Origin of the sequence: Thermopolyspora sp. NPDC052614 (assembly GCF_040678635.1) — a bacterium.
Classification (GTDB): domain Bacteria; phylum Actinomycetota; class Actinomycetes; order Streptosporangiales; family Streptosporangiaceae; genus Thermopolyspora.
Genome location: NZ_JBFATZ010000010.1, coordinates 1 through 115,343 on the forward strand (window position 1 = coordinate 1; position 115,343 = coordinate 115,343).

General features: G+C 70.8%; 89 protein-coding genes, 2 tRNA genes and 3 pseudogenes (1 of these 94 running past the window's edge). 57 read left to right on the plus strand and 37 right to left on the minus strand.

The genetic code is table 11. The annotated features are described in order from the left end of the window. The 4 genes and pseudogenes from AB0K60_RS21625 to AB0K60_RS21640 form a co-directional block, all read right to left on the minus strand. Positions 1-1,684, minus strand: a pseudogene (locus AB0K60_RS21625) (hypothetical protein); the annotation flags it as partial. A gap of 1,039 nt (positions 1,685-2,723) precedes the next feature. Continuing rightward, complete coding sequence (locus AB0K60_RS21630) at positions 2,724-3,560, minus strand: hypothetical protein (protein ID WP_364058471.1); 837 nt, start codon at positions 3,558-3,560, stop codon at positions 2,724-2,726. A gap of 111 nt (positions 3,561-3,671) precedes the next feature. Beyond that, positions 3,672-3,797, minus strand: a pseudogene (locus AB0K60_RS21635) (DUF4236 domain-containing protein); the annotation flags it as partial. Positions 3,798-4,161: 364 nt separating this feature from the next. Next, positions 4,162-5,001 (minus strand): alpha/beta fold hydrolase, encoded by an 840-nt coding sequence (locus AB0K60_RS21640; protein ID WP_364057643.1) that lies wholly within the window; start codon positions 4,999-5,001, stop codon positions 4,162-4,164. Between the two features lie 98 nt (positions 5,002-5,099). Here AB0K60_RS21640 and AB0K60_RS21645 point away from each other — a divergent pair, with 98 nt between their 5' ends. Continuing rightward, on the plus strand, positions 5,100-5,921 hold the full coding sequence (locus AB0K60_RS21645; RefSeq protein ID WP_364057645.1) for a GNAT family N-acetyltransferase: 822 nt from the start codon (positions 5,100-5,102) through the stop codon (positions 5,919-5,921). A gap of 58 nt (positions 5,922-5,979) precedes the next feature. On the opposite strand, the gene AB0K60_RS21650 is transcribed toward AB0K60_RS21645, so the two are convergent. Further along, entirely contained in the window at positions 5,980-6,498 is a 519-nt protein-coding gene (locus tag AB0K60_RS21650) for an SAM-dependent methyltransferase (protein ID WP_364057647.1), read from the minus strand. Positions 6,499-6,877: 379 nt separating this feature from the next. Further along, complete coding sequence (locus AB0K60_RS21655; protein WP_364057650.1) at positions 6,878-8,128, minus strand: transcriptional regulator; 1,251 nt, start codon at positions 8,126-8,128, stop codon at positions 6,878-6,880. Between the two features lie 326 nt (positions 8,129-8,454). On the opposite strand from AB0K60_RS21655, the gene AB0K60_RS21660 reads away from it, so the two are divergent. The 5 genes from AB0K60_RS21660 (at position 8,455) to AB0K60_RS21680 (ending at position 13,106) form a co-directional block, all read left to right on the plus strand. Further along, on the plus strand, positions 8,455-8,766 hold the full coding sequence (locus AB0K60_RS21660; protein WP_364057653.1) for a hypothetical protein: 312 nt from the start codon (positions 8,455-8,457) through the stop codon (positions 8,764-8,766). Next, positions 8,763-9,101: a hypothetical protein gene (locus tag AB0K60_RS21665; RefSeq protein WP_364057655.1), complete on the plus strand. Its 339-nt coding sequence runs from the start codon at positions 8,763-8,765 to the stop codon at positions 9,099-9,101. Before AB0K60_RS21660 ends, AB0K60_RS21665 begins: the two co-directional genes overlap by 4 nt. Positions 9,102-9,225: 124 nt before the next feature. Continuing rightward, positions 9,226-10,248: a hypothetical protein gene (locus AB0K60_RS21670; protein ID WP_364057658.1), complete on the plus strand. Its 1,023-nt coding sequence runs from the start codon at positions 9,226-9,228 to the stop codon at positions 10,246-10,248. A 669-nt stretch (positions 10,249-10,917) separates the two neighbouring features. After that, the gene (gene tgmB / locus AB0K60_RS21675; RefSeq protein WP_364057661.1) at positions 10,918-11,913 is read left to right on the plus strand and encodes an ATP-grasp ribosomal peptide maturase; all 996 of its coding nucleotides are present in this window, start codon (positions 10,918-10,920) and stop codon (positions 11,911-11,913) included. Next, the gene (locus AB0K60_RS21680; protein ID WP_364057664.1) at positions 11,910-13,106 is read left to right on the plus strand and encodes a methyltransferase domain-containing protein; all 1,197 of its coding nucleotides are present in this window, start codon (positions 11,910-11,912) and stop codon (positions 13,104-13,106) included. The genes tgmB and AB0K60_RS21680 overlap by 4 nt, the downstream gene beginning before the upstream one ends. Before the next feature lie 445 nt (positions 13,107-13,551). Here the strand turns inward: AB0K60_RS21680 and AB0K60_RS21685 are convergent. Continuing rightward, positions 13,552-13,878, minus strand: a pseudogene (locus AB0K60_RS21685) (SAM-dependent methyltransferase); the annotation flags it as partial. A 952-nt stretch (positions 13,879-14,830) separates the two neighbouring features. On the opposite strand from AB0K60_RS21685, the gene AB0K60_RS21690 reads away from it, so the two are divergent. Then, complete coding sequence (locus tag AB0K60_RS21690) at positions 14,831-16,165, plus strand: GAF domain-containing SpoIIE family protein phosphatase (RefSeq protein WP_364057667.1); 1,335 nt, start codon at positions 14,831-14,833, stop codon at positions 16,163-16,165. Positions 16,166-16,167: 2 nt separating this feature from the next. On the opposite strand, the gene AB0K60_RS21695 is transcribed toward AB0K60_RS21690, so the two are convergent. Both AB0K60_RS21695 and AB0K60_RS21700 read right to left on the minus strand, forming a co-directional pair. Further along, complete coding sequence (locus AB0K60_RS21695; protein WP_364057670.1) at positions 16,168-17,508, minus strand: hypothetical protein; 1,341 nt, start codon at positions 17,506-17,508, stop codon at positions 16,168-16,170. A gap of 138 nt (positions 17,509-17,646) precedes the next feature. After that, positions 17,647-19,287: a phospholipid carrier-dependent glycosyltransferase gene (locus AB0K60_RS21700; protein ID WP_364057674.1), complete on the minus strand. Its 1,641-nt coding sequence runs from the start codon at positions 19,285-19,287 to the stop codon at positions 17,647-17,649. Between the two features lie 195 nt (positions 19,288-19,482). Here AB0K60_RS21700 and rsmI point away from each other — a divergent pair, with 195 nt between their 5' ends. Continuing rightward, positions 19,483-20,316, plus strand: a complete 834-nt coding sequence (rsmI, locus tag AB0K60_RS21705; protein WP_364057678.1) for a 16S rRNA (cytidine(1402)-2'-O)-methyltransferase — start codon at positions 19,483-19,485, stop codon at positions 20,314-20,316. Between the two features lie 10 nt (positions 20,317-20,326). On the opposite strand, the gene AB0K60_RS21710 is transcribed toward rsmI, so the two are convergent. Beyond that, positions 20,327-21,982 carry a hypothetical protein gene (locus AB0K60_RS21710; protein WP_364057681.1) on the minus strand — a complete coding sequence of 552 codons (1,656 nt, stop codon included), beginning with the start codon at positions 21,980-21,982 and terminating at the stop codon, positions 20,327-20,329. 99 nt (positions 21,983-22,081) lie between these two features. Here AB0K60_RS21710 and AB0K60_RS21715 point away from each other — a divergent pair, with 99 nt between their 5' ends. The 4 genes from AB0K60_RS21715 to AB0K60_RS21730 all read left to right on the plus strand — a co-directional run bounded on the left by AB0K60_RS21715 (position 22,082) and on the right by AB0K60_RS21730 (position 27,333). Further along, positions 22,082-23,374 (plus strand): glycosyltransferase family 2 protein, encoded by a 1,293-nt coding sequence (locus AB0K60_RS21715; protein WP_364057684.1) that lies wholly within the window; start codon positions 22,082-22,084, stop codon positions 23,372-23,374. A gap of 40 nt (positions 23,375-23,414) precedes the next feature. Further along, positions 23,415-25,199 (plus strand): methionine--tRNA ligase, encoded by a 1,785-nt coding sequence (gene metG, locus AB0K60_RS21720; RefSeq protein WP_364057687.1) that lies wholly within the window; start codon positions 23,415-23,417, stop codon positions 25,197-25,199. After that, positions 25,171-26,046: a TatD family hydrolase gene (locus tag AB0K60_RS21725; protein ID WP_364057690.1), complete on the plus strand. Its 876-nt coding sequence runs from the start codon at positions 25,171-25,173 to the stop codon at positions 26,044-26,046. The genes metG and AB0K60_RS21725 overlap by 29 nt, the downstream gene beginning before the upstream one ends. A gap of 420 nt (positions 26,047-26,466) precedes the next feature. After that, on the plus strand, positions 26,467-27,333 hold the full coding sequence (locus AB0K60_RS21730; protein WP_364057693.1) for a ubiquitin-like domain-containing protein: 867 nt from the start codon (positions 26,467-26,469) through the stop codon (positions 27,331-27,333). A gap of 24 nt (positions 27,334-27,357) precedes the next feature. Here AB0K60_RS21730 and AB0K60_RS21735 read toward each other — a convergent pair whose 3' ends face one another. Both AB0K60_RS21735 and AB0K60_RS21740 read right to left on the minus strand, forming a co-directional pair. Next, on the minus strand, positions 27,358-28,869 hold the full coding sequence (locus tag AB0K60_RS21735; RefSeq protein ID WP_364057696.1) for a hypothetical protein: 1,512 nt from the start codon (positions 28,867-28,869) through the stop codon (positions 27,358-27,360). Then, a complete protein-coding gene (locus AB0K60_RS21740) occupies positions 28,866-30,713 on the minus strand; it encodes a serine/threonine-protein kinase (RefSeq protein ID WP_364057699.1) in 1,848 nt (615 codons plus the stop codon). Before AB0K60_RS21740 ends, AB0K60_RS21735 begins: the two co-directional genes overlap by 4 nt. 217 nt (positions 30,714-30,930) lie before the next feature. On the opposite strand from AB0K60_RS21740, the gene rsmA reads away from it, so the two are divergent. Next, entirely contained in the window at positions 30,931-31,827 is an 897-nt protein-coding gene (gene rsmA / locus AB0K60_RS21745; RefSeq protein ID WP_364057702.1) for a 16S rRNA (adenine(1518)-N(6)/adenine(1519)-N(6))-dimethyltransferase RsmA, read from the plus strand. Positions 31,828-31,865: 38 nt separating this feature from the next. On the opposite strand, the gene AB0K60_RS21750 is transcribed toward rsmA, so the two are convergent. Both AB0K60_RS21750 and AB0K60_RS21755 read right to left on the minus strand, forming a co-directional pair. Further along, positions 31,866-33,362: an FG-GAP-like repeat-containing protein gene (locus AB0K60_RS21750; protein ID WP_364057705.1), complete on the minus strand. Its 1,497-nt coding sequence runs from the start codon at positions 33,360-33,362 to the stop codon at positions 31,866-31,868. Continuing rightward, positions 33,359-34,831 (minus strand): serine/threonine-protein kinase, encoded by a 1,473-nt coding sequence (locus tag AB0K60_RS21755; RefSeq protein WP_364058438.1) that lies wholly within the window; start codon positions 34,829-34,831, stop codon positions 33,359-33,361. Before AB0K60_RS21755 ends, AB0K60_RS21750 begins: the two co-directional genes overlap by 4 nt. Positions 34,832-34,966: 135 nt before the next feature. Here AB0K60_RS21755 and AB0K60_RS21760 point away from each other — a divergent pair, with 135 nt between their 5' ends. After that, positions 34,967-35,944, plus strand: a complete 978-nt coding sequence (locus tag AB0K60_RS21760) for a 4-(cytidine 5'-diphospho)-2-C-methyl-D-erythritol kinase (protein WP_364057708.1) — start codon at positions 34,967-34,969, stop codon at positions 35,942-35,944. Continuing rightward, positions 35,941-37,752: an ABC-F family ATP-binding cassette domain-containing protein gene (locus tag AB0K60_RS21765; RefSeq protein ID WP_364057711.1), complete on the plus strand. Its 1,812-nt coding sequence runs from the start codon at positions 35,941-35,943 to the stop codon at positions 37,750-37,752. Before AB0K60_RS21760 ends, AB0K60_RS21765 begins: the two co-directional genes overlap by 4 nt. A 41-nt stretch (positions 37,753-37,793) precedes the next feature. Here the strand turns inward: AB0K60_RS21765 and AB0K60_RS21770 are convergent, their stop codons facing one another. After that, the gene (locus AB0K60_RS21770) at positions 37,794-38,309 is read right to left on the minus strand and encodes a MarR family transcriptional regulator (protein WP_364058441.1); all 516 of its coding nucleotides are present in this window, start codon (positions 38,307-38,309) and stop codon (positions 37,794-37,796) included. 147 nt (positions 38,310-38,456) lie between these two features. Here AB0K60_RS21770 and AB0K60_RS21775 point away from each other — a divergent pair, with 147 nt between their 5' ends. From AB0K60_RS21775 to AB0K60_RS21790, 4 genes are all read left to right on the plus strand, one after another. After that, positions 38,457-39,245 (plus strand): trans-aconitate 2-methyltransferase, encoded by a 789-nt coding sequence (locus tag AB0K60_RS21775; protein ID WP_364057714.1) that lies wholly within the window; start codon positions 38,457-38,459, stop codon positions 39,243-39,245. A gap of 91 nt (positions 39,246-39,336) precedes the next feature. Next, positions 39,337-40,803, plus strand: coding sequence for a CYTH and CHAD domain-containing protein (locus AB0K60_RS21780; RefSeq protein ID WP_364057717.1), 1,467 nt, complete (start codon positions 39,337-39,339; stop codon positions 40,801-40,803). A 184-nt stretch (positions 40,804-40,987) separates the two neighbouring features. Beyond that, complete coding sequence (locus tag AB0K60_RS21785; protein WP_364057720.1) at positions 40,988-41,359, plus strand: DUF6247 family protein; 372 nt, start codon at positions 40,988-40,990, stop codon at positions 41,357-41,359. Then, entirely contained in the window at positions 41,360-41,614 is a 255-nt protein-coding gene (locus AB0K60_RS21790; protein WP_364057723.1) for a hypothetical protein, read from the plus strand. Between the two features lie 127 nt (positions 41,615-41,741). On the opposite strand, the gene AB0K60_RS21795 is transcribed toward AB0K60_RS21790, so the two are convergent. The 5 genes from AB0K60_RS21795 to AB0K60_RS21815 form a co-directional block, all read right to left on the minus strand. Beyond that, complete coding sequence (locus AB0K60_RS21795; RefSeq protein WP_364057726.1) at positions 41,742-44,981, minus strand: TIM-barrel domain-containing protein; 3,240 nt, start codon at positions 44,979-44,981, stop codon at positions 41,742-41,744. A 294-nt stretch (positions 44,982-45,275) separates the two neighbouring features. After that, positions 45,276-46,175: an NUDIX hydrolase gene (locus tag AB0K60_RS21800; RefSeq protein WP_364057729.1), complete on the minus strand. Its 900-nt coding sequence runs from the start codon at positions 46,173-46,175 to the stop codon at positions 45,276-45,278. After that, the gene (locus tag AB0K60_RS21805) at positions 46,168-48,270 is read right to left on the minus strand and encodes an RNA degradosome polyphosphate kinase (RefSeq protein ID WP_364057732.1); all 2,103 of its coding nucleotides are present in this window, start codon (positions 48,268-48,270) and stop codon (positions 46,168-46,170) included. Before AB0K60_RS21805 ends, AB0K60_RS21800 begins: the two co-directional genes overlap by 8 nt. 62 nt (positions 48,271-48,332) lie before the next feature. Then, positions 48,333-49,358, minus strand: a complete 1,026-nt coding sequence (locus AB0K60_RS21810; protein ID WP_364057735.1) for a TetR family transcriptional regulator — start codon at positions 49,356-49,358, stop codon at positions 48,333-48,335. Positions 49,359-49,431: 73 nt separating this feature from the next. Continuing rightward, a complete protein-coding gene (locus tag AB0K60_RS21815; RefSeq protein WP_364057738.1) occupies positions 49,432-50,385 on the minus strand; it encodes an acyl-CoA desaturase in 954 nt (317 codons plus the stop codon). A gap of 252 nt (positions 50,386-50,637) precedes the next feature. On the opposite strand from AB0K60_RS21815, the gene AB0K60_RS21820 reads away from it, so the two are divergent. The 12 genes from AB0K60_RS21820 (at position 50,638) to AB0K60_RS21875 (ending at position 61,490) form a co-directional block, all read left to right on the plus strand. Continuing rightward, a tRNA-Gln gene (locus tag AB0K60_RS21820) sits at positions 50,638-50,708 on the plus strand. Between the two features lie 195 nt (positions 50,709-50,903). Further along, positions 50,904-52,427 carry a bifunctional UDP-N-acetylglucosamine diphosphorylase/glucosamine-1-phosphate N-acetyltransferase GlmU gene (glmU, locus tag AB0K60_RS21825; protein ID WP_364057741.1) on the plus strand — a complete coding sequence of 508 codons (1,524 nt, stop codon included), beginning with the start codon at positions 50,904-50,906 and terminating at the stop codon, positions 52,425-52,427. 1 nt (position 52,428) lies between these two features. Beyond that, complete coding sequence (locus AB0K60_RS21830) at positions 52,429-53,406, plus strand: ribose-phosphate diphosphokinase (RefSeq protein ID WP_364057744.1); 978 nt, start codon at positions 52,429-52,431, stop codon at positions 53,404-53,406. Between the two features lie 100 nt (positions 53,407-53,506). Further along, positions 53,507-54,109, plus strand: coding sequence for a 50S ribosomal protein L25/general stress protein Ctc (locus tag AB0K60_RS21835; protein ID WP_364057747.1), 603 nt, complete (start codon positions 53,507-53,509; stop codon positions 54,107-54,109). A gap of 107 nt (positions 54,110-54,216) precedes the next feature. Beyond that, entirely contained in the window at positions 54,217-54,834 is a 618-nt protein-coding gene (gene pth / locus AB0K60_RS21840; RefSeq protein WP_364057750.1) for an aminoacyl-tRNA hydrolase, read from the plus strand. A 14-nt stretch (positions 54,835-54,848) separates the two neighbouring features. After that, positions 54,849-55,661 carry a 3'(2'),5'-bisphosphate nucleotidase CysQ gene (locus tag AB0K60_RS21845; RefSeq protein ID WP_364057753.1) on the plus strand — a complete coding sequence of 271 codons (813 nt, stop codon included), beginning with the start codon at positions 54,849-54,851 and terminating at the stop codon, positions 55,659-55,661. A gap of 8 nt (positions 55,662-55,669) precedes the next feature. Then, the gene (gene cysD, locus AB0K60_RS21850; protein ID WP_364057756.1) at positions 55,670-56,584 is read left to right on the plus strand and encodes a sulfate adenylyltransferase subunit CysD; all 915 of its coding nucleotides are present in this window, start codon (positions 55,670-55,672) and stop codon (positions 56,582-56,584) included. Beyond that, positions 56,584-57,846, plus strand: coding sequence for a sulfate adenylyltransferase subunit CysN (gene cysN / locus AB0K60_RS21855; RefSeq protein WP_364057759.1), 1,263 nt, complete (start codon positions 56,584-56,586; stop codon positions 57,844-57,846). Before cysD ends, cysN begins: the two co-directional genes overlap by 1 nt. 114 nt (positions 57,847-57,960) lie before the next feature. Beyond that, positions 57,961-58,926, plus strand: a complete 966-nt coding sequence (locus AB0K60_RS21860) for a sulfotransferase (protein ID WP_364057762.1) — start codon at positions 57,961-57,963, stop codon at positions 58,924-58,926. After that, complete coding sequence (locus AB0K60_RS21865; RefSeq protein ID WP_364057765.1) at positions 58,923-59,825, plus strand: glycosyltransferase family A protein; 903 nt, start codon at positions 58,923-58,925, stop codon at positions 59,823-59,825. Before AB0K60_RS21860 ends, AB0K60_RS21865 begins: the two co-directional genes overlap by 4 nt. 71 nt (positions 59,826-59,896) lie before the next feature. Beyond that, positions 59,897-60,616, plus strand: a complete 720-nt coding sequence (locus AB0K60_RS21870) for a WecB/TagA/CpsF family glycosyltransferase (RefSeq protein WP_364057768.1) — start codon at positions 59,897-59,899, stop codon at positions 60,614-60,616. 46 nt (positions 60,617-60,662) lie between these two features. Continuing rightward, positions 60,663-61,490, plus strand: a complete 828-nt coding sequence (locus AB0K60_RS21875; protein ID WP_364057771.1) for a DUF4253 domain-containing protein — start codon at positions 60,663-60,665, stop codon at positions 61,488-61,490. 15 nt (positions 61,491-61,505) lie between these two features. Here AB0K60_RS21875 and AB0K60_RS21880 read toward each other — a convergent pair whose 3' ends face one another. From AB0K60_RS21880 to AB0K60_RS21900, 5 genes are read right to left on the minus strand one after another with little or no spacing between them, the layout of a single operon-like run. Continuing rightward, the gene (locus tag AB0K60_RS21880; protein ID WP_364057774.1) at positions 61,506-62,495 is read right to left on the minus strand and encodes a sulfotransferase; all 990 of its coding nucleotides are present in this window, start codon (positions 62,493-62,495) and stop codon (positions 61,506-61,508) included. Beyond that, positions 62,483-63,340: a sulfotransferase gene (locus AB0K60_RS21885; protein WP_364058444.1), complete on the minus strand. Its 858-nt coding sequence runs from the start codon at positions 63,338-63,340 to the stop codon at positions 62,483-62,485. The genes AB0K60_RS21880 and AB0K60_RS21885 overlap by 13 nt, the downstream gene beginning before the upstream one ends. Continuing rightward, complete coding sequence (locus AB0K60_RS21890) at positions 63,340-64,311, minus strand: hypothetical protein (protein ID WP_364057777.1); 972 nt, start codon at positions 64,309-64,311, stop codon at positions 63,340-63,342. The genes AB0K60_RS21885 and AB0K60_RS21890 overlap by 1 nt, the downstream gene beginning before the upstream one ends. Next, complete coding sequence (locus tag AB0K60_RS21895; RefSeq protein ID WP_364057780.1) at positions 64,308-65,639, minus strand: hypothetical protein; 1,332 nt, start codon at positions 65,637-65,639, stop codon at positions 64,308-64,310. Before AB0K60_RS21895 ends, AB0K60_RS21890 begins: the two co-directional genes overlap by 4 nt. Continuing rightward, a complete protein-coding gene (locus tag AB0K60_RS21900; RefSeq protein WP_364057783.1) occupies positions 65,636-66,427 on the minus strand; it encodes a Wzz/FepE/Etk N-terminal domain-containing protein in 792 nt (263 codons plus the stop codon). The genes AB0K60_RS21895 and AB0K60_RS21900 overlap by 4 nt, the downstream gene beginning before the upstream one ends. Positions 66,428-66,639: 212 nt before the next feature. Between AB0K60_RS21900 and AB0K60_RS21905 the strand changes: the two genes are divergently transcribed. Then, entirely contained in the window at positions 66,640-67,737 is a 1,098-nt protein-coding gene (locus AB0K60_RS21905) for a hypothetical protein (RefSeq protein ID WP_364057786.1), read from the plus strand. On the opposite strand, the gene AB0K60_RS21910 is transcribed toward AB0K60_RS21905, so the two are convergent. The 3 genes from AB0K60_RS21910 to AB0K60_RS21920 form a co-directional block, all read right to left on the minus strand. Then, positions 67,707-68,699: a sulfite exporter TauE/SafE family protein gene (locus AB0K60_RS21910; protein WP_364057789.1), complete on the minus strand. Its 993-nt coding sequence runs from the start codon at positions 68,697-68,699 to the stop codon at positions 67,707-67,709. The genes AB0K60_RS21905 and AB0K60_RS21910 overlap by 31 nt on opposite strands. Continuing rightward, the gene (gene cysC / locus AB0K60_RS21915; protein WP_364057792.1) at positions 68,699-69,925 is read right to left on the minus strand and encodes an adenylyl-sulfate kinase; all 1,227 of its coding nucleotides are present in this window, start codon (positions 69,923-69,925) and stop codon (positions 68,699-68,701) included. The genes AB0K60_RS21910 and cysC overlap by 1 nt, the downstream gene beginning before the upstream one ends. A 124-nt stretch (positions 69,926-70,049) precedes the next feature. Further along, complete coding sequence (locus AB0K60_RS21920; RefSeq protein WP_364057795.1) at positions 70,050-70,784, minus strand: class I SAM-dependent methyltransferase; 735 nt, start codon at positions 70,782-70,784, stop codon at positions 70,050-70,052. 161 nt (positions 70,785-70,945) lie between these two features. Between AB0K60_RS21920 and mfd the strand changes: the two genes are divergently transcribed. The 13 genes from mfd to AB0K60_RS21985 all read left to right on the plus strand — a co-directional run bounded on the left by mfd (position 70,946) and on the right by AB0K60_RS21985 (position 86,525). Then, positions 70,946-74,512 (plus strand): transcription-repair coupling factor, encoded by a 3,567-nt coding sequence (gene mfd, locus AB0K60_RS21925; RefSeq protein WP_364057798.1) that lies wholly within the window; start codon positions 70,946-70,948, stop codon positions 74,510-74,512. A 70-nt stretch (positions 74,513-74,582) separates the two neighbouring features. Beyond that, complete coding sequence (locus AB0K60_RS21930; protein WP_364057801.1) at positions 74,583-75,185, plus strand: SurA N-terminal domain-containing protein; 603 nt, start codon at positions 74,583-74,585, stop codon at positions 75,183-75,185. Between the two features lie 92 nt (positions 75,186-75,277). Beyond that, positions 75,278-76,237 (plus strand): MazG family protein, encoded by a 960-nt coding sequence (locus AB0K60_RS21935; protein ID WP_364057804.1) that lies wholly within the window; start codon positions 75,278-75,280, stop codon positions 76,235-76,237. 67 nt (positions 76,238-76,304) lie between these two features. Continuing rightward, entirely contained in the window at positions 76,305-78,467 is a 2,163-nt protein-coding gene (locus AB0K60_RS21940; RefSeq protein ID WP_364057808.1) for a serine/threonine-protein kinase, read from the plus strand. Between the two features lie 67 nt (positions 78,468-78,534). After that, positions 78,535-79,812, plus strand: a complete 1,278-nt coding sequence (gene eno / locus AB0K60_RS21945; protein ID WP_364057811.1) for a phosphopyruvate hydratase — start codon at positions 78,535-78,537, stop codon at positions 79,810-79,812. Between the two features lie 4 nt (positions 79,813-79,816). Beyond that, on the plus strand, positions 79,817-80,230 hold the full coding sequence (locus AB0K60_RS21950) for a septum formation initiator family protein (RefSeq protein WP_364057814.1): 414 nt from the start codon (positions 79,817-79,819) through the stop codon (positions 80,228-80,230). 45 nt (positions 80,231-80,275) lie between these two features. After that, entirely contained in the window at positions 80,276-80,794 is a 519-nt protein-coding gene (locus AB0K60_RS21955) for a DUF501 domain-containing protein (protein ID WP_364057817.1), read from the plus strand. After that, positions 80,791-81,732: a Ppx/GppA phosphatase family protein gene (locus AB0K60_RS21960; RefSeq protein ID WP_364057820.1), complete on the plus strand. Its 942-nt coding sequence runs from the start codon at positions 80,791-80,793 to the stop codon at positions 81,730-81,732. Before AB0K60_RS21955 ends, AB0K60_RS21960 begins: the two co-directional genes overlap by 4 nt. A 78-nt stretch (positions 81,733-81,810) precedes the next feature. After that, complete coding sequence (locus tag AB0K60_RS21965; RefSeq protein ID WP_364057823.1) at positions 81,811-82,620, plus strand: uracil-DNA glycosylase; 810 nt, start codon at positions 81,811-81,813, stop codon at positions 82,618-82,620. 275 nt (positions 82,621-82,895) lie between these two features. Then, positions 82,896-84,224 carry an NAD(P)/FAD-dependent oxidoreductase gene (locus AB0K60_RS21970; RefSeq protein WP_364057826.1) on the plus strand — a complete coding sequence of 443 codons (1,329 nt, stop codon included), beginning with the start codon at positions 82,896-82,898 and terminating at the stop codon, positions 84,222-84,224. Positions 84,225-84,631: 407 nt separating this feature from the next. Beyond that, positions 84,632-84,704, plus strand: a tRNA-Leu gene (locus tag AB0K60_RS21975). Positions 84,705-85,313: 609 nt separating this feature from the next. Beyond that, the gene (locus AB0K60_RS21980) at positions 85,314-86,096 is read left to right on the plus strand and encodes a Bax inhibitor-1/YccA family protein (protein ID WP_364057829.1); all 783 of its coding nucleotides are present in this window, start codon (positions 85,314-85,316) and stop codon (positions 86,094-86,096) included. A 201-nt stretch (positions 86,097-86,297) separates the two neighbouring features. Continuing rightward, positions 86,298-86,525, plus strand: coding sequence for a DUF4287 domain-containing protein (locus AB0K60_RS21985; protein WP_364057832.1), 228 nt, complete (start codon positions 86,298-86,300; stop codon positions 86,523-86,525). Between the two features lie 173 nt (positions 86,526-86,698). Here AB0K60_RS21985 and AB0K60_RS21990 read toward each other — a convergent pair whose 3' ends face one another. The 3 genes from AB0K60_RS21990 to AB0K60_RS22000 form a co-directional block, all read right to left on the minus strand. Next, on the minus strand, positions 86,699-87,916 hold the full coding sequence (locus AB0K60_RS21990) for an acetyl-CoA C-acetyltransferase (protein ID WP_364057835.1): 1,218 nt from the start codon (positions 87,914-87,916) through the stop codon (positions 86,699-86,701). A gap of 143 nt (positions 87,917-88,059) precedes the next feature. Beyond that, complete coding sequence (locus AB0K60_RS21995) at positions 88,060-89,466, minus strand: hypothetical protein (RefSeq protein ID WP_364057838.1); 1,407 nt, start codon at positions 89,464-89,466, stop codon at positions 88,060-88,062. A 50-nt stretch (positions 89,467-89,516) separates the two neighbouring features. Next, positions 89,517-90,497: an SGNH/GDSL hydrolase family protein gene (locus AB0K60_RS22000; RefSeq protein ID WP_364057841.1), complete on the minus strand. Its 981-nt coding sequence runs from the start codon at positions 90,495-90,497 to the stop codon at positions 89,517-89,519. A 174-nt stretch (positions 90,498-90,671) separates the two neighbouring features. On the opposite strand from AB0K60_RS22000, the gene AB0K60_RS22005 reads away from it, so the two are divergent. Then, a complete protein-coding gene (locus tag AB0K60_RS22005; RefSeq protein ID WP_364057844.1) occupies positions 90,672-92,042 on the plus strand; it encodes a cystathionine beta-synthase in 1,371 nt (456 codons plus the stop codon). Between the two features lie 9 nt (positions 92,043-92,051). Here AB0K60_RS22005 and AB0K60_RS22010 read toward each other — a convergent pair whose 3' ends face one another. After that, on the minus strand, positions 92,052-93,230 hold the full coding sequence (locus AB0K60_RS22010) for a histidine kinase (protein ID WP_364057847.1): 1,179 nt from the start codon (positions 93,228-93,230) through the stop codon (positions 92,052-92,054). A 177-nt stretch (positions 93,231-93,407) separates the two neighbouring features. Here AB0K60_RS22010 and AB0K60_RS22015 point away from each other — a divergent pair, with 177 nt between their 5' ends. Continuing rightward, entirely contained in the window at positions 93,408-93,611 is a 204-nt protein-coding gene (locus AB0K60_RS22015) for a hypothetical protein (protein ID WP_364057850.1), read from the plus strand. A gap of 68 nt (positions 93,612-93,679) precedes the next feature. Next, positions 93,680-94,819, plus strand: coding sequence for a cystathionine gamma-synthase (locus AB0K60_RS22020; RefSeq protein ID WP_364057853.1), 1,140 nt, complete (start codon positions 93,680-93,682; stop codon positions 94,817-94,819). Positions 94,820-94,863: 44 nt separating this feature from the next. Here the strand turns inward: AB0K60_RS22020 and AB0K60_RS22025 are convergent, their stop codons facing one another. The 3 genes from AB0K60_RS22025 to AB0K60_RS22035 form a co-directional block, all read right to left on the minus strand. Beyond that, the gene (locus AB0K60_RS22025) at positions 94,864-95,301 is read right to left on the minus strand and encodes a hypothetical protein (RefSeq protein WP_364057856.1); all 438 of its coding nucleotides are present in this window, start codon (positions 95,299-95,301) and stop codon (positions 94,864-94,866) included. Between the two features lie 332 nt (positions 95,302-95,633). After that, the gene (locus tag AB0K60_RS22030; RefSeq protein WP_364057859.1) at positions 95,634-97,643 is read right to left on the minus strand and encodes a hypothetical protein; all 2,010 of its coding nucleotides are present in this window, start codon (positions 97,641-97,643) and stop codon (positions 95,634-95,636) included. Between the two features lie 210 nt (positions 97,644-97,853). Further along, entirely contained in the window at positions 97,854-99,266 is a 1,413-nt protein-coding gene (locus AB0K60_RS22035) for a sigma 54-interacting transcriptional regulator (protein ID WP_364057862.1), read from the minus strand. 152 nt (positions 99,267-99,418) lie between these two features. Between AB0K60_RS22035 and AB0K60_RS22040 the strand changes: the two genes are divergently transcribed. Beyond that, positions 99,419-100,609 (plus strand): FIST N-terminal domain-containing protein, encoded by a 1,191-nt coding sequence (locus AB0K60_RS22040; protein ID WP_364057865.1) that lies wholly within the window; start codon positions 99,419-99,421, stop codon positions 100,607-100,609. 337 nt (positions 100,610-100,946) lie between these two features. Here AB0K60_RS22040 and AB0K60_RS22045 read toward each other — a convergent pair whose 3' ends face one another. After that, entirely contained in the window at positions 100,947-101,183 is a 237-nt protein-coding gene (locus AB0K60_RS22045) for a hypothetical protein (RefSeq protein ID WP_364057868.1), read from the minus strand. Positions 101,184-101,266: 83 nt separating this feature from the next. Beyond that, positions 101,267-101,431 carry a hypothetical protein gene (locus AB0K60_RS22050; protein ID WP_364057871.1) on the minus strand — a complete coding sequence of 55 codons (165 nt, stop codon included), beginning with the start codon at positions 101,429-101,431 and terminating at the stop codon, positions 101,267-101,269. 115 nt (positions 101,432-101,546) lie between these two features. On the opposite strand from AB0K60_RS22050, the gene AB0K60_RS22055 reads away from it, so the two are divergent. The 8 genes from AB0K60_RS22055 to AB0K60_RS22090 all read left to right on the plus strand — a co-directional run. Then, complete coding sequence (locus tag AB0K60_RS22055) at positions 101,547-102,968, plus strand: helix-turn-helix transcriptional regulator (RefSeq protein ID WP_364057874.1); 1,422 nt, start codon at positions 101,547-101,549, stop codon at positions 102,966-102,968. A 221-nt stretch (positions 102,969-103,189) separates the two neighbouring features. Further along, positions 103,190-105,289, plus strand: a complete 2,100-nt coding sequence (locus tag AB0K60_RS22060; protein ID WP_364057877.1) for an N-6 DNA methylase — start codon at positions 103,190-103,192, stop codon at positions 105,287-105,289. Further along, the gene (locus AB0K60_RS22065) at positions 105,289-106,581 is read left to right on the plus strand and encodes an AAA family ATPase (RefSeq protein WP_364057880.1); all 1,293 of its coding nucleotides are present in this window, start codon (positions 105,289-105,291) and stop codon (positions 106,579-106,581) included. Before AB0K60_RS22060 ends, AB0K60_RS22065 begins: the two co-directional genes overlap by 1 nt. Beyond that, positions 106,578-107,213 carry a hypothetical protein gene (locus AB0K60_RS22070; RefSeq protein WP_364057883.1) on the plus strand — a complete coding sequence of 212 codons (636 nt, stop codon included), beginning with the start codon at positions 106,578-106,580 and terminating at the stop codon, positions 107,211-107,213. Before AB0K60_RS22065 ends, AB0K60_RS22070 begins: the two co-directional genes overlap by 4 nt. After that, entirely contained in the window at positions 107,210-108,619 is a 1,410-nt protein-coding gene (locus AB0K60_RS22075) for a hypothetical protein (RefSeq protein WP_364057886.1), read from the plus strand. Before AB0K60_RS22070 ends, AB0K60_RS22075 begins: the two co-directional genes overlap by 4 nt. Before the next feature lie 2 nt (positions 108,620-108,621). After that, positions 108,622-112,716: a protein kinase gene (locus AB0K60_RS22080; RefSeq protein ID WP_364057889.1), complete on the plus strand. Its 4,095-nt coding sequence runs from the start codon at positions 108,622-108,624 to the stop codon at positions 112,714-112,716. After that, positions 112,713-114,296 (plus strand): hypothetical protein, encoded by a 1,584-nt coding sequence (locus AB0K60_RS22085; protein WP_364057892.1) that lies wholly within the window; start codon positions 112,713-112,715, stop codon positions 114,294-114,296. The genes AB0K60_RS22080 and AB0K60_RS22085 overlap by 4 nt, the downstream gene beginning before the upstream one ends. A gap of 10 nt (positions 114,297-114,306) precedes the next feature. Next, a protein-coding gene (locus tag AB0K60_RS22090; protein ID WP_364057895.1) for a hypothetical protein crosses the window boundary here: on the plus strand, positions 114,307-115,343 show its 5' end (the start). 4,399 nt of this gene lie beyond the right edge of the window; the window shows 1,037 of its 5,436 coding nt (coding positions 1-1,037); its start codon is at positions 114,307-114,309; its stop codon lies beyond the right edge, outside the window.

Consider the following 115,343-nt stretch of genomic DNA (forward strand, 5'->3'; position numbering starts at 1 on the left):
GCGCGGCGGCGTCCCGTCGCGGCCTGCACAAGAGCCGGGCCGCAAGGCGCGCGGCGGCGTCCCGTCGCGCGGACCGGTTGTCCGGGGCGGGCTCGCGATCCCGCTCCGGGGCGGCCTGACGCGGCGCGGGCTCGCGATCCGCCGCAGGCTCCTGGCCAAGGGCGGGCTGATGCGGGCCGCGGTTGTGATCGGGCCCCGCGGCGTTGGATCCCTCAGCCTCGGACACCTCGGCCTCGGGCTGGGCGGTGGTGGACGGATCAGCCTCGGGCGAGGCGGCCTCGGGCAGGGCCGTCTCCGGCACCGACCGGTCCGGTCGAGCCGTCCCCGGCGCAGAAGTCTCACGGGAGGCGGAGCCGGAGCCCCCGGGCTGAGGTCCGGCCCCCCGCGGCACACCCGGACGCGGCGCGGGCGGGTGCGCGACGCGCGGGCGCGGCGTGGAGGGTTCCGGCCCATCCGGTTCCGGCATGTCCGATTGCGGCATGTCCGGTTCCGGCACGGGCGAGTTCGGGACACCAGGCCGCGGCGCGGACGGTTCCGATCCGTCCGGTTGTGGCATGCCCGGTCGCCGCACCGACGGGTGTGAGGCGGCCGAGTCCGGCGCGGACGGGTGCGGGACACCCGGGTGCGGCGCGGACGGGTGCGCGACGCGCGGGTGTGGGACGCGCGGGCGCGGCGTGGACGGTTCCGGCCCATCCGGTTGTGGCATGTCCGGTCGCGGCGCCGAGGGGTCCGGGGCGGCCGGGGCCGGTGCGCCGCCGCCGGGCGGAGCGGCCGGGGAACCCGGGTGCGGTGCGGACGGGTGCGCGACGCGCGGGTGTGGGACGCGCGGGTGTGGGACGCGCGGGCGCGGCGTGGACGGTACCGATCCATCCGGTTGTGGCGTGTCCGCTTGCGGCGTGTCCGGTCGCCGCGCCGACGGGTCCGGGGCGGCCGGGGCCGGTGCGCTGCTGCCGCCGGGCGGAGCGGCCGGGGCACCGGGGGCGGCGGGCGCGGCGGAGTCGGAAACGGGGGTGGGGGTGGGGGTGTTACGGCCGGGGATCAGGCCGAGCATGCACATCAGCAGCACGTCGGCGCGGAGCTGGTCCATGGTGCGCGGGTCGCCGTTGTTCTTGAACGCCTTGGCCAGGGCGGTGATGCGGTTGGCGGCGGCGACGGTGGCGATCAGTGGCAGGTTCATCCCCAGCAGCGTGGCGGTGCCCTGCTCGTCCTCACGCACCTCCATGCGCCGGTCCTTCTGCGCCGCTTTGGCCTTGGCGGCGATCTCCTCGGGGGCGAGTTCGGCGAGTTTGGTGGCGACGAAGGCGCGCAACTGGCCCGTGGTCATCGAGGGGGCATGCGGGAGCACGGCGGCTTCCACGGCGCGGGTGGCGGCGGCGGAGACGCCGGTCAATCCGGTGGCGATGACGCGGGCGCGGGGCAGGTCGATCGCGGCGGACTTCAGCAGTGCCAAGGTGGCCGGGAGCTGGTGTACCAGCTGGTGGGACAGGGCTTGCAGGATGGCGGCTGAGTGCTCGGTGAGGGTCAGTGCGAGCGAGATCTCGCTGCCGGTCTCGGCAATGACCTGCGATTGCGTCATCCCGCGGGGGCGGGTGGCCTGGGCACGTGCCTCCAGTTCGGCCACCACCTCCAGTTCGGCTGCCTGGGCCCAGGAGGTCAGCCGTCGCCACCCGATCAACACCGACACCAGCTCATGATCCGGCAGCCGGCTCAACCCGCCTGACGCACCGGGCTTACCCGGCTGGCTGGACGCCTCCGGCTCCGTGCCGGATGACCCGGACGTGCCAGAACCGGAGGCACCCCGCACGGCCGAACCGTCGGATGTGCCATGCGGGCCTTGCTCGGTGGCCGTACCGGACGCGTCCGGCTCGCCGGGTGCAGCCCACATGCCTCGCCCGCCAGACGCCTCCGGGCCGTCCGGCTTGCCGTGGGCACCGGAGGTGACCCGTTCGCTGAGTGCGTCCGGCTCGCCCGATCCGGCGGACACGCCAGGCACATGTGGCTCGCCGGACGTGCCGGGCATGCCCTGCCCGGCGGTGGTGCCGGGTATACCCGGCCCGCCCTGTGCAACGGACGTGCTCCGTCCGCCATGTGCGCCTGGTTTGTCCGATCCGCCGGGGGTGCCAGAGGCGCTCGGGGTGCTCAGTTGGCCGGATGTTTGCGGCTCGCTCGGTTCGCTGAGTGGGCCGGGCATGTTGGAAGTGCAGGGCGTGCCGATCAGGCGGCCCAGTAGTACGGCCAGATCTGGACCTGGTGGCAGGGTCTCGGCATCTTCGGGAGAAAGGGGAGCGTCGCGATCAGGGAGGGTGATGGCGTGATCGGTTGTGTTTGTCACGGATCCGTTCTCCCTTCCCTTGTTTGGTGGCGAGCCGGGTTCCTGTACTGGCTATTGTCCCTCAATTCTATCGAACATGCGAACTAATCATTTGCGACATGACGGATTTGCCGTTACGAAGATGTCCGGTGTTTAGAAGATTTTTTCTATGAGGTGGGCAGTGGGCGCTTGTTTACTCGTTGTATTTGCTGGTAACCGCCTGCAGACCTGCACTGTCGGCGGTTCGTGGGAGGACTGAGGGCAAGGCTCGGTCTCCTCGCCGGAGCCTGACCTAGTGCGTCTTTCGTCGCCAGGTCAACTGTCGCCCTGGGTTGTCGGGGGCTTGGCAGAGGCTGCTCGGCCCTCCCATCGGCCCCGGTCTGCTCCTTTGGACGTGTTCAGGCGGACGTGTTCAGGGCTGGACGACCGGTGGCCGCGCGGAGGCTGCGGAGGTGAGGGCCGCGGCGACGATGTCGAGTGGCCGGGACTGTGAGGCATCCCACACCATGTGCAGGCCCTGCGGCCCGGTGAGGGTAAGGCGGCCCCACAGCAGGACGGGCAGTTGGCGGTTGTTCTTGAAGCGGCGGTCGGGGCCGCCGCTGACGTTTACGTACTGCCACGTCGTGTCAACGATGTGCGCGTCCGGGGGGAGCGGGCCGTCCTCGATGATCCGGATCGGCTGCGTGGTGATCCGTACCTGCTGGTAGGGGATGTCCGCGAACTCTTTGCCCTCGCTGATCAATATCCGATCGGGGAGGAAGTGCACCGCCCGGCTGCCTGTGGCCAGGGTGGGCACGGCGACGTTCGTGACGAGGACGCCGGGCCCCTTCATGTGGATAGTGGCCGGTTGGTTGCTGATCAGGCTGGAGGCTCCGGCGTTGACCTTGTACTGGTAGGTGGTCTCGATCGCGCCTACCTGGATGACCTGTCGCAGCGCACCGACCTGGCTGAGCATGCCCATGGCATTCACGATGGCGGCGAACCTGGTTGCGGCCTCGTCGTTGACGTCGTAAACGACCACGACCGAACGGGCCGCCTTATCGCGCAGGGCAAGCCAGATGATGGCGGGGATCCCAAGCGCGACCAGAAGGAGGCCCCACCGGCCGAGGAGGAGCCCGCACAGGAGCAGAACTCCCAATGCGAACGGCCATGACGGTCGTCGTTTTGCGGCCGTCCGCAGTTGGGCGACCAAATCGCTGGGGGCGGCCGACACGAGTTCTTGGACCGCCGCGCCGGTGATGTCGTACATCACGACGGGGCTCGGCGCGGGAGTGGGTGGGCGGTAAGGAGGGGGTGCCTGGGATGCGCCCGGGGTGGAACTGGTCGAGCGGTAGTAGATTCGATTGCCGCCTATGTGCACGTAGTTGCCACGTGGGCCGCTGTTCACCCGAAACCCTGGGACGCCGACCGAAACGCCCATTCCGGATGAGGACATAGTGAATCGGAACGGTCCAGCTTTGAGGTTATTGCGCGTATAGAAACTCATGGGGACTCATCGACGAGGTGTGTAGAGGTCGGCAGGGAGAGGGCGGTATGGACTCCGGCGAATGCATTATTGCCTGATTCCGCGCAGTCGCGGCGAGTGCGAGGCGCACGTACCCGCCTTACGCATCGTTCAGGCGTACGGCATCAGTGGCAGCAACGGCACCGCCGTCTCGATCGCTCGGACCGCGGCCTTATTCACGCCATTCCGCCTTCCAAACGTGCACCGATGCTCGTATTCGCCGGTGAAGCCTGTATGGATCGTTCCAGAAGGCGGTGTCTGCGGACATCGGGTACGTCGGGGACGGCGGAACACTGGAGAACGTCCGCTGGGGTGATCCTGCGAGCATCCGCAGCCGCTGGGGTGGCTAGGGCTTGCCGAGGTGGCGGGTGAGGAAGTCGGCGATCGTGCGGGTCAGTGTGACGCGGTGGTCGGAGAAGGCGTGGTCGGTGGGGAAAAGGTGGTGTTCTAGGTGGTTGACCGGGTGGGCGAGGTAGGCGTCGACGACCGGGCGGAAGTGCTCGGCCTCGACGGCGATGGTGTCGCGTGCGGCGCCGATCAGCAGTACGGGGCGGTCGGCGAGGCGCGGGGCGAGGGCGGGCAGGCTCCACGCGTCGCCGGTGGCCTCCAGTTCGGCGGCCAGCGCCTCGCCGCTGGTGCCGCGCAGGGGGTGGAGCGAACCGTCGAACGACTCGACCCACGAGGCTCGTGCCGAGGGGTCGGTACGGCAGGCCGAGGCGACGCTTCCGAAATCGACCGCGGCGAGGGAGATGACCGCGGCGATCGACGGGTCGGCGGCGGCGGTCATCAGGGCGGTGAAACCGCCGAGGCTGTGGCCGGCGATCGCCAACCGTTCGGGGTCGAGTCGGTGCTCGCCCGCGAACTCCGGGGCGCGGACGGCGGCGGTGACGGCGGCGGCGTCGGCGAGTACGTTCGTCCACGACCAGGAGCCGCCCACGCCCCAGGAGCCGCGGTAGTGGAATACCAGGGTGGCGTACCCGGCGCGGCGCAGCGCCTGCGCGATGTCGAAGTTGCGCTCGTTGCCGGGGAAGCCGTGCAGGAACACCACGATCGGGTGGAGACCTGGACCGGCGGGCACGTGCAGCACTCCGAACAGTCGCTCGCCGCCGCTGGTGAAGGTGACGAACGGAGTGCTCGCCGGGGGAGCGGCGTCGCTCGGAGGGTCGGTGAAGAGGGCGTCGGTCATGGTCGCGGAACTCCTCGGGCGGGGAGATCTAGGATGCCGAGGCTAACATCGCCGCTCAGACGTACCCTCATGCGGTATGAGGCGATTTCCGGAAACCGATGCGTGAGCTGACGACGGCCGACGAGGTTCGTTCCGCGTCCGCCGACGACACTTTGATCATGTGGGCCGCGCAGGGTCTGAGACCGGGCGCACGCGCCTGGGCGCTGGGCGACAGCATCGCCGTCGCCTGCCCCGATCTGTTCCGGCGCGATCGCGTCTTCGTCCTCGGCGAGCCCGCCGAGGCCGCCGCCCTGGCACGGCACGCCCTCGCCGAATGCGGCCCCAGCTACCGCGTCCTGGGCGACGAGTCCCTGCTCCGCGAGGTCACCCTCCGCGTGCCGGAACTGCGGTTCAACGCCGTCTTCGGGTGGATGGATACCGATCGTCCCACCGGTGCGACGACACCGCCCATTGAGGCGGGTACGGCGGTGCGGGACGTGACCGGAGAGTCGGGGAACGGCGGGCCGGGCGAGGCGGGTGACGAGGTGGCGGACGTTCGCTGGCTCCCGCCGTCGGACGATCCCGATGTGGCGGCCCTGCTGAGGGTGGCGTCGCCCTCCGCCTGGGCGCAGCCCGGGATCTCCGGTGTGCGGCGGTGGGCGGGTCTGCGGCGGAACGGCGAACTCGTCGCCGTCGCGGCCGACGCGTGGTCCGCCCCGGCCGTGGGTTTGATCGCCGGTGTGGCCACCGATCCTGCGCACCGGGGGAAGGGGTACGCCGAGGCCGTGTGTCGGCTGGCGGCCACCACCTTGGTCGCCGCGCATGGCCGGGTGGCGCTGATGGTGGACGCGGACAACTTCCGTGCCATCCGGCTGTACGAACGTCTCGGGTTCGTCGGCCGGGCGATCGCCACCTCCAGCGTCGGTGGCCGATCTGACTGAAGTGGGCCGTTCCTGAGGGGTTCGCGGTGGGCGGGGTCGCCGGGGTGATCGGTGGGCTTCAGCGTTTGAGTCCGACGCCGCAGAAGCCCGCCACCTCCGGTGGCTCGCCCCACTGCGTCTCCTCGGGACGCCACCGCGACATTGACACCAGGCCGGGTTCCACCAACTCCAGGCCGTCGAAGAAGCGGAGGATCTGCTCCTTGCCGCGGGCGGTGAGCGGGGTGTCCGCGTTGGCGTTGTACTCCTCCTGCGCGGCGGCGTTCGCGGTGACGACGGCCTGGTCGCCGATGTCGAAGGTGGCGTGGGTGAGCGCCATGAAGGGGCCGGGGGCCAGCGCGTTCACCAGGCGGGCCACGATTCCCCGGACCTCGTCGAAGTCGGGGACGAAGTGCAGGATTCCCAAGAGCATCAGGCCGATGGGCTGGTCGAAGTCGAGGGTTGCGGCCGCTTTGGCGAGGATGTCGTCGGGTTCGCGCAGGTCCGCCTGGAGGTAGTCGGTGGCGCCTTCGGGGGTGCCGACCAGCAGGGCCTGGGCGTGGACCAGGACCAGCGGGTCGTAGCAAGCCGGGTTGTGCACACGGATCGCGGTAGTCTGCGCGCTTGCGCACACGCCGCCCTGCCCTGGTCGGAGTCGTGCCGGTGCGGAGGACGCGGAACGGGCAGGGTCTTGTGTGGATGGCTCTTGCGCCACTTCCCTCCGTCCCCGATGGCTGCCTCTGGCGCGACTGCCGCCCGGGTTCTGTCAATCCCGGCTTCGCGTGTCCATCGCCCGGCACCTTCCTCGCGCGCTGGTTGTCCTGCCCGCGGTGCCGGGATTGACAGGTTCCGGGTGCCGCGCATCATCGGGCAGCGGGGGCGGGGATACGGCGAGAACCACAGCTTGATGTGTGTAGGGAAACTCGTCACACGGCAGAACGGCAGAGTAGGCAAGATGCCCGGGATGCGGATACCGCGTTTCAGGCGCTTAGCGGATATCTGGCGAGGAGGTCTCGCACTTCGGCGATGTCGCGGTACGGTTCGAGCCGGTTGAGCACGAGACGGGTTCGCGTGGTAGTTCTGTCGCTGGCCACGTCCGCCGACACTTCGCACATGCGTCGGGCGGCGTCTGCGGCCTCTTCCGGTTCGTTGGCATCCAGCAGGGCCACCGCAAGCCAGGAAAGATAGAGCGCCAGTTCCCGCGCATGGGTCGTGTCGTAGCGGGCTAGTACGTCAGTCAACAGCGGCACAGCTCGAAGGGGCCGTCGTAGTTCGGTGTAGACCCGGGCTTCCATGACCTGTAGTTCCCCGTGATCTACCCAGTAGAGGTAGGAAGGGGCCGTCGGTCCGTGGTCGCTTGCGAGCGCGGTTTCAGCTTCACCGAGGGCATGCATGGCGGCCTGTGCATCGTTGTGCCGAGCGTGCGCCCATGCCAACCGATCCCAGGCGAGCGCTCGCGCGAGGGCTGGCGCATCGGGTTCTGCGGTGTCTAAAGCAGCGCGGCTGAGCTGGACTCCTTCGTACGTATCACCGATGTTGGCCACCTGGTAGGAGAGCGAGCCGATCAGATTTGATTCCAAAGTACGGTCTCCAGCCTCGCGGGCCGCGCTGATCCCGAGGCGATAGGTCTGCGCGGCCTGCTCGTGTTTGCCCGCATCTGACGCGATCCATCCGGCTATCTGTGCGTACTCACCGATGGTCGTCAGGAGAGCGCGTCCCACGTCGTCCGTGTGGGTGCTTTCTCGGTAGATCCGTACGGCGGTGTTGAGTTCGCGGAATGCGGGACCGATCAGATCGTCGCCACCGAGCACATCATCGGCGAGTCTTAGCCCGTGCACGCGGGCCGACAAGTCGGTCACTGTGCTCATTCCGACGCGTCGTCCGCCCCGGGTGGGGAGCGGTGCTAACAGCTCACCTTCAGGCAAGATCGAAGCGAGCACCTGTGCGGGGTCCGTCCCTGGGGGCATCACCGCGTCGGCGAACAACTCGCGTTCTTCGAGGCGGAAGACTCGTGAGAGCAGCACCGGATAGGGGTCGCGAGGCCGGTACCTGCCAGCCTCCCAGTTCCGGATGGAGCGGACGAGCGATGTTCGTTCCGGCATCGGAATGCCGAGCTTCGCAGCGGCCTGGGCGAGGCGCTTGGCCAGGTCCTTTTGCGACCAGCCGCGTTGCCGACGCTCGGCGAGCAGGCGAGCCGCCCAGTGGGGAAGGTCAACCGTCGCGTCGGGCATGGCGGGCACCTTAGGGGTCGGGAACACCTTCCTCTAGTTTCCCCTATCGCCCTCTGGCTGGTGCGCGTGCGCGGCGTTGAGATTGGTGCACCAATGAAGACGGCCCCGGCCGGTGCGTGAACACCGGTGGTCCGGGGCCTCGATCGGAAGGAGCTCCGATCTATGAGAGACCTTACTGTCATCGGCTCGTTCGTGGAACTTCCGGCGTTGGGCCGGTTTGTGTCGTGGTGGGTGGTTGGTCATCTGCCGTTGGCGGCCTACGGGGCTACCGCGTCGGTGATCGTCGGCGTCTGGTTCTTCGCCGTCTTGACGGTGTGGGGGCGGCGATGACGACGGCGCGTGCGGGCAGGCACGGCGGGGGGCGGCATCGTGCGGGGGCGGCGTGTACGCCGTGGGCGCGGGTGCGCTGGGATGTGCGGGAGCGCGCGGCGGCGGCGGGGCTGGATGCGATCGAGCCGGGATGGCTGGTGATCTGGCGGCTGTGGGCGCGGCGGTTCTACGCGGTTCCGGCGTGGCCGCTGCCGTGGGCGGGGCTGCTGGGGGTCGAGTCTCGGACGGTCGCGGGCCTGCAAGAGGAGATGCGGCGGGCCGAGCGGGCCGGGTGGGCCGATGGGTCCGAGCGGTTGGGGGCGGCGTGAGCGGCGGGGGCGGGGATGTCCCGCGCGTGGTCTACCGGCCGCCGTTGTTCGTCTACGCCGCCGATGGCGGGGACGGGCACGGGATGCGTGGGGTGACCGACGCCTACGAGGTGGCGGCGGGCCGGGTGGCGGTCGCGTTGCGGGAGATGCCGCCGGGGTCGTCGGGGAGTGTCCGGGGGGCTCGTCTGGACATGACGGCGTTTCCGTTTCCGGCCTACCGGTATGGGGCGGTGGTGGCGCGGGCGTGGCGCGATGAGCATTCGGGCGCGCTGGTGGTCGCCGACGGCCCGGAAGGTGAGGACCACGATATGGCCGTGGAGGGCTGGCATGAGTGATCTTCTGATGGAGAGGGGCGAGGAAACCATGGCAGGGCCGGATTTGCGCGTGGGCGATCGGGCGGGCTGGGCTGGAACGGGCGGGCCTGTGTCGGGCGGGTCTGGGCCGGGTGGGTCTGGGGGCGTGTCGGGCCGGTATGCGGCCGGGCGGTTGTGTGAGGAGCTGGCGGCCTGGGGGGTGGTCGGGGTGGTGTTGGAGTCGGGGCCGGTGGTGGCGGTGTCGGCGGGTGAGGTTCTGGTGTGGGTGGAGCGTGGGCCGGGTGGCGGGTGGGGGTGGGTGTGGGCGACGGGGCGGGTGAATCCGGCGACGGGGCGTCGGGTGCGGACCTGGTGCGCGTGGCCGAATGCGGGGGCGGCGGCGCGGCGGGTGGCGGAGCGGTCGCGGGAGGCGGTCATCTGCCGGGAGCGGGGAGAGGGGGACGGTGCGGGGGGCTGGGGTCTCGCGATGCGGGATGTGCCGTTGCGGCATGGGTTCGCTTTGGGCGATGTGGAGCGGCTCGCGTGGGTGGCGGCGCGGCGGTCGCGGTGGTCGGATCAGACGCTGTTCGTCCATGATCGTTATCTGGTCGCGTTGTCGGCGATCGCCGAGGAGCTTTTCGCGCGGCCGGGGGTGCCTGAGGCGCGGGTGCTGGTGGACTGCGGGGTACGGGCGATCTCCCGGCATGTGTTCGCCGAGAGGCGTGAGCGCGGGGTGAGCGACCGTCCGGATCGGGGGCGCCGGGTGCGGGAGGGAGCCTGGGCCGCGATGCCGCGTTTTGAGGCGTTCTGGTACACGGCCGCCTCCCCGGTGGTCGCGCATGAGGAGCGTGTAGTGGAGGTGGTGGCGCTGGGGCAGGTCTGGGCGCGGCTGAGCGGGCGTAACCGGGAGGTGCTGGCGGCGCTGGCCGAGCATGGCACGTATGAGGGTGCCGCTGCGGCGCTGGGGGTGTCCAGGGTCAGTGTGTCCACGCTGGTGTACCACGCTCGTAAGCAGTTTCTTCGGTTGTGGCATGAGGGTGAGGAGCCGTCGCGGCTGTGGGGGCGTGGCGTGCCGAGGAATCCTGAGTTGCGCAGGTACACGTCGTCGGGGGCATGGGCGCTGGGCACGCTGCGCAGAAGAGATCGAAAGCGCTTGAAAAGGCGGCGGCGTGAGGGAGAGGCGAGGTGAATGCGCCAGTCCTGCCCCTGCTGTGCAGTGGGGGGCGCGGAACGTAGGCGACATCAAGCCTCGTCACGGATTCGCGATGGCTGATATCGAGGGTTTGGCCAGGGGTCGGTAAACAGTGGAGCGCTTTCGTGAACTAGATTCCACGGGCACGGCGATGGGTGTTTTTGGAGGATTCGCATAAAGAGAGAAGGGAGGCGATGCCGCGTCACTGGGAAGGTGGGGAAGAGTGTTTTGTGCACCCTGAAACCGAATAACATGCGCACCACGATTAACTTGTGTCAGCTTCAACGGAAACATCTCGTCAAAGGGTTGGCGGTAGGCTACCCTCGACGTGGATTCGGAGGTATCCATCTGACGGAAGGAGAAAGATGCGGACACAGTCTAGGGAATCGCTACACCCCTGGATATTGGAGCATTCGCCCGATGGTGAATCGCGCGGGCAGATCGCGCGTGTAGGCGATGTGTTCCCGTTGGACCCAAGCGGGCATCGGTTGCTGGCCAGTGGCGAGGCTCCATCGCCGGTACGTCCGTGGGGACTGCGATTCGCGCGGAGGATGCAGCCTCGGGCGGGAGACCACGAGGGCGGGACGAAGGAGACGACCGGTATGCCTGATGGCCAGAATCCGTCCGGCGAAGAGACCAGCAACGACTAAAAGGAGGCATGCGGGTATGTCCGCCCGAGTCATGGTGTTGATCCTTGCGGCTGATCACGACAGGACGGTTGATCGTGTCGCTGCGGAGTTGACCGGGCGAGGGGTGCCGGTGACCCGGGTGGACACCGCCGATTTCCCGATCGGCCTGCGACTGGGGGCCAGTTTCAGCAACGGGGCGGGGCACTGGGGTGGACGGCTGACCGGCCACACTGAAGGCGGCCGTTCGGTTCTGGTGGATCTGGCCGAGGTGACCAGCGTGTACTACCGGCATCCGACGCAGTTCCGGTTGCCGGAGGGCATGTCAGGGCCGGAACGGATATTCGCCTACAACGAGGCCCGGCGGGGTTTCGGCGGGGTGCTCCAGGCTCTTGATTGCCTGTGGGTGAATGACCCGGTGCGGTCGGCTGCCGCCGCGTACAAGCCAGTGCAGCTTGCGGCGGCAGCGGCCGTGGGTCTGCGGGTGCCAGATACCGTCATCGCCAACGATCCGGAGTACATACGCTCCTGGGCGGCCGGGTTGGGGCGGCCGATCATCTACAAGCCGGTGGGCGGGATCTGGCATCCCGAGGCCGGCGAGATACGGATGATCTATACAGAGCGTGTGGAGGATCTCGGCTGGTTGCGGGACGCGGGACTGGATCTGACGGCGCACATGTTCCAAGAATGGGTGGAAAAGGCCCATGAGGCGCGGGCGGTGGTGATCGGGGGTCAGGTCTTCACCATGGCCATACACACTGATTCACCGGCGGGGCGGGTGGACTGGCGGTCGGACTACGACGCGAATCGGTATGAACCAGTAGAGTTGCCCGCCGGTGTCCGCAACGGTTTGATCCGGCTGCATGAACGCCTGGGCCTGGTGTTCGGGGCGTGTGACCTGATCCGGACGCCCGAGGGTGAATGGGTGTTTCTGGAGACGAACGTGACCGGTGAGTGGGGCTGGCTGGAAGCCAATTGTGGAGTGCCGATCGCCAAGACGATCGCCGACGTGCTGGAAGCGGGGCGTGTGAAGTGAATGGCTTCGACGGCGAACGGGCCGCGCGAGGACTCGCGGAAAGACTCGCCGATGAACTGGTGGAGTCCGGGGACATCACCGACCTTCGATTGCGGGATGTCTTCGCCCGGACTCCTCGACATGTTTTCGTTCCGCATTTCGCAGTCACCACCAACACGCCTCGCGGTACGCGTTATGAGCTGCGGAGTGGGAGCAACAGTGAGCAGCATGACGAGTGGTTGAAGGCCGTGTACTCGAATGAGACACTGCTCACTCAGGTCAATGGCCAGCCGGTAGAAAAGATCTTCGCCGGGGGAAGCGGGTTCGGCAGGCATTCCAGTTCGTCAACCGCGCCAGGGTTGATGGCCTGGATGCTGGGGGTCTTAGCGCTGTCGCGGGGGAATCGGGTTCTGGAGATCGGCACCGGGACGGGTTACAACGCGGCGCTGCTGAGTGAGCGGCTGGGCGCGGGCCAGGTGACCACGATCGACATTGACGAGCAACTCACTGGCCTGGCACGTGAGCGGCTGGCGTCGATTGGGCTGCGTCCGTGCGTTGTGACCGGGGACGGACGGGCAGGATATCCGGCGAACGCTCCCTATGATCGGGTGATCTCCACGTGCGGGCTCGGGTACATCCCCCCGGCGTGGATCGAGCAGAGCGAACCGGATGGGCTGATCTTGGCCAACGTGGGCGGGATGCTCGGCGGGGCGATGCTTCTTGCGGCGGTGGAGGAGGGCAACACCGCTCGGGGTCGGTTCCTGCGCCGGTGGGCGGGCTTCATGCCATCGCGTCACGCCCAGCCGAACGACGTTGGCTACTCCAAGGCCGCGATCTCCGGCACGACAGCGGTTTCTCCGGATGTGCTGGACGATCCGGCGTTTGGATTCCTGGCCGAGCTGCACATTCCTCGGGCACGGCGCTATTGGGCCACCGATGCGGAGGGACGGAACATCACCGGCCTGAAGCGGCATGACGGATCATGGGCCGAGGTGCACAAGGCGGGGCGTGACGGAGAGCAGCATGTGAGGCAGGGCGGGCCTGAGCGTCTTTGGGACCGTATTGAGGAGGCATACGGTCTATGGGAGGAGAAGGGGCGGCCCGACTGGTCACGATTCTCCTTCGAAGCACGGCCTGACGGGCAGATCATCGCGCTAGAGGATCGGCAATGGCGGCTGCCTGTAGAAGCGATAGACGAAGCGTCAGTGCTCTAGGTGGTGCTGGTCTCAGCGCTGCTGGCCTGTTGAGCGTCGGGCGGGGCCGCTTTGGAGCGGCGGGCGGCGGGCGAGCACGGCCCTCCAGGGCCGCGCGCAGTCCCGCCTGGCCCGGGAGCGGAGGCGCGGCGGCCCCGGCCGGGCTCGCGTCAGCGAGCCCCTTGAACCAGTGAAGAAACTTTGAGCCAATCGCCAGCGAGGTTCGGCCGCTGGGCTGGGTGGCGTTCGATGCTCGATGCTCGCGGGTGGCGCGCACGCGCGCTCCTTGATCTTCCATAAGAACAATTCGGCAACTGGGCGGGGCTGTTGAGTGGGGGGTTTGTCAGTGCCCCGAGTGGGAGAGCGGCGGATGGTGCCTGCCACGACGGATGCGCGGGTGGGTGGGCGGGCCGCGACCGGCACAATCAAACGATCATGAGGCGTGCGCACTACCCGATAATCTACGGTCGTTGTCGACGTAGACGATGCGGCAGCGGGGGTCCACCCGCTGGGCGACCTCGTGTGTGTTGTCCATGGTGGGAAGCCCGGTGCCGATGTCCAGGAATTGCCGGACGCCCTGTTCGGCGGCCATGAACCGGACGGCGCGGCCGAGGAAGGCGCGGTCCGCGCGGGCGATGTCGTCGATCTGGGGGAAGGTCCGGCGGTACTGGTCGCCCGCCGCACGGTCGACGGGATAGTTGTCCTTCCCTCCGAGGAAGTAGTTCCACACCCTGGCGCTGTGCGGAACGCTGGCGTCGATCTGGGGCAGCGGTGTGCCCGAATCGTCGGTCATGAGCCTCCGTTCTTCGCGGGTTCGGGGGAAGGTGCCTGTGCGCCGCACAGGTCACTCCCTCCAAAGATCATTGCGCCTGTACGCCGCCGGTGCGCGGCTTTGGGCGGACGCGGGGTGGAATCGCCGCCGGGTACGGCCGGGCGGATGCTCGGAGCGGCTCCGGCATGCCGGTCCCGCTCCCGGGGCCACCGTGCGCCGCCTTACCTCCTCCCTGACTGGTGGGGCGTGGGCGATTGTGTGAAGTATTCATGTTTCTCGCTTCGGTTATCAGAGTGAACCGAAACCGGAATATGATTCTGGACCATCCGTATTGTCGCCGTACGAGGGATGTGATCATAGATGGGAGGTTGAGGCGTTGTCGGGGGTAGAACCTGGGGAATTCAGGCAATTGCGAAACTTGAAGTCACGACATGTCGTACATGCTTCTCTAGCATGTTCCCGAAGGGTGCTCGGAGGCGTATTCTTGACCTCCCGGGGGGCGGGCAAGGGGAGGGGAACGCGTGGTGGCGTTCCGCCAGGGCGGAGCTGGGCACGAGCGGTGAATCAGTACTTCATAATCAAGGACCCGCGGGCGGTGTTGCGCGGGGAAAGGCTGAGTGGGGCGTCCTCCGCTCAGGAGCGACTCGCCTTCCTCAACGACGCGAGCAGCGCGATCGGCAGAAGCCTGGATTTGTGGGAGATCTGCCGCGAGTTGGCGAGCGTGGTGGTGCCTCGCTTCGCCGATACCGTGGCCGTTCTGGTGCAGGACACGCTCGTCACCGACGGCGATTTACCGGCGCATGCCTCGGATGGATGCGCGTGGATTCGCCGCATGGCGACGGCCGTCGCCGTTTCCAACCCCTGGGATTGGGATAGCGCTTTTCCCATCGGAGAGGTAACCAAATATCCCTCCTATAGCTGGTACTGGCCGCATGACCCGCGCATCGGACGGCAGTCCATCGCGCTCGAGGCCATGGACGCGGAATTCGCGCAGGAAATCGCGGACCAACTCGGCCGCGACGAGATCAAGCAGTTGATGGCGGACCGTCCCTTTCTCGCGGTCCCGCTGCTGGCCCGCGACAACCTCGTCGTGGGCCTCATCATCTTCACCCGGAACCCGGGCAGCGAGCCGTTCCTGGAGCAGGACGTCGCGCTCGCCGAGGAACTCGCGGGCCGTACCGGCATCAGCATCGACAACGCCCGCCTGTACGCCCGCGAGCGCCGCACCGCGCTCACCCTGCAGAGCAGCCTGCTGCCCAAGGAGCTGGCCAAGCCGCTCGGCCTGGAGATCGCCTCCAGCTACCTGCCCGCCAGCGACCCGGCCGGGGTCGGCGGCGACTGGTTCGACGTGATCCCGCTGTCGGGGTTCCGCGTCGCCCTGGTCGTCGGGGACGTGATGGGCCACGGCATCCGGGCCGCCGCCACGATGGGACAGTTGCGCACCGCCGCGCGTACGCTCGCGAGCCTGGACCTCCCCCCGGCGGAGGTGCTGGCCCGGCTCAATCAGATGATGCAGGACCTGGACGACTCCCAGCTCACCACGTGCGTCTACGCCACCTACGACCCGGTCACCAACGAGTGCGTGCTCGCCCGCGCCGGGCACCTGCCGCCGATCCTGCTGCACCCCGGCGGCCGGACCGAGCTGATCGACGTGCCCGGCGGCCTTCCGCTCGGCATCGGGCGGGACGCCTACCGGGAGCGGGCGGTCACCCTGCCGCGCGGCTGCGTGCTGGTCCTCTACACCGACGGCCTGGTCGAGAACCGGTACCAGGACATCGACGCCGGCATCAACATCTTCCGCGCCATGCTCTCCGGGGCGCGCTGCGACCTGAAGACGATCCGCGCGAGCATCGAGAGCAACCGGCGGGTCGGCGACGACCGCGACGACATGGCGCTGCTGGCGGCGAAGGTACGCGGGCTGCCCCCGGACCGGCTGGTCCGCTGGACGCTGTCGGCCGGGCCGCGGACCGGCGACGAGGCCGCCCGGCTGGTCCGCGAGACGCTGCGGCTGTGGCATCTCGACCATGCCGCGGAGTCGGGGGAGCAGCTCGTGCGGGATCTGATCGCCGACTGCGGCGTGCACGAGCGGGAGTCGATCGAGATACGGCTGCTGCGCGGCGACACCCTGGTCTACGAGGTCGCGGCCCCGGCCGTGCCCGTTCCGCCCAGCCTGCCGCCCGACCATGACTGGGACCCGGTGCCGCCGCGCGCGTCCTGGTCCGCCTACCGGTCGGGCACCCGCTGGGCCGGCGACGGCCGGATCCACTGGTGCGAGCAGAACATCGGCGAGGCGGCGGTCACCCTGTAGGGTCAGCGGGGAGAGACGTACCGCCGGGGGCGGAGCGCGTGCGCGCGCAGGGCCGCCAGGGCGGCGGCCTGGCCCGCCGGGGTGAGCTGCTCGGAGCCCTCCTTGGGAGCGGCGCGCAGCCCGAGGGCGTCGAGGCGGCGGCGCAGGCGGGCCAGGAGGCGTGACGCCCGGCGGCCGTGCGTCGCCTCCGGCGGCGCCGGGGAGTCCCGCGGCGTGGACGCGCGGCGGTCGTCGACCGCGGCGACCTCGGCGACCCTGGCGGTGAGCTCGCCGTCGCGCAGCGGGCGGCCCTCGGCCAGGATCATCAACGCGACCTCACGCATCGTGAACTCGGACTCGTCCTCGCCGAACTCGGCGGCGGCCAGCACGTTCGTGGCGGCGTCCCACATCGCGCCCGGGTCGTCGAGCAGCCGCCGGCCCTCCCTGGTGATCCTTAAGGTCCCTCCGGTACGGCGAAGCGCCCCCAGCTCACCCCGCGCGATCCCGTGCAGCGTGACCAGCTCGGGCACGTCGGCCTCGGAGCGCGGCGCCCGCCCGTCCGGATCGCCCCAGCCGAACCGCCCGGCCGCCTCGACCACGACCGCGCGGGCGAGGTTGTGCCGCCGGGTCAGCGGCACCCCCGCCACGCCCAGCTCAAGCAGCCAGCGCAGCGGCTCCAGGTGGGCCTCCCGCGGCGGCGGCACCGGGGCGTGCAACCGTACCTCGAACGGCTGGGCGAGGGCGCGGCGGGCGGTGCCGCGGCCGAGCACCCAGCGGTTGAGCCGCTCGCCGTGCACCCGCTGCAGCCAGTTGTCGCCGCCCAGCTCGGGGCGCGGGGCGAGCAGCCACCGGCTGGTGAGCCGCTCCCGCTCCCGGGTCGCGCCGGGGGTCAGCTCGCCGGAGACGACGGCGAGTTCGAGTGCGGCCGAGCAGGCGCCGTGCGCGGCCAGCTCCTCCGGCCCCATGATCGAGCTCCAGGCCAGCTCGGGCACGTCGGGCGGGAGCACCCCGGTCGCGTCGAGCGCCCGCTGGTAGGCCGCCAGGCCCGCGTCCTCGCCCTGTTGCCGGTAGACGCGCAGGATGCGGGCGGTGGTGGCGGAGAAGCACAGGGCCGCGTAGCGCTCCATGCCGCCCATGCGCAGCAGCCGGCCCAGCGCCCGCGCGATGCCGAGGCGCTCGCCCTCGGCGACCTCCGTCTTGCAGGGGAGCGTGTACCAGAGGAACTCGCACACATCCAGCTGGGCGACCGTCTCCAGCGGCTCGCCGCCGGTGAGCCAGTCCACGGCGAGCCGGGCCGCGTCGGCGGCGGCGGGATCATCGCGCTCCAGTTCGAGCAGCAGCGCGGCGACGTCCGGTGCGGGCATGCCCCGCAGTCTGCCGTATGCGCCGTTGCCGTACGCACCGTGGCCGTATGCGACATGGCCGTACGCGACCTGGCTGTGCCGCCGGCCGAAGCCGCGTCCCCGAAACCGCCTCACCCTATGTCCCAACCAGACCCTCGATCAGATCCATGAGTCGAACAGCATGCGTCGATGCCATTCGGCGTGGGTGACGAGTTCCCCGGCGAGCACCGGGTACAGCCACCAGAAGTTGATCAGCGCGAGCAGCGTGAAGGCGCCCACCACGATCGCGCCGTTGAACCGCCGTCGCTGCGACGCCCCGGCGGTGCCGATGAGCAGCCCGGCCATGAGCACGAGCGCCAGGATCATGAACGGCACCATCGGCAGCGCGTAGAACTGGAACATGGTGCGGTTGTCGGCGAGGGCGAAGTAGAACCACGGCAACCATCCGACCGCGAGCGCGAGCAGGACCGCCCCGGCGCGCCAGTCGCGCGTCGCGACGTAGTAGGCGATCGTCGCGATGATCGCCACGAGCGCGCCGTACCAGATGACCGGGGTGCCGGTGCCGAGCACGGCCTGCGCGCACTCGGTGGCGCCGCACCCGGTGGGCTTGTCGCCCCAGTAGAACGCCACCGGCCGCTGCAGCAGCGGCCACTGCCACGGCTCGGACTGGTAGGGGTGCTTGGCCTCCAGGGTGGTGTGGAAGCCGAGCACCATGAAGTGGTAGGAGAACCACGAGCGCACCGAGTCCACGACGAAGAACACCGGCCCGTTGGCGGTCGCCTGGGCCCAGTTGCGGCCGTATCCGAGCGGCGTGGCGAACCAGCCGATCCAGCTCGCCACGTAGGTGACCGCGGGCAGGAGGCCGAGCGCCGCCAGGCCGGTCGGCAGGTCCAGCGTCATCGTGCCCAGGTACGGCTTGCGCAGCCCGACGGCCCGCCGCGCCCCGGCGTCCCACATCAGGCTCAGTACGGCGAAGCCAATCAAAAAGTAGATCCCGCTCCATTTGGTGGCGCACGCCGCGCCCAGGCACAACCCGGCCGCGAGCCGCCACGGCCGCAGCCCGAGGCTCGGCCCGACGTCGTTCAGCGGCGACCGCTCGTACCAGTCGGCGAGCCGCTCGCGCGTCTTGTCGCGGTCCACGACGAGGCAGGCGAACCCGGCGAGCACCCAGAAGGTGAGGAACCCGTCGAGCAGCGCGAACCGGCTCAGCACGAAGTGCAGGCCCTCGATCGCCAGCAGGAACCCGGCCAGGCAGCCCAGCAGCGTCGAGCGCGTCATGCGCCGCGCCGTGCGGGCCAGGATGAGGATGCCGAGCGTGCCCACGACCGCCGCGGCGAACCGCCAGCCGAACGGGTTCGCCCCGAAGATCCACTCACCCAGGCCGATCATCCACTTGCCCAGCGGGGGATGCACCACGTAGGCCGCGCAGTCCTGGGCCTGGTCGGCGGCGCACTGCTTCCAGATGTCGGTGCTGCCGGCGATCAGCGTCTTGTCCGCGCCGTCCACGGCGGTGCGCTCGACGCCGAACTCGATCAGCGACAGCGCGTCCTTGGCGTAGTAGGTCTCGTCGAAGACGACCGAGTCCGGGGTGGCCAGGTTGAAGAACCGCAGGAAGCCGCCGAACAGGGTGACGATCAGCGGCCCGATCCAGCCCCACCGCGGGTTGCCGGGCATCGCGGGCACCAGCCGGTTCCGCATCGAGCCGGACTCATGTCCCGCCCCTGACGCGGGGTCATGAGCCGGCGCCGAGGGCTCCCACGGATGCTCGGACGCCTGGTTCTGGTAGTCGGTCACGGCCACCCGGCCATCGTACGGGGCAACGATTAACCCGAACCTAAGAAACCGGACTGTATGCCCTATATGACTGGTTTCCCGAGAAGCTTTCACCCGTGGGGAACACCGGGCGGTGGGCGCGCGGACGCTTGGTGCGGGCGGCAGGATGGGCGGATGGGCAGAGGAAGTGACGGCCTTGTTGAGGGGCTCGGGGAGGGGACTGTGGGCGACCGCGGGACGTTGGTGCTGGCGGGGGCCCCGATCGGCCGGGTCGGCGACGCGTCGCCGCGCCTGCGGGCCGTGCTGGAGAGCGCCGACGTGATCGCCGCCGAGGACACCCGCCGGCTGCGCAGGCTCGCCGCCGACCTGGAGGTGACGGTCGGCGGCAAGGTCGTGTCCTACAACGACATCAACGAGTCCGCCCGCGCCGCCGAGCTGCTGGGCGAGCTGCTCGACGGGCGGACCGTGGTGGTGATCACCGACGCGGGCATGCCCGGGGTGTCCGACCCCGGGTACCGGCTGACGCGGCTCGCCGTCGAGGCCGGGGTGCGGGTCACCGCGCTGCCCGGGCCGTCGGCCGTGACCACGGCGCTCGCCGTGTCCGGGCTGCCCAGCGACCGGTTCTGTTTTGAGGGGTTCCTGCCGCGCAAGCAGGGGGACCGGGCGCGGCGGCTGGCGGCGCTCGCCCGCGAGGAGCGGACGATGGTGTTCTTCGAGAGCCCGCACCGGCTGGACACGTCGCTGGCGGCGCTGGCCGAGGCGTTCGGGGCCGGGCGGCCGGCGGCGGTCTGCCGGGAGCTGTCCAAGACCTACGAGGAGGTACGGCGGGGCACTCTCGGCGAGCTCGCGCAATGGGCCGCCGGGGACGTCCGGGGCGAGATCACGATCGTGGTCGGCGGCCATGTGCCCGGGGAAACCGAGCACGACATGGAGAGCCTCGTCGCGGAGGTCGCCCGGCTCGAAGGCGAGGGCGTCTCGCGCAAGCAGGCGATCGTGGAGGTCGCCAAGTCGGCGGGGGTTCCCAAGAGGGAGCTTTACGCGGCCGTGCACCGGTAGGCCGGTTTGGTCAGGGCCGGGTGGGGTCCGAGGTGGGGTCTAAGGCTGGGGCCTGGCGCGGGGGTTCCTCCGGGCCGGGCTTGTTGTGCCCGTCGCCGTCCTCGCGGTCGTCGAGGATGGGGGCGGCCAGCGGCATGCTTCTCGCGCCCACGAGTTCCGGCGTCGCGGTCTCGTCCGAGCGGTCACCGTTTGGGTCGCCGTTCTGGGCGCTGGGACGCCGGGCGGCGAGGCGGGCCGCGGCGAACGCCGGCAGCGGCACGCCGCGGCGCAGCGTGATCGCGGCGGCCAGGCAGGCCAGGGGGACGGCAGGCAGCAGGTAGCGGTAGTCGAACTCGGCGGTGGCGGCCGGGGCCAGGATGAGGCCGACCGCGGCCAGCCACGGCAGCATGACGGGCCCGCCGAGTTTGCGCCAGCGGACGGCCACGCCGTACAGGCCGATGAGCAGGATGATCCCGAGGATGAGGCCGGGCAGGTGCACCACGCGCTGGTAGCCCTGCATCACGTTGGCCCACGGGCCGACGATCTGCGTGGCGGCCCGCCCCTGCTCGTAGGCCACCGCGTCGGTGTCGGCGCGGCCCTTGTAGAGCGCCCAGGTGGGCAGGGGTTTCTCCTCGTTGCGGAACTCGTACTGGTTGTAGGTGTTGGCGTCGGGGAAGACCGGCCGGTCCCAGCGGAACGCCCGGAAGAAGTCGCGGGCGACCACGGCCAGGTAGTCGCCGGGCTGCGCGAGGATCGCCTGGGTGGCGAACTTGCTCGCCCACTCGTTGACGTCCTCGTCGAACTTGGGCGTGCCGTACCGGTGCGGGGGGCCGCTGGGGTCCCACAGGTACCACTGCGAGTAGTCCTTGCGCTGGGTCGTGCACAGCACGATCAGCTGCACCTCTTTGGGCTTGATCTTGTTGCAGTCGGCGAACGCCATCGTCCGCATGTACATGATCAGCCCGTCGCTGTTGGTCATCGCGAACCGGCCGTACGCGCTGTTGAACCAGGCCATGTACGCGACCACGGGAACCGCGGTGGCGACGACCACGGCCGCGATCGGCCGCCAGCCCACCCGTTTGACCAGCAGGTAGACGACGACCAGCGCCATGATCGGCAACCCGACCGTGCGGGTCAGCGCCGTCAGCGCCAGCAGCAGGCCGACGACCACGCCCATCCGCGTCGACAGCCGCCGATGCCACAGGATCAGCGTGACCACACCGACGACCAGCAGCGTGAACATCGTGTCCGACATCACCAGGTGCTCAAGCTGGATCTGGTACGCGTCGAACAGCACCGGGCTCACCGTGAGCGTCGCCGCCCAGCCGGGGAGGTCAAATTTGCGTATCAAAAGCGCATAGATCAGCACGGCCGTCGCGAGGCCCATCAGATGCTGGGTGAAGACCACAAGCGAGAAGCTGTGGAACGGCTTGAGCAGCAGCAGCCAGAAGCCGTATCCGTCCGGCCGGATCGGGTGCGGCCTGGGGTGCAACGCGACCGAAACGTACTCGTAGGAGTCGTTGAACCACATCGCGGGCCGGTAGCCCAACATGGTGACCAGTCGCAGCACGGCGGCGAGGCCCATGGCGACGGTGAGGTGAGGATGGCGCAGGAGGAACGCGCGCAAACGTGTGCCCCGGCCCGTCCCGGGAAGACGCACCTGAGCCCGTTCCGCAACGTTGACCATGGTTTACAGGATGCCAGTCGTTGGACCGACTTGGCTCGCCGTTAGGGATGCTCGGGCATCATGGGGGAATTCACGCATGGGTAAGCAAGGGGTTTCGACGTGGAACTGACCGTTGTGATGCCGTGCCTCAACGAGGCCGAGACCGTCGCGACGTGTGTGCGCAAGGCCGTGGAGTGCATGGAGCGGCACGGGATCGACGGAGAGGTCCTGATCGCCGACAACGGCAGCACCGACGGGTCCCAGCAACTCGCCCGCGACGCGGGCGCCCGCGTGGTGCACGTGGACGAGAAGGGGTACGGCAACGCCCTCATGGGCGGCATCCGCGCCGCCCGCGGCCGCTACGTGATCATGGGCGACGCGGACGACTCCTACGACTTCACCGCCCTGCTGCCGTTCGTCGAGCAGTTGCGCGACGGCGCCGACCTGGTGATGGGCAACCGGTTCAAGGGCGGCATCAAGCCGGGCGCGATGCCTCCGCTGCACCGCTACCTCGGCAACCCCGTGTTGTCGTACATCGGGCGGCTGTTCTTCGGCAGCAAGGCCGGCGACTTCCACTGCGGGCTGCGCGGCTTCCGGCGCGACTCGATCCTGCGGCTCGGGCTGCAGACCGGCGGCATGGAGTTCGCCAGCGAGATGGTGGTGAAGGCCACCCTGCAGAACCTGGACGTGCGCGAGGTGCCCACCACGCTGTCGCCCGACGGCCGCTCCCGCCCGCCGCACCTGCGCTCCTGGCGCGACGGCTGGCGTCACCTGCGCTTCCTGCTGCTGTACAGCCCGCGCTGGCTGTTCTTCATCCCCGGCCTGGTGATGATGGCGATCGGCCTGATCGCGGGCGTCGCGCTCACCACCGGGCCGGTCGTGATCGGCGCGCTCGCCTTCGACGTCGACACCCTGGTCGGGGCCTCCGCGATGGTGGTGATCGGCTTTCAGGCCGTGCTGTTCGCGCTGTTCACCAAGGTGTACGCGGCCGAGGAGGGCTTCCTGCCCGAGGACCGGCGGATCCGCAAGCTGGTGGACGTGATCAGCCTGGAGAAGGGCTTGGTCGCGGGCGGGCTGCTGGCGCTGGCCGGCGTCGGCGGCCTGGTCGCCTCGCTGGTGCACTGGCAGGTCAACAACTTCGGCGAGCTGAACCCGCGCGAGGCGCTGCGCATCGTCGTCCCGGCGGCCACCGCGCTGATCATCAGCTTCCAGACGATCTTCGCCGCGCTGTTCATCAGCATTCTGGGCATCCGCCGTACCAAGGAGACGCCTGCCGACGTGGCCGCGTCCGCCGTGGAGGAGGCGGCCGAGGCCGTCACCCGGGAAGCCGCCGGGACCGTTGAAGGCGGGACCGATGAGGGCGGGACCGATGAGCACGCGAAGACGGCCGCGGTGGAGGCCGCCAAGCAGTAATCGTTTCGGAACGGGTCGCCGCGCCCTCTAGGCTTGTAGCATGCCTCAGCACATCTTGACCGCCGTCGCGTGGCCCTACGCCAACGGGCCGCGCCACATCGGGCACGTATCCGGGTTCGGCGTGCCGTCCGACGTCTTCAGCCGCTACCAGCGGATGGCGGGCAACAAGGTGCTGATGGTGAGCGGCACCGACGAGCACGGCACGCCCATCCAGGTGCAGGCCGACAAGGAGGGCGTCAGCACCCGCGAGCTCGCCGACCGCTACAACCGGATCATCGCGGAGGACCTGACCAACCTCGGGCTCTCCTACGACCTGTTCACCCGGACCACGACGCGCAACCACTACGCCATCGCCCAGGAGATCTTCCTCGGGCTGCACAAGAACGGCTACGTGGTGCCGCGTACGACGATGGGCGCGGTGTCGCCGTCCACCGGCCGCACCCTGCCCGACCGCTACGTGGAGGGCACCTGCCCGATCTGCGGGTACGACGGGGCGCGCGGCGACCAGTGCGACAACTGCGGCAACCAGCTCGACCCGATCGACCTGATCAACCCCAGGTCGAAGATCAACGGCGAGACGCCCAAGTTCGTGGAGACCGAGCACTTCATGCTCGATTTGCCCGCGTTCGCCGACGCGCTGGGCACCTGGCTGCAGAGCAAGCAGGGCGAGTGGCGGCCGAACGTGCTGAAGTTCTCCCTCAACCTGCTCGGCGACCTGCAGCCCCGCGCGATCACCCGCGACCTCGACTGGGGCGTGCCGGTGCCGCTGGACGGCTGGCGCGACCGGGAGAACAAGCGGCTGTACGTGTGGTTCGACGCCGTCATCGGCTACCTGAGCGCGTCGATCGAGTGGGCCCGCCGGTCCGGCGACCCGGACGCGTGGCGGCAGTGGTGGCAGTCGCCGGACGCCCGCGGCTACTACTTCATGGGCAAGGACAACATCGTCTTCCACTCCGAGATCTGGCCGGCGATCCTGCTCGGCTACAACGGCGAGGGGGCGAAGGACGGCACGCCCGGGTCGCTCGGGCGGCTCAACCTGCCCTCGGAGGTCGTCTCCAGCGAGTACCTGACGATGGAGGGGCGCAAGTTCTCCTCCTCGCGCTCGGTCGTGATCTACGTGCGCGACTTCTTGTCCCGGTACGACGCGGACGCGCTGCGGTACTACATCGCGGTGGCCGGGCCGGAGAACCAGGACACCGACTTCACCTGGTCGGAGTTCCTCAACCGCAACAACGGCGAGTTGGTGGCGGCCTGGGGCAACCTGGTGAACCGGTCGATCTCGATGGCCGCCAAGAACTTCGGGGAGATCCCGGAGGCGGGCGACCTCACCGACGCCGACCGTGCGTTGCTGGAGCGCTCGCGGGCCGCCTTCCCGGCCGTGGGGGCCGAGCTGAGCCGGTCGCGGTTCAAGAACGCCGTGAACGAGGCGTTCGCCGTGGTGCGCGAGGCGAACAAGTACCTCGCCGACCAGGCGCCGTGGAAGCTCAAGGAGGACCCGGCCCGGCAGCGCTCGATCCTGCACGTCGCGCTGCAGGTCGTGGACGACTGCAAGACCCTGCTCACGCCGTTCCTGCCGAACTCGTCGAACAAGATCTACACGATGCTCGGCGGCGAGGGCGTGTGGTCGGGCATGCCGGAGATCCACGAGGTGGACGAGGAGGGCGGCTCGCCGTACCCGGTGATCACCGGCGCGTACGCCGAGGACAAGGCGGTCTGGGAGCACCGGCCGGTACGGCCCGGCACCCCGCTGGCTCCGCCGACGCCGTTGTTCACCAAGCTCGACCCGAAGATCGTCGATGAGGAGCTGGCCCGCCTTGAAGGGTGAGCGACCGCAGGCCCCCGCGCCGCTCGACGGGGAGGTCTTCGACAGCCACTGCCACCTCGACCTGATGGTGGGCGTCCGCGAGGCGTCCGACGGCGACGCGATCGCCCTCGCCGCGCAGGCGGCGGGGGCGGACGTGGCGCGGGTGCTCGCCGAGTCGCGGGCCGTCGGGGTGACGCGGCTGGTGAACGTCGGGTACGACCTGCCGTCGTCGGAGTGGGCGGCCGAGGCGGCGGCCCGGTACGACGGCGTGTACGCGGGCGTGGCGATCCACCCCAACGGGTCGGGGGCGGCGACGCCGGAGGCGCTCGGGCGGATCGAGGAGCTGGCCGCGCTGCCGCAGGTGCGGGCCGTGGGCGAGACCGGTCTTGACTACTTCCGCGAGTGGGCCTCGCACGAGGACCAGCACGCGAGCTTCCGGGCGCACATCGAGATCGCCAAGCGCACCGGGAAGGCGCTGGTCATCCACGACCGGGACGCGCACGACGACGTGCTGCGGGTGCTGGCGGAGGCCGGGGCGCCGGACGTGGTGGTGTTCCACAGCTTCTCCGGCGACGCGGAGATGGCCAAGAAATGCGTCGATGCCGGATATTTCATGTCATTCTCCGGGCCGGTGACGTACAAGAACGCCGGATATCTCCGCGAAGCGGCAGAAATCGCGCCAAAGGAACTCATTCTCGTTGAAACCGACGCGCCCTACCTGCCGCCGACCCCGCACCGCGGCAAACCCAACGCCCCGTACCTGATCCCGCTCACGCTGCGTTGCCTCGCCGAGGTCAAGAACATGTCGGAAAACGACCTGTGCGCGGCCGTCAACGCCAACGGGGAGCGCGTTTTCGGGCGTTGGTAGGAGCTTTTCCGGCCCCAAGGTCAAGCGTGGCCAATGTCACCCACCGCATATCGGTGATCCGGTTGAGCGCCCGCAGACCCGCCGATACCGTCGAGCGCGGCGACGCACCGTGGCGATCATGTCCAGGGTCGGCGCACTGAGGACGACGTACTGGTGACGATGTGCTTGGGGGCCGATCGCACAATGTCCGACCAATCCATGACTCTCACCCCGCCCGTGCCCGCACCCGCCCTCCGCCCGCCCGCTGCCCCGCCCTCCACCCCGGCCCCTGCCCCGGCCCCCAATCCGGCCCCTGCCCCGGCCATCCCCGGGCCGCTCCCCGTGCCCGCCCCCCGTCGCGGCCCGGAACGCGTCCCCGGCAGGCGCGCGCACGGCCGCAGGACACGGCCGCGACGGTCGTCCCGGCGGACGTCGCCGATCGTGATCGGGGTCGCCTCGGCGCTCTTCGGCGGCGTCTCCCTCGGCCTGATCGTCGCCTTCGGCGTCGCCCGGGAGGTCCACCTCATGGTGGACGGCGAGCCGATCGCGTTGCGCACCTTCGCCGGCACGGTCGGCGAGGCGCTGGCGGCCGCGGAGGTCCGCTACGGCCCCGACGACCACGTCTCCCCGCCGCCCGCCACCGCCATCGAGGACGCCGGCCAGATCGTGGTCCGGCACGCCAGGCCGCTCACCCTGATCAAGGACGGCCGCACGATGGTCCGCAGGGTCACGGCGCTCAACGTCCGCGACGCGCTCAAGGAGCTCGACCTCGACCACAGCCGGGCCAGGCTCTCCGCCTCGGTGATGCGGCAGATCCCGGTCACCGGGTTTCGTCTCAAGATCACCACGATGCGCCGGATCGTCATCGTCAAGGACGGCCGGCGTACCCCCGTCATCACCACGGCGCGCACCGTGCGCGAGGCCCTCGCCCGGCGCGGCATCACCCTCGCCGCGGGCGAACGCGTCCGCCCCCGGCTCTCCGCCTTCCCCAGGGACGGCCAGGTCGTCCGCATCATCCCCGCGCCGCCGCCGCGCACCGAGCCGATCACCCCGGCGGTCGCCCGCCTCAACTGGGCCGCGCTCGCCGCCTGCGAGACCGGCGGCGACCCCCGCGCCTACAACCCGACGGGCCCCTACTACGGCATGTACCAGATCAGCCTGCCCATGTGGCGGGCGGTCGGCGGCCTGAAGAGGCCGAGCGACTGGTCCGCCGACGAGCAGACCTACCGCGCCCAGCTCCTCTACCAGCGCGTGGAGGGCCGCTGGCGGCGGCAGTGGCCCGGCTGCGGCGCCCGCCTCTTCGGCTGACGTACGCCGCGATCCCGCGCCGGATCAGCCGATCGAGCTGCCGAAGTCGGCGGCGACGGCGTTGTCGTCGCGGCCGGGGGTGAACAGCTTGGGCGTCGCGCCCTCCATGAGAGCGACCGCGCCGCCGTTGCTTGAGCGCTCGTCGGGGACGCCGACGAACAGCCGCCCGCCGGGCGCGAGCCCGTCCTCGCTGCCCACGTCGGCGACGGTCCAGCCGAAGTGCTCGTACGGCTGCACGTCGTCGCGCTCGGCCACCACGTCGGCGCCCTTGCCGCCCTCGACGGTCACCTGCCGCACCACGCCGGACTCGGGCGTCGGGTCGCCCTGCGCCGAGTCGTACGGCGCGCCGATGGCCAGCACCAGGCTGTCGAGCGGGTTCCAGAACGCCAGGCTCCAGCCGATCCTGCCCCCCTCGACCGGCTTGGCCGACCGCAGGCCGCCGTTGTTGCCCGGCCGCAGCGCGCGCATCAGGGCGAGCTCGGTGTTCACCCCCCGCTTGAACAGTTGCACCTGACCGGCGTCGGCCACGCCGTCCACGTCCACCCCGGGGGCGCCGACCGCCAGATAGCCCTCGCCCTTCCACTCGGCGTAGGCGACCGCGTAGCCGAGGCGCTCGCCGGCGTTGCCCTCCACCTTCTCGCTGTCGCCCAGCTCCCACTTGCCGCTGGTGTAGACGCCGTCGGCGGCGTGGGCCACGTCGTGGACGACCGTGACGCCGCCGACGTCCTTGATGCCCTTGACGTCCTTCTGCCGTCCCACGCCGTCCACGTCCTCGTACGGCGTGCCCACCGCGAGGTCCAGTTGCACGCCGTTCCCGCCGAGCCTGCCGAAGACCATCGACCAGCCGAACATGTCGCCCGGCTCGCTGTTGCCGATCACGCCCTCGTTCTCCTGGGTGAGCGGAACCGTGGTGACCTTCCCGTCCCCGGCCGCGTACCGCAGGTAGATCGCGCCGGAGTCCTTGACCCCGTCGGCGTCCTCGTGCGGCGCGCCGACGGCGACGATCGAGGGCTCACCGCCCCCGCCGTCCGCGGCCGCGAGCGACCAGCCGAAGTGGGCCCGCTCCTCGCGCCGCCGCGGCGCCTCGATGCGCTTGCCGGTGGGCTCGCCATCCGCGGTGCCGGTGAAAATGTAGGCGACGCCGGCGTCGGTGACGCCGCCCGGATCCGCGTACGGCGCGCCCACGACGATGTCCAGGCAGCGGTCGTCGTCGAGATGCGCGGTCCGCACGGCCCAGCCGAAGCCGTCGCCGGCCTTGCCGTCCGGCGCGGTGAGCACCGTGGTTCCGCCGGTGCCCGGCCCGTCCGCGCCGCCGAGCAGGATGCGCACCGCGCCCGCGCCGAGCGCGCCCCGGACGTCCGCGAACGGGTCGCCCACGACGACGTCGTCGAATCCGTCGCCGTTCACGTCGGCCTTGCCGGCCGTCGAGGCGCAGTCCGCCGCGCGTGTTCCGGCCTGGGCGGTCGGCGCGCCGGAGATGACGGCGGCGGCGAGGGCCAGCGCCGCGGCGGCCTTTGTGATCTTCTCGGCGTTCACAGTCGCACCTCGATGCCCTCGGCGAGCACCAGCTTCGCCGGCTTGCGATCGGACGGGACGTCGAACACGAGCACGCCGTCCACCCGCTCGCCCGGAGGCAGGCTCTCGGGCAGGTCGGTCGACTCGCCGCGCGGGTCGTGGCCGCCGCCCTGGTCGTCCACGAGCCTCGGGGACCGGGCGATCGGGATGTCCACGCCGCTCGGGTTCACCAGCGACAGCCGTACGGTGCAGCGGTCCGCCGCGCAGCTCGGCGGCTGCGGGACCAGCACCTGCACGTCGGTGTCGCCGAACGCGACGCGCCGGCCGACGTCCGTGCCGGGGCCGTCGGCGACCTGCTGCTCACCGGTGAAGCGGTTGTCGCCGGCCTGCACCGTCCTGCCGGGCCCGCCGGTGGCGCCCCCGCGGCCCAGCACGAGGACGACGGCCGTGACGGCGAGCGCGGCCACGATCGCGACCGTGGGGATCAGCCACTTGCGCACCAGGCGCCAGTCGGTCTTCCGCGGCCCCTCCGGGAGGGGGAGCACGTCCGCCGCCGTCGGCATGTCGGCGAAGGGGCGTACGGGCGGCTGACCGAAGGACGGTGGGCCGTACGGGGAGGGGCCGGGCGGGTCGGTGGCGCTGCCGGGGACCGTCGCGCCTCCGGGAGCGGTGGCCGCCCCGGGCATTGTGGTGGCCCCGGGCATTGTGGTGGTCCCGGGCATCGTCTCGCCGCCCGTGACCCCCGTGATCCGCGGGCCGCCGCCCGGGTCGGTGTGCGGGCCGGTGGCCACGCCCGTCCCGCCGGGCATCACGTGCCCGTCGGTGCTGTCGATGTCGGGCGCCGTCTCCGGCGCGGGCGCGGGCACGGGCGCGGCAAGCTCCTGGGTGAGCCGGGCGCGGGCGGGCTCGGCGGACGGCTCGGGCCGCGCCGGCGCCTGGGCGGACTCGTCCGCGACGTTGGACGGCGGCTGCCACGACTCGTTGAGTATCTCGGTCGCGACCAGCGTGGCGGGCTCGGCCGGCATCGGCATCGGGTTCGGCACCCCGCCGCTGACCAGCGCGATCAGCAGCTCCTGCGCGCTGGGCCTGCGGGCCGGGTCGGAGTGGGTCGCGCGCCGCACGAGGTCGTTCAGCGGGACCGGGAGCGCGCCGAGGTCCGGCGGCGAGTTGAGCACGCGGGCCGCGAGCGTCAGCGCGTCGCCGCGCCCGTAGGGGTGGCGGCCGTTGCCCGCGTACGCGACCAGGCAGCCCCAGGCGAAGACGTCGGCCGCCGGGGTGATCGCGTCGCCGCGTACCTGCTCCGGCGCCCACCAGCCGGGGCTGCCGAGCAACTCGCCGGACTGGGTGAAGCTCGACGCGGCGTCCAGCGCCCGCGAGATGCCGAAGTCGATCACTCGCGGCCCGGACATGGACAAAATGACGTTGGACGGCTTGAGGTCGCGGTGCACCAGCCCCGCGACGTGGATGGCGGCGAGCGCCGCGGCCACCCCCAGCGCCACGCCGTGCAGCGGCCCGGGGTCGAGCGCGCCGAATGTGGCGATCTGCGCCGACAGCGGCGTGCCGGGGATGTACTCGGTGACCATGTACGGCCGGCCGTCCTCGGTGTTGCCGTTGTCGAGCACCTGCGCGGTGCAGAACGAGGCGACCTTGCGCGCGTTCTCCACCTCGGCGTGGAAGCGGACGGCGAAGTTCGAGTCGATCGTGAACTCCGGCTTGACCACCTTGATCGCGACCGGTCGCTCGGTCGGCGCCAACGCCAGGTAAACGGTGCCCATGCCGCCCTCGCCCAGCCTGCCCAGCAACTGGTAGGGACCGATCCGCGCGGGATCGATCGGGCGAAGTGGCTCGGTGCCGGGTCGATTCATGGGAGAGGCCTCCTTGTTCCCCCCTGCCGCCACCTTATCCATGGGCCTTTCCTCCCGCTTGACGATCGCTTTCCATCGGGCACGAGCCGTTTTTCCCCGGGCGACGCGTCCTGCGGTCCCCTGCGGCGAACCTCCATGTGCCCCCCTGAAGCCGTCGCGTGGGCCGTCTCTACCAAGACGTACGGCGTCCAACCGAAGTTCGATGCGGGACACTGGGATGGATGACGTGGGGAGAGACATTGTGAGCCTGCTCGGCCCGACAGATATCCGTATTTTGGCCAACAAGCTGGGTCTGCGTCCGACGAAACGGCTGGGACAGAATTTCGTCATCGACGGCGGCACCGTGCGCCGGATCGTCCGCACGGCCGAACTCGACCCGGATGACGTGGTCATCGAGGTGGGCCCCGGCCTGGGCTCCCTCACGCTGGCCCTGCTGGAGCAGGCGGCGAAGGTGATCGCGGTCGAGATCGACCCGGTGCTGGCCGAGCAGCTTCCGCGCACCGTCGCCGATCGCCTCCCGGAGGCGTCCGGGCGAATTTCGGTCGTGCCCGCCGACGCGCTGCGCGTGCGTCCGGAAGACCTGGGCGAGCCGCTCCCGACGGCCCTGGTCGCCAACCTCCCCTACAACGTGGCCGTCCCGGTCGTGCTGCACCTGCTCCAGGTGCTGCCCACGCTGCGCAAGGGCCTGGTCATGGTGCAGGCCGAGGTCGCCGACCGCCTCGCGGCCCGCCCCGGCTCCAAGGTCTACGGCGTGCCGTCGATCAAGGCCGCCTGGTACGCCGACGTGCGCAAGGCCGGGCCCGTCGGGCGCACCGTCTTCTGGCCCGCCCCCAACGTCGACTCCGGGTTGGTCGCCCTCGTCCGCCGCGATCCGCCCGCGACCGCCGCCTCCCGCGAGGAGGTGTTCGCCGTCGTCGACGCCGCCTTCGCCCAGCGCCGCAAGACCCTGCGCGCCGCCCTGGCCTCCTGGGCGGGCACGGCCGTACGCGCCGAGGAGATCCTGCGCGCCGCCGGGATCGACCCTGCGAGCAGGGGCGAGCAACTCGACGTCGCCGACTTCGCCAGGATCGCCGAGGCCGCCGTCACGCCGGAGGGCGTACCCGGCCGCGGGTGAGCGTCAGCCGGCGACGGCCCGCCCGGCGGCAGGAGCGATCACCCCGCGAGCACCGCCCCGAAGTCCACGGATCTGCCGATCTCGTGGGGATAAGGACGCTTTCGTCGGCCCTGGTCCGGCAGGTGCGGGATGCCGTTGTAGCCCGGGGCCAGCAGGTGGGGTTCGCCGCCGCGCAGCGGAACGAGGGCGATCGCGCCGCCGTGCGTGGCCTGCTCGTCGGGGACGCCGACCGCCATCCACCCGTCGCCCGCCGCGGACACCGCCCAGCCGAAGTGGTCGTAGGCCTGCATGCGCGCCCTGCCCTCGGTGACGAACGTCGCGGGCGAGCCGTCCAGCGGCACGACCGTGACCGCCCCGACCTCGGGCAGGCCGCGGTCGGCCTCGAACGGGCTGCCGATGAGCAGGTGGCCGCCCGCGAACGCCAGCGCGTAACCGAACCCGTCGCCCTTCTCCCCGGCGTCGGGCAGGCCGCGCCACCCCTGCCACAGCGACCGGGTCGGCTCCGTCCCCTCGAAGAGCTGCACCATGCCCGCGTCGTCCGCGCCGGGCACGTCCGCCCCCGGCGCGCCCACGGCGAGCCGGCCCGTGCCGCGCCACTCGCCGTAGGCGAGGGAGTAGCCGAACCTGTCGCCCGCGCGGCTGTCGATCTCGGACGTGACCTCGGCGAGGTTCCAGCGCGTGCCGCTCCGCGCGCCGCTCGTGACGTCGTAGAGGACGGTCACCGCGCCCGCGTCGGCCAGGACCTCGTCCTTCCGCAGGCCCTTTCGCGGGCCTTTTCGCGGGCCTTTTCCGTTCTTATCGTCGAACGGCGCGCCGATCACGAGGTCGAGGGCGGCGGGGTCGCCGCCGAGCCGGCCGAGCGCCAGCGACCAGCCGAACAGGTCGCCCGGCTCGTCGCCGCCCGGCACGTCCGGCGAGCTCTGGGTGATCCTGATCGGCTCGGACGGATCGCGATCGGCTCCGACGGTGAAGACGTAGACCGCGCCCGCGTCGGTCACGCCGTCCACGTCCTCGAAGGGCGCGCCGACGGCGACCACGCCCTGCCCGGCGGCGACCGACCAGCCGAGGCCCGACCATTCCCGCTCGCCGTCCCCGACGGTGAGCTTCGCGTCGGTGATCCGGGCGGCCGACGATCGTCCCGGCCCGCCCCAGTAGATCGTGGCGTGGCCGCGGTCGTCGCCGTACGGGCCGCCCGCGACGAGGTCGGCGCAACCGTCGCCGTCCACGTCGGCGAGCCGTAACGACATGGGGCCGCGCGCCCCCGTCAGGTACGCGTCGGAGGCGTCGAGCCTGGGGAGTCCCTCCGCCGTGCCGCGCAGCAGGTGCAGCGATCCCTGGTCGTACTGGAGGGTCCGGCCGTGCGGGTCGCCGACGGCCAGGTCCGCGTGTCCGTCGCCGTTGAAGTCCGGCCAGGCCGTCTTCCCGCACGCGGCGCGGTTCGATCCGTGCGTTCGGGCGTGGATCGGGTTCGCCGCCGGGAGGTTCGTCGCGGCGAGCAGCAGCAGGCTCGCCGCGAGCACGCCTGCGGCCCTCACAGGCGGATCCGGAGCGATTCGCCGCCGCTGATCAGCCGCCCCACGAGGAAGCGGGGGAAGGCGGTGTTGGCCATTGCGTAGGTCACCATGAGCGACAGCCGCGCTCCCGGCGCGATCGTGGCGGGGAGGTCGCCGCCGGAGAGGTGTGCCTTGTGGCGTTTGCCGAGGTCGTCCACGAGGACCGGCAGCTCTCCGGACAGGGGTGCCTCGGCCGGTCCCATGTTGACCAGGGTGAGCAGGACGCGGCAGGTCTGGCGGTCGGGGCGCCGCACGCCGCCTTCGTGGTTCGGGTAGCCGCAGTCGGGGGGCTGTACGAGGAGTTGGGGGCCGTCGTAGCCGCCCGCGAGCGGGATGCGCCGTCCGACGTCGCTGATCCGGGCGGGTTTGTCGAGCGCGTCGAACGCGTCGGCGGGTTCGACGTGGTCGACCCGCAGCGCGACCATGAGCGCGACGCTCACCGCCAGCGTCGCCGCCAGGGCCGCCTGGGTGATCCAGACGTGGCGTCCCTGCCGCCCGGCCGCCCGCTCCTTCTGTGGGCGTCCCGAGACCAGCGTCCTGTCGTCGTCCGGCTCGGCCCGCGCGATCGTGTCCCGGTCCGTGTCGGCGGGCGTGCGGGTCGTTCCGGCGGCCGGGGCGGGGCGCGTCTCGCCGCCGCCGAGGAGATCGAGGAGCAATTCCCGCGCCGTGGGCCGGAGCGCGGGGTCGCGGTCGAGGGCCCGCCGTACCAGCGTGTCGAGGGGCGGCGGCAGCGACCCCAGGTCGGGCTCGGCCTGCCGCACCCGCGCGGCCAGGGTCTCGGCGTCGCCCTCGCCGAACGGGTGGCGGCCGTTGCCCGCGTACGCGACCAGGCAGCCCCAGGCGAAGACGTCGGCCGCGGGCGTGGTCCGCTGCCCGGTGACGTGCTCCGGGGCCCACCACCCCGGCGTGCCCACCAGTTCGCCGTCCGCCGGATCGTCAAGCGCCCGCGCCACGCCGAAGTCGATGACGCGCGGCCCGGACATCGACAGGATCACGTTGCCCGGCTTCAGATCCTGGTGCACTACCCCGGCCGCGTGAATGGCGGCGAGCGCCGCGGCCACGCCGAACGCCACGCCGTGCAGCGACGTGGGATCGAGCGCTCCCGATTCCCGGATCCGCTTATCGAGCGAGATTCCCGGAATGTACTCGGTGACCAGGTAGGGCCGCCCGTCCTCGGCCGTCCCGTCGTCGAGCACGCGCGAGGTGCAGAAGGACGAGACCCGCCGCGCGCTCGCGACCTCGGCCCGGAAGCGCTCGGCGAACCCCTCCCGCCGCGTGTGCACCTCACGGACGATCTTCACCGCCACCGGGCGTCCGTTCTCGGCCGCGGCCAGATAGACCGTCCCCATGCCGCCTTGGCCGAGACGTCCGAGCAGCCGGTAGGGACCTAGCGTCTCGGGATCGTCCGGGCGTAACGGCAGAGTCGTCGAGTCCTGGCTGTCGATGGAGATCTCCTCTCCGTCCGCACGAACCCCCGGACCGGTAACGGTACCGACACCTGATCACTCCATCCACCCGTATGCGCGTCTCGATATGGACCCGGCGGCCTCTACGATCGGGGATGCCGAAGCGGCGAGGGGAGGGCGATGGAGCATCCGAGATATATAACGGTTGAGGTTCCCGCGAAGATCAATCTGCAGCTCGCCGTGGGGCCGGTGCGGGAGGACGGATACCACGAGGTGGTGACCGTCTACCTCGCCGTCTCGATCGTCGACCGGGTCAGGGCGAGCACCGCCGACGCGGTGACGGTCGAGGTCGTGGGACCGCAGGCCGATCGGGTGCCGGCCGACGGGAGCAACCTCGCCGTGCGGGCGGCGCGGCTGCTCGCCGAACGGGCCGGGGTGTCGTACGGCGCGCGGCTGTGGATCGACAAGCGCATCCCGGTCGCCGGGGGCATGGCCGGCGGCAGCGCCGACGCGGCGGCGGCGCTGATCGCCTGCAACCATTTGTGGGACCTGGGCCTTGGCAAGGACGAACTGGTCGAAATCGGCGCCGAGCTCGGCAGCGACGTGCCGTTCTCGCTGCTCGGCGGGGCCGCCGTGGGCACCGGGCGGGGCGAGCGGCTCCGGCCGCTCGACGCCGAGCGCGTGTTCACGTGGGTGCTGGTCCCGGCCGACGGAGGGCTGGCGACCCCCGCCGTGTACGCCGAGTGCGACCGCATCCGCGAGGAGACCGGCGTCGTGCCCGCCCCGCCGCGGGCGGACGAGGACCTCATCGCCGCGCTGGCGAAGGGCGACGCCCACGCGCTCGGCCGGGCGCTCGCCAACGATCTGGAGCCCGCCGCGCTCCGGCTGAACCCGTCGCTCGCCCGTACTCTCGCGACCGGGCGGGAGCTCGGCGCGCTCGGCGGGCTCGTCTCGGGCTCCGGCCCGACCTGCGTCTTCCTCGCCGAGGACAGCCACCATGGCGCGGCCCTGAGCGAGGCTTTCACGGCGGCGGGCCACCCCGCGATCCACGCCCGCGGGCCGGTGCACGGGCCGGTGGTCATCGATGACGGTCGCTACCCCGGCGACGACAGGTGGTTCGGGTCGATGGCCCTCGCCGATAGCCTTGGTGAGCGATGAACCTGGTCAATCTGGAGTCGGTGTCCCACGCGTACGGGCCCAAGCCACTGCTGCACGAGGTGTCCCTCGGCGTCGAGGAGGGCGACCGCATCGGCGTGGTCGGCCGCAACGGCGGCGGCAAGACCACCCTGATCTCCGTGCTCGCCGGGCGGCTCACCCCCGATGGCGGGCGGGTGACGCACACCCGGGGGCTGCGGATCGGCTTCCTGTCCCAGGGCGACGACCTCGATCCGGAACGCACAGTGCGCGACCTCGTCCTCGGCGGGCGGCCCGAGCACGAGTGGGCGGGCGACGCGACGATCCGGGAGATCCTGGCGAACCTGCTCGGCGACGTCGATCTCGCGGCCCAGGCGGGCACGCTCTCCGGCGGGGAGCGGCGCCGTACCGCGCTGGCCCGGCTGCTGATCGGCGAGCACGACCTGATCATCCTGGACGAGCCGACCAACCACCTCGACATCGAGGCGATCGACTGGCTCGCCCGGCACCTGGCCGCGCGCCGGTCCGCGCTCGTCGTGGTCACCCACGACCGGTGGTTCCTCGACGCGGTCTCCACCCGTACGTGGGAGGTCGTCGACGGCACCGTCCAGCGGTACGAGGGCGGATACGCCGCCTACGTCCTGGCGAAGGCCGAGCGGGCGAGGATCGCCGCCGCCGCGGAGGAACGCCGCCAGAACCTCATGCGCAAGGAGATCGCCTGGCTGCGCCGCGGCCCGCCCGCCCGTACCTCCAAGCCCAAGTTCCGGATCGAGGCCGCCCAGGCGCTCATCGCCAACGAGCCGCCGCCGCGCGACAGCGTGGAGCTGGTCTCGTTCGCGTCCGCGCGCCTCGGCAAGACCGTCTACGACCTGGAGCGCGTCACCCTGCACGCGGGCGGCCCCGGCGAAGGTCCGCTGGTGCTGCGGGACGCCACCTGGCAGTTCGGGCCCGGCGACCGCATCGGGCTGATCGGCGTCAACGGCTCGGGCAAGTCCTCGGTGCTGCGCCTGCTCGCGGGCTCGGTGATCCCGGACTCCGGCCGCGTCGTCCGGGGCAGGACCGTACGGCTCGCGCACCTGTCCCAGGAGCTCGCCGAACTCGACCCGACGGCCCGCGTGCTCACCGCCGTCGAGGAGGTGCGCAAGTACGTCCGCGTCGGCAAGCGCGAGTGGAGCGCCTCCCAGCTGCTGGAACGCCTCGGTTTTCGCGGCGAGGCGCAGTGGAAGGTCGTCGGCGACCTGTCCGGCGGCGAGCGCCGTCGCCTGCAGCTGCTGCGCCTGCTCATGGACGACCCCAACGTGCTGCTCCTCGACGAGCCCACCAACGACCTCGACATCGAGACCCTCAACGAGCTGGAGGACCTGCTCGACGGCTGGCCCGGCACCCTGATCGTGGTCAGCCACGACCGCTACTTCCTTGAGCGCGTCGCCGACCGCTGCGTGGCCCTCCTCGGCGACGGCAGGCTCTCGCTGCTGCCGGGCGGCGTCGACGAGTACCTCGCCCGCCGCGCCTCCGGCACCGCCGTCTCCGCCCGCGCCGCCGCCCCCGCTCCGCAGCCCGTTCGGGAGTCCGCTCAGGAGCCCACTCAGGAGTCCGGCCCTGCGGGCCTGTCCGCGAAGGAACTGCGCGAGGCGCAGAAGGAGCTCGCCCGCCTGGAGCGCCGCCTCGAACGCCTCGGGGAACAGGAGGCCCGGCTGCACACCGCCATGGCCGAGGCCGCCAGTGATTACGCCCGGCTCGCCGGTCTCGACGCCGAGCTCAAGGACGTCCAGGCCCAGAAGGAGGCGGTCGAGGCCGAATGGCTGGACCTCGCCGAACGCCTCGGCGAATGACGCCGCCCTCAGCCCTGTCCCGTCAAGTCGGCCCTGTCCCGTCAAGTCGGCCCGGTCGCGTCGAACGGCACCAGCAGCGTGCGCAGGTGGCCGGCGAGGACCCGCTGCGCCTGCTTGTCCAGCCCGGCCAGCAGCTCGTGCTCGCGGCGCAGCAGGTCGGCGAGCGCGGCGTCCACCCGGGCCATGCCGGACTCGGTGAGCGAGACGAGCACGCCCCGGCGGTCCTCCGGGTCGGGGCGGCGGCGGACGAGCCCGGCCGCGGCGAGACGGTCGATGCGGTTGGTCATCGTGCCCGAGGTGACGAGCGTGGCGCGCAGCAGGGCCCCGGGGCTCAGCTCGTACGGCTCGCCCGACCGGCGCAGCGTGGTGAGCACGTCGAACTCCCACGGTTCGAGGTCGTGTTGGGCGAAGGCGGCCCGCCGCGTCCGGTCGAGATGCTTGGCGAGCCGCGATATCCTGCTCAGCACCTGTAGTGGTGCCACGTCGAGATCGGGCCGCTCCTTCTGCCATGATCGGACCAGTCGGTCGACCTCGTCCTCGGCGGCCGGGAGCGCCAGGTCGTCGGCCTCGCCGGCCGCGATCTCGGGGCCGTGCGCGTCCTCGGCGTCCCCGGCGCGGTGGCCTGCCCCACGGCTGCTTACATCCACGCCTCCCAGTGTATCTGTCTTGACATCGAGATATCTCTCTCGCTATCCATCATCTTGATGTCAAGAGATATGTGGGACCCCGAGGTCTACGGCCGCTACGCCGACGAGCGCGCCCGCCCCTTCTTCGAACTGCTCGCCCGCGTGCGCGCCACCGCCCCGTCGTACGTCGTCGATCTGGGCTGCGGCACCGGCGAGCTCACCGCCACGCTGAGCGAACGCTGGCCGGACGCGACCGTGCACGGCCTCGACTCGTCCGCCGCGATGATCGCCAAGGCGCGGCAGGTTCCGCGCGCCCCGGGCGCCGGCCCGCTCATCTTCGAGGAACGCGACCTGCGGGCCTGGCGCTCGTCCCGCCCGGTGGACGTGCTGGTCTCCAACGCCGCCCTGCACTGGGTGCCCGAGCACCGGAGCCTGCTGCCGGGCTGGGTCGCCGGGCTGTCCCCGGGCGGCTGGATCGCCTTCCAGGTCCCGGGCAACTTCGACGCCCCCAGCCACGTGCTCATCCGCGAGCTGTGCCGGACGACCTGGCGCGACGAGCTCGGCGACCTGGTCGCCGACTCGCCGGTGGCCGAACCGGAGGAGTATCTCGGCCTGCTCGCCGACCTCGGCTGCGTCGTGGACGCCTGGGAGACGACCTACATCCACGTGCTTCCCGGCGACGACGCCGTACTGAAGTGGATCACCGGTACGGCCCTGCGCCCCATGCTCGGCCGTCTCGCCCCCGACCGCCGCCGCGAATTCCTCGCCGACTGCGCCCGGCTGCTTGCCCAGGCGTATCCGCGCGAGCCGTACGGCACGCCGTTTCCCTTCCGACGAATCTTCGTGGTCGGCCAAAAGGGAGGATAAATCACACTATCGCCATACCGGGATGTTCACCTAAGTTTGGCATCATGGCCACCTAACCACAGGTCACAGGAAATGGGGGTGTGCTATGGCGATGGAAATCGAAGATAAGTTCGATGTTCCGACCGAGTTCGTCGTGCCCGATCTGAGCGATTTGCCGGGCTGCGCGGAGGTGGTCGGGCCCAAAAGTCACCAACTGGTGGCGATTTACTTCGACACCCCCGACTTCCGCCTCGCCACCCGTGGCATCACCCTGCGCCGCCGCCGCGGCGGCCTCGACCCCGGCTGGCATCTGAAGCTCCCCAAGGCCAAGGGCGTCCGCCGCGAGATCACCCACCCCCTCACCCGCAGCATCAAGATCGTCCCCACCGAACTGGCCGACCTGGTCCGCGCGTACACCCGAGGCGCCGAGCTCGTCCCCATCGCCCAGCTCGACACCAAGCGCAACCTCACCCGCCTCCTCGACGACAACGGCGACCTGCTGCTGGAGATCGCCGACGACCGCGTCAAGGGCACCGTGCTCGGCGACGATCCCGTCGTCGACCGCTGGCGCGAGGTCGAGGCCGAACTCGTCAAGGGCGACGCCGCCCTGCTCAAAAAGGCCGGCAAGCGCCTGCGCAAGGCCGGCGCCACCCCCGCCGACGCCTCCAGCAAGCTCGCCCGCCTCCTCGACACCCGCCTGCGCGCCATCCAGGTCTCCAAGCCCGTGGAGGGCACCGCCGGCGCGGTCGTCGTCGGCTACCTCGCCTCCCAGGTCAACGCCCTGCTCGCGCAGGACGCCCGGGTACGCCAGGCCGAGGACGACGCCGTACACCAGATGCGCGTGGCCTCCCGCCGCCTGCGCAGCGCCCTGAAGTCCTTCAAAACCATCATCGCCGACACCACGCACATCCAGGACGAGCTGAAGTGGCTCGGCCAGGCCCTCAGCGAGGCCCGCGACCTGGAGGTCATCCGCGCCCGCTTCGCCGCGCACTTCGACAGGCTCCCCGAGGACCTGATCGTCGGCCGGGTCCGCACCCGCCTCGGCTCCGACCTGGAGGACCGCGAGCACGTCGCCTACGACCACATCCGCGAAACCCTCAGCGGCGACCGCTACTACGCCCTCCTCGACGCCCTCGACACGTTGATCGCCCACCCCCCGCTCACGCCGCTCGCCGCCAAAAAGCCCGACAAGCCGCTGCGCGCCGTAGCCGACAAGGGCTGGCGCCGCATCGGCAGGACATACGACGCGGCGCAGGCCCTGGACGACATCGAGGCCCGCGAACTCGCCATGCACGACGTCCGCAAGGTCGCCAAACGCGCCCGCTACACCGCCGAGGTCCTCATCCCCGTCTTCGGCTCCGAAATGACCGACATGGCCAACCGCGCCGAGGCCATCCAGGAGATTCTCGGCCTCTACCAGGACAGCGTCGCCGCCCAATCCCTCCTCGTCGAAGCCGCCGAAACCGCCCGACAGGCCGGCGAGGACACCTTCACCTACGGCGTACTCGTCGGCCTCGAACGCGCCGCCGCCGAACGCGACCACGCCGAGTTCCCCCGCGTCTGGCGGGAGTCCATCTGATCCCGCCGACCTGACCTTTTCAGACGGGGCCCTCAAGCGGAGGCTCGGCCGATCCTCCGGTTGAGGACCTTACGACGCCGAGTCACGCGTGTCGCCGTCCGTGAGCGGCTAAGCTCGGAGGGCGCGTGTATCACATGCGCTCGCCGGTCGGCCGGAACGCTCGTTGAGGCAAGGAGGCGGCAGCATGATTGCGGAGCCGTACGAGATGGCCATTGCGCGGACTCCGGAGCACATCGTGGAGTCGCTGAAGGCCGATCGGAGTCCCCGTAACATTCGTGCCTGCCTGCCGCCCGCGGATCGCGGCTACTTCGATAAGGACTACCGGCAGGCCATGGCCAAGGCCATCGAGGACATGGACCTCAGCCCTGTCCATGACCTGCTTTCGCACTGGTGGCACATCGCGCGGATGAAGGCCACCGGCGAGTATGAAGAGGTTCTGGATCAAGGAGCTCGCATCCAGGAGCAACTCGAGAACGGCACCTACGCTGCGGGTCGGCCCCTCCGTGAGGTTCTCGCCCAGCGCGCTGCCGAGCTTGGCGTGGAACTCGATCTGTAGATGTACACGGTTGACAAGGGCAAGCAGGTAGACGAGCAAATCGCTGCGCTACCGGCCGAGGCGCTCCCCGCCTTTCATGAGGTAACGGTGTTTCTTCAGGTCGCTCCGTGGAATGGGCATCCGTTCATCCGTGAGCGGCCTGACTCGCCGATACGGACGCGCACTTTCGGGACGGGTGGAGTGGGCATGGTCACCTACCTGATCGTGGAGTACCGGCGTCTGGTGGAGATCATCAACGTTGTCTGGTGCGGCTGACCTGCCGCGACAACGTGCCAGTAGGTCACGCTCGGTTGAGCGAACGAGCGCAGGACCCGCGTACCGCTATGCGGAGCGCATGATCGTTAGATGATCATGCGCTCCGCGTGACACTTGCCGCTCCGGACTACCTGTAGGTGACGGTGAGCGCCTTGTGGATGTCGTGGCGGGGGAGTTTGACGGTGAGGGTGTGGGTGGGGGCGTCCCAGGTGTAGGCGTCGGGGCGTAGGCGGGTGCCGTTGGCGGTGATGGTGGTGGGCTGGGTGGCGTTGTGGAAGGTGAGGGTCCATTCGCGGGTGGTTACCTGGCCGCGGTAGGAGCCTCGGGTGGGGTGGATTTTTACGGTGTTTGTGGGGCCGGAGCGGGTGTAGTCGATTTTTGTGGTGGCGGACCTGAGGCGCTTGATGGGGGCGCCGTCGTCCTCGTGGAGGGTGAAGGAGCCGGAGGCGCCCGCGCCGATGGTGAGGGTGACCTTGGTGAGGGGGTTTTGGACGTCGTTGGCGACGTCGTCGGTTCGGGTGAGCAGGATGCCGCCGGATCTGATGAAGACCGGCATCGTGTCCAGGCCGCCGGTGATGGTGTGGGTGGTGCCGCCGGCGTAGGTCTGGCCGGTGAAGTAGTCGGTCCACTCGCCCGGCGGGAACCAGACGGTGGTCGTGGCCGAGGTGCCGGGGGTGGTCACCGGGGCGACCAGGATGTCGGGGCCGTAGAGGTACTGGGTGGCGGCCGTGGTGTACGCCTTCTCCTCGGCCGGGTACTCCAGGTACATCGGGCGTACGATCGGGACGCCGGTGGCGGTGGCCTGTTTGGCGAGCGTGTAGGTGTAGGGGACGAGCCGCTCCCGCAGGTTGAGGAACTTGTTGGCCGAGGCGTTCGCCTCGGGGCCGTACTGCCAGGGGAGCCGGTCGCCGTGGTTGCTGTGCAGGCGGTCGATGGGCTGGAAGGTGGCGAGCTGGACCCAGCGGGCGTACAGGTCGTCGGGCAGCTTGGTGGTGTGCCGGGTCTCGTCGCCCACCTTGTACGTCTCCGACCCCTGGAGGTTGCCGGGATCATTGTGGCCGCCGATGTCGTGGCTGATGGAGGCCATGCCGGTGGCGGCCGACTCGCCCGGGGTGGCGCCGACGATGTAGCGGAGGGTGCCCCAGCTTCCGGTGGAGTCGCCGGTGAAGTGCAGGGTGGAGCGCTTCTCGGCCCACGGGCCGGTCGGCAGGCCGGAGGGTCCGCCGTACGGGCCGGACTGCAGGGAGCCGTAGGCGCGCGAGATGACGAACCCGCGGCCGATGAGCCGGTCCGTGCGGGCGGCGTACTGGTAGTTGATCCAGGCGTCGGGGGTCACGCCGGCTTGCGAGGACTGCGCGGCGTCGCAGCACCAGTCGAGCCACCAGAAGTCGTTGCCCTGCTGCTCCATGCTCGTGTGCAGGTCCAGGTAGGCCTTGAGCTGGTCGGGGTCGCCCCAGTCGAAGACGTAGCACTCGGGGCCGCCGGGGCAGCCGACCTTGCGCAGCTTGCCCTTCGCGGTGGCCTGGGCCTGGGCGAACTTCGGATCCTCGGCGAGGATGCTCGGGTGGATGTTGAGCACGTTGCGCAGGCCCTGGGACTCGGCCCAGTCGAAGAAGCCCTTCGGGTCGGGGAACTTGGTGCGGTCGATGTCCCAGCCGCTCCAGGCGTTGGGTGACTTGAAGTCGGTGTCGACGACCAGGACGTCGAGCGGTACGCCCTCGGAGCGGAACCTGGGCAGGATGCGGTCGCGGTAGTCGGCGGCGGTGCGGTCGAAGTACTGCGAGTACCACACCCCGTACGCCCACCGGGGCAGCAGCGCGGGCGGGCCGGTCAGCGTGGCGAGGTCGGACAGGCCCCGCTTGTAGTCCTGGCCGTAGCCGAACACATAGCCGTCCTGGTACGGCGCGCCCTCGTGGCCCGGACGCGGCGATACCTTCGTGGATCCGGGGGTGAACAGGGCGGACGGGGTGTCGTCGAGGAGATACCAGCCGTCCCGGTGCAGCAGGCCCGGGGTGGCCGGCGGGTCGCCCCGCTCGCCGTCCACGCCGTCGAGGCTGCGGCGGTAGCCGCCGAGGGCGAGGTGCGGCGGCGGCGCGGGGGCGCCCGCGGCGGTCACCGCGATCGTGTCCGGGTTGATGTGGCAGCTCGCGGCCTCGGGGCAGCCGATGGTGATGTCGTTGGCGCCCGCCTTGAGATCGATCGGGGCCGTCATCGTGGCCCAGGTGTCCCAGTCGTCCGTGGCGGGGAAGGACAGCGTCCGCGTGTCGTCGCCGACGGTGACCGTGGCCGTGCGCGTCTGGTGCAGGTTGTCGCCGCCGACGCCGTTGGCGTACCGGACGTGCAGGGAGTAGGTGCCGTCGGCGGGCACCTCCACCAGATGCGTGGTCAGGCTCGACCCCTGGTGCACCTCGCCGAGGAAGCCCTTGCCTGCGTACCCGCGGTGGTCGGTGGCCACGTGCGCGGAACCGCCGATCCGGGCGGCCTCGGCCTCGCAGCTCACGCCGTACCGGCAGTCCGTGATGGCCGTGGCCGAGGTCGGCGGGTAGCCGGCGTCCGGCGCGGTCACTGCGACGCTGTCGACGTTGACGTGGCCGGAGTCCTCCGCCGTGCGGGTCAGCGCGATCGTGTGACGGCCCGCGGCGAGCCGCATGTCGGCGGTGGCGATGCTCCAGGTGTCCCAGTTCGGGGTGGGCGGCAGCGTCACCTGCGGGCCCGCGCCCCCGTCCACCGACAGGCTCAGGGTGCGCGTGGTGTGCTGCTGGTCGCCGCCGACGGCGTTGGAGTAGCGGATGGCGAACCGGTACATTCCGGCGGTGGCGACGTTCACCTGGGCGGTCAGCGAGTTCCCCGCGCCCTCGAAACCGGCGAGGAAGCCCGAGCCGGTGTAGCCGCCGTGGTCGGCGGCCGGGGCCAACCCCGAGTAGGACTGGTCCTCGACCTCGCAGAGCGCGCCGACGTCACACGTCAGCGGCCGCCAGGGGGTGGCGGTGACGGGCGTGTCACCGGCCTTGAGGTCCACGACGAGGTTCCGCGGGCTGAACGGCCCCGAATTCAGCCGGTAGCGCAGGGTGAGCGCGCTCGTTTTGATGGTGAGCCAGCCCTTGGACGTGGTCGAGGTGAAGCGCGGCGGCGAGAACGAGTCGCGGCCGATCACGTTGAACGTCGCGGCATCGACGAACTTGCCGTCGCCCGCGTACTCGGTCCGGATCAGGGTGGGGGACAGCACCTGGAAGCGGGCGTCCTCCGCCTTCACCGTCCCGTCGTGGCCGCGGGCCGCCGCCGCCGGGCCGCCGCCGGTGATCGCCGTCGCCGCGACGACCCCCGCGGCCGTGGCGACGGCGACGGCCCGGTGCAGCGCGCGCGGCACGCGCCACCGTGTCGTCGTCCATGATCGGGTTCTGCTCGCGGGTGCCTGGGCCTTGCGTCTCATGGTCACCTCGTACGTGGGAGGGGTGAGCGCCGGAACAGTTGTCCCAACCGGTCACGTTCGGTCAGCCGAACGATCGAACATGACCGATTTACGGCAACTATTGACCAAGGAAAACCGGAAGGCAAGACGGAAAAATCACTCGCGACGCGCGGTGAGTGTGAGAACACGCGGCCCGCGCACGGGTGACTCCGGCACGATCATGGCACAATGCCGTGCCCGCGCACGGGAGGATCAGATGATGTAGCGCTCCAACGCCACGATCCGGCCGTCGGCGTGGTGGGCGACGGCGAAGGCGCCCTTGCGCAGCTGGGTGTCGACGAGGCGTCCGCCCTCGTCGAAGCGGCGCTCGCAGACCCCGGTGATCAGCTCGGGGAGGACCTTGCCGTGGCTGCAGACGGCGGTGGGGAGCCCGGCGTCGATCAGGGCGAGGGTCAGCCGGAGGGAGTCGCGGGCGTCGTAGCCCGTCTCGGACAGCAGCTTCTCGCGGCGGACCTCCAGGCCCTCACGCAGCGCGTACGGCTTGAGCGTCTGCACGCACCGGCGGCTGGGCGAGCTCACCAGGACGGTGGGCCGGTACGCGGGCAGGATGCGGGCCAGATCGTCGGCCTGGGCCTCGCCGACCTCGTCCAGCGGCCGGCGGTCGTCGTCGCCCTTCCACTCCTGCCGCCCGCCGGCGGTGCCGTGCCGGATGAACAGCAGGGGGATGGTGACCAGCGGCCCGGCCATGAGGGCGCGCAGCAGGCCGGTGTCCCACTCGAAGGACAGGCGCTCGCGGGCCCGGTCGAGCGGCAGCCAGGCCAGCTCGTCCACCTCGCCGCCCGCGTTGAGCTCGCCGTACTCGGCGACCCGCGCCACCCAGTAGTCCACCCGCTTGAGCCTGCCGCGCCGCAGGTAGTGGATCGGCGGCAGCGCGCGGCCGAGCACCACGCGCAGGCCGGTCTCCTCCTCCACCTCGCGCAGGCAGCCCTCGATCACGTGCTCGCCGGGCTTGAGCTTGCCCTTGGGGAAGGTCCAGTCGTCGTACTTGGGCCGGTGGATGACCGCGACCTCGGGGGACCGGGGATCGCCCCGCCAGACGACCGCGCCCGCGGCGTGGATCAGATCGATGGGCTGGGCGTGGGGTTCAATCATCTACCGTCCTCCACCGGCGCGTCGCAACCAGATGATGGTGCAAATCGACGAGGGGCTCGCCGTTCTCGTTGCGGTGGTGGCGGGTCCAGGAGCCGTCGGGGGCGAGCCACCAGCTCGCGGTGGTGTCGGAGAACGCCAGGTCGAGCAGGTCCGACAGGTAGCCGCGGTGCTGCGGGCTCGACACCTTCACCAGGGCCTCCACCCGGCGGTCGATGTTGCGGCGCATAAGGTCGGCACTCCCGATCCAGATCTCCGGGCGTCGGCCCCCGCCGAACTCGTAGATCCGCGAGTGTTCCAAGAACCGGCCCAAAATGCTTCTCACCCGGATCGTCTCCGACAAACCTGGGATTCCCGGCCGGAGCGCACAGATGCCGCGAACCCACAGGTCGATGGGAACCCCGGCCTGGGAGGCCCGGTAGAGCGCGTCGATGATCGGCTCGTCCACGAGCGAGTTGGTCTTGATCCGGATCCGCCCGGGACGGCCCGCCCGCACGTGGGCGACCTCCCGCTCGATCCGGGCGAGCAGGCCCGAGCGCAGCGAGTGGGGGGCGACCAGCAGCCGCCGGTACGCCGAGTGGTTGGAGTATCCGGTCAGGTGGATGAACAGGTCGGTGACGTCCTCGCCGATCAGCCGGTCGGCGGTGAGCAGGCCGAGGTCCTCGTACTGCCGGGCCGTCTTGGGGTTGTAGTTGCCGGTGCCGATGTGGCAGTAGGTGCGCAGCTCCCCGGAGGCCTCCTGGCGTACCACGAGCGCGAGCTTGCAGTGCGTCTTGAGGCCGACCACCCCGTACACCACGTGGCAGCCGGCCTTCTCCAGCTTGCGCGCCCAGGAGATGTTGGCGTGCTCGTCGAACCGCGCCTTGATCTCCACCACGACGACGACCTGCTTGCCCGCCTCGGCGGCGTCGATCAGCGCGTCCACGATGGGGGAGTCGCCGCTGGTGCGGTAGAGGGTCTGTTTGATCGCCAGCACGTCGGGGTCGGCCGCCGCCTGCTCGATGAAGCGCTGCACGCTGGTGGCGAAGGAGTCGTACGGGTGGTGCAGCAGCACGTCCCGCTCGCGCAGCATGGCGAAGATGTCGTCCTCGGCGTGCACCGCCTCGGCCGGCACGAACGGGCGGTAGCTCAGCTCGCCGCGGTCGAGGTCGGCGATGGCGTGCATGCCGGTCAGGTCGAGCGGGCCGGGCAGGCGGTAGATCTCGTGCTCGGCGACGCCGAGCTCGTCCACGAGCAGGTCGAGCACCTCGCGGCTGATGGTGTTCTCGACCTCCAGCCGCACCGGCGGGCCGAAGCGGCGCTTGAGCAGCTCGCGTTCGAGCGCCTGCATGAGGTTCTCGGTGACGTCCTCATCGACCTCCAGGTCCTCGTTCCTGGTGACCCGGAACACGTCGTGCGAGACGATCTCCATGCCCTTGAAGAGCTGGCCCAGGTGGGCGGCGATGACGTCTTCGAGCGGGACGAAGCGGTTGTTCGACACCGAGACGAAGCGGGGGAGCTGGGAGGGCACCTTCACCCTGGCGAACACGGTCTGGCCGGTCGCCGGGTTGCGCACGGTCACGGCGAGGTTGAGGGACAGGCCGGAGATGTACGGGAACGGGTGGGCGGGGTCGACGGCGAGCGGGGTGAGCACCGGGCGGATGCGGTCGCGGAACAACTTGCGCAGCTCGGTGCGATCGTCGCGGGTCAGGTCGTTCCACCGTACGATCTCGATGCCCTCGGCCGCGAGGGCGGGCAGGAGCTGCTCGTGGAAGCAGGCCGAGTGCCGGTGGGCGAGCTCGTCGGCGATCGCGGCGATCCGCGCCAGCTCCTCGCGCGGCTTCAGGCCGCTCTTGGTGCGCAGCAGCAGGCCGGTGGCCATGCGGCGCTTGAGCCCGGCGACGCGCACCCGGAAGAACTCGTCGAGGTTGCTCGCGAAGATCGCCAGAAACCGTACGCGTTCCAGCAGCGGAATCGAAGGATCCTCGGCCAGTTCCAGCACGCGCTGGTTGAACTTGAGCCAGCTTTCCTCGCGGTTGAGGAACCGCTCAGGGGGCAGCGGAGCGGGCTCGAGGGATCCCCTGTTCTCCGGGACAGAGTGCACGATTCCGGCAGACATATGACAAAACTGCCCTAACTTGTTGAACGGCACGTGAACTACGCAGCAACGAACATCTCAAGTTAGTCGGTCAAACCGGATTCGTCAGCATCCCGGAGGGAACGGGCGGGATCCTGGTTCGAGGCTCCCACCTGCGGCGACACTGTGGCGGCGGGGTGGGCGACGGGATGTGAGGCGGGTTCCTGCCAGCCTGGGGCGGGAGCGGGAGGGGGCCTGTCGCGCTCGCCTCCGGCCCGTTCGGCCAGCTTCGCCTGCCGCGCCGCGAGCTTGGCCTGCTCGCGCAGCTCGCGCTGGCGGGCCTTCTCCCGCTCGCGCTGCAGCTTTTCCTGCTCCTTGAGCTGCCGCTCGCGCGCCTTCTCCTGCTCCTTGAGCTGCCGTTCCCTGGCCTTCTCCTGCTCGCGCAGCTCCTTGCTGGTCAGCGGCGCGGTGGTGACCGTGGTGGACGGCGGCGTGACGATCAGGCCGCGCGACTCACCACTGATCACGGGCCGCGGGTCCAGGTTGTTCAGCCCGTTCCAGGCGAGGTTCACCACGTGCGCGGCGACCTCCTCGCGGGGCGGCTTGCGCACGTCCAGCCACCACTGCCCGGTGAGCGCGACCATGCCCACGAGCATCTGGGCGTACATGGGGGAGTAGCGCGGATCGTAGCCGTGCGCGGAGGCGGCCTCGGCGAGCACGTCCTCGACCTGGTTGGCGATCTCGCTGATCAGGCTGGCGAACGTGCCGGTGCCGGAGGCGGCGTGCGAGTCGCGCACGAGGATGCGGAAGCCCTCGCTGCTCTCCTCGATGTACTGCAGCATGGCGAGGGCGGCACGCTCCAGCTTCAGCCGCGGCGGGGCGTCGACCAGCGACTGGGACACCATGCTCAGCAGGCGCTGCATCTCCCGGTCCACCACGACCGCGTAGATGCCTTCCTTGGCGCCGAAGTGTTCGTATACGACTGGTTTGGAGACACTCGCACTCGCGGCGATCTCCTCGATCGAGGTCCCGTCGAAGCCCTTTTCGGCGAAGAGAGCCCGGCTGACCCCGATCAACTGCTCTCGACGTTCCTTGCCGGTCATGCGTCTGCGGGATCGGGGTTCCGTCATATGTCAAATAATGGCCCGCGCGCCGGGGTGAGAGGCAACTCGATCACACCGGCGCGCATGCTGATCATGGAGGTCAAGCGGCGGCCTTCACGGCCCGTTTCGCCGCTAGTCGCGCTGGATCGGGCCATCGTACGTCGTAAACCCACCCGAGTTGTTCGAACCATCGAATCACCCGGGCGCTTGGATCGAGCTGGCCCTTGAGCGCGCCGTGCCGGGCGCAGGTCGGGTCGGCGTGGTGCAGGTTGTGCCAGGACTCGCCGAACGACGGGATCGCCAGCCACCACACGTTGCGCGACTTGTCGCGCACCTCGAAGTCCTCGTTGCCGAAGACGTGGCAGATGGAGTTGATCGACCAGGTGACGTGGTGGAGCAGCGCGATGCGGACCAGGGTGCCCCAGAAGAACGCGGTGAGCGCGCCGGTGAGCGACCAGGTGACCAGGCCGCCGATCAGCGGGGGCAGCAGCAGCGACGCCGCCACCAGCCACGGGAACAGGTCGTGGATGCGCTTGACGTCCTTGTCGGCGAGCAGGTCGCGGGCGTAGCGCTCGCGGTTGGTGCGCTCGCTGGAGAACAGCCAGCCCACATGGGCGTAGATCAGGCCCTTGATCAGGGCCTTCCAGTCGCCGCCGAAGCGCCACGGCGAGTGCGGGTCGCCCTCCTTGTCGGAGTATTTGTGGTGGCGGCGGTGCGTGGCCACCCAGTCGATGACCCCCATCTCCAGGGCCATGCTGCCGGCCACGCCGAGCGCGATCTTCAAGGCCCGGTTCGAGGTCTTGAACGAGCCGTGGGTGAAGTAGCGGTGGAAACCGACCGTGATGCCGAGACCGGTGATCACGTAGAAGACGGCGAGGATGACGACGTCGCTCCAGCCGATGAACGCCCCCCAGGCCATGGGGATCGCGGCGAAGAGCGCGAGGAAGGGAACGACGACGAAGACGGCCAGGAGCACGCGTTCGAAGTTGCTCTTCGGTTCGGGTTCCAGTTCGGGTCGTGGCGCGGGGGGTACTCGATCGACGGCGACTGTCATGGGCTACCTCACGTGGTTGGGATGTGCTGGCTACGCCACCGTAACCTACGCCAGCGTAAGTATGGAATCCCGTCGTGATAAATGTGGGGAAGGTTACGTCTCGCCCTGGTCTTCGTGGTGCTTCCGCCCCTTGCGCGACGCCGGGTCATCTGCTACTGCCCAATTTGGGCGCGCACAACCGCGATGAGGTCGGTATCCTGTGGATCGTGTTCCATGCGTGCGGGAACCGGATAAACGCCTGGTTGCCGCCTATCCCGGGTCGTCTAGGGGCAAGACTACAGATTTTGGTTCTGTCAACGGAGGTTCGAATCCTCCCCCGGGAGCCGATGCGCAGAACGGATCCGGCCGGACCCGTCCGGGCGTCCCACGGTGCCCCCGGGTGCCGTCCGGGAGACGGCAGGTAAGCTCACCATGGCGGGTGGGTAGCCGTTGGGTGCGTGAGTACCGCTGAGGTGCTCTGGGTAGCTGTCGGTTGTCCTTTCCGTCATGTCCATCAGACGCCGAGGGAGCCGCAGTCCGTGAGTGTGCCGCGCCCGGCCGCAGTCATCGTCCTCGCCGCAGGCGAGGGCACCCGAATGAAGTCCAAGAAACCGAAGGTCCTGCACGAGCTGTGCGGCCTCGCGCTGCTCGATCACATGCTCGCCGCCGCGCGCGGCCTGGAACCCGACCGGCTGATCCTCGTGACCGGCCACGCCCGGGAGCAGGTCGAGGCGCACGTCGCCGCGACCAGCCCCGACGCCCAGACCGTCGTCCAGGAGGTACGGCGCGGCACCGGCCACGCCGTGCGCACCGTCCTGGAGAAGGCCGGGCCGATCGAGGGCACGATCCTGGTCACCTACGGCGACACGCCCCTGCTGCGCACCGAGACCCTCGCCGAGCTGCTGGCGACGCACGCCCGGGAGGGCAACGCCGTCACCGTGCTCACCGCCGAGGTGCCCGACCCGACCGGGTACGGCAGGATCGTGCGGGACGCGGCCGGAGCCGTGCTGAGGATCGTCGAGGAGAAGGACGCCACGCCCGAGGAGCGGGCGATCCGCGAGATGAACTCCGGCGTGTACGCCTTCGACGGCGTGCTGCTCGCCGACGCCGTCAAACGCGTCTCCACGGCCAACGCGCAGGGCGAGGAGTACCTCACCGACGTGCTCGCCATCCTGCGCGAGGACGGCCACCGGGTCGGCGCGTACGTCGCCGCCGACCACGCGGAGGTCGAGGGCGTCAACGACCGGGTGCAGCTCGCCGCCGCCCGGCAGGTGCTCAACCGCCGCATCCTCGAACGCCACATGCGCGACGGGGTGACCGTGATCGACCCGGCCTCCACCTGGATCGACGCGAACGTCGTGCTCGAACCCGACGTGGTGATCCACCCGGGCACCCAGCTGCACGGCCGTACGGTGGTGGCCGAGGGCGCCGAGATCGGCCCGGGCAGCACGCTCACCGACACCGTCGTGGGCGAGGAGGCGGTGGTGCGCAACGCGGTGTGCGTGAGCGCGCGGATCGGCCCGCAGGCCCAGGTGGGACCGTTCGCCTACCTGCGTCCCGGCACGGTGCTCGCCCGCAAGGCGAAGGCCGGGACCTTCGTGGAGATGAAGAACGCCCAGGTCGGCGAGGGCACCAAGGTGCCGCACCTGACCTACGCGGGCGACGCCGTGATCGGGGCGGGGTCGAACATCGGCGCCGCCACGGTCTTCGTGAACTACGACGGCGTGAACAAGCACAAAACAGTCGTGGGGGACCACGCGTTCGTCGGCTGCGACACCATGCTCGTCGCTCCGGTGACCGTGGGAGACGGCGCCTACACGGCGGCCGGCTCAGTGATCACCGATGACGTCCCGCCGGGCGCGATCGGTGTGGCGAGGGAGCGGCAGCGCAACGTCGGGGAGTGGGTGCTGCGCAGGCGCGCGGGCACCGCCTCCGCGGCGGCGGCGCGGCGGGCCATTGCCAGGCAGACCGAAGAGGCCTACCAGGGTGAACAGGCCGAAGAGGTCGACAAGGCCGGGGCGGCCGAGGGTGCCGTACCGGCCGAAGAACAACGGGAGAAGTAACGTGAGCGGCATGAAACTACCTGGTGAGAACAACCTCATGTTCTTCTCCGGCCGGGCCCATCCGGAACTGGCCGAAGAGGTGGCGCGTCATCTCGGGGTCGAGATCACCCCGACCAAGCTGACCGATTTCGCGAACGGCGAGATCTACGCCCGCTACCTGGAGTCGGTACGCGGCTGCGACGCCTTCGTGATCCAGAGTCACACCGACCCCATCAACAAGTGGATCATGGAGCAGTTGGTCATGGTGGACGCGCTCAAGCGGGCCTCCGCCAAGCGCATCACCGTGGTCATGCCGTTCTTCGGGTACGCGCGCCAGGACAAGAAGGGCCGCGGACGCGAGCCCATCACGGCCCGTCTCATGACGGATCTGTTCCGCACCGCGGGCGCGGACCGGCTCATGTCGGTGGACCTGCACACCCCGCAGATCCAGGGCTTCTTCGACGGCCCGGTGGACCACCTGTTCGCCCTGCCCGTGCTCGCCGGCTACCTCGGCGGCAAGCTCGACCCCGCCACCACCACGATCGTCTCGCCCGACACCGGCCGCGTACGGCTCGCCGAACGCTGGGCCGAGCAGCTCGGCACGCCGGTGGCGTTCATCCACAAGCGCCGCGACCTCGACGTGGCCAACCAGGTGAAGGTCTTCGAGGTGGTCGGGCAGGTGGCGGGCCGTACCTGTGTGCTGATCGACGACATGATCGACACGGGCGGCACAATCTGCAAGGCGGCCGACGCGCTCTACGAGCAGGGCGCGGTGAACGTCGTCGCGGCGGCCACCCACGCGGTCTTCTCCGGCCCCGCCGTGGACTGGCTGAAGAACTCGGCGATCAGCGAGGTGGTCGTCACCAACACGCTGCCGATCCCCGAGGAGAAGCGGTTCGACAAGCTCACCGAGCTGTCGATCGCCCCGATGATCGCGCGGGCCATCACCGAGGTGTTCACCAACGGCTCGGTCACCAGCCTCTTCGAGGGCGACACCTGAGCTAGACTGGCCGGGTTGCGCGCGCTCGTAACGCCTTCCGCTAGGGCGGGTGAGGGGGAGCGCGTTCTCCGATCGATCATCAATCCCTAGGAGTTTCGTCGTGGCCGAAGTACGCATCAAAGCCGAGAAGCGCACCCGGTTCGGCAAGGGTGCCGCGCGTAAGATCCGCCGGGAACACAAGGTTCCCGCCGTGCTGTACGGCCACGGCACCGAGACCAGGCACCTCACCCTGCCCGGTCACGACCTTATGATCGCGCTCCGCACGCCGAACGTGCTCATCCGGCTGGAGGGCGACGGCATCAACGAGATCGCGCTGCCCAAGGGCGTGCAGCGCGACCCGATCAAGGGCTTCCTGGAGCACGTCGACCTGCTGCTGGTCAAGCGCGGCGAGCGGGTCACCGTGGAGCTTCCCGTGGTGGTCACCGGCGAGCCGGTCTCCGACGGCGTGCTCGACCAGCAGATGGTGACCGTGTCCATCGAGGCCGAGGCCACCCACATCCCGCAGAACGTCGAGGTGAACGTCGACGGCTTCGAGATCGGCCACGCCGTGCACGCCTCCGACCTGAAGCTGCCCACCGGCGCCACGCTGCTCGCCGAGCCGGACGCGCTGGTCCTGCACATCCTGCCCGCCCAGGGCGGCGAGGCCCCCGCCGAGGGCGAGGGCGAAGGCGAGGCCGCTGCGGCCGAGGCCGCGGCCGAGTAAGGATTTCCCGCGCTCACCCGCGAATCCAGACGGACGCCGGGCGGTCGATCATGGCCGCCCGGCCGCTCGTGTGCTTGGGCCGGGTCCGATGAGGAGGTTGATCGGCTGTGACGACGCAGGAGACGGCGGCACGGCGATGGCTGGTCGTCGGTCTTGGCAACCCCGGGCCGGAGTACGCCGGGAACCGGCACAACGCGGGCTTCATGGTGCTGGACGAACTCGCCGCGCGGGTCGGCGGGCGTTTCAAGGCGCACCGGTCCCACACCGAGGTGCTCGAAGGGCGGCTCGCCGGGCAGTCGGTGGTGCTGGCCAAGCCGCGGTCGTACATGAACCTCTCCGGCGGGCCGGTGAAGGCGATCGCCGATTTCCACAAGGTGCCGACGGGGAACATCGTCGTCGTGCACGACGAGCTGGACATCCCCTTCGGCGCGCTGCGGCTCAAGTTCGGCGGCGGGGACAACGGGCACAACGGCCTGCGATCCATCACGAAATCCATCGGGACCAGGGACTACTTCCGGGTGCGTTTCGGGGTCGGCCGTCCGCCGGGGCGGATGGACCCGGCCGTGTACGTGCTGCGCGACTTCGCCACGGCGGAGCGCAGGGACCTGCCGCTGCTGGTGGACCGGGCGGCGGACGCGGTGGAGTGCCTGCTCGTCAACGGCCTCGACGTCACCCAGAACCGTTTCCACGCCGCCGACCTCAACCCCGCCAAGCCGCCTCGCTGAGGAGCCCGCAACACGTGAACGTACGCGACGACCACGAACTGGCGCGAGACCTGGCCACCGAGGCCGGGGAGCGGCTGCTTGAGCTGCGCGCCCGCCGCGCCGACGGCGACCCGAAGTCGGTGCGCGACGCCGGCGACCAGGGCTCGCACCGCTTCCTCACCGACGCCCTCGCCCGGCTCCGGCCGACCGACCTGGTGCTGTCGGAGGAGGCGACCCGCGAGGAGCGGCTCGACCCGCGCCGCCTCACCGCCGACCGCGTGTGGATCATCGACCCGCTCGACGGCACACGCGAGTTCGGCGAGCCGGGGCGCACCGACTGGGCGGTGCACGTGGCCCTGTGGGAGCGCGACCGTGGCGGCGACGGGGGCGGCGGCGACGGCGACGACGCCCCGGCGGGCAGGCTCACCGCGGGGGCCGTGGCGCTGCCCGCGCAGGGCCGTACCCTCTCCACGACCGAGCCCCCCGAACCGGCCAAGCCCGGCGACCGGCGACCGCGCATCGTGGTGAGCCGGACCCGCCCGCCGGAGTTCGTGCGCGACCTCGCCGACCTCGTGGGGGCGGACCTGGTGCCGATGGGCTCGGCCGGAGCCAAGATCGCCGCCGTGCTCACCGGCGAGGCCGACGCGTACGTGCACTCCGGCGGGCAGTACGAGTGGGACTCGGCCGCCCCGGTCGCCGTCGCGCTCGCCGCGGGGGTGCACGCCAGCCGCATCGACGGCTCACCCCTGACCTACAACCAGGTCGACCCATCCCTGCCGGATATCCTGGTCTCCCTACCGGATCTGGCGCCGACGTTGCTCGCCGGCATCCGCGATCTGCACCGTTAGGGGAAGCGATGCTCCAGTGTGACTACACCACGTCGCAGCTTGACGTCCTCGAGGCCGAGTCGATCCACATCATGCGTGAGGTGGCCGCCGAGTTCGAGCGTCCGTGTCTGCTCTTCTCGGGCGGCAAGGACTCCATCGTCATGCTCCGCATCGCCGAGAAGGCGTTCTGGCCCGCGCCGATCCCGTTCCCGCTGATGCACGTGGACACCGGGCACAACTTCCCGGAGGTCCTGGAGTTCCGGGACCGCCGCGTCGCCGAGCTGGGCGTGCGGCTCGTCATCGCCAGCGTGCAGGAGGCGATCGACGCCGGGCGGGTCGTGGAGGAGACCGGGCGGCGCGCCTCGCGCAACCGGCTGCAGACCGTCCCCCTGCTCGACGCCATCGAGGAGCACGAGTTCGACGCCGTGTTCGGCGGCGCGCGGCGCGACGAGGAGAAGGCGCGGGCCAAGGAGCGGGTGTTCTCCTTCCGCGACGACTTCGGCCAGTGGGACCCGAAGAACCAGCGCCCCGAGCTGTGGAACCTCTACAACTCCCGCATCCGCAAGGGCGAGCACATCCGGGTCTTCCCGCTGTCCAACTGGACCGAGCTCGACATATGGGACTACATCCGCCGCGAGCGCCTGGAGATCCCCTCGATCTACTTCGCGCACACGCGCAAGGTCTTCGAGCGCGACGGCATGCTGCTGGCCGAGTCCGAGTACGTCAACCGCGGCGACGACGAGCCGGTCTTCGAGGCCACCGTGCGCTACCGCACGGTCGGCGACATGAGCTGCACCGGCGCCGTGCAGTCCACGGCCGCCACGCTGGAGGAGGTCATCGCCGAGGTCGCCGCCACCCGCATCACCGAGCGGGGCGCGACCCGCGCCGACGACCGCGTCTCGGAGGCCGCGATGGAGGATCGCAAGAAGGAAGGGTATTTCTGATGGACATCTTGCGGTTCGCCACCGCGGGGTCGGTGGACGACGGCAAGTCCACGCTGATCGGGCGGCTGCTGTACGACTCCAAGGCGATCTTCGAGGACCAGCTGGAGGCGGTCGAGCGCACCTCGCGCGACCGCGGCACCGAGTACACCGACCTGTCGCTGCTCACCGACGGCCTGCGGGCCGAGCGGGAGCAGGGCATCACCATCGACGTCGCCTACCGCTACTTCGCGACGCCGAAGCGGAAGTTCATCATCGCCGACACGCCGGGGCACATCCAGTACACCCGCAACATGGTCACCGGCGCCTCCACGGCCGACCTGGCGATCATCCTGATCGACGCGCGCAAGGGCGTGCTTGAGCAGTCGCGGCGGCACGCGTTCCTCGCCACGCTGCTGCGGGTGCCGCACCTGGTGCTCGCGGTGAACAAGATGGACCTGGTCGACTACTCGCAGGAGCGGTTCGAGCAGATCCGCGAGGAGTTCACCGCGTTCGCCACCAAGCTGAACGTGGCCGACCTGACGTTCATCCCGATCTCGGCGCTGCACGGCGACAACGTGGTCGAGCGCTCGCAGCACATGACCTGGTACAACGGCACCTCGCTGCTGCACCACCTGGAGAACGTGCACATCGCCTCCGACCGCAACCTCGTCGACGTGCGCTTCCCCGTGCAGTACGTCATCCGCCCGCAGCGGGCCACCGACCCCCGGTTCCACGACTACCGCGGGTACGCCGGCCAGGTCGCCGGCGGCGTGCTCAAGCCGGGCGACGAGGTGCTGCACCTGCCGTCCGGGCTCACCACCCGCATCGCCGCCATCGACACCTTCGACGGGCCGGTCGAGGAGGCGTTCGCGCCGATGTCGGTCACCCTCCGGCTGGAGGACGACATCGACATCTCGCGCGGCGACATGATCTGCCGCCCGCACAACCAGCCGCACGTCGCCCAGGAGCTGGAGGCGATGGTCTGCTGGATGTCCGACGCGGTGAAGCTCGCCCCCCGGTCCAAGCTGGTGATCAAGCACACCACGCGCACGGCGCGGGCGCTGGTGCGCGACGTCCAGTACCGGCTGGACGTCAACACCCTGCACCGGGACGAGTCCGTGCACGCGCTCACGCTCAACGAGATCGGGCGCGTGTCGCTGCGGGTCACCCAGCCGCTGTTCGTGGACGACTACGCCCGCAACCGGCTCACCGGCGGGTTCATCCTCATCGACGAGGCCACCAACGGCACCGTCGGGGCCGGGATGATCGTCGACGCCCGCTGACGTCCGGTCGGCCCGCCGGCAAGGCCGGGTAGATCTTTGACCGTTTCTTGAGTTTGCAGTTACCGTCAGCGATAGCTTCGGCACGGTCCGTACGCTAAGTAGGAGACCGTGTCTGTGAGTTTTCGCGTGATCTATGTCGGCGGGCTGGGCCGCAGCGGCACCACCCTGTTGGAACGGCTGCTCGGCGAGCTGCCGGGCGTCGTTCCGCTCGGGGAGGTCGTGCACCTGTGGGCCCGCGGCGTCGGGCGGGACGAGCCCTGCGGCTGCGGGGCGCCGTTCGGGCGCTGCCCGTTCTGGCGAATGGTCGGGGAGCTCGCCTACGGCGGCTGGAGCCCGCCGCTGGCCCGGCGCGTCCTCGCCCTGCGCCGCCGGGTCGATCGCACGCGGCGGATCCCGGCCCTCGCCTGCCGTCGGCCGTACGGGGCGGGCGACTTCGGCGGGGGCGACTTTGGTGATGCTGGCGGGGGCGAGCTGGGCGAGTACGTCGCGACCCACCGCCGCCTCTACCGCGCGGCGGCCGAGATCACCGGTGCCGAGGTGATCGTCGACTCAAGCAAGCACGCCTCCCTCGCCTTCTGCCTGCGGATCTGCGGCCCCGAGGCGCTGAGCGTCGTGCACCTGGTCCGCGACGCCCGCGCCGTGGCGCACTCGTGGCGCCGATGGGTACGTCGGCCCGAGGACGGCACGCCCATGACCCGCTGGCACCCCGCCGCCGCGGCCGTGCACTGGCTCACTCAGAACCTCGCCTTCCACCTGCTCGCCCGCCGGGGCGTCACCGTCGTACGCGTCCGCTACGAGGACCTGGTGTCCGCCCCCCACCCGACGCTGGCCCGCCTCACGCGCCGCCTGCGCCTCCCCGACCCCGACCCGGCCCTCCTCGACAACGGAAAGATCATGCTCACGGTCGGGCACACCGTCTCCGGCAACCCCATGCGGTTCGCCGTCGGCGCGCTGCCGCTCCGCCTCGACGACTCCTGGCGTACCGGCCTCGCCCGCCGCCACCGCTGGCTGGTGACCGCGCTCACCTGGCCCCTCCTGCTGCGGTACGGCTACCGCCTCGCCTGCGAGGCGGCCCAATGAGCGGGCCCTCGGTGGGCGTGGTGATCCCCACCCGCGGGGACCGGCCCGCCCTGCTGCGCGAGGCGCTGGCCGCCGTGCTCGCCCAGCGGCACGACGGCCGCCTGGAGGTGGCGATCGTCGCCGACGGCGGGGACCCGCGAGCGGTCTGCGCCCAGGTGACCGACCTGGCCCGGGGGCACCGGGTGCGCGTGCTCGGCAACCCCGGCGGGCCGCATCTGGCCCGCGCCCGCAACGCGGGCATCGCGGACCTGCGCACCGACCTGGTCGCCTTCTGCGACGACGACGACGTATGGCTGCCGGGCAAGCTCGCCGCGCAACTCGCCGCCCTGCGGGCCGCCCCCGGCGCGGACTTCGCCAGCTGCGCCATCGAGGTGGAGTACGGCGGGCGGGTGGTCCCCCGGCTGGCGGGCACCGACCGGGTGACCCGGGCCGCGCTGCTGCGTTCCCGCATGGTGATGGTGCACTCCTCGACGTTCCTGTTCTCCGGGTACCGGGTGGACGAGAGCGCCCCCGGCGGCCAGAACGAGGACTGGGACCTCGCCCTGCGCGCGGCGGGACGCCACCCGATCGTGCACGTGGACCGGCCGCTGGTGCGGGTGCGCTGGGGGCGCTCGCACTACGCCACGCAGTGGGCGGGCCGCATCGCCGGGCTGGAGTGGATGCTCGCCCGCCACCCCGAGCTCACGGCCGACCGCCGCGGCGCGGCCCGCGTGTACGGGCAGCTCGCCTTCCACCACGCGGCGCTCGGCCACCGCCGGGCCGCCGCCCACTGGGCCCGGCGCGCGTTCGGCCGCAGGTGGGCCGAGCCGCGCGCCCCGATCGCGCTCGCGGTCGCGTCCGGCCTGATCTCGCCGCGGCGGGTGCTCGGCCTGCTGCACGCCCGCGGGCACGGCATCTGATGGCCGCCTGGGTGCGCAAGGTCAGGACCAGGACCAGGAGGGTCAGGGTCGGGCCCATCTCGGTCAACCCGATGAGCGAGGCGGAGGTCGTCGACCACGTCATCGCGGCGCTCAAACGCGGCGAGGGCGGCTGCCTGGTCACCCCCAACATCGACATCTGCCGGGCCGCCGCCCGCGACCCGCAGGCGCGCTCCCTGGTCGAGAACGCCGACCTAGCCGTGGCCGACGGCATGCCGCTGGTGTGGGCGGCCCGGCTGCTCGGCACCCCGCTCCCCGGCCGGATCACCGGGGCCGACCTGATCTGGTCGCTGTCGGAGGCCGCGGCCTTCTACCGCGTCCCGGTGTACCTGCTCGGCGGCCCGCACGGCGCGCCGGAACGGGCCGCGTTCGCCCTCGCCGACCGCTACCCCGGCCTGATCGTCAGCGGCTGGCGGAGCCCGCCGCACGGCTTCGAGGAGCTGCCGGGCGAGCTGGACGCGATCCGCGGGGCGGTGCTGCGGGCCGCGCCCCGGCTCGTCTTCGTCGGGCTCGGCTTCCCCCGCCAGGAGCGGCTCATCGCCGAGCTGCGCGACCAATTGCCGGGGGCGTGGTTCGTCGGCTGCGGGTCGGCGATCGCGTTCGCGGCGGGAGCCGTACGGCGGGCTCCTCGGTGGATGCAGCGGTCCGGGCTGGAGTGGCTGTTCCGGCTGGCGGGCGAGCCCGGACGGCTGGGGCGGCGATATCTCGTGGACGACCTGCCGTACGCGCTGAGGCTGCTGACGGTTTGCTCACTCAAACGGCTGTTCTCGTGACGTATCTCCGTCCGGAAACCTGCCAGGCACTACCATCGCGGATGGAATGGACGAGTGCGATCGCCGGCAGTTGCCGCCAGAGATGCGGCTGCTGTTCGCAGACGACGGCGTCGAGCGGACGCTTCCGGCCGACCTCCCCCCGGGGTCGGTGGTGTGGCCGGATCCGACCTACGCACGCCTGCAATCGCAGTCGCGCCCCGCGTTCTGGTTGAGCGACGAGCCGGTGAGCGGGGAGTTATGGGGGAGGCTGCGGGCGGCCCACCCCGAGACGGGCCTGTGGCCGATGCTGCTGGAGGACTCGGTCCAGCCGTGGTCGGCGGGCCAGGTCGCCCCGGACACCCCGGCCCTGATCGACGTCTTCGACGCGGGCGCGTTCATGTCCGAGGTGTGGTCCGACTGGATCGCCCAGGCCAACCCCGAACAGGTCGAGGACCTGCTCCCTTTCGGCCGTGACTGCCCCGGCCTCGCCGAGCCCGGCGTGCCGATGACCGAGCCGCACGTTGTCGCCGACTGGTACGCCTGCGTCCTGGCGGAACGCCGCCCCCTGCTCGGCCTGGTCGCGGCCGTCCGGGGCGCCGACGCGCTGGTCGTCATGGGCTGGCAGGGCCCCGTGCACCACAACGAGTGGACGGTCCCGATGGCGGCCGTCGTGCGCAGCTGGGAGGAACGCTTCGGCGCCCGCGTGGTCGGCGTGGGCTTCAACACCCTCGAACTGAGCGTCTCCGCCCCGCCGGTCACCCGCGAGCACGCCGTCCACGTCGCCGCCGAACACTGGTCCTTCTGCCCCGACAACATCATCCAGGGGCCCGGCAACCTCGTCGACTACGGCGATCAGATCCTCGGCAAGAACGTCTGGTCCTTCTGGTGGGACTGACTGCGCGGTGGGTCGTCAGGAGGGCGGTCCGGCACTGCGCATGGTCAACCGGGCGACCCGCGCGATCTCGTCCGGCGTCAGCCGATCCCGCCAGGACGACAGGTGCGCCGCCGAGTCCATGGCGCGGAACGCCGTGCGGGACAGGCCCGTCCGGTGAAAGGGCCGGTCGGCGGAGGCGGTCCCGGAGCAGGCACGCCGGATCCGCGCGGCGGCCTTGGCGGACCAGGGCAGACCACACCAGTCGTACAGCTCCCGGTAGCCGCCCAGCGGGTCGCGGGCGAGATCCTCGTAGCGGACGAGGCGGATGCCGTCGTGGGCGGCGGCGAGGTCGGTGACGACCCGGTGGGCGACGGACCACAGCGCGGCCGTGGCGGCGATTGGGTCCGGGTCGGCGTCGCGGAGCCGCAGCACCACCGGATGGTCGCGGACGAGCAGCGGCTGATCCAGGAGCTCGCGGACCTCGACGCTCCAGCCGAGGCGCCGCCAACTGCCGACGAGCGCCACGGGATCGCGGATGAGGACGACCGCGCGGCAGCCCAGGCGCTCGCAGAACCACGCCGTGGAGAAGAGGGCGAAGGGGTCGTCGAGCAGCGCCCGGCGGCGCAGCAGACGGCCGACGGTGAAGGACGTGCCGTACTTGCCCATCCGCGCCAGGTCGTAGGGGGAGCGGTTGCGCCGCAGCTCGGCCAGGAACCGGTAGCGCAGGGCCACCGTGTCGGCGAAGGCGCTCAGCCAGGACTCCTCGTTCTCCCGGCAGATGTACTGGAACCTGTGGGTGACGACGGCGTTCAGGATCCCGGGCGACAGCCCCGGCGGGTGCTGGGGATTGAGCGGCTCGTTCACGTACACGAGCCCGCCGCCCGCGGCCAGCATCTTCCCCGCCCAGCTCGTGCCGCTGCGGGGGAGGCCCGTCACCAGCAAGGGTTTGGGCCCGGCATCGGGCATGGGTTTGGGCACGGGATCGCCCGGCGCGGGGCTCACCCGCGGGCGCCTCACCGACGCCATGACGGGTCACCCCCAAGCCACGGCCGTAGCCGCTCGTCCCACGGCGCGAAATGCTCGCGCAGCGACCGGCGCAACCGCTCCGGCAGCGGCGACGTCCGGGGCCGGGCGTTGTGCCGCCGGAACTCGGGGTCGCCCATGGCGGGCAGGCCGAGGAAGCCGAGCACCCGGTCGTACACCGGCCGGGGGTCGGCGAAGAAGTCGCCGCTGTCGAGGACCAGCACCCGGTCACGGCCGAGCGCCCCGGCCAGGCGTTCGAGCTGCTCGGCGTAGCGCCCGCGGGCGAGATACGCCTGGTGGCGGTGCGCGTGGCTGATCGCGTGCGGCTCCGCGAGCAGCCGTTCGGCCTCCCCGGCGAGGCGCTCCTCCTCAAGCGCCACCGCCCGCTCGAACGACGGCTCGGTCTCGAACCCCCGCGCCAGCTCGTGCGCGTGCGCCGACCAGGCCCGCTCCACCGGGTCCCGCACCAGCGCGATGACCTTCACCTCGGGCAGGTCCCTGGCCATGCGCCCGGCCGCCAGCGGATGGAACAGGTAGTACGGCGACGACTCGAACGCCAGCGGCACGCCCCCGTGGCGGCGGGCCACGAGCCGCGCGGTGGCCTTCAGCGGGAAGTGCGCCCGATACCATTCGGGCCCTTTGTGGTAGGCCACGTCGAAGTAGTGCACCCCCTTGCGCCACACCGCCTTCAGCACCAGCGGATGCCGCGCCAGGGCGCGGTACAGCGACGTCGTGCCGCACCGCTGCGCCCCGACGATCAGGAACGACGGCGACATCCGCGCCGCGACCGTGACCCGGCCGCCGCTCCAGGCGGCGACGTGCGCCGCGCGTTTGACCGCCGTTCGCATCAGCACGGCACCTCCAGCAGCGGAGTGAGCCAGCGGGCGGGCGGGCCGAGCGGCTCGTGGCCGTCGCGGCGGTGCCGGTCGGCGAGCGCGACGAGGTAGCGGGCGGCCGTCTCGCGGGCCCGGTCGGCCGGTACGCCGAAGGGGGCGAGCATGCGTGGGGCGCGGGCGAGGCAGACCTCGGCGGCCCGGGACGCGGGGGCCCGGCGCAGCGTCCGGTGGAAGCAGTGGTGCAGGGCGTCGAAGCCCAGCGGAACACCGGTGCCGAAACGCTCCCAGTCCCACACGAGCAGCCGCCCGCCGGGCCCCGGGGCGATGTTCCACGGCGAGAAGTCGCCGTGCCATGACCATGCGCTCCACTCACCCCCATCACCCCACGCGTTGGCGCGCGAGCCGACCCGGTCGGCCCTGGTCGCCAGGGTGCTGATCTCGTCGATGGCGGCGGCGAGCAGGGCCGGGGCGGGGCCGCGCCGCGGGCGGGGGACCGGCAGGGCGGTCAGGACCAGCACGTCCATGCCGCGCCAGACGCCGTGGTGCAGGACCCTGGGGGGCACGACCACCTCGGTGGGCGTCTCGGCCAGCAGGCGCAGGGTTGCGGCCTCGTGCCGGACCAGGTCGCGTACGCGGGGAGTGTCGGCGATCTTGGCGAAGGCGATGAGGCCGGTCGCGTCGTGGACCTCGAGCACCGGCTTGCGGTTGGCGCGGCGCGCGGGGCGCACGCGCACCACGACCCGGACGTCGCGGTCGAGGGCCCGGCTCAGGTAGCCCTCGATGCTGTCGTCTCCCACCGGCACGGACACCGCGCCGCCCAGCAGGCGGTGGTGCGGCGCGCGGGGGACCAGACGGCGGGGCAGGAGCCGGTGCGGGAGCAGCGCGTATTGGCGCGTGTACTGGTGCCGTGCGCGGGCGGGAGGCGGGAAGAGCGCGGCGAGCACCTGCTCCAGGTAGCGCAGCCGGGCGCGGCGGTCGCTCATGCCCCCCTCCACCCGATCGGGCGCGGGCTGCGATGGCGGGGGCGGTACGGCCCTGAGATGGGCGGGCTGTCCTGGTTGCGCCATAGGAGGGCGAAGGAGATCAGATACATGATGAGGGCGGTCACCAGGCCGTCATAGACGAACATGTAGAACAGCGTGAGGATCATGACCAGGACTCCGGCCTGGCCGATGGGGGTGCGGTCGCTCCAGTGGCGGCGGATGGCGCCGACGAAGAAGGCGACGTACAGCGCGGCCCCGGCGAAGCCCTGGGTGATCAGCAGCAGCCAGAGCTGGCCGTCGCTGCCGAGCGGCGGGTGGGCGCACTCGCGGCACCACTGGGTCTTGCCGGTGGTGATCGTGCGGTGGTTGCCGTACGCGTTGCGGGTGTTGCCGTAGCCGATGAGGGGGGAGTGCGCGGCGGCGGCCACGGTCGCGGTGGCGGTGAAGACGCGGATGCCGTTGCTGTGCGGGCTCTCCAGCCGCTGGGCCACGACCGTGCCGAGCGGGGAGAGGACCAGCAGCGCCGCGACGGCGGCGGCGCCGAGCAGCGGCACGCACCGGCGGCCCGAGCGCAGCGCCATGTAGAGCGCGGACACGCCCAGCGCCAGCCACAGGGCCCGGTTGAGCGAGTGCACGATCGGCACCGCCGCGAGCGCGATCAGCGCCGCCGCCGCCACGCGCCGGGCCGCGCCGCCGTACACCCACCAGCCGACGGCGAACCAGATCATCAGGATGGAGATGTTGCCGCCCCACGCGTTGGCCCACTCGAACGGCGCCTCGGGGCGGGGCGCGGCGTGGCCGAGCACGTGCTGGGTCTGGGCGGCGGTGGGGTGGATGAGGTTGTGCACGAACGGGTGCTCGCTCAGCCAGCCCGGCAGCAGCAGTTCCACGGGCGAGGTGAAGGAGAGGCCGGGGGCCGCGATGCCGAGCAGCCCGCCCGCCACGGTGGCGATGAACAGCACGCCGAGCATCCGCACCAACGCCAGCTGCGGCAGCTCCCGGTGGGTGAGGTTGCCCAGGTAGAGCACGGTGATCAGCGTCGCCAGGTAGAGGGCGAGCCGTACCAGGTAGCCCAGGACGCGGCCGGCGGCCAGTTCCCCGTACGTGCCGGGGGGCGTGGCGCCGAGCATGCAGCCGGAGATGAGGTATCCGGCGATGAGCAGCAGCCACAGGCCGAACCCGCGCGGCGCGCGGATCGGCCTGCGCCGCCACAGGATCACGGCCATCGGCACGGCGAGCACGATGACGCTCAGCCCGCCCAACCCCAGGGCCCACCAGACGGGGTAGCCGACGAGCAGCGCCGCGATCGGCCAGGTGGCCGGAGTCACCACGCGTGCGTCGCGCGGGACCTGCCCTCGCGCAGTACGGCGGTGGCGCTCGCGGCGAGCAGGCCGAGGAACAGGCCGCTGCCGACGAACAGCGGCAGCCCCGGCCCGCTGGGCGCCTCGGGCGGCCGGGCGGGGCTGATCACGACGCCGGGGGTGATGGCCGTGGTCTTCAGCGCGTCGGCCCTGGCGGTGAGGGCGGCGACCTGCCGGTCGAGGATGCCGTGCCGCTGGGTGGCGTCCAGGTGCTCGGCCGAGCCCTTGGTGAGGGTGGGCAGGGAGGAGGTGACCACGTCCAGGTCCTTGTCCGCGTCCCGGAGCGCGGCGGCGAGCAGGCGCTGCTGGGCGGCGAGGGCCTGCGCGGCGGTCGCCTCGCGGTTGGCGAGGTAGGCGGTGGCGAACGCCTGCGCGCCCGCCGCGGCGGCGGTCGGGGTCGCGTCCGTGAAGGAAATGGACAGGATCGCCGAATTCGGCGGCACGGTTATCGTGACATGTCGGCGTATCTCCTCGATGTCGCGAGTGCCCAATTTCTCCGCCGCCCTGCCGGTCACGACGGCCGATTGCGCTATTTGCGCTTCGGTGTCGAGATTCAGGCTCTCGCGCTGCCGGGGGCCGAGCTGATTGGGCTGGTCCTGGACTCCGGTCGCGGTCACGAGCACTTGGGCGGTCGCGGTGTATTTGTCCGGCATGACCGCGTAAACCGCCGCCCCGCCGAGCGCCCCGGCGAGCATGAGGACGCCGGTGACCAGTCGGTGCCCGCGGAACAGCAGAATGAACGGCGACCCGCGCATTCTCGCCACCCTCTCCGGTGAGGTGAATCGGAAAAGACTAACAGGTTACTTTACTCGATTGAATACCGGTGGGCGAATTGGCGGGTGAAATATCCGATTCATCGGAAAGGGTCAATTTGCTGCGGCACTGGAAATCGTGCCGCGTTGGTAAAGTCGGCCGCGTCGGGCCGGAGGAAATGAAATGCTGATCCGGGCATCCATGGAGGGGCGCGATGAGACGAATGTGCGCGGTGCGCGGGTCCGTTCCGGCCGGTCGGCCGGCCGTGGCGCTGGCGGCCGTGGCGTGCCTGCTGGCGAGCGCCTGCGCGGCCGTGCCGCCGCCGGCGGCCGGGGCCGGCGCGGGGGCCGCCACGGGGGTCGGCGCGGGGGCCGCCGACATGCTCCGGCCCAAGGGCTGCATGGTGACCGAGAAGCTCATCCCGAGCTGCGGCGCCTGGTGGGGCATCGCGCCGGAGGTGTTCACCGGCCGGAGCCCGGCGGCGGCGCTGGAGCGGGCCGAGCGGCGCATGGGCCGCAAGGCCGCGATCCTGCACGTCTACCACCGGGGCGAGCAACTGTTCCCGACCCGGGAGGAGCGCGAGCTGGCCCGCACCCGGCTGCTGCTGATCAACTGGAAGCCGAGCCTGACCTGGAGCTGGGCCGACATCGCGGCCGGCCGCCTCGACCGGCGCATCGACCGCCTCGCCGCCCACATCAAGCGGGTCTTCCGCGACCGCTTCTTCCTCACCATCCACCACGAGCCCGAGAACGACGTGCGCGACCGCCCCGGCTCCGGCCGTACGGCCCGCGACTACGCCGCCATGTACCGCCACGTGGTGACCCGGCTGCGAGAGCGCGGCGTGACCAACGCGGTGACCGTCATGACCTACATGGGCGCGCCCAACTGGGCCGCCAAGCCCTGGTTCGGCGAGCTCTACCCCGGCGACGACGTGGTCGACTGGGTGGCCATCGACCCCTACGCCGACGCCCGCGTGCGCGACTTCGCGAGCCTGGTCAACAAGACCCGGCCCGACCATCCCGACTGGCCCGGCTTCTACAAGTGGATGCAGGCCCGCTTCCCCGGCAAGCCGATCATGGTGGCCGAGTGGGGCGTCTTCGAGCGCCGCCGCGACCCCCACCGCAAGGCGTCCCTGTTCGCCTCCGCCGCCCGCCAGATCCACGACTTCCCGCAGATCAAGGCCCTGATCTACTTCGACTCGCCGCACGCGCCCCGGGGCGACACCCGCTTCGACACCACCCCCGGCGCCCGCCGCGCCTTCGTCGAGCTGGCCCGCAGTTCCTACTTCACCTCGACGCCGCTGCCCACGTAGCTCCGGGCCGCCCGGACGCGGGCGACGTACCAGGACAGGGCGGCGGCGAGCAGGGCGGCCGCGAGGATCCAGACGGTGGCGGTGGTGCCGACGCCCAGCAGCTTCAGCGCGGAGGCGAGCAGGACGATCGCCAGCAGGGCGCGGATGACGCCGCCCGGGGCGCGGGCCGAGACGCGCGCGCCGAGGTAGACGCCGGGCAGGGAGCCGAGCAGCAGGGACGCGGTGAGGTCGAGGCGGAAGTCGCCGAACAGCAGGTGGCCGAGGGCGGCGGACATCACCAGCGGCACGGCCTGGACGAGGTCGGTGCCGACGAGCTGGTTGGCGCGCAGGGCCGGGTAGAGGACGAGCAGCGCCACGATGATGAGCGAGCCCGAGCCCACCGAGGAGACGCCGACGACGAGGCCGCCAATCATACCGACCAGTAGAGTAGGAATTTGGCGCACGACGACCTCGGGAGCGAAATTGATTTCCCCGGCCGTGCCTCCTTCCACGCCCCCGTTCGCATCCGTGCCCGTTCGAGAGCCCGTGTGAGCCGCGTCGCGCCGGGCGGCGAGCCACGACTTGGCGACCAGCCCCACCACGGCGAGCAGCAGCGCCACGCCGAGGGCGTACTTCACCACCTGCTGCACGTTCTCGCCGTCGCCGAGCACCCGGGCGAGCAGCACCCCGCAGAACGCCGCGGGCACCGAGCCGGCGCACAGCCAGCCGACCAGCCGGAGGTTCACCGTGCCGCGCCGCAGGTGCACCAGGCCGCCGACCGGTTTCATCACCGCCGAGGCGACCAGGTCGCTGGACACCGCGGCCAGCGGCGGCACGTTGAACAACAGCAGCATCATCGGGGTCATCAGCGCCCCGCCGCCCATGCCGGTCAGCCCGACCACCACGGCGACCAGGAACGATCCCGCGACGAGGGCGGGGTCGATCTCCAGCGATCCCCAGGCCGCCGGCCAGTCTGCAACCATCAACGAATCCAGCCTCCGGCAGTGAGCGCGTTCATGACCGACGCGACGGCCGCGTCCACGGGCATGCCCGTGGTGTCGATGACGAGGTCGGCGTCGTCCGGCTCCTCATAAGGGTCCGAGATACCCGTGAATTCCGGGATAAGTCCGGCACGAGCCTTGGCGTACAGACCTTTGCGGTCCCGCCGCTCGCACTCCTCAAGCGGCGTGGCCACGTGCACCAGCAGGAAGTCCGCGCCGACCTCCTCGACCATCGCCCGCACCTCGGCCCGGGTCGCCGCGTACGGCGCGATCGGCGCGCAGATCGCGAGCCCGCCGTGCCGGGCCACCTCCGCCGCCACGAACCCGATGCGCCGGATGTTGAGGTCCCGGTCCTCCCGCGAGAACGTCAGCCCCTTCGACAGCAGCCGCCGCACCACGTCCCCGTCCAGATAGGTGACGGTACGGCTCCCGCGCTCCAGCAGCGCGTCCCGCACCCCCCGGGCGATCGTGGACTTCCCCGACCCGGACAGCCCCGTGAAGAAGACCACGAGCCCGCGTTTGTGCGGCGGCCCGGGGATGACCACCGGATCCGGCCCCGCCAGGTGCTCGGTGGCCCCGTACGCGGCGGCCACGTGCTCGCGCAGCTCCAGGTCGATGGCGGGCTCGCGGGGCGCGAGCGGCACCGCGACCACGTTCGCCCCCGGCAGCCGGTCGCGCGCCTTGAGCGCCGCCCGCACGACCGCCGGGCCGCCCTCGCCGAAGACCAGCGGCATCAGCAGCACCGTGGCCTCCAGCTCCTCCGCCGTGGCCGCGACGTCCTCGATCGCGGTGGAATCGAGCGGCCCGCGCATCGTCACCGCGAGCACCGCCCCCTCCGGCAGGTCCTTGCGCACCTCGCCGGGGGAGCGCCGCAGCCGGGCGAACGGCCCGTGCTCCGGCTCGCCGAGCCCCTCGACCGGCCCGGCCACCTCGCCGCTGTCGGCCTGCTCGGTGACCGTCAGCACCGCCGTCGCCGCGCCCTCCGGGTCGCGCAGGGCGACCCTGTCGCCCGGCGACACCGGGAACGGCAGCCGCAGGGTGACGGGGGCGGGCCAGGGCGTGCCGTCCGCGAGCCGCCCCCGCGCGGTCACCTCGGCCACGTCGGCGGCGCCGAGGAACCCGGTCAGCGGGTGGAACGCGCCGGAGAGCAGCAGCTCCAGGTCGGCCAGCTCGCGGGCATCGGGCGTCCACTCGAGTTCGGTCGGCATTCATCTATTCCGATCGACTAGATGGGGATTAAGTAACTCTAGCGAATGGCGGAAAGCGTAACCAGCCTGACCCCAGGCATAGGGGGAGAATGACGCGGGCGTTACGTCGCCGGGGGGAGGCGGGTCAGAGCAGCCGGGCGAAGTGGTTCTGGGGTTTGCGGATGACGAGGGTGATCTCGTCGCGGGTGGCGGACAGCCGGCCGCGGGAGAGCTTCTCCGCCAGCCCGCACACCGCGCGCACCAGCCGCGCGTGCCGCCCGCGCAGCGCGGGGCCGGAGGAGCCGAGATAGTCCTCGGCGATCATCAGGCCCCGCATGAGGCAGTACGAGTGGATGCCCTCGCGCGAGGTCACCGGCTCGTAGATCGCGGGCAGCGGGCCCGGCCCCGACCTGGCGGGCACGAACCGGTGCCACAGCCGGCGGCGCAGCCAGGTCGGGATCGTCCGATCCCAGAATCCGTACGCCGAGGAGCGGTCGCGCATCTGGATCAGCAGCAGCCCGCCCGGCCGCAGGGCGGCCACCATGCGGTCGAGCACCAGCTCGGCGTGCTGGATCCGCTCCAGCAGGAAGGACACGTGGACCACGTCGAGCGAGCGCGGCGGCAGCGGCGTGGAGCGCAGGTCGCCGAGCGACCAGCTGTCCAGATCGGCGCGGGCCGCGGCGGCCGAGCGCAGCGGCGCGAGATCCTCGTCCACCCCGGCGACGCGCGCGTCGAGGCCCGCAAGATCGAGCCGGGAGCCCCGGCCGCACCCGGCGATCAGAACGTCGAGCCGACGGCCGGGCTGCTCGGCCCACTGCTCGCGAATGCGCTGACTGAACACGTCGCTCTGAACGACGGGTGACCATCGAACCTCAGACATGTCACGTATAGTAGCGAATCAAGTGCGCAAAGCCATCTGGTCCGGCGAGTCGCCTCTTGCGCCGCCCCAGGCCCATGAGCAAGTAGCCTTGAATGGTCACCCCCGGCGTTCGTCGTCCCGGGGCCGCTCGTCTTGCCATCGTGGGGCTGTGGGCAATCATCATGAGTCTTTCCGGCTTGCTCGATCTCGTCATCACCGACCCCGGCCTGGCCGCCGCGCTCGACCGGCCCGGCGATGACGTCAACCTGATCGCGCCACCCGCGCTGCGGCCGTTCGGGGTCGCCGCGCTGGCCCGGGACCGGCCCGTGCTCGCCGTGACCGCCACCGGCCGCGAGGCCGAGGACCTGGCCGCCGCGCTGACCGGCCTGCTCGACGAGAGCTCGGTAGCCGTCTTCCCGGCCTGGGAGACCCTGCCGCACGAGCGCCTGTCGCCGCGCAGCGACACCGTCGGCCAGCGCCTGGCCGTGCTGCGCCGCCTCGCCCACCCGGTCCCCGGCGACCCGGCCGCCGGGCCGCTGCGGGTCGTGGTCGCCCCCGTGCGGGCGGTGCTGCAGCCGATCGTCGCCGGCCTCGGCGACCTGGAGCCGGTACGGCTGCGCGCGGGCGACGAGGCGGACCTCGACGAGGTGGTGGCGGCCCTGGTGGGCAACGGCTACCACCGGGTGGACATGGTGGAGCGGCGCGGCGAGCTCGCGGTGCGCGGCGGCCTGCTGGACGTGTTCCCGCCCACCGAGGAGCATCCGCTGCGGCTGGAGTTCTGGGGCGACACGGTGGAGGAGATCCGCTGGTTCAAGGTCGCCGACCAGCGCTCGCTAGAGGTCGCGGCCGAGGGCCTGTTCGCCGCGCCGTGCCGGGAACTGCTGCTCACCCCGCCGGTCCGGGAGCGGGCCCGCGACCTGGCCGAGGAGTACCCGGCGCTGAAGGAGATCCTCGACCAGCTCGCCGACGGCACGCCGATCGAGGGCATGGAGGCGTTCGCGCCGGTGCTCGCCGACGGCATGGACCTGCTGCTGGACCACCTGCCGGTGCGGGCCGGGGTGTTCGTGTGCGACCCCGAGCGCATCCGCAGCCGCGCCGAGGAGCTGGTGCGCACCAGCCAGGAGTTCCTGGAGGCGTCGTGGATCAGCGCGGCGGCCGGCGGCGAGGCCCCGATCGACCTGCGCGCCGCCGCCTTCCGCGACCTGGACGAGGTGCGCGCCCGGGCCCGTGAGCTGGGCCAGTGCTGGTGGACGATCGCCCCGTTCGAGACCACGGGCTCCGGGGCCATCGGCGCGGTGCAGCCGGTGGTCCAGGAGTCGGAGGCGTACCGGGGGGACACCCAGCGGGCGCTCGGCGACATCAAGGGCTGGCTCGGCGAGGGCCGCGCCGTGGTGCTGCTGAGCGAGGGCCACGGCACCGCCGAGCGCATGGTCGAGCTGCTCAAGGGCGTGGACGTCGCCGCCCGGCTGGAGCCCGACATCCCGTCCGCCCCCGCGGGCGGCGTCGTGCACGTCACCACCGGCCGCCTCGACCACGGCTTCGTGACGCCGACGCTCGCCCTGCTCACGCACATGGACCTGGTGGGCCAGAAGGCGTCCACCAAGGACATGCGCAAGCTGCCGAGCCGCCGCCGCAACATGGTCGATCCGCTGCAGCTCAAGGTCGGCGACTACGTGGTGCACGAGCAGCACGGCGTGGGCCGCTACGTGGAGATGGTGCAGCGCGTCGTGCAGGGCGCGACCCGCGAGTACCTGGTGATCGAGTACGCCAAGGGCGACCGGCTGTACGTGCCCACCGACCAGCTCGACGAGGTCACCCGGTACGTCGGCGGCGAGTCCCCCACGCTCAACCGCATGGGCGGCGCCGACTGGGCCAAGGCGAAGAGCCGCGCGAAGAAGGCCGTCAAGGAGATCGCCGGCGAGCTGATCCGCCTGTACAGCGCCCGCATGGCCTCGCCCGGCCACGCCTTCGCCCCCGACACGCCCTGGCAGCGCGAGATGGAGGACGCCTTCCCGTACGCCGAGACCGCCGACCAGCTCGAGGCCATCGAAGAGGTCAAGCGCGACATGGAGCGCCCGATCCCGATGGACCGGCTGATCTGCGGCGACGTCGGCTACGGCAAGACCGAGATCGCGGTGCGGGCGGCGTTCAAGGCGGTGCAGGACGGCCGGCAGGTGGCGGTCCTGGTGCCGACCACGCTGCTGGTCCAGCAGCACATGTCCACCTTCACCGAGCGCTTCTCGTCCTTCCCGGTGACGGTGCGGCCGGTGTCGCGGTTCCAGAGCGACGCCGAGGTGGCCGCGACGCTCGCCGGCCTCGCCGACGGCTCGGTGGACGTGGTGATCGGCACGCACCGGCTGCTCTCCCCGGAGGTCCGGTTCAAGTCCCTCGGCCTGATCATCATCGACGAGGAGCAGCGGTTCGGCGTCGAGCACAAGGAGTCGATGAAGCGCCTGCGCACCCAGGTGGACGTGCTGGCGATGTCGGCGACGCCGATCCCGCGCACGCTGGAGATGGGCCTCACCGGCATCCGGGAGATGTCCACGATCCTCACCCCGCCGGAGGAGCGGCACCCGATCCTCACCTTCGTCGGGCCGTACGACGACAAGCAGATCGCCGCCGCGATCCGGCGCGAGCTGATGCGCGACGGCCAGGTGTTCTTCGTGCACAACCGGGTCCGCTCGATCGACAAGGTGGCGGCGCGGCTGCGCGAGCTGGTCCCCGAGGCGCGGGTCGCGGTCGCGCACGGGCAGATGAACGAGGGCCAGCTTGAGAAGATCATGGTGGGTTTCTGGGAGCGCGAGTACGACGTGCTCGTCTCCACCACGATCGTCGAGTCCGGCCTGGACGTGCCCAACGCCAACACGCTCATCGTGGACCGGGCCGACAACTACGGCCTGTCCCAGTTGCACCAGTTGCGCGGCCGGGTGGGCCGGGGCCGCGAGCGCGGCTACGCGTACTTCCTGTATCCGCCGGAGGCGCCGCTCACCGAGACCGCGCACGAGCGGCTCGCCACGATCGCCCAGCACACCGAGATGGGCGCGGGCATGTACGTGGCGATGAAGGACCTGGAGATCCGGGGCGCGGGCAACATCCTCGGGGCCGAGCAGTCCGGGCACATCGCGGGCGTCGGCTTCGACCTGTACGTGCGGATGATGTCGGAGGCCGTGCAGGAGCAGAAGGCCAAGCTCGCCGGCGGCGAGGCCGAGGCCGAGCGCCCCGAGGTGAAGGTGGAGCTCCCGGTGAACGCGCACGTGCCGCACGACTACGTCACCTCCGAGCGGCTGCGGCTTGAGGCGTACAAGCGCATCGCCGGGATCGCCTCCGACGAGGACATCGCCGCCGTCCGGGACGAGCTGCGCGACCGGTACGGCCCGCCGCCGCAGGAGGTCGACAACCTGCTGGAGGTGGCGCGATTCCGGGTGCGGGCCCGCAGGGCCGGGCTCACCGACGTGACGCTGCAGGGCCAGCACATCCGGTTCGCGCCGGTGGAGCTGAAGGAGTCCCAGCAGGTGCGGCTGCAGCGCCTGTACCCCAAGGCGCTGTGGAAGCAGGCGACCCGGACGCTGCTGGTGCCGGTGCCGCGCACCAAGCCGCTCGGCGGCCAGCCGCTGCGCGACCTGGCGCTGCTGAAATGGTGCGGCGACCTGGTGGAGGCGATGTTTGTTCCGTTCATTCCGTCCACGCCGTCCACGCCGCCCACGACCGCGACCGTAGGTGCGGGCGCGGGCCCGAACCGCCCCCGTTGAGTTCGGATCCCGATGAGTCGGTCCCCGGTGGTAACGTGCCTGCGTCCCGGGCATCTCGGAAGGTATTGACGTGAAGTCGAATCGTGTGCGTGTCCTGCTGGCCGTGGCAGCCGCCGCCGTGGCGCTGACGGCCTGCTCACCCTCGCAGGTGGGCGCCGCCGCCGTCGTGGGCGGCGAGCGCATCTCCTCCGGCGAGCTGAACGGCCACGTCGAGGCCGTGCGGCGGGAGGCGAAGGCGGCCGGCATCGACCTGTCGCAGGCTCAGGCCCTCCCGGCGAAGCTCCCCCAGACGGTGCTGCACCACATGGTGTTCATCCTGCAGGCCGAGAAGGTCGCGGCCCGTGACGGGATCGCGGTGACCGACAGCGAGATCGACGCCCAGATCCGGCGGTACGAGGAGGCGTACAACACCACCTTCGACAAGCTCGCCGCCTCGGCCGCGATCCCGCAGGATCTGGCGCGTGACTGGGTGCGCGCCCGGGTGATCCAGACCAAGATCGCGCCGAGGCTGGGCATCACGGGCCAGACCAGCGACGAGGAGGCCCTCGCCAAGTTCGACAAGGAACTGTCGGCCGCCGCCCCGGTCACCTGGAGCCCCCGCTACGGCGCCCGGGCCGGCCTGGACGGCACGTTCACCATGCCGGAACGCTTCGGCGCCGCCGACAAGGGCTGACCTGGGTCGGCCCCGCCGACCCCGATAGACCCCGGCGGATCCCGACTGATCCCGATTGAAGTGGACTGACCTGGACTGATGTGGGCTGACCTGTGCTGATCGTCGTCACGTCCTCGCCGCGGGTGGCGCCCGGCCTGCTCACGCACCGGGCGTGGGAGGCGCTGCGCTCGGGGCCGGTGCTCACCGGCTCCCCGGAGCACCCGCTGCTGCCGCCCCTCGCCGAGGCCGGGATCGCCGTCGAGACGGCGACGCCCGACCCGGGCGCGATCGCCCGGCGGGCGTGCGATCACACCGTGGTCTGGCTCGCGGCGCAGGACGGCGACGAGGACTTCCTGCGCGCGGTCGGGCACGCGGCGATCGCGCTGGAGGACCCGCCCGTCATCGAGGTCGTGCCCGGCTCGTACGACCTGCCCGGCGCCCGGCTGCTCGATTTGGTGCGGGTGATGGACACACTGCGCGTCAACTGCCCGTGGGACCGCAAGCAGACCCACGAGTCGCTCGTGCCGTACCTGCTCGAGGAGGCCTACGAGGTCACCGAGACGATCGAGGAGGGCGACCACCCGGCGCTCCGCGAGGAGCTCGGCGACCTGCTGCTCCAGGTCGCCTTCCACGCCCGCGTCGCCCAGGAACGCGCCGCCGACGCGGGCGGCTTCGACATCGACGACGTCGCCGAGGCGATCGTGACCAAGCTGGTCCGCCGCCACCCGCACGTGTTCGGCTCGGTCGCCGTCTCCGGCGCCGACGAGGTGAGCGACAACTGGGACGCGATCAAGGCCGCCGAGCGGGCCGCGAAGGGCGGGGACGAGTCGGCCCTCGCGGGCGTGCCGATGGGCCAGCCGGCGCTGTCGCTCGCGGCACAGCTGCTGGGCCGCGCCGCCCGCGCGGGGGCCCCGCCGGAGCTCGCCGAGGACGTCGGCTCGGGGCTCGGCGCCCGGCTCTTCGAGCTGGTACGGCAGGCCCACGCCGAGGGCGCCGACCCGGAGGCCGAGCTGCGCGCCGCCGCCCGCGCGTACCGTGATCGAGTGCGAGATTGGGAATCCCCTCCCGCGTGACGGACCCTGCACCTATCGTCATATTCGCCGGGACGGGCCGAAGCGCGATACGGGGAGGAGGGAGGCGATGCCGGGTCCTCGCCCACTGCGTCCGGGGGAGCCGAAGCGGTTGGGCGGCTACCGGTTGCTGGCGAGGGTCGGCGAGGGCGGGCAGGGCATCGTCTACCTCGCCGAGGACGTCGAGGGCACCCGTGTAGCGATCAAGGTGCTGCACGCCCATTTCTCCGGCGACACGCAGGCCCGCGAGCGATTTCTGCGAGAGGCGGACGCCGCCACCAGGGTCGCCCCGTTCTGCACCGCCCGCGTGCTCGACGTGGCGGTGGACGAGCACGGCCGGCCGTACGTGGTCAGCGAGTACGTCGAGGGCGTGTCGCTTGAGGAACTGGTGCGTTCCCAGGGGCCGCGCATGCACGGCACCCTCGACCGCGTGGCGGTCGGCACGGCCACCGCCCTCACCGCCATCCACAAGGCGGGCATCGCCCACCGCGACTTCAAGCCCAGCAACGTCCTGATCGGCCCCGACGGCCCCCGCGTGATCGACTTCGGCATCGCGCGGGCGCTCGTTGACCCCACGACCACCCAGGGCGAGCTGATCGGCACTCCGGCGTACATGTCGCCCGAGCAGATCAGCGGGCGGCCGGTCGGCACCGCCTCGGACATCTTCAGCTGGGCCCTGACGATGGCGTTCGCGGCCACCGGCAAGGCGCCGTTCGGGGAGGACACCTTCCCCGCGGTGATGTACCGCATCGTCAACGCGGAGCCGTGCCTGGACGGGGTCCCCGAGCCGCTGCGGTCGCTGCTTGAGCGGTGCCTGGACAAGTCGCCCGAGCGCCGGCCCACCTCGGCCGAGGTCCTCGACATGCTTCTCGGGCACGGCGAGTCCCGGGACGGCGCGTCACCCCCGGAGCCCCCGGATCCTCCGGATCCGCCGACGCCGCCGGAGGCGTCGGTGGCCTTCCCGGGCGCGGACCTGCCGGGCGGCTCGGCGAGCCAGATCGCCTACTGGCCGAAGTCGCCGACCGCGCCGCAGTCGTCCGCGTCCGCGCGGCGCAGCCTGTGGCGCTCCAGGCTCGGCCTGACCGGCATGTCGATCGTGCTCGTCGCCGCGCTCGGGACCGCCGTCTGGCTGGTCCGCAGCGACGGCCGGACCACCGTGGAGGCGGCGCCACCCGCGCCCACCCCGTCGGCGACGGCGCGCATCCTGGCGACAACTGATCCCGAGACCGCTATCGGGGCCACCCCCGCGTCCCCGCCCGTCGCCACGCTCCGCTCGGCGCCGTTCGGCACCCCGGTCGGCCCCGCGCGCACCGGCATCGGGGCCGAGGTCAACACGGTGGCGGTGAGCGAGCTGGGCGGCCGCGCGGTCGTGCTCGGCGGCAGCACCGGCGGCCGTGCCCGCATGTGGGACCTGCTCACCGGCCGCCCGGCGGGGACCCCGCTCACCGACGCCGCCGCCGACATCGACGTCACCGAGGTGGACGGCGCCCCCGCGGCGTTCCTGCGCTACCCGGGCGGCCGGATCCGGCCCTGGAACCTGGCGACGGGCAAGGCCCTCGGGCCGGACTACACCGGCCACGCCGCCGACGTGTACGCGCTCGCCGTGATCGAGCTGAACGGCCGCCCGGCCGTGGTCTCCGGCGACGTGCGCGGCCAGCTGCGCTTCTGGGACCCGCGCACCGGCAAGGACGTCGGCAAACGCCCGGAGAACGCGCACTCCGCCGCCGTCTTCGGCCTGGCGGCGGGCACGGTGGACGGCAAACCGGTCGCCCTCTCGGCCGCCGCCGACGACGTCGTACGCGTCTGGGACCCGGCCACCGGACGCTCCCTCAGCGAGTTCCGCGGCCACACCGGCGACGTGTTCGCCGTGGCCGCCACCGAATCCCAGGGCACCCCCATCGGCGTGTCGGGCGGCGCGGACGACCTGGTCCGCCGCTGGGACCTGCGCAACGGCGAGCAGATCGGCGAGCCGCTGCGCGGCCACACCGCCGACGTCGGCGCGATCGCCGTCGGCCGCCTGCGCGGCCAGGCCATCGTCGCCTCCGGCGGCTTCGACGGCACGATCCGCGTGTGGAACCTCGACACCGGCGAGCCGATCGGCTCCCCTTTGCGGGGCCACGGCGACCGCGTCTACTCCCTGGCGATCACCGAGATCGACGGCCGGACCCTGCTGGTGAGCGGCGGACGCGACCGCACCGTCCGGGTCTGGAGCCTCGGCCCGGCCTCCTCTTGACCCCCGGCGGGACCCCCGGCGGATAGGCTCTGGACGATAACTGAGGAACCGACTCTAGGAGTGCTTCGTGGCTTCCATCGAGGCCGTCAACGCGCGTCAGATCCTCGACTCCCGGGGCAACCCGACCGTGGAGGTCGAGATCGTTCTCGACGATTACAGCACCGGCCGTGCCGCGGTTCCGAGCGGCGCCTCCACCGGCCGATTCGAGGCCGTCGAGCTGCGTGACGGGGAGTCCGAATACGGCGGCAAGAGCGTGGAGAAGGCCGTGCTCGGCGTCACCGACGAGATCGCCGAGGAGATCCACGGTATTGAGGCCGAGGAGCAGCGGCTGATCGACCAGGTCATGATCGACCTGGACGGCACGCCGAACAAGTCCCGCCTGGGCGCGAACGCCATCCTCGGCGTGTCGCTCGCCGTCGCGAAGGCCGCCGCCGAGAGCGCCGAGCTGCCGCTGTTCCGCTACGTGGGCGGCCCGAATGCGCACGTGCTGCCGGTGCCGATGATGAACATCCTCAACGGCGGCGCGCACGCCGACACCAACGTGGACATCCAGGAGTTCATGATCGCGCCGATCGGGGCGGAGACGTTCTCCGAGGCGCTGCGCATGGGCGCCGAGACCTACCACGCGCTCAAGTCCGTGCTCAAGGAGAAGGGGTACGCCACCGGCCTCGGCGACGAGGGCGGCTTCGCCCCGAACCTGCCGTCCAACCGCGACGCGCTCGACCTGATCCTCGTCGCCATCGAGAAGGCCGGGTACGCCCCCGGGACCGACATCGCCCTCGCGCTCGACGTGGCCGCCTCGGAGTTCCACGACAAGGGCGTGTACACCATCGACGGCAAGGGCAAGAGCTCCGAGGAGCTGATCGCCTTCTACGAGGAGCTCGTCGGCGCGTACCCGCTGGTCTCCATCGAGGACCCGCTGGACGAGGAGGACTGGGACGGCTGGAAGGCGATGACCGCCGCGCTCGGCGGCCGGGTCCAGCTCGTCGGCGACGACCTGTTCGTCACCAACCCCGAGCGGCTCGCCCGCGGCATCGCCGAGGGCGCGGCCAACGCGCTGCTGGTCAAGGTCAACCAGATCGGCACGCTGTCGGAGACCCTCGACGCGGTCGAGCTCGCCCACCGCTCCGGCTACCGGTGCATGATGAGCCACCGCTCGGGCGAGACCGAGGACACCACGATCGCCGACCTGGCCGTCGCCACCAACTGCGGCCAGATCAAGACCGGCGCCCCGGCCCGCTCCGACCGGGTGGCCAAGTACAACCAGTTGCTGCGCATCGAGGAGCTGCTGGACGACGCGGCCCGCTACGCCGGACGCGGGGCCTTCCCGCGGTTCAGCGCCTGACGCCATGCGGCGTCCGCAGTTGACGGGGCGGGCGGCGATCCTCGCGGTCGTCGTCTGCGCCATCGTCATGAGCCTGGCCTATCCGGTGCGCGAGTACATCGCCCAGCGCCGGCAGATCGCCGAGCTCGAGGAGCAGCAGGCCAAGGCGCTGGAGGACCTGCGGAGGCTGGAGGAGCGCAACCGCATGCTCACCGATCCCGCCTACGTCCGGCGGCAGGCCCGCGCCCGGCTGCACTACTGCGGCGTCGGCGAGAAGTGCTACGTCGTCCGCGACACCACCCGCGACGCCGACCGGCCCGCCGCCGCGGCCGCCACGCCCGCGGCCAAGGATCCCTGGTACCAGGCCCTGTGGGAGTCCGTCGAGGCGGCGGACAAGGGCACCGGCAGGCGCGCCGACCAGAGCGGCCGGTCGGAGTGAGGGCGATGAGCGCGGGCCGCGGGCGACGCGGGGAACAGGGGCACGATGATCGATCCGGATGACGTCACGGCGGTCGAGCGGCAGCTCGGACGGAAGCCGCGGGGGCTGCGCTCGGTGGCCCACCGGTGCCCCTGCGGGCTGCCGGACGTGGTGGAGACCGCGCCGCGGCTGCCCGACGGCACGCCGTTCCCGACGCTGTTCTATCTGACCTGTCCGAAGGCGGCCTCGGCGATCGGCACGCTGGAGAGCTCCGGGCTCATGAAGGACATGCGGGAACGGCTCGCCGCCGATCCGGAGCTGGCCGCCGCCTACCGGGCCGCGCACGAGGACTACATCGCCCGGCGCGACAAGGCGGGCTCGCAGGAGGGTCTTGAGCCGCTGCCCCGGGGCATGCAGAGCGCCGGGGGCATGCCGGACCGGGTCAAGTGCCTGCACGCCCTCGTCGCGCACGAGCTGGCCGTGCCGGGGGTCAATCCGCTCGGCAGGCAGGCGCTCGACCGGCTGCCCGAGTGGTGGGCCGACGGGCCCTGCGTCGAACCGTCCTGCGGAAAGGAACCTCAATGAAGCGGGTCGCGGCCGTCGACTGCGGCACCAACTCGGTGCGGCTGCTCATCGCCGACGTCTCCGGCGACGGGCTCGTGGACATCGAGCGGCGCATGGAGATCGTACGGCTCGGCGAGGGCGTCGACCGCACCGGACGCCTCGCCCCGCAGGCGCTGGCGCGGACCTTCGCCGCGATGCGCGGCTACGCCAAGCTCATCGAGGACCACGCGGCAGGGGAACGCGTCCCGGTGCGCGTCGTGGCGACCAGCGCCACCCGCGACGCGGCCAACCGGGACGAGTTCACGGCCGGGGTCCGGGACGTGTTCGGCGTCGATCCCGAGGTGGTGACCGGCGAGGAGGAGGCCCGGCTGTCCTTCGCCGGGGCGACCGCGGACCTGCCGGCCGGGACGGCGGCGCCGTACCTGGTGGTGGACATCGGGGGCGGCTCGACCGAGTTCATCGTCGGCTCCGGCGCGGGCGTCGAGGGCGCGCTGTCGGTGGACATCGGCTGCGTGCGGCTGACCGAGCGGCACCTCAAGGACGCCGGGGATCCTCCGTCGGCCGAGGCCGTGGACGCGGTCGCGGCCGACATCGAGGCGGCGCTGGACCGGGTGGAGCGGGCGGTGCCGGTGCGCGGCGCGCGGACGCTGATCGGCCTTGCCGGGTCGGTGACCACGGTCGCCGGGATCTCGCTCGGCCTGCCCGCGTACGACGCCTCGCGCATCCACCACGCCCGGGTCCCCGCCGAGCGCGTCCACGAGATCTCGGCGCGGCTGCTCGCCATGACCCACGACGAGCGCGCCGCGATCCCCGTCATGCATCCGGGCCGGGTGGACGTCATCGGCGCCGGCGCGCTCATCCTCGATCGGATCGTGCGCAGGTACGGCTTCGCCGAGGTCGTCACGAGCGAACACGACATCCTCGACGGCATCGCCTACAGCGTCGCCGGGCCGGCCTAGGCCCAATCTAGGCCCGGTGCAAGGGTCCCGCCGCCGCCCGGTTTGGGGATGCCTCCGGCGGCTGGCACGATCGGGGTTGTGAGTCATGTAGCCCCGGGGAGCGGGTGGCCCGGCGATCCCGCGACGGCGCGGACGCCCGTCGCGTGCGACGCGGACGAGGTGCGCAAGCTGGCCGAGACCAGCGACGATCTGGGCGAGCTCGTGGCGCGGCAGTCGGTGTGCCGGGCCTGCCCCCGGCTGGTGGAGTGGCGGGAACAGGTCGCCGACGTGAAGCGGCGGTCGTTCGCGGGGGAGACCTACTGGGGGCGGCCGGTTCCCGGCTGGGGGGACGACAGGCCGCGCATCCTCGTGGTGGGGCTCGCCCCGGCCGCGCACGGAGGCAACCGTACCGGACGGATCTTCACGGGGGACCGCAGCGGGGACTGGCTGTTCGCCTCGCTGTACCGCACGGGTCTCGCGGCCGAGGAGACCAGCGTGCACGCCGGGGACGGGCAGCGGCTGCTCGGGGCGCGCGTGGCGGCGGCGGTGCGCTGCGCGCCGCCCGGGAACAAGCCGACGCCGCGGGAGCGGGACGCCTGCCTGCCGTGGCTGGCGCGCGAGGTGCGGCTGGTCGCGGAGTCGCTGCGGGTCGTGGTGGCCCTCGGCGGCTTCGCCTGGCAGGCGGTGTGGCCGGCGTTGCGGCAGGCGGGGTACGCGTTGCCGCGCACGAGGCCGCGGTTCGGGCACGGGGCCGAGGCGGCGCTGGGGCGCGCCGCGGACGCGGGGGCCGGGCACGGGATCACGCTGCTCGGGTGTTATCACCCGAGCCAGCAGAACACGTTCACCGGACGGGTCACCGCGGAGATGCTCGACACGATTTTCCGGCGGGCCGTCGAACTGGCGGAATAATCTTTCCCTCGGCGTGGTTGACGCTGTCGCGGCGGAGTCCGAGATGATTGCGGTGAACGGGTTTCCGCAGTTCAGAATGGCTCGGAAAGACGCTTTTCCGGGGCGTCGGCGATGCGTGACGGGCGCGCACACGTATTCCCGAACGGCTCACAGAGCGACTTTCGATCGGTGATGTGAGACGCACGCCACACCCGAGTTTATCGATTGGTGATCTTTGGGGTCGATGACCTATCCTTGCTTGTGAATGCTTTCACAAGCAATCCGAGGGGCGCACAATGAACCGCGAGTCCAAGCACATCCTCATCGTCGGCGGCGGCTATGTGGGTCTGTACACGGCCCTGCGCCTGCAGCGCAGGCTCCGGCGCGAGCTACGCGACGGCAGCGTGCGGATCACGCTCATCGACCCCCAGTCCTACATGACCTATCAGCCCTTCCTCCCCGAGGCGGCGGCCGGGAACCTGTCGCCCCGGCACGTGGTGGTGCCGCTGCGCCGGGTGCTTCCGAAGGTCCGTATCCTCAACGGCAGGGTCACCAAGGTCCACCACGCGGCCAGGACCGTGACCTTCCAGCCCAACGCCGGGCCGGTCAAGGAGATCGACTACGACGTCATCGTCATGGCGGCCGGGTCGATCTCCCGCACCCTGCCGATCCCCGGCCTGGCGGAGGTCGGCATCGGATTCAAGACGATCGGCGAGGCGATCGTGCTGCGCAACCACGTGCTGGCCCAGCTCGACATCGCCGTCTCCACCGAGGACCCGCAGGTCCGGCGCAAGGCGCTCACCTTCGTGTTCGTCGGCGGCGGCTTCGCGGGCGTCGAGGCGCTCGCCGAGGTCGAGGACATGACCAGGGACGCGATCGCCTACTACCCGGGCATCTCGCCCAAGGACCTGCGGTTCGTCCTGGTCGAGGCGGCCGACCGCATCCTGCCCGAGGTCGGCGAGGCGATGGGCCGCTGGACGGCCCGGGAGCTGAGCGGCCGGGGCATCGAGATCAAGATGAACACCCGGCTGGAGTCCGCCGAGCACAACGTGATCAGGACCTCCGACGGCGACGAGTTCCCGGCCGGGACCCTGGTCTGGACGGCCGGCGTCAAGCCCAGCCCCGTGGTGAACGCCGGCGACCTGCCGCTGGACGAGCGCGGCCGGATCAAGGCCACGCCGGAGCTGACGGTCGAGGGCGTGCCGGACGCCTTCACCGCCGGCGACGTGGCCGCCGTGCCCGACCTGACCCGCCCGGGCGAGTTCTGCGCCCCCAACGCCCAGCACGCGGTGCGTCAGGCGAAGGTGCTCGGCGACAACGTGGCCCGCCACCTGCAGGGCCGGCCGCTCGTCGCGTACCGGCACAGGTACGTCGGCTCGGTGGCCTCGCTCGGCCTGCACGACGGCGTGGCGCACGTGTACGGGATCAAGCTGCGCGGCTTCCCGGCCTGGTTCATGCACCGCACCTACCACCTGTCCCGGGTGCCCACCCTCAACCGGAAGGTGCGCGTGGTCGTGGACTGGACCCTGGCGCTGTTCTTCAAGCGCGAGACCCTCTCGCTCGGCCAGTTGCACAAGCCGCGCGAGGAGTTCAAGGCCGCCGCGGCGGCCGGGGCCAAGCGCTGACTCCGCCCGCGCCCTCTTCGGCGGGCCGCTCCGGGAATCGCGGGGTGCCCGTCGCCTTGACCGGAACCGATACCTTCTTGTGACCTTGGAGGTTGCTGTCAACCTACGGGGCGGCTCACGCGTGCCTCTTCTGACGGAGTAATGGGCCACGGCGGAAGCCGGGCTGTGAAGCCCGTGCGACCACCCGTCCTGGCGCCAGGGGAGGTGGAACATGTCGTGGCCGCGAACTCTGCCGTGGGCAAGCGACGGCGTCGTTTCACGACTTCGTGAGCCGGCTTCTCGACCGTCATCCCCTCTTTATTTGTGTGGATCGCCGAGAGGTGTTCCGCGCATACTGTTACGGACCAACAGAAGCATCGTAAGATTAACCGGTTGCCGCTGTGTGGTCAGTAACGGATGATTGCGCCGCCCCCGTAGCCCAACGGCAGAGGCAAACCCCTTAAAAGGGTTATAGTGTCGGTTCGAATCCGACCGGGGGCACGTGGCGCCACGAACGGTAACCGGGCGGTCACCTGCGGAAACATACCAACAAAAGGGCGACGGCGCGTATTCCACCGCCATCAACTCCAATGTTTCCTAGAGGTGACCGGAATGAGACGTGAAGACGCTTTATCGGTGTCCATCGAGAGGGAATGCGCTTTCCCCGGAACGGGTGCGTGAACATCTCCGCCGTCTTTCGCCGCAGGTCCTCGCTTATTGCCGTGACACGGGCCGGGCAAAGCCCCGGCCGGCGGCCCGCGCGCAATGGTCCGGGCCGCCGCGACCGCCGCCGCCCGGGGAGGCGCTCCGCGTGGGCTGCGGGGAGCCGCTTTGGGCAGTTTTAGGCAGTATTGGGCAGCGTTGGGTCGCGTTGGGCTGCGTAGGGCACGGCAGGTAGGAAAAACAGTCGGCCAAGCCGGAACTCGAGGGCGGGTTCGATCGTCTCTTCATTCACCACGTACCTCAAGACCCGGTCGTACGTGGTGACGGTCCCCGGATGTGGGCACGTGACGTGCCGGCGGGTCACAAGTGAACATTGATCGGCGCGATACGGCCGTGTGATGTCGATCAAATAGACTCGGCAACGTAGGTCGCAGCGTGGAGGCAGCGATGCAGAGCAGGAACCCCGTATTCAGCAGGCAGCGGGCCAACCAGGGTGCCTGGAACGCCCCGCCACCATCTCCGGATCAGCTCCAGCACATGTACAGCGCGCCGTCGTACGCGCCGCCGGCCGTCCGGCCGATGACGATCGACGACGTGGTGGTCCGCGGCTTCATCACCCTCGGTACCCTGGTCGTCTCCGCGGCCGCGGCCTGGGCGCTCGATTTTCCGATCGCCTTCGCCCTGGTCGGCGTCATCGCCGGACTGGTGCTCGCGCTGATCATCTCGTTCCGGCAGAGCACCAACCCGGCGCTCATCCTCGGCTACTCGGTCGCGTACGGCGTCGCCGTCGGGATCATCAGCCACGTGTACAACGAGGTCTACAACGGGATCGTCTTCCAGGCGGTGGTCGGCACCGCCCTCGCCTTCGGCGCGATGCTGGCCGTGCACTCGCTCCGGATCATCCGGGTCACGCCGAGGTTCACCCGGTTCCTCGTCGGCGCCGTCATCGCCCTCATGGGCCTGATGATCGTCAACTGGCTCGCGAGCTTCTTCATCCAGGACGGCATCGGCATCCGCTCCGGCGGCGCGCTGTCGATCGTGTTCAGCGTCGTCGCGATCCTGGTCGGCTGCTTCTTCCTGCTGCTCGACTTCCACGACATCGAGCAGGGCGTCCGCGCGGGCGTTCCCGAGCGGTACTCCTGGCTGATGGCCTTCGGCCTGACCGTCACGCTCGTGTGGATATACCTGGAGATCCTGCGCTTCATCAGCTACTTCACAAGTAGCGACTGATCTACGGGAAAGCGAGGGGCGTCCCCGATGCCGGGGACGCCCCTCTTGTATGTGCACCAAGTAATCTCTGACACCAAGAAAACGGACATATCGCCGAGAAAGATCTACGGTTCGTAACGAAACGGTGTCTATCGAGGGCTTGTCAACACGCAACTCCTGATGCAGTGTCATCCCAAAGAGGCTTCATCCGTGGAGGTGCCCATGTCGTTGAACCACTCACCGGAGACGCACAACAAGCTCATCGCCCGCGTTCCGACGGTCACGGGGCGCGCCCTCCCAGAGTGGTTCCAAGCTCTCGACAACGGCCCGGCTTTCCTACGTTGTGAGGAGCGGGCCCACTGGCTCGCAGACGAGCACGGGCTGACCCACGGCTACGCCCGCGCGATCGTGCACGAGCACGAGCGCAACCGCATCGGCCGTTTCCTGTAAGTCCGCACGACCAAGCTTTAGACCGAGCTCCAGACCAGCGCCAGACCAGCGCCAGACAGCGCGGCCCACGTCCACCTGACGACGTGGGCCGCTTCACGTGCCGAACGGGCCCGCCCGCGCCTCCGCAGACGCCTCTTTCCGCCGTTATCCGCGGCCGGGCCCGCCTGAACCTTTCAGCTCAGCCGCTCCACGATCATCGCCATGCCCTGGCCGCCGCCGACGCACATCGTCTCAAGGCCGATCGTCTTGTCGTGGAAGCGCAGGCTGTTGACGAGCGTCGAGGTGATGCGCGCCCCGGTCATGCCGAACGGGTGCCCGACCGCGATCGCGCCGCCGTTCACGTTGAGCCGGTCGATGTCGATGCCGAGCTCCTGGTACGACGGGATCACCTGGGCCGCGAACGCCTCGTTGATCTCGACGAGGTCGACGTCCTTGATGGACATGCCGGCGCGGGCCAGCGCCTGCCGGCTCGCCTCGACCGGGCCCAGGCCCATGATCTCCGGCGACAGGCCGGTGACGCCGGTGGCGACGATCCGGGCCAGCGGCGTGATGCCCAGCTCGGCCGCCTTCACGTCACTCATGATCACGACCGCCGCCGCGCCGTCGTTCAGCGGGCAGCAGTTGCCCGCCGTGACCGTGCCGTCCGGCCGGAACACCGGCTTGAGCGCGGCCACCGCGTCGTAGGTGGTGCCGGGGCGCGGCCCGTCGTCCTTGCTCACGACGGTCCCGTCGGGGAGCGTCACCGGGGTGATGTCGCTCTCCCAGAAGCCGTTGGCGATCGCCTTCTCAGCGAGGTTCTGCGACCGCACGCCGAACTCGTCCTGCTCCTTGCGGGACACGCCGCGCAGCTGGGCGACGTTCTCGGCCGTCTGGCCCATCGCGATGTAGATGTCGGGCAGCAACCCGTCCTCACGCGGGTCGTGCCACTGCGTGCCGCCCTCGGCCGCCTTCGCCGTCCGGGCGACGGCCTCGTCGAACGCCGGGTTCATCGTGTCCGGCAGCGAGTCGGAGCTGCCCTTGGTGAAGCGGGAGACGGTCTCCACGCCCGCCGAGATGAAGACGTCGCCCTCGCCCGCCTTGATGGCGTGCAGGGCCATGCGGGTGGTCTGCAGCGACGACGAGCAGTAGCGGGTGACGGTCGTGCCGGGCACCTTGTCCAGGCCGAGCAGCACGGCCACCACCCGGCCCATGTTGTAGCCCTGCTCCCCGCCGGGCAGGCCGCAGCCCAGCATCAGGTCGTCGATGTCATTGGGGTCCAGTTGCGGCACCTTGTCCAAGGCGGCGCGGACCATTTGCGCGGTCAGATCGTCGGGACGGATCTCCTTCAACGACCCCTTGAAGGCGCGGCCGATCGGTGAGCGCGCGGTGGCGACGATGACAGCCTCAGGCATGTGGCTCTCCTGGGTTCGTGACAGCTCCTTCTGCGGAGGCTACATGGTGGCGTGACGGACGCCAGGACCTGGGGTAGGAAAAACAGAACTTTGTACTGTTTGGTCACATATCGAGGAACTCCCATATATGGGATCAAGACATGTCAGGCGATGCCATACATGCCGGGTGTGGTCGCCGAGCCGTCCCTCACCCCGTGCAGCGCGCCCTTCTCGTCGCGCCACAGGCGCCAGCCGTCCTGGCTGCCGGTGAACCACAGCGGCGGCGTCGCCGAGCCGGTGGAGACGCGCTTGCCCGTGGCGAGGTCGTACTCGCACAGGGAGGCCACCGGGTAGAAGCCCGACGGCTTGATGTTCGCCAGGCGCAGCGGCTTGGGGTCGGTGACGCAGAACGACCAGCCGCGCCTGCCCTCCAGCGGCGTCGCCTGCCCGGTGCCCAGGTCGAACGCGGCGCCGCCCGCGTTGTGCTTGAGGAAGCCCAGCGTGCTCGGCTGCTCGGGGAAGGCCAGCCACCAGCCGGTGCCCGGGATCTGGCCGGTGCCGATCTGCCCGCGCACCCGCCCGGAGTCGGCGTCGAGGAGCGCGAATCCGCCGTACTCGCCCTGGCCGTCCACCGGGCGCACGACCGGGGCGAAGCCGGGGCTGCCACTGGGGTAGACGCGCACGACCGAGGGCCGGATCCAGTTGATGTGCCCGTCGGCGAGCCGTACCGAGAACATGCCGAAGGCGGAGGTGGTCTTGGTCTTGGGGTTGGTGTACGGGGCGATGTAGCCGACGAGGTTGCGGTGGGTGGCGCCGAACGACCAGCCGCCCGACAGGTCCACGCCGGGGCCGAGGGCCTGCTCGACCGGCGTGCTCCACAGGGCCTTGCCGCTCCTGGCGTCCCTGGCCTCCAAAGTGGGGTGCTCGGCGAGCCGGAGCACGACCACCCGGCTCGGGTCGGACCACTGCACCTCGGCGATGCCGGGCAGCCGCCAGCGCGGCTCGCCGCCGACCGGGTCGAGCGCGACGACCCGGGCGCGCGACAGCGCCGTGTTCTCCGGCAGGCACAGGTTCGGGCCGCAGCGCTGCGGGCCGAAGGTCGAGTGCACCGGACGCACCCACTTGCGCGCGCCGGTGCGCGCGTCGCGGACGACCAGCGCGGCGCCCCCACCGCCGCCCCCACCCTCGCCCCCGCCCTCGCCGCGCCCGCCGCCGTCGTTCGAGGTCGGCTCGATCGCCGCGACCACGCCCTGCCCGTCGCCGGTCGCCACCACGGCGGGCGCCTGCACCCCCATGCCGGGCAGTCGGCCGACCATCGTCGCCGGGTACGCCCACAGCTTGCGCCCGCTGGCGAGATCGACGGCGACGGTCTCCAGCCCGCCGTCCGGGCGCAGCGAGGTGGTGGCGGCGACGCCCGCTCCGGTCGCGGTGCGGCTGACGACGTTCACCTCGGCGGCGCGCCAGCCGTGCAGCTCCTTGGCGGCCGTGGTGGCGTCGCTGCCGGAGCAGCCCGCACCGCCCGCGAGCGCGACGAGAAACAGACCGGTGAGGGCGGGGATTGACCTGGTCACGGTATTCCACTCCAGTTGGGTGACGGCGTCACCGCGGAGGGTCACCGGTGTCAGACGTCGTTCGGCAGCGGCCCGCTTCGCCGGAGCAGCTTCGCCCACCGTCCTCGCGGGCCGACCGCCCGGCCGGCGACGCGGGTCGCTGTCACCTCTGTGCCGGATGCCTCCGCGGCGATCGCCGCCGCGAGGTGTATCGGTTGTGAGCCTTCGCCGCGCGCGGGCTCGGGCTCGGGCCACAACCCCAACGCGGCGCATACAGACGGTAGCACCGCGTAAGCGGCCTGTCGGTAGCCTCTGGCAGATGGATGGTAACGATCGGGGCCGAACATCTCGCCGGGGAAGGTCTCGAACTGGGGTCCGAGCAGGTCGGCGAAGGCGACGGTACGGCCGCCGGCCTCCACCACGGCCACCGTCTGCGCGGCGGCGAGCTGCCGGCTCCACCGCCGGGTGATCCAGCGCAGCGGCTGCGCGATCGGGCGGATCGTGCCCATGTCCGGGCAGGTGCCCACCACCACCCGCGCCCCGGCCTCGCGCAGCCTGCGTACGGCCGTCGCCAGGTGCCGGACGGCCTCGGCGGGCCGGGTCCGGGTGGTCACGTCGTTGCTGCCGATGAAGATCACCGCCACGTCCGGGCGCGCCTTCAGCGCCGCGTCCACCTGCTCGTGCAGGTCGGCGGAGGTCGCGCCCGACCTGCCGAGCACGTCGAGGCCGACCGGCCGACCGGCCGCCTCGGCGAGCCCGGTCGCGATCAGCACGCCCGGCGTCTCCTCCGGGTTCGCCAGGCCCAGGCCGATCGCGGTGGAATCGCCCAGCATGACCAGCCGGATCGGCTTGCCCTGGTAGTCGCCGTACACGCCGTCCGACGGCGGGCCGTGCATCCCGTGCGGCCGGCCCACGATGCGGCGGGCGACCATCGCCTCCACGATGAGCAGGCCGTAGGTGAACGCTCCGAGGAGCGTCAGCCCGCCTCCGCCCAATGCCGCCGCCGTGGCGATCCGGCGGGCGGCCCGCGCCGTTCCCGACGTCCAGCTCAAGTCGTGCTCCCCGTGATCTCCCGTAATGTCGCCGACCGGGCGCGCGGCGCGTCGCGGCCCTGTTCGCGCGTGGCGGTAGCGTGTGGAAGTGAACTTAGCCGAGTCCCGGCCATCCCCTCGGGGCTCCGGCCGGGGGCCGGCGGACAAAGCTTCGGCAACAAGGTGGTCATGTCGGTGCGTGTGCATGACTCGCTCATCGAGCTGATGGGCGACACCCCGCTCCTACGGCTGCGCAAGGTGACCGCGGGCGTCCCCGCGCAGGTCCTGGCGAAAGTGGAATACTTCAACCCCGGCGGATCGGTCAAGGACCGGATCGCGCTGCGGATGATCGAGGCGGCGGAGCGCTCGGGCGCGTTGCGGCCCGGCGGCGTGATCGTCGAGCCGACGTCCGGCAACACCGGCGTGGGGCTCGCGATCGTCGCGCAGGAGAAGGGCTACCGGTGCCTGTTCGTGGTGCCGGACAAGGTCGCCCAGGACAAGATCGCGGTGCTGCGGGCGTACGGCGCCGAGGTCGTGGTGTGCCCGACGGCCGTGTCACCCGAGCACCCGGATTCGTACTATTCGGTGTCGGATCGGCTGGCCCGGGAGATTCCGGGCGCGTGGAAGCCGGACCAGTACAGCAACCCGGACAACCCGGCGAGCCACTACGCGAGCACCGGGCCGGAGCTGTGGGAGCAGACCGACGGCCGCATCACCCACTTCGTGGCGGGCATCGGCACCGGCGGCACGATCAGCGGCGTCGGCCGCTATCTCAAGGAGGTCTCCGGCGGGGCCGTGCAGATCATCGGCGCGGACCCGGAGGGGTCGGTGTACTCCGGCGGGTCCGGTCGGCCGTACCTGGTGGAAGGGGTCGGGGAGGACATCTGGCCCGTCACCTACGACCGGACCATCGCCGACGAGGTCATCGCGGTCTCCGACAAGGACTCCTTCACGATGACGCGGCGGCTCGCCCGCGAGGAGGGCCTGCTCGTCGGCGGGTCGAGCGGCATGGCGGTGGTGGCGGCGCTGCGGGTCGCGGCGCGGGCCCGGCCGGAGGACGTCGTGGTCGTGCTGCTGCCGGACGGCGGGCGGGGCTACCTGTCCAAGATCTTCAACGACGAGTGGATGGCCGACTACGGCTTCCTCACCTCCGGCGGGGACGAGGCCCTCGTGCGGGAGGTGCTGGCCCGCAAGTCGCGTTCGCTGCCGCAGTTCATCCACACGCACCCGCACGAGTCCGTGGGCACGGCCATCTCGATCATGCGGGAGTACGGCGTGTCGCAGTTGCCGGTGATGAAGGAGGAGCCGCCGGTGATGGCCGCCGAGGTGGTGGGGTCCATCGTCGAGCGCGACCTGCTCGACGCCCTCTACCGGGGCCGGGTCGGCTCCGAGGACGCGATCGAAGGGCACATGTCGGCGCCGCTTCCGATGATCGGCTCGGGCGAGCCGGTGTCCATCGCCGTCGACGCGCTGGAGAAGGCGGACGCCGCCGTCGTGCTCGACGACGGCAAGCCGGTGGGCATGCTCACCCGTCAGGACCTGCTGGCCTTCCTCGCCAACCACTGATCCGCGGCGTTAGGCGACGGGGCGGCGGGCGGCCTCGGGGTCGCATTTGAGCACGGCGCAGACCTCCCAGGCGCCCTGCGGGGTGAAGCCCGCGGTGAGGGTGCCGCCGAGGGCCTCGACGCGCTCGGCCATGCCGACGAGGCCGAACCCGCCGCCGAGGCGGCTCAGTCGTGGGTCGCCCATGCCGCCGCCGCTGCCGTAGTTGCGCACGCGCAGCCGTACGCCCTCGGGGACCAGGGAGAGATCGACCTCGACCCAGGTGGTGCCGGGGGCGTGCTTGCGAATGTTGGTGAGCGACTCCTGGAGCACCCGGTGCAGGGTGGTGAGCACCTCGGGGGGCAGGTCGGCGGAGCTGACGCCCTGGCCGACGTCGAAGGCGACCTGGGGGCCGTCGCCCGCGGCGAAGCCGTCCACCAGGACGCGCAGGTCGCTGAGCGAGGTGCCGGGGGTGCGGGCGGCCTCCTCGTCCGAGCGCAGCACGGTGACGAGGCGGCGCATCGCGGTGAGCGCGTCGCCGCCGGCGGTGGCGATGGCGTCCAGCGCGGGCAGCACGGCCTCGGGGCGCTGCTCGCCGACGGCGCGGGCGGCCTGGGCCTGCACGACGATGCCGGTGATGTGGTGGGCGACCAGGTCGTGGAGCTCGCGGGCGATGTCGAGGCGCTCGGCCCGGCGCACCGACTCCAGCGCCTCCTCGCGGCGTACCTGCTGGAAGCGGAAGTAGCCGCCGATGGACGCGGCGACCACCCACAGGATGAACAGGAAGAATACCAGCACCACCCCGTCGAAGGTGCCCCAGATGAGGAACCGCAGCGCTTGGGCTTCGAGCACGACCATGGTGGCGATCGCCAGGGCCGCGGCGGCGGAGAAGGGCTGCACCCGCCGCACCACGCTGATCGTGAGGAAGAGCAGGGCGCCCATCTCGGTCAATCCGGGGTGGCCCTCGCCCGTGCCCAGCACCGCCAGGTCGAAGGCCGTGACCGCCGCCGACATCGTCAGGGATGCGATCAGCATCCCGATCAGCTTGCGGTGCCGCAGGATGACGGCGGTGAAGCCCACCATACCGGCGGCGAGGCAGAGGCCGTCGATCTCCACCGCCTCCCTCGACGCCACCAGGAGCATGTCGAACAGCAGGGCCGGAGCGAACGCGCCGATGAGGGCGAGTTCCTTGAGCCGACGAAGCAGCCTCACAAATCGGTTCTTGTCGCCCACGGTCCCAGAGCGTAGGACCAACGGACGACCGTGGGCATCGGCTATTCGGCTGAGGCCGGTCGGCCGGAGACCACCTGTTCAGCCGAGGCGCCCGGGGGCGCTCCCGGCGCATGCTTGAGGCACCTACCCAAACAGGGGATCAAACAGGGGGTCATCATGATCATCATCGGAACCGTGCTCGCCGCCCTGGCCGTGCTGGCGCTGGCGCTCTGCGCGCTCGCCGACCCGGTGCTGCTCTCCCGCGTGAACGGCGAGCACGCCGAGGGCGCCAGCGGCCGTCACATCGCGGCGCGTCCCGAGCCGACCGCCCCGCTCGCCGTCCTGCCTGCCGTGGCCCAGGAGGGCCTCGCCGCCGCCTGACCCATGAGGCCGCCGAGACCTCCGGAGAAGAGGCTCCCGGCCCCGGCCCGCGGGCTAGGCTCGGGTGCATGACAGAAGGCTTTGAGACGCTGGCCATCCACGCAGGTCAGGAGGCCGACCCGCACACGGGGGCGGTGGTCGTCCCGATTTACGCCACCTCCACCTACAAGCAGGACGGCGTGGGGGGTCTGCGGTCGGGCTACGAGTACAGCCGGTCGGCGAACCCCACGCGGACGGCGCTGGAGGAGTGCCTCGCGGCGCTGGAGGGGGGCACGCGGGGGTTGGCGTTCGCCTCCGGGCTCGCGGCCGAGGACGCGATCCTGCGGGCGCTGTGCGTGCCGGGGGATCACGTCATCATCCCCAGCGACGCATACGGCGGGACCTATCGGCTCTTCGCCAAGGTGTACGAGCGGTGGGGGCTGACGTTCGACCCCGCGCCGCTCGGCGACATCGACGCCGTCCGGGCGGCGGTGACCGATTCGACCCGGATGATCTGGGTGGAGACGCCCACCAATCCGCTGCTTGGCGTGGCCGACATCGCCGCGCTGGCGCAGGTGGCCCGCGAGGCGGGCGCGACGCTCGTGGTGGACAACACGTTCGCCTCGCCGTACCTGCAGCAACCGCTCGCCCTCGGAGCGGACATCGTCGTACATTCCACCACAAAGTATCTCGGCGGCCACTCGGACGTGGTCGGCGGCGCGCTCGTCACCGCCGACGCGGAGCTGGGCGAGCGGCTCGCCTTCCACCAGAACGCGATGGGCGCGGTGGCCGGGCCGTTCGACGCCTGGCTCACCCTGCGCGGAGCCAAGACCCTCGCCGTACGCATGGACCGGCACTGCGACAACGCCGAGCGCGTCGTCGAGCTGCTGAGCGCGCACCCGAAGGTGACCCAGGTGCTCTATCCGGGCCTGCCCGGACATCCCGGGCACGAGGCCGCGGCCAAGCAGATGCGGCGGTTCGGCGGCATGGTGTCGTTCCGCGTGGCGGGCGGCCCGGACGAGGCGGTACGCGTATGCGAGCGCACGCGGCTGTTCACGCTCGGCGAGTCGCTCGGCGGCGTCGAGTCGCTGATCGAGCACCCCGGACGGATGACCCACCAATCGGTCGCGGGCTCGCCGCTGGAGGTACCGGACGATCTCGTCCGGCTCTCGGTCGGCATCGAGTCGATCGACGACCTGCTCGCCGATCTCACCGAGGCGCTCCGCTAGTCTCCGCCGTGGCGCGGGCCGGAACCCGGCCCGCGCGGCCGGCACTAGTGCGGCGGGTTGAAGAAGACCATCAGGACGAGGATCACCAGCCAGAGCAGCGAGACGATGCCGCCGAACGCGGCGATCCGCCCGGTCTGCACCTTCGCGTCATCCTCCGGCGTCTCACTGGACAGCGCTCGTACGGCCGTGCCCTGGTCGCGGTCGATCACCACCAGCAGCACCGCGCCCACGATGAACAACGTCATCGACACCGACAGATACGGCGCGCCGAGGGCGCTGCGCCCCAGCAGCGCACCGAACAGGAAGACGCCGAGCGTGAGGAAGCCGAAGATCCGGGTTCCCCGGTGCAGGTACCGCACCACCTCGACATTCTTCTGCCGGATATAGCGGGGTGTGGCCCCGGTCAGCGCGGCGACCGGGCCGATCGTGAAAATGGCGAACGCGATGTGCAGCCACAGCAGCACCTTGTCGAGAAACGACATGGGCCTGAGAGTAGCGGTTCAGTGATCGGATAAACAGCGCGGACCTCCAACCATTCGCCGCCCATCTGCCCGCATTCCAGACATTTGCGCTTGTCACGGCTCTCGCGACCGATGCCACGACCGCAGCACTCGCCGTGCGCCCCTTGGCCGCCGCGACGCGACGCATGGCGCTGACCGGGCCTCTTGGACGGCGTCTGGCCTGGTGCACATCACACCAGGCCAGACGTTATGCGCCGTCTCCTTCTGCGTTATCGCTGCGCTGTGTCCTCTTGCGCCGCGTCGGCGCGTCGATGTGCGGCGCTGACCGGCGCCTTTTGGACGGCGCTCAACGATCAGCGGCGGGTTCTCGCGCGGAGGAAGTCGCTGACCACGTACTCGCCGAGGCGCTCGGCGCTGGGGGAGAAGACCCGGCCCCCGTTGCGGCGGGCGACCTCGTCGACGAAGACCTTGAGGCGCTCGTCGGCGGCGAGCATGAAGACGTTGAGCGTGGCGCGGCGGCGGGTCATCTTGTCCACCTCCGCCAGGGTGAGTTCCAGGGTCTCCTTTGACGGCGGCCATTCGAACCAGTAGCGGCCGTTGCGCATCAGGTGGGCGGTGGGCTCGCCGTCGGTGACGATCAGGACGACCGGCTCGAAGTCGGGGTGGCGGTCCAGGTGGCGTCCGGCGATCAGCAGGGCGTGGTGCAGGTTGGTGCCCTGGACCATGTCCCAGTCGAGGCCGGCCAGCTCGTCGGGCTGGAGCACCCGGGCGTAGTTGGAGAAACCGATGATCTGCACGGCGTCCTGGGGGAACTTCGTCGATACCAGGGCCTGCAGGGCGAGCGCGGTCTGCTTGGCGACCGCCCAGGTGCCGCGCAGGGCCATCGAGTACGACAGGTCGACCAGCAGGCAGACGGCCGCGGCGGTGCGGCGCTCGGTTTCGGCCACCTCGAAGTCGTCCACCGACAGGCGCACGCCCGCCCGCCCGTCGCCCGCCCGCCTATCGCCCGGCCGCCTATCGCCCGCCCGCCTATCGCCCACCCGGACGCCGCCGCGCCGTACGCCGTTGACGACGGTGCGGACCACGTCGATCGGCTGCTCGTCGCCGAAGCGCCAGGGGCGGGAGGCGCCGGTGAGCTCCCCGGCGGCCCCGGCGTCGTGCTGGTCGTGGTCGCCGCGGCGGCCCGAGTCCAGCGACGAGAACACGCGGCGCAGCGCGGTCTCGCCGAGGCGGCGCACCGCCTTCGGGGTGAGTTCCAGCTTGCCGCGCTGGCGGCGCAGATAGCCCTGCTCCTCCAGTTCGCGCTCGATGCGGCGCAGGGCCTCCAGGTCATCGACGGCCGAACGGCCGAGGGCGCGTCGTACGGCGGCCTCGTCGATGTCGTCGAGCCGGGCGCCGGGGTAGTCCTGCCGCAGCGCGGCCTCCAGCTCGCCGAGGTCGGACAGCTCCTGCAGGGCGGTGGTGGCGTCGCCCATGCCGAGCGGGTCGTCGCCGGTCATCCGCTCCGGCGTGTCCCAGGCCAGGTCGGGGCGGCGGTTGTAGAGGGACTCGCCGAGGCGGCGCATCTCGTCGGCGAGGCCGGCCTGCTCCAGGGTCTGGTTCATCAGCGCCTGCAGCTCGGCGCGCTGCTCGGGGCTGAGCGAGGCGAGCAGGCGCTGCGCGGCGGCGGCGCGGCGGGCGAGGATGTCGACGAGCTCTTCGAGGTTGCGCGGGTTCTCCGGGAAGAACTCCCCGTGCTTCTCCATGAACCGGTCGAAGTCGGCCTGGGTGTGCTGGCCTCGGGCGTCTTTGTCGAGCATGTCGTTGAGGTCCGACAGCATCTGGCGGACCCGTTCCATCGCCTGCGGGTCCGGGTTCGCCAGGGCCTCGCGCATGCCGCGGAACCGGCTGTCGAGCACCTCGCGGCGCAGCAGGTCGCGCAGCTCCTCGAAGGTCCGCCGCGCGGCCTCCGAGCGCCACTGGTAGGAGCTGAGGCGCTGGATCGCCCCGGCGGTGTCGTCCGGCAGCGCGTCGAGCTCGGCCTCGCGCATGCGGGCGTCGTCGCTCGGGTCGGGGAACAACTCGGCACGTTCCTGGCCGATCGCCTTGTCGAGCAGCGCTCGCGCCCGTTCGAGGGTGCCGTCTAGCCGCCCGCGTTCGCGCAGCTCGCGGCGGCGCTGCCGGACCTGCCGGAGCAGCTCGTCGAGGCCGCGCCGGTCCTGCCGACCGGGCAGGCCGCGCCGCAGCAGGTCGCGCAGGGCGTCCATCGGGGTGGAGCCGGACAGGATCGCGTCGCCCATCTCGTCGAGGACGGCACGGACGTCGTACGGCGGGGCCAGCGGATCCGGCCCGTCGTGATATTCGCCGTAACGGTAGCCGCTCATCGCGTGCTCCTTCGCTGGAGACCCCGGGCCGCGGCCCGGGAAGGGAATGCGAACCGGCCGCGTCGTGGTGGCGCGGGGAACGCGGATCCGCCGCCGAGGGAATGGGACCGTGACGGTCCGTGCTCCCGGGCGAGCCGTTCCGTCCCGGGAGTCGTGCTCCTCGGCGCCGTCATCGGGACCTCCCGTGCGCCGTGACCGGCCCGCGGGCGCTCAGGTGCGGTAACGGGCACCGCCCCCCTCGATGTCGTCCTTGGACAGGCGGCGCATGAGGTAGAGCCCCTCCAGGGCGAACTCCAGCGCGGCGGCGGCGTGCCCGGGGGACTCGTCGCCCTCGCCCATGCCGAGCGCGGACATGATCTTGGACAGGCCGCTCACCGGGCCGATCTGCCGCAGCAGCTCGGCGGCCGGGACCAGCTCGCCGGACTCGATCTGCGCGCCCTCGGTGAACTTGTCGAGCAGCGGCGACAGGTCCATGCCGCCCAGCGTGCCGCGGAACACCTCGGCGGTGGCCCGGCGCAGCAGGTGGGCCAGCACCTCGGTCTCCCGGCCCTCCTCGCTCACCTCGAACTCGACCTTGCCGCGCAGGGTGTGCACCACCGCGGGCAGGTCGCAGACGCGGGTCACGGCCAGGTCCTCGCCGGCGATCGCGGCCCGCCGTACGGCGGAGGCGGCGGCGGTCTCGGCGGCGGCGATGGAGAACCGTGCCGAGACGCCGGAGCGGGCGTCCACGGCGGTGGACTCGCGTACCAGCCGGGTGAACCGGGCGATCACCTCGACGAGGTGCTCGGGCAGGTCGGCCCCGAGGGTGACCCAGTCGAGCTCGGCCTCCTGCCGGATCAGCCGCAGCTCGGCGTCGAGGTCGATCGGGTAGTGGGTGCGGATCTCCGCGCCGAAGCGGTCCTTCAGCGGCGTGATGATCCGGCCCCGGTTGGTGTAGTCCTCGGGGTTGGCGCTGGCGATCAGCAGGATGTCCAGCGGCAGGCGCAGGTTGTAGCCGCGGACCTGGATGTCGCGTTCCTCCAGGACGTTCAGCAGCGACACCTGGATGCGCTCGGCGAGGTCGGGCAGCTCGTTGACGGAGAAGATCCCCCGGTTGGTACGCGGCACCAGGCCGTAGTGCACGGTCTCCGGGTCGCCCAGTGTGCGCCCCTCGGCGATCTTGATGGGGTCGACGTCGCCGATCAGGTCGCCCACCGAGGTGTCGGGGGTGGCGAGCTTCTCGCCGTAGCGCTCGTCGCGGTGCTTCCACGCCACCGGCAGGTCGTCACCCTTCTCCTCGGCGAGCCTGCGGCAGCGCACGCATACCGGGGCGTACGGATGATCGTTGATCTCGCAGCCCTCGACGACGGGGGTCCACTCGTCGAGCAGGCCGGTGATCGTACGAATGAGACGGGTCTTGCCCTGCCCGCGCTCGCCGAGCAGGACCAGGTCGTGACCGGCGAGGAGGGCCCGTTCCAGGTGGGGCAGCACGGTATCGTCGAAGCCGATGATCCCCGGGAAGCGCGTCTGTCCGGAACGCAGCCGGGCGAGGAGGTTCTCCCGGATCTCGGCTTTGACGGTGCGGTGGACGTGGCCGCTCTCGCGCAGTTCACGCAGAGTGTGAGCCTCTGGGTTTGGATGCACGGGAACGAGACTATGTCCCCTTCCCGCCATCGCGCACGCGACCGCCGTTCTGGATCTCCTCGCAACGAGTGGCGGATCGAACGCGTTGTTGCCCATCTAGTGGGGAGAATCGGGCCAAGGGGATTAGTCGGACCTAGTGAAAGGCGAGACGCATGACAGTGTTGACAAGTCGGTTCGCCGACGGTCTCGCCGTGGGCGATGTGGGATCCGATCTGGTGGCGACCGCGGAATCGGCGGTGGGGCAGGCGCTGGCGGGCCTGTCCGGTTCCCCGGACCTGGTGTGCTTCTTCATCTGCGGTGACGACCCCGACGACGTGACCAGGGCGGGCCTGCGGGCCATGGAGATGGCCCGCCGGGCCGGACCGGGCACGCGCGTGATCGGATGCAGTTCCACGGGCGTCATCGGCGACGGCCGGGGCATCGAGGTGACCCCGTCGGTGAGCGCGTGGGCGGCCACCCTCGACGAGGCCAGGATCACCACGTTCAGCCTGGAGACGCTGCGCGCCGAGGACCGCTTCGTGGTCGTCGGCCTGCCGGAGCGGGAGGCCGACGACCGCGCCGCCATCCTGCTCGCCGACCCCTACAGCTTCCCGACCGACGCCTTCGTCGAACGCTCCTCGCAGGTCCTCGGCGACCTCCCGCTCATCGGCGGGCTCGCCAACGGACTCCAGGGCCGCGGCTCGGTCCGGCTGTTCGCCGACGGCGAGGTGCACACCGAGGGGGCGATCGGCGTCCTGCTCGGCGGCCCGATCAACGTGGACACCGTGGTCAGCCAGGGCTGCCGCCCGATCGGCCAGACCATGGTCGTCACCGCCGCCGAGGACAACCTGCTGCTCGAACTCGCAGGCCAGCCCGCCCTGGCCCGCCTGGAGGAGCTCGTCAGCGCCCTCGACGAGGAGGACAGGGATCTCGTCGCCAGCGGCCTGCAGATCGGCATCGCCATGGACGAGTACGCCGAACGCCACGAGCGCGGCGACTTCCTCATCCGCGGCGTCCTCGGCATCGACCCCGAACGCGAGGCGGTCGCCATCGGCGACATCGTCGAGATCGGCCGCACCGTCCGCTTCCAGGTCCGCGACGCCGCCACCGCCGACGAGGACCTCTACGAACTCCTCGACGAGTACGTGGAACAGGGCGGGCGCGTGGACGGCGCGCTGCTGTTCTCCTGCAACGGCCGCGGCTCCACCATGTTCGGCACCGCCGACCACGACCCGGTCGCCATCCGCGAGACCCTCGGCCCGATCGGCGTCGCCGGATTCTTCGCCGCGGGCGAGATCGGACCCGTCGCCGGACACAACCACGTGCACGGCTTCACCGCGTCCATGCTCATCTTCCGCGGCTGACGGGCCGGATCCGCAGGCGGAGGGCGCGGGCCGGGGCGGTCACCGTTGTCGAAGACCACTTCGCCTGCGTCCGCGTCTCGCCGGGCGCGAGCGACGATCGGGCCGTACCGGTAGTCCGGATAGGGAAACATCCACATGTCCAGGATTGCCTGGCGGATGGTTCCCGAAGCGTCGGGAGGCATCGTGCGCAAGGCATCGATCAAGCGGTGCCGGGCGGTGGCGAACGTGTCGGTCACCCCGCGCACGCCGTTCCCATCGCCGTCGTGGGCGTCGTAGGTGTACAACGGCTGCGGCCACGCCCAGGGGGAGGGCCCGTCCGCGCTGTTCTCGCCGCCGCTCATGGCGCACGCACCACGGCCCGGCTCGTCCGCACGGGCTCATCGGTCACCCGGGAGCCCGACTCGGCCTGCCGCATCCGCGCCTGCAAGCCCACAACCGTCTGCGCCTCCACCGCCGGCAGGCCCGGCAGCGGTCCCACCGGGACCGCATAAAATCTGCGCGCCCACACCCGGTACATCACGAGCCAGCGCGGCTCGATCAGGTCCAGCCCGGCCGCCGCCGCTCTCTGGCGCACGTCCCAGGGGATGCGCGTCCATGCCACACGCGTCCTGCCCGGACGATGCCTTCCCGCGCCGCGGCCGTCTCCGCGAGTCGTCCTCATCGCCGCCCCCGCGTCATGGCGGCGGCCGTGAACCGGACGTCCGCGATCGGCGGGGTGCCGCCCATGCGCGCGATCGGTCGTGGCTGAGCGGCGATCGCGCGGGGATCCCAGATCGTCGCCGAGCGCTCTGCGTGTGCGTCGATGACAGTAAGGTCCGTCACCAGGTCGTACCTCCGATGCGGCCGAGGGACCCGTACGGCGTCGCCATCGCCTGCGGGTCCCGATTTTCCGTGCCATTGCCTTGGCGTGGTGCCATAGTTGAGGTAGCTCAACGTGATGGACAAGAAACGTTTCGTTGTCGCGCTTGTGGACGCGACGTGCTGCAACGGATCGCGAGGGGACATGGGCGGACAATCGGTGACGAGCGGTCAAACCCCTTGGGCCGGGTTCGGGGCGGTTCTGCGGATCTGGCGGGATCGCCGGGGGATCAGCCTGCGGCAGCTCGCCGAGCAGATCAGGTGGGATCACTCGGTGATCGCCAGGTGGGAGCAGGGCAAGAATCCGCCGTCGGCCGACGCGATCAAGGCGCTTGAGGGCGCCTTGGACACGGGCGGGGAGTTGACGGAGGTGGCCTTGCGCGCGCAGGCCATGGAAGTCGAACGGCTACGGGGAGAGATCCGGCGGTTGCAGGGACGTACGCTGCCCGCGACGCCCAAGAATGCAGAGGATGATGAGATGGAACGCCGCGCGGCCATGCAGGTCCTCGCCGCGCTCGGGACCACGGCGGTGGTCCCGCCGAGCGCGATTCAGACGATTCTCTCCGGCGTGAACCGCGCCATCGGCGAGCGGGACGACTTCGGCCTCGACGAGTGGGAACGGACCGTCTGGGAGTACGCCTACCGGGGAACGACGGGGCCGCTCGGGTCTTTGATCCCGAGCATTGCGGCCGACATCATCGAGGTGGGCCGTCTCCTCGACCGGAACACGAATCCGCTCCAACGCGCCGGGCTGTTGCGGGTCAGCTCCCAGCTTGCCGCTCTCCTGGCCGGGGAACTCGACGATATGGGCAACTATCACGCCGCGTGGCAATCGCGGCGTACCGCCCGCCGTGCCGCCGACGCCTCGGGAGACCGGGACCTGGCCGTCTGGATCCGCGCCAGGGAGGCCTCGGGCGCGTATTACACAGGTAAGCCTGGGCAGATCGTCATAGGACTGACCGATGAGGCGATCGGGCTTGCTCAGAATGCTCCGAGTGCCGGTCTCGCCAGAGCGTACGAGGCCCGCGCGTTCGCACTTGCCGCGCAGGGCGACAGGACGGGCGCTCGTGACGCGGTGCGCAACTTGTCCGAGGTGTTCGATCGGCTACCGCGAACCGTCACCACCAACCGGCATTCCATCGGGTTCAGCTTCCCGGAGGAAGCCGCGCACTGGGCGGCCGCTCACGTTTCCGCGCTCGTCGACGACAGGCGGAAGTCGTCTCGGGTGCTCGACGAGACGCTTGCGACATACCCGCCTGAATTGGTGCATGGCGTCGCGAATCTCCAGTACCTGCAGGCCCTTAGTCTCATCCGTGACCGCGACATCAGCGGTGGTCTGGAGCACGCCCTGACAAGTGCTCCGGGACTCCCCGTCAACGCGGCTCGCCGACGTATCACGAGTGAGATGATCAAGGCTCTGCCCGAGAAGGCCCGCGCACTACCGGCCGCTCAGGACTTGCGCGCACTCACGGCCTTGAACACATCGTCACGGGCTGTGTGACAACTTCCGTTCGCCGGGCGCGGGGGCCGGATCCTTCGCCCGGCGTTGATATCGATTTGTCGGACTCTGCCCCTAATGTGGCCGTTGTAGGCGGCGAGTCCTGTGGCTTCCGCAGTCGGCGGGGCCGCTGAACCATAGGATTTCGTGTCTGAGCTAGAGCGGTCACGTCCGTCGGCGCGGTGCCACGGGCGGTACGGCACTGAAGATGAGGGTGGCGGCGGATGGAACAGGTCGGCTTGGACATCGGAGTGCAGGAGCAGACGTCGGTCGAGGCCGAGGAACCCGAGGCTGACGTCGCCATCGACTCGCTGGCCGACGACGAGACGATCGACTACATCACCGGGAAGAAGGTCAAACTCAAGGGCAACGAGGCGGTGCGGCAGCGCATCGCCCGTGCGCTCTTCCACGAGTACGGCATCTCGGTCGACGACATGGAACGGGACTTCCCGATCCAGATCAACATCGACGGCCGACGGAAGGTGACCAAGAAGGCGGACATCGCCATTTTCGCGCCCGGTACCGATCACACGCTGCCGAACCTGCGCCGAGTCGTCATCTGCAAGCCGGAGCCGAAGGCCGGCCGGACCGTCACCAAGATCCGTACGTTCGCGCAGGCGCAGAAGGATATCGAGGAGTTGCAGACGCTCCTCGGCACCGAGAGCACGCCGTTGCTCCAGTACGGCATGTGGACCAACGGGCTCGACATCTTCTATCTATACAAGGAACCGAACAGGTTCGGCGCCCGCTTCGACGAGCTCGCCTACTGGCCCAAGGCCGACGAGGAGATCGGCAGCGCCACCGTGGCATCGGTGGCGCGGCTGCGGCGCGGCGAGGCGGACATGCTCCGGCTGGCCTTCCGCCGCTGCCACAACTACATCCACGGCAACGAGGGCATGTCCAAGGACGCCGCCTTCTGGCAGTTCCTCTACCTGCTGTTCGCCAAGATGTACGACGAGCGGGTCAGCCGGCAGTACAACCGGCCGCCTCGCTTCTACCTGCTGCCCTCGGAGGCGTCATCCGAGGAGGGCCGCAAGGCGATCGAGAAGCGGATCCTCGACCTGTTCGACGATGTGAAGGACGAGTATTCGTTCTTCAACGCAGGCGATCTGATCACGCTGTCGCCCCGCGCCCTCGCCTTCATCGTGGCCGAGCTCGCCCCTTACGACCTGTCCGGCACCGACATGGACGTCAAGGGAGTGGCATATCAGGAGTTGGTCGGCACCAACCTGCGTGGCGACCGAGGGCAGTACTTCACGCCCAGCGGCGCGGTCGAGCTCGTCGTGAAGATCCTCGACCCGAAGCCCGGGGAGAAGGTTCTCGACCCGGCCTGCGGGACGGGCGGGTTCCTGCGGGAGACCTTGCGCCACATGCTCAACAAGTGGCGGGCCGAGGAACACACCGAAGGGCTGCCCGACACCGAGGCTCAGTTGATCGACCATCAGGCGCGGCTCGCGAAGTACGCCGAGGAGTGCCTGTTCGGCGCGGACTTCGACCGCACTCTGGTCCGGGCCACGACCATGAGCATCATGACGTTCACCGGAGCCGAGGGGAACGTCTACCACATGGACTCGCTGGCCTTCCCCGACGGGCACTTCCCCGACGTGGCCGAGGCCCGCAAGACCATCCCGGTGCCGAACAGCATCGACGTGCTGATGACGAATCCGCCCTTCGGCACCGACATCAAAATTGAAGAGGAGCACATCCTCGCCAAGTACCGTGACGGCGTCGCCCGGTCCTGGACCAGGGACAAGGAGACCGGCGAGCTGCAGCCCGGCGGCAAGGAACTGACGGGCGTCTCGCCCGAGCAGCTATTCGTGCAGCGGGCGGTGCAGTGGGTCAAACCGGGCGGACGCATCGGTATCGTCCTGCCGAACGGCCTGCTGTCCAATCCCGGCCCCTCCGACGAGGCGATTCGTCGCTGGATCCTGGATCACTGCTGGATACTGGCGAGCGTGGAACTGCCGGTCGAGACGTTCGTCGTTGAGGCGAACGTCAACATCCTCACCACGCTCCTCTTCCTGAAGAAGAAGACCGACAAGGAACGCATGGCCGCTGCCCGGGGTGCCCAACCGGACTACCCGGTCTTCATGGCGGTCGCGGAGAAGGTCGGTTTCGACCGGCGCGGCAACAAGGTCTTGAAACGGCATCCCAATGGCAAGGCCGTCGTTGAAGAGCACATCGAGCGGGAGCGCATCCGGATCGGCGGCAAGGACGTCGTCCGCACCTTCGTCCGCAAGCGGGAGGTCATCGACAACGACCTGCCGCTGATCGCGGAGGCGTACCACCGATTCCGCCAGAAGCATCCGGAACCGGGGATCTGATGATCACCAGAATCGAGGCCTACGGCTACCGCTGCTTCGAACGGCTCAGCATCGACCTCGGCCGGTACCACGTGCTGGCCGGGGCCAACGGGGCGGGCAAGACGACTCTGCTCGACATCCTGCCGCTCCTCGGCGACCTGCTGCGCCAGCCCAGGGCGACCCGCGCCTTTCTGGAACGGCGCAGGGACGACGCGCCGCCGCGGGCGCACACCCTCACCGAGCTCGTGCACAAGCAACGCGGCGACTCGATCGCCTTCGCGATCGAAGCCCGGCTGCCCGATCGGATCGTGGAGATCCTCGCCGAGACCTCCCGTGCCCAATTCACCCAACAGGTGCCCACCCACCTGCGCTATGAGTTGCGGCTGGGGGTCGAGCCGCGTTCGCTCGAAGTCGCCGACGAATACCTGTTCCTCTTTCCGGAGAAGGGCGCGCGTCCGGTCGCGGGCAAATTCCCGCAGGGGATCACCACCAGCGGACAGGCGCTCGCCGAGGCCGACTGGCAGCCGGTGATTCTCCGCGAAGGCAAGTCGGCCACCCGCTTCCTGCACGAGACCACCACACAGGGCAGCGACATTCCTCCGCTGCGTGTGCCGCCCGGCACTCTCGCGCTCGGGACCGTTCCCGCCGACCCAACGCTGTTCCCCGCCGCGCTGTGGTTCGCCGCGCTGCTTCGGGAAGGCGTCGTCTTCTTCGACCCGGACTGGTCGACCCTGCGCCGGCCCGCGCCGCCCGGCGGCCCCGCCCGCCTGGAGGAGTCCGGGCAGAACATCCCCTGGCTCGCCCGCGATCTGCAAACCTCCGACCCCGACCGGTTCGCCTCCTGGGTCGACCACGTCCGCACCGCGCTGCCCCAGGTCACCGGGGTGAAGGCGGTCGAACGCGAAGAGGACAACTACGCCTACTTCTCCGTCGAGTACGCCGGGGGATACCGGGTGACCTCATCTGGGCTCTCCGATGGAACGCTGCGCATCCTCGCCCTGACCCTCCTGCCCTACCTGGATGAGAAGGTGCTGCCGAAACTGCTGGTGACCGAGGAGCCGGAGAACGGTATCCACCCCCGTGCGATCGAGACGGTCGTGAACTCGCTGAGCGGCATGTACGACTCGCAGGTCTGGGTCTCCACCCACTCGCCGATCGTCCTGGCCAACACCGAGCTCGCGGACGTGCTCGCCGCCAGGCTCAACGCCGACGGCAGCGTCGAGGTCATCCCCGGCGACAAGCATCCCCGACTGGTCGAGTGGCGTGGCGGCATCGACATCGGCTCGCTGTTCGCAGCGGGGGTGCTGTCATGACCGGGCCTGCCAAGCGTGACGTCGTCTTCCTGCTCGCCGACGCGGGCATGGAGCAAATGCTCCTCGGGTTCCTCGGCCGACCGCGGTTTCACCTCAGCCTCGGCTGCGCGCCGTTCGCGTTCGACCCGCGCGAGGACGTCTTCGTCGCGCAGACCAGGGACCCCGGCGTGTACGGCACGGCACGCGAGTTCCTGCGCCCCTTCGAGCGAACGCACCGCAGGGCCGTGGTCATGCTCGACGCCGACTGGGTCGGCACCCCCGGCGCGGACGCGATCCACAAGCACATCACCCGTTGCCTCACCGAAGCGTGGGCGGAATTCGCCGTCGTGGTCATCGACCCCGAGCTGGAAGCCTGGATCTGGCAGGACAACCCGCAGGTCGCCCAGGCGCTCAAATGTCCGCCCGACTTCCGGCGCATCCTCGCTGACGCTCGGCTTTGGCCGTTGGACGCGGCCAAGCCGCCCCGCCCCAAGGAAGCCCTGGAGCACCTGCGCCGACCGCCCTACCGCGCCGACGGCTCCCGCGCCGCCTTCCGCCGCCTCGCCGAGCGCATCTCGGTACGGCACTGCGAGGACGCGGCGTTCAACCTCCTGCGTGACACGCTTCGCACCTGGTTCCCGGAGAACTCGTGAAAATCGTCGACATCGACTATCCCGTCCGCGCCAGTTGGATGGCGGAGCAGGGGTATCGTCTTGATCCCGGACCGTACATCTCGGAGACTTTTACGGCCCGAGCGTTCCTGGCCAGGGTTCCGAGGACCAACCCTCTTGGGGATATCACTCTGGATATTTTCCATGCGGGGCGATTCAGACGGCACTGGACAACCGATCCCGCGCACGGGGTTCCCTTCCTGTCGAGTGCGGACATTTTTGAGGCGGACCTGTCGTGGCTGCCGATGGTCACGCAGGAGTCGTTTGATGGAAATCCGAAACTTCCGCTGAAGCCCGGCTGGACCCTTATCACTTGCTCGGGTATGACTGCAGGACGTGTCACCTATGCGCGTCTCGATATGGACGGTTACGCGTGTAGTCAGGATGTGATGCGGGTTGTCCCGAATCCGGACAAGATTCCCGCCGGATACCTCTACACGTTTCTCGCGAGTCCGCTCGGCCTTGCGATGATCAAGGGTGGCATCTACGGCACGAGCGTCAAGCACATTGAACCGTCTCACATCGTCGACCTGCCGGTCCCGCGAGTGGGAGCCGAGGTCGAGCAGCAGATTGACGGTCTGATTCAGGAGGCGATGAAGCTCCGGTCACAGTTCCAGGCCGGGATCGTCGCGGCTACTCGTGACTTGTTCGAAAGCGCAGGGCTCCCCGAGCTCCTCGACCTACGCTGGCATGATCAACCCCGCGACATCGACTTCGCCGTCACGGGCCTCACCCCTACCAGTCTCCGTGCCCTCAACTATATCCCTCGCGCGCAGCGTATCATCGAACAAATTCGCTCTGTTCCTCATCGCGCACTCGGAGACATCTGCAAAGGTGGGAGATTGGGGAGGGGTCCACGTTTCAAGCGCGTAGAGAGTAACCCGTTCCATGGCACGAAACTAATCGGGCAACGCCAGGGTGTGTGGGCAAGGCCAGAAGGTCGATGGATCATCCTTGACCCCACCGAGTATGAAGAAGTCACGGTAGAGGATGAGACGGTCCTTATTGCTGCGACCGGTACCCTGGGCGATACTGAGGTGTACTGTCGAGCGGTGTTCGCCACTGGCAGATGGACGGATTTTGCATACACAGATCACTTCATCCGAGTGCGATCCGGTGATCGTGATATATCCAACCCATACCTCTTTGCTTTCCTGCGTTCGGAAGCCGCTTTTCGCTTGATGCGCTCTATGAGCGCAGGTGGTAAGCAGCAGGACATCCACGAAGAGCTACGTCGACAGTTGCCAGTGCCCGAGTGCACGCGTGCAGACCGGGAGCGGATCGCGGAGACCGTTCGAAACGCGTTTCGGTTGCGAGAGGAAGCCGACCTGAAGGAGGATCAAGCTCTTGCTCTGCTCACCGAAGCGGTAAGAGAGGCGGCCGGGTAGCGATGGCGCAGATTCTCGGAGGCGGTCCCCCCGTCAACGAATCCGAGATAGCCGTCATTCGGGAACTTCGGGACAAAGCCCCGGATGACTGGCTGGTGCTGCACAACATCGAGATTTCGGTTCGCCGGGGCCGCCAGGAGTTCGACAAGTTCGAGGTCGATCTCATCGTCGTCACCGGCCACTCTGTTTGCCTCATCGACGTCAAGGGCACCCGTGGCCGCATCCAGGTCTCCGGCCGCCGGTGGTATCCCGAGCGGCGCGAGCCGTTCGGATCGCCGGTGGCGAAGCTGCGCGGGCACGCGCGGGCGCTGAAGGGGCAACTGACGCAGGGGCGGCCCGCCCTCTCCGGCGTCTACGTGGACGCGCTGGTGGTGCTGACCGCCGAAGACGCGGTGCTGTCCGACCAGAGCAGCCGTCCAGACGCCGACGCCCACGACGTGACCACGCTTCCGCTGCTGATCCGGACGCTCGGCGACCTGTCCCGTGTCCGCCAGGGCATGGCCAGGGACATCACCCCGTACCACCAGGCCATCAAAGAGGCACTGAACGCCACCGGGCGCAAGCCGTCCGGGCCGCTGCGGTTCGGCAACTGGCGGGTTCAGGAGCGGCTCGGCGGCACCGCCGAGGTCGTGGAGTACCGCGCGGTCAACGCGACCGCGCCGACGACGGAGACGGTCCTGCTGCGTGTCTACCGCGCGGACCCGTTCGCCGAGGAGGACGTGCGCGCCGCCGAGCGCATCGCGATCGCGAACGCCTACGAGATGCTGGCGAAGATGCCGCCGCACGAATGCATCGTGGGGCGGCGCGACTTCTTCGCCACCGAGGACGAGAGCCGGTTCGTCCTCGTCCTCGACGACACGGCCGGCCGGTCGCTGCGGGTCTGCCTCGACGACGTGCGGGAGCCGCTCTCCGCCGACGTCAAACTCCAGGTGATCCGCGACATCCTGCGCGGCCTGGCGCACGCGCACGGGCACCGGGTGCTGCACCGCGCGCTCTCCCCGGACACGGTGATGGTCACCCGGGCCGGACGGGCGCTGCTCACCGGATTCGACTACGCGCGCCCGGAGGATCCTCGGGCGCACACCGTGCTTGACCGGCTCGCGGCGGTGCTCGACCCGGCGTACGTGGCGCCGGAATGCCAGTCCCGGCCGCAGGCCGCCGGCCGCGCCTCGGACGTGTACGCGGCCGGAGTGGTCGCGTACCGGCTGCTCACCGGGGAGGTGCCGTTCGCCTCCAGCGCCGACCAGTTCAGCCAGGGGAGCGTGCTGCCCGCCCAGGTGATGTCCGACGCCGGGGTGCCGTCCGACCTCGCCGAGCTGCTGCAGCGGATGTGCGCCCTGGCCCCGTCACAGCGGCCCGCGGCGATCGAGGCGCTGCGGCGATTGCAGCGGATCCTCGGCGCGGGCGGCGGAGGCGGCGGCCGGGGCACCGGTCCGGCGGGTCGTACCGGCGGCGGAGACGGCACGCCCGACTATCGGAACCTGGCGGCGGGCTTTCAGCTCACGCAGAAGTACACGATTCGCAGGAAGCTCGGCTCGGGCTCGTTCAGCGTCGTCTACCAGGTGTACGACAACCTCGCCGCCGCCGACCGCGTGCTGAAGATCGTGCTGCGCGACCGGGAGTCGGTGATCGAGCGGCTGCGGCACGAGTACCAGATCCTGCTCGGCCTCGGCCCGCACCCGAACGTGGTGGCCGCACGCGAGGCCGACTACCTCGGCGGAGGGGAGACCGCCTACCTCGTCTTCGACTACGTCGAGGGCCAGGACGTCGGCGAGCTGGTCAAAGAACGCTCGCTCGGCCCGGCCGACACCGTCAAACTCGGCATCGACGTCGCCACCGGCCTCGCGTACCTGCACCGGCACGGCGTCTTCCACTGCGACATCAAGCCGAGCAACCTGCTGCGGACCGACCACGGCACCAAAATCATCGACTTCAACGTGTCGGCGCCGGTGGACTCCAGCCTGTCGCGAGTGGGCGGCACCGCACGCTATGCCCCGCCCGACACCGCCTCGGGGCCGCCAAGCCGCGAGGACCTCGCCGACCGCGACGTGTACGGCCTGGGCCTGACGCTCTACCAGCTCCTCATCGGCCGGTGGCCGTTCGCCTCGGTGCAGCCGGCGCTCGGCGAGGCGCCGATCGACCCGCGCACGCTGACCGGATCCGCAGAACTGTCCGACACCCTCATCGACACGGTGCTGCGGGCGATCTCCCCGTTGCGCGGCGACCGGTACCGCAGCGCCGCCGACTTCCTGGAGGCGCTGCAGGCCATCGGCCCGGTGCACAAGCCCAAACCCGCCCCGCCGCCCGAGGTCGTCCCCGTACGGCACGCCGACGGGGTCAACCCGTTCGTGGCGCACCTGCGGACGCTCTACAGCCAGAGCACGAGCAGCAACGTCGGCACCCGCGGCCACGACCCGTACAAGCTGTATGTGCACACGGCGCTGGACAAGCACCTCATCCGCGACGTTCGGGACGGCGCGTACCAGCTCGTGGTGATCAGCGGGAACGCGGGCGACGGCAAGACCGCCTTCCTTGAGGAGCTCATCGCCGACGCGAAGGAGCACGGCGCGCAGCCGGGTCCGGCCCGGAGCAACGGCGCGGACGTCCGGCTGCTCAATGGGCACTGGCTGCACACCAACCACGACGGCAGCCAGGACGAGGGCGACCAGGGCAACGACGAGGTGCTGCTGGACTTCTTCGCGCCCTTCGCCGGGTCCGACCCGGCCGCCGTGACCGGCGCGACCCGGCTGATCGCGATCAACGAGGGCCGTCTGGTGGACTTCCTCAGCACCCACGAGGAGCGGTTCGGCTGGCTGGCGCGCACCCTCCGCGACGGGCTGCGCGGCGTGAAGTCCGGCGACGGCGTCCTGGTGGTCAACCTCAACCGGCGCAGCGTCGTCGCCGACGAAGACGAGCTGAACGGGTCGATCTTCGATCGGATGCTGTCGCGCATGGCCGACCCGGCGTTCTGGGAGGCGTGCGACTCCTGCGAACTCGCCGCCACCTGCTATGTGCCGCACAACGCACGCACGATCGGCCACCCGGACGCCGGGCCGAAGGTGATCCGGCGGTTGAAAGAGCTCTACACGCTGACCCACCTGCGCGGCCGGATGCACATCACGCTCCGGGACCTGCGGTCCGCGCTCGCCTACATGCTCACCTCCGGCCGCTCCTGCGAGCAGATCCACGACCTCTACCGGGGCGACAACCCCGAGGAGATCTTGGACAGCTTCTACTTCAACAGTTGGGCGGGGACACCCGGCACCCGGGACCGGCTGCTGCGGCTGCTGCGCGAGGTGGACGTCGCCACCGTGCCGGAACCCGCGCTCGACCGGCAGATCGACTACGTCGGGCCGGACGCCGGGCAGGCGGTGATGACCGTCGACAACCGGGGACGCTACGACGTCCGGCTTCTGACTCAGCTCTTCGAGCGTCTGCCCCGGAGCACCGCGCCCACCCCGGACCAGGTCGCGCGGCACCGGCGGTATCTCGCCGCCGCCCGGCGGCGGTTCTTTTTCGAGTGCGTGGACGAGAAGCGGGCCAGGCGGCTGCTGCCGTACCAGACCGGGGCGTCCTTCATCGCGCTGCTCGACCGGCCGGAGGAGGCGGCCGGGCATCTGCCGGAGGTCATCGAGGCGATCAACCGCGGGGAGGGACTGCCCGACCCCGGGCGGCTGGGCGACGTGCTCGCGCTCCAGGTGCGGCAGGCGCCCGGCGGGACCATCCGAAGTTACCGGCTCTTCCCCGCCGAATCGCTCACGCTCTCGGTGAACGGGGCCGAGCCGTCGCCGTACCTGGAGCAGCAGCCGGACGGGCTGATCCTGGCCTACCACGGCGACGGCGGGCAGGTGGCGCGGCTGCACATCCGGCTCGACCTGTTCGAGCTGCTGCACCGGCTGCGGAGCGGATACGTGCCCGGCGTCGCCGAGAGGCAGGGCCTCTACCTGGGATTGACGATCTTCAAGAACGAGTTGTCGGCCGCGCCGTACCAGGAGGTGCTGCTGACCACCGGCGGCCACGAGCTCCGGCAGATCCGGCGGGAGGACGACGGACGGCTGATCATGCGGGTCGTCGAAGGCGGAGGTGACGAGCGGTGACGCTCAACCGGAACGACAAGGAATTCCGGCACCCGGGGGTCAGCTACCTGGACTACAAGCAGGTGGAGATGGACCGGGTGCTGACCGGGTTCCTGCCCCGGCTGCGGTGGGGCGGGTCGCCGAGCGTGCTCGCCCGGTCGGCGGATCTCACCGTGGACGACTTCGTGACGACGTTCCTTGAACACCCGGACCTGTTCGCCGGATTCGACAAGGACACCACGTATCGCTGGGCCGAGACGCATCTGCTGGACATCGTCAACCGGGGCAGGAGCGGGCAGGCCGTCGCCGGGCTGCGCCCGCTGCACGGATTCACCTACCGATTCCGCAATGCGCGCAGGTCACGGCCGTACGGCGCGGACGAGCAGCTCTACGCGACGATCTACCACGCGTCCGGCGGGCTCGGCCGCAACACCCTGGACTATCTCAGGGACTTCTTCTTCGCCGGGGTCGACTCGAACACCGAGACGCCGCTGCGCGGCCGGCAGATCGACGTGGAGACGCAGGCGCTGATCAACCTGTCCGAGGTGGTCCGCAAGGACATCGCCGACCGCCGGGCCTGGGACCGGGAACGCAGGTTCCACCCGCCGCTCTACCCGGAGGCCTCGAACCTGCTCGCCGAGGACATCGTCGACCTGCTGTTCCACAAGGACCTCATCCCCCGTTCCGTCCTCGTGGACTACCTCAAGATCCTGTTCGCGTTCCATCTGGCGCTCTACCACCTGCAGATCACCAAACTGCTCCCGGCACTGGTGCGCGGCGAGCATCCGCGGCCCGACGGCGGCTTCTTCCTCGACGTGGCGGGCATCCCGGGAACCGCCGCGGCGGAGCTGGCCGAGCGCAGTGCGGCGGTGTGGTTCGGGCGCATTCCCGATTTCGTCCGCGCCACCTTCGCGATCAAAAAGCTCGACGAGTTCGCGACCCATCTCGTCAAGCTGAACCGGCTCCGCAGACCCGTCGACGGCCTCTTCACCGTGCGCGACCTGCTGGCGCTGCTCGACGCGCCGTACAAGGAGGACAGGGAGAAGTTCGGCGCGGTCCGGCTGGAGGGCATCGTGGATCGGTCACAGACGGCCGACGAGGATCTCGACGCGACGATCGCCCAGATCATCGAGCTCGGCCTTGACACGTTCACGACCTACATCGAGGTCATCACGGCCTTCCGGGTGCGCTTCCACCGCAAGTACATCACCGAGTGCCTGGACACGCTGCTGCTCAAGAACCGGCCGGGCGCGATGATCGCCCAACCTCGGCGCGGGGAGCGGCGGTTCGTCCTCGACGCGCGCCTGCTCGAAGTACTGCTGCAGATCGCCCTGCTGCGGCAGGGCGGCGGCGCCGGGCTGCGCACCACGGCGATGCGGGTGGACGAGTTCCTGACCGTCCTGCGGGACCGGTACGGCCTGTACATCGACCGGCTGCCGCCGGGCGACGGGTTCGAGCGCCCGGCCATCACCGATTACGCGGCCCTGCGGGAGAACACCCAGGCGTTCACGGCGCAGTTGCGGGAGATCGGGTTCTACTCCGACCTGTCCGACGCGTACCTGACCCAGACCATCACCCCGCGCTACGTCGTCACGGACTGACGGGATCACGATGAGCACAGGACTTCGCGAACTCCTCGACTCCGAGCTGGAGGAGGCCCTGGAACGGGTGCTCGCTCCGCGGCTGTCGACGCTGCTCCAGGCCCGGCGGCCGGGGCACTGCGCGCGCACCACCGAGATCGGCGTCTCGCTCGCGGTGCGGCTGTGCCGCCGGGTGCGGTCGGCGGTCGGCGACTCCGCCCAGGTGCACGTGCTGGGGCAGCCGCCGCAGGTGTCCGGCGATGTGGCGGTTACCAGCACCAAGCTGGTCGAACTGCGTAACCCGGAGGGGGAGGAGCAGCGTCCGCCGCTGCTGGTGTTCGTGCCGCCGGGCACGCGGGCGAGCGCGGAGGACTCCTTCGATGTGGCCACGTTCGAGGAGGTGGCGCTGGGCGACGTGTACGGCGACCTCGCCGAGCGGCTGCTCGCCGAGGTGCCGGAGGAACTGCGCCGAGGGGTGGCGGACCTTCTGGGGTATCTGGACGACGAGGGCTGGCCGTACGCCGACGCCTCGGCGAAAGCCCGGTTCCTGCTGACCGTCCAGCTCAACGACTTCGACCCGATGGCCGCCGGGGCGGCCGTGTTCGAACTCGGGCTGGTGCCCGACTTCGACCTGTTCGACGACCCGACCCAGATCCGGACCCGGGCCGCGCGCAACCTCCAGCAGATGCGCGTCCTGGTCCGCGCCGACCGTCCGGAGCGGCAGCGGGTCATCGAGCTCGGCCTGACCGAGCCCGGGTTCCGCGCCAAACTGGCCGCGCTGCTGGCACAGACCGGAGTGGACAGCCCGCGAACCTGGACCCGCCGGATCGTGGTCGACCGGGCCAACTGGGGGCTCGCCTTCCAGCGCTGGCCGCTGCGCGAGGACGGGCCGACGGAGAAGGTCCGGATCACGGTCGGCGAGCTCGCACTGCCCCGGGTGGGGGAACAGCAGGGCGGTGAACTCGGGAACTATGTGGGGCAGAAGTATCTGCGCTCGGGCGCCGGCGCGCCCACCGTCCTCAACGTCCCCTTCACGGTCGATCCGGATCCGCGGCGGGTCGCCGGATT

Excerpts from the sequence above, each read along its gene's own strand:
- AB0K60_RS21630 (WP_364058471.1), bottom strand. The coding sequence starts at position 3,560 with ATGTACGACATCACCGGCGCGGCGGTCCAAGAACTCGTGTCGGCCGCC.
- AB0K60_RS21640 (WP_364057643.1), bottom strand. The coding sequence starts at position 5,001 with ATGACCGACGCCCTCTTCACCGACCCTCCGAGCGACGCCGCTCCCCCG.
- AB0K60_RS21645 (WP_364057645.1), top strand. The coding sequence starts at position 5,100 with ATGCGTGAGCTGACGACGGCCGACGAGGTTCGTTCCGCGTCCGCCGAC.
- AB0K60_RS21655 (WP_364057650.1), bottom strand. The coding sequence starts at position 8,128 with ATGCCCGACGCGACGGTTGACCTTCCCCACTGGGCGGCTCGCCTGCTC.
- AB0K60_RS21660 (WP_364057653.1), top strand. The coding sequence starts at position 8,455 with ATGACGACGGCGCGTGCGGGCAGGCACGGCGGGGGGCGGCATCGTGCG.
- tgmB (WP_364057661.1), top strand. The coding sequence starts at position 10,918 with ATGTCCGCCCGAGTCATGGTGTTGATCCTTGCGGCTGATCACGACAGG.
- AB0K60_RS21690 (WP_364057667.1), top strand. The coding sequence starts at position 14,831 with ATGGACGCGGAATTCGCGCAGGAAATCGCGGACCAACTCGGCCGCGAC.
- AB0K60_RS21695 (WP_364057670.1), bottom strand. The coding sequence starts at position 17,508 with ATGCCCGCACCGGACGTCGCCGCGCTGCTGCTCGAACTGGAGCGCGAT.
- AB0K60_RS21710 (WP_364057681.1), bottom strand. The coding sequence starts at position 21,982 with ATGGTCAACGTTGCGGAACGGGCTCAGGTGCGTCTTCCCGGGACGGGC.
- metG (WP_364057687.1), top strand. The coding sequence starts at position 23,415 with ATGCCTCAGCACATCTTGACCGCCGTCGCGTGGCCCTACGCCAACGGG.
- AB0K60_RS21725 (WP_364057690.1), top strand. The coding sequence starts at position 25,171 with ATGAGGAGCTGGCCCGCCTTGAAGGGTGAGCGACCGCAGGCCCCCGCG.
- AB0K60_RS21740 (WP_364057699.1), bottom strand. The coding sequence starts at position 30,713 with ATGAATCGACCCGGCACCGAGCCACTTCGCCCGATCGATCCCGCGCGG.
- rsmA (WP_364057702.1), top strand. The coding sequence starts at position 30,931 with ATGGATGACGTGGGGAGAGACATTGTGAGCCTGCTCGGCCCGACAGAT.
- AB0K60_RS21760 (WP_364057708.1), top strand. The coding sequence starts at position 34,967 with ATGGAGCATCCGAGATATATAACGGTTGAGGTTCCCGCGAAGATCAAT.
- AB0K60_RS21765 (WP_364057711.1), top strand. The coding sequence starts at position 35,941 with ATGAACCTGGTCAATCTGGAGTCGGTGTCCCACGCGTACGGGCCCAAG.
- AB0K60_RS21775 (WP_364057714.1), top strand. The coding sequence starts at position 38,457 with ATGTCAAGAGATATGTGGGACCCCGAGGTCTACGGCCGCTACGCCGAC.
- AB0K60_RS21780 (WP_364057717.1), top strand. The coding sequence starts at position 39,337 with ATGGAAATCGAAGATAAGTTCGATGTTCCGACCGAGTTCGTCGTGCCC.
- AB0K60_RS21785 (WP_364057720.1), top strand. The coding sequence starts at position 40,988 with ATGATTGCGGAGCCGTACGAGATGGCCATTGCGCGGACTCCGGAGCAC.
- AB0K60_RS21790 (WP_364057723.1), top strand. The coding sequence starts at position 41,360 with ATGTACACGGTTGACAAGGGCAAGCAGGTAGACGAGCAAATCGCTGCG.
- AB0K60_RS21800 (WP_364057729.1), bottom strand. The coding sequence starts at position 46,175 with ATGATTGAACCCCACGCCCAGCCCATCGATCTGATCCACGCCGCGGGC.
- AB0K60_RS21805 (WP_364057732.1), bottom strand. The coding sequence starts at position 48,270 with ATGTCTGCCGGAATCGTGCACTCTGTCCCGGAGAACAGGGGATCCCTC.
- AB0K60_RS21810 (WP_364057735.1), bottom strand. The coding sequence starts at position 49,358 with ATGACGGAACCCCGATCCCGCAGACGCATGACCGGCAAGGAACGTCGA.
- AB0K60_RS21815 (WP_364057738.1), bottom strand. The coding sequence starts at position 50,385 with ATGACAGTCGCCGTCGATCGAGTACCCCCCGCGCCACGACCCGAACTG.
- cysD (WP_364057756.1), top strand. The coding sequence starts at position 55,670 with ATGCTCCAGTGTGACTACACCACGTCGCAGCTTGACGTCCTCGAGGCC.
- cysN (WP_364057759.1), top strand. The coding sequence starts at position 56,584 with ATGGACATCTTGCGGTTCGCCACCGCGGGGTCGGTGGACGACGGCAAG.
- AB0K60_RS21865 (WP_364057765.1), top strand. The coding sequence starts at position 58,923 with ATGAGCGGGCCCTCGGTGGGCGTGGTGATCCCCACCCGCGGGGACCGG.
- AB0K60_RS21870 (WP_364057768.1), top strand. The coding sequence starts at position 59,897 with ATGAGCGAGGCGGAGGTCGTCGACCACGTCATCGCGGCGCTCAAACGC.
- AB0K60_RS21875 (WP_364057771.1), top strand. The coding sequence starts at position 60,663 with ATGGACGAGTGCGATCGCCGGCAGTTGCCGCCAGAGATGCGGCTGCTG.
- AB0K60_RS21880 (WP_364057774.1), bottom strand. The coding sequence starts at position 62,495 with ATGGCGTCGGTGAGGCGCCCGCGGGTGAGCCCCGCGCCGGGCGATCCC.
- AB0K60_RS21885 (WP_364058444.1), bottom strand. The coding sequence starts at position 63,340 with ATGCGAACGGCGGTCAAACGCGCGGCGCACGTCGCCGCCTGGAGCGGC.
- AB0K60_RS21890 (WP_364057777.1), bottom strand. The coding sequence starts at position 64,311 with ATGAGCGACCGCCGCGCCCGGCTGCGCTACCTGGAGCAGGTGCTCGCC.
- AB0K60_RS21900 (WP_364057783.1), bottom strand. The coding sequence starts at position 66,427 with ATGCGCGGGTCGCCGTTCATTCTGCTGTTCCGCGGGCACCGACTGGTC.
- AB0K60_RS21905 (WP_364057786.1), top strand. The coding sequence starts at position 66,640 with ATGAGACGAATGTGCGCGGTGCGCGGGTCCGTTCCGGCCGGTCGGCCG.
- AB0K60_RS21910 (WP_364057789.1), bottom strand. The coding sequence starts at position 68,699 with ATGGTTGCAGACTGGCCGGCGGCCTGGGGATCGCTGGAGATCGACCCC.
- cysC (WP_364057792.1), bottom strand. The coding sequence starts at position 69,925 with ATGCCGACCGAACTCGAGTGGACGCCCGATGCCCGCGAGCTGGCCGAC.
- AB0K60_RS21920 (WP_364057795.1), bottom strand. The coding sequence starts at position 70,784 with ATGTCTGAGGTTCGATGGTCACCCGTCGTTCAGAGCGACGTGTTCAGT.
- mfd (WP_364057798.1), top strand. The coding sequence starts at position 70,946 with ATGAGTCTTTCCGGCTTGCTCGATCTCGTCATCACCGACCCCGGCCTG.
- AB0K60_RS21940 (WP_364057808.1), top strand. The coding sequence starts at position 76,305 with ATGCCGGGTCCTCGCCCACTGCGTCCGGGGGAGCCGAAGCGGTTGGGC.
- AB0K60_RS21950 (WP_364057814.1), top strand. The coding sequence starts at position 79,817 with ATGCGGCGTCCGCAGTTGACGGGGCGGGCGGCGATCCTCGCGGTCGTC.
- AB0K60_RS21955 (WP_364057817.1), top strand. The coding sequence starts at position 80,276 with ATGATCGATCCGGATGACGTCACGGCGGTCGAGCGGCAGCTCGGACGG.
- AB0K60_RS21960 (WP_364057820.1), top strand. The coding sequence starts at position 80,791 with ATGAAGCGGGTCGCGGCCGTCGACTGCGGCACCAACTCGGTGCGGCTG.
- AB0K60_RS21970 (WP_364057826.1), top strand. The coding sequence starts at position 82,896 with ATGAACCGCGAGTCCAAGCACATCCTCATCGTCGGCGGCGGCTATGTG.
- AB0K60_RS21980 (WP_364057829.1), top strand. The coding sequence starts at position 85,314 with ATGCAGAGCAGGAACCCCGTATTCAGCAGGCAGCGGGCCAACCAGGGT.
- AB0K60_RS21985 (WP_364057832.1), top strand. The coding sequence starts at position 86,298 with ATGTCGTTGAACCACTCACCGGAGACGCACAACAAGCTCATCGCCCGC.
- AB0K60_RS21990 (WP_364057835.1), bottom strand. The coding sequence starts at position 87,916 with ATGCCTGAGGCTGTCATCGTCGCCACCGCGCGCTCACCGATCGGCCGC.
- AB0K60_RS22015 (WP_364057850.1), top strand. The coding sequence starts at position 93,408 with ATGATCATCATCGGAACCGTGCTCGCCGCCCTGGCCGTGCTGGCGCTG.
- AB0K60_RS22020 (WP_364057853.1), top strand. The coding sequence starts at position 93,680 with ATGACAGAAGGCTTTGAGACGCTGGCCATCCACGCAGGTCAGGAGGCC.
- AB0K60_RS22025 (WP_364057856.1), bottom strand. The coding sequence starts at position 95,301 with ATGTCGTTTCTCGACAAGGTGCTGCTGTGGCTGCACATCGCGTTCGCC.
- AB0K60_RS22030 (WP_364057859.1), bottom strand. The coding sequence starts at position 97,643 with ATGAGCGGCTACCGTTACGGCGAATATCACGACGGGCCGGATCCGCTG.
- AB0K60_RS22040 (WP_364057865.1), top strand. The coding sequence starts at position 99,419 with ATGACAGTGTTGACAAGTCGGTTCGCCGACGGTCTCGCCGTGGGCGAT.
- AB0K60_RS22055 (WP_364057874.1), top strand. The coding sequence starts at position 101,547 with ATGGACAAGAAACGTTTCGTTGTCGCGCTTGTGGACGCGACGTGCTGC.
- AB0K60_RS22060 (WP_364057877.1), top strand. The coding sequence starts at position 103,190 with ATGGAACAGGTCGGCTTGGACATCGGAGTGCAGGAGCAGACGTCGGTC.
- AB0K60_RS22065 (WP_364057880.1), top strand. The coding sequence starts at position 105,289 with ATGATCACCAGAATCGAGGCCTACGGCTACCGCTGCTTCGAACGGCTC.
- AB0K60_RS22070 (WP_364057883.1), top strand. The coding sequence starts at position 106,578 with ATGACCGGGCCTGCCAAGCGTGACGTCGTCTTCCTGCTCGCCGACGCG.
- AB0K60_RS22080 (WP_364057889.1), top strand. The coding sequence starts at position 108,622 with ATGGCGCAGATTCTCGGAGGCGGTCCCCCCGTCAACGAATCCGAGATA.